109 protein-coding genes, 4 tRNA genes, 2 pseudogenes and 4 riboswitches (2 of these 119 only partly in view) are annotated in these 115,343 nt (G+C 34.9%); of the genes and pseudogenes, 7 read left to right on the plus strand and 108 right to left on the minus strand.

All coding sequences use genetic code 11. The annotated features are described in order from the left end of the window. From THEBR_RS08575 to THEBR_RS08775, 41 genes and pseudogenes are all read right to left on the minus strand, one after another. Positions 1 to 34, minus strand: partial view of an ABC transporter ATP-binding protein gene (locus tag THEBR_RS08575; protein WP_003868887.1) — the 5' portion only. 929 nt of this gene lie to the left of the window's left edge; only the first 34 of its 963 coding nucleotides appear in the window; its start codon is at positions 32 to 34; the stop codon falls past the left edge of the window. Then, on the minus strand, positions 24 to 1,049 hold the full coding sequence (locus THEBR_RS08580; protein WP_009052145.1) for an ABC transporter ATP-binding protein: 1,026 nt from the start codon (positions 1,047 to 1,049) through the stop codon (positions 24 to 26). The genes THEBR_RS08575 and THEBR_RS08580 overlap by 11 nt, the downstream gene beginning before the upstream one ends. 12 nt (positions 1,050 to 1,061) lie before the next feature. Beyond that, entirely contained in the window at positions 1,062 to 1,994 is a 933-nt protein-coding gene (locus tag THEBR_RS08585) for an ABC transporter permease (RefSeq protein WP_012268613.1), read from the minus strand. A gap of 11 nt (positions 1,995 to 2,005) precedes the next feature. Next, the gene (locus THEBR_RS08590; protein ID WP_003868872.1) at positions 2,006 to 2,926 is read right to left on the minus strand and encodes an ABC transporter permease; all 921 of its coding nucleotides are present in this window, start codon (positions 2,924 to 2,926) and stop codon (positions 2,006 to 2,008) included. 104 nt (positions 2,927 to 3,030) lie between these two features. Beyond that, positions 3,031 to 4,689 (minus strand): peptide ABC transporter substrate-binding protein, encoded by a 1,659-nt coding sequence (locus tag THEBR_RS08595; RefSeq protein ID WP_012269555.1) that lies wholly within the window; start codon positions 4,687 to 4,689, stop codon positions 3,031 to 3,033. A 490-nt stretch (positions 4,690 to 5,179) separates the two neighbouring features. Continuing rightward, positions 5,180 to 5,376: pseudogene (locus THEBR_RS12135) on the minus strand (UPF0236 family transposase-like protein); the annotation flags it as partial. 125 nt (positions 5,377 to 5,501) lie between these two features. Then, complete coding sequence (gene gatB / locus THEBR_RS08605; RefSeq protein WP_012269556.1) at positions 5,502 to 6,929, minus strand: Asp-tRNA(Asn)/Glu-tRNA(Gln) amidotransferase subunit GatB; 1,428 nt, start codon at positions 6,927 to 6,929, stop codon at positions 5,502 to 5,504. After that, positions 6,929 to 8,395 carry an Asp-tRNA(Asn)/Glu-tRNA(Gln) amidotransferase subunit GatA gene (gene gatA / locus THEBR_RS08610; RefSeq protein WP_012269557.1) on the minus strand — a complete coding sequence of 489 codons (1,467 nt, stop codon included), beginning with the start codon at positions 8,393 to 8,395 and terminating at the stop codon, positions 6,929 to 6,931. Before gatA ends, gatB begins: the two co-directional genes overlap by 1 nt. Before the next feature lie 12 nt (positions 8,396 to 8,407). Next, positions 8,408 to 8,695 (minus strand): Asp-tRNA(Asn)/Glu-tRNA(Gln) amidotransferase subunit GatC, encoded by a 288-nt coding sequence (gatC, locus tag THEBR_RS08615; RefSeq protein WP_003868770.1) that lies wholly within the window; start codon positions 8,693 to 8,695, stop codon positions 8,408 to 8,410. Between the two features lie 74 nt (positions 8,696 to 8,769). Then, positions 8,770 to 10,758 (minus strand): NAD-dependent DNA ligase LigA, encoded by a 1,989-nt coding sequence (ligA, locus tag THEBR_RS08620; protein WP_012269558.1) that lies wholly within the window; start codon positions 10,756 to 10,758, stop codon positions 8,770 to 8,772. A 17-nt stretch (positions 10,759 to 10,775) separates the two neighbouring features. Continuing rightward, positions 10,776 to 12,911, minus strand: coding sequence for a DNA helicase PcrA (gene pcrA, locus THEBR_RS08625; RefSeq protein WP_012269559.1), 2,136 nt, complete (start codon positions 12,909 to 12,911; stop codon positions 10,776 to 10,778). Between the two features lie 37 nt (positions 12,912 to 12,948). Continuing rightward, positions 12,949 to 13,251 carry a YerC/YecD family TrpR-related protein gene (locus tag THEBR_RS08630; RefSeq protein ID WP_003868774.1) on the minus strand — a complete coding sequence of 101 codons (303 nt, stop codon included), beginning with the start codon at positions 13,249 to 13,251 and terminating at the stop codon, positions 12,949 to 12,951. 304 nt (positions 13,252 to 13,555) lie between these two features. Beyond that, positions 13,556 to 13,873 (minus strand): PTS sugar transporter subunit IIA, encoded by a 318-nt coding sequence (locus tag THEBR_RS08635; RefSeq protein WP_003870489.1) that lies wholly within the window; start codon positions 13,871 to 13,873, stop codon positions 13,556 to 13,558. Between the two features lie 21 nt (positions 13,874 to 13,894). After that, complete coding sequence (locus tag THEBR_RS08640) at positions 13,895 to 15,211, minus strand: PTS sugar transporter subunit IIC (protein WP_012269560.1); 1,317 nt, start codon at positions 15,209 to 15,211, stop codon at positions 13,895 to 13,897. A 12-nt stretch (positions 15,212 to 15,223) separates the two neighbouring features. Continuing rightward, positions 15,224 to 15,550, minus strand: coding sequence for a PTS sugar transporter subunit IIB (locus THEBR_RS08645; RefSeq protein ID WP_003870491.1), 327 nt, complete (start codon positions 15,548 to 15,550; stop codon positions 15,224 to 15,226). Positions 15,551 to 15,572: 22 nt separating this feature from the next. Continuing rightward, positions 15,573 to 15,818 carry a hypothetical protein gene (locus THEBR_RS08650; RefSeq protein ID WP_003866796.1) on the minus strand — a complete coding sequence of 82 codons (246 nt, stop codon included), beginning with the start codon at positions 15,816 to 15,818 and terminating at the stop codon, positions 15,573 to 15,575. A gap of 13 nt (positions 15,819 to 15,831) precedes the next feature. Then, on the minus strand, positions 15,832 to 17,910 hold the full coding sequence (locus THEBR_RS08655; RefSeq protein ID WP_013570833.1) for a BglG family transcription antiterminator: 2,079 nt from the start codon (positions 17,908 to 17,910) through the stop codon (positions 15,832 to 15,834). 407 nt (positions 17,911 to 18,317) lie between these two features. Next, positions 18,318 to 19,718 (minus strand): [FeFe] hydrogenase H-cluster radical SAM maturase HydG, encoded by a 1,401-nt coding sequence (hydG, locus tag THEBR_RS08660; protein ID WP_003866798.1) that lies wholly within the window; start codon positions 19,716 to 19,718, stop codon positions 18,318 to 18,320. A gap of 72 nt (positions 19,719 to 19,790) precedes the next feature. Then, positions 19,791 to 21,347, minus strand: a complete 1,557-nt coding sequence (gene spoVB / locus THEBR_RS08665) for a stage V sporulation protein B (RefSeq protein ID WP_003866799.1) — start codon at positions 21,345 to 21,347, stop codon at positions 19,791 to 19,793. A 400-nt stretch (positions 21,348 to 21,747) separates the two neighbouring features. Beyond that, positions 21,748 to 22,920: a M20 metallopeptidase family protein gene (locus THEBR_RS08670; RefSeq protein WP_012269563.1), complete on the minus strand. Its 1,173-nt coding sequence runs from the start codon at positions 22,918 to 22,920 to the stop codon at positions 21,748 to 21,750. Between the two features lie 20 nt (positions 22,921 to 22,940). Further along, a complete protein-coding gene (gene murI, locus THEBR_RS08675) occupies positions 22,941 to 23,735 on the minus strand; it encodes a glutamate racemase (protein ID WP_004402425.1) in 795 nt (264 codons plus the stop codon). Positions 23,736 to 23,774: 39 nt separating this feature from the next. Continuing rightward, on the minus strand, positions 23,775 to 23,939 hold the full coding sequence (locus THEBR_RS08680; RefSeq protein WP_244261784.1) for a class I SAM-dependent methyltransferase: 165 nt from the start codon (positions 23,937 to 23,939) through the stop codon (positions 23,775 to 23,777). A gap of 125 nt (positions 23,940 to 24,064) precedes the next feature. Further along, positions 24,065 to 25,324 carry a phosphoribosylamine--glycine ligase gene (gene purD / locus THEBR_RS08685; RefSeq protein WP_012269565.1) on the minus strand — a complete coding sequence of 420 codons (1,260 nt, stop codon included), beginning with the start codon at positions 25,322 to 25,324 and terminating at the stop codon, positions 24,065 to 24,067. Positions 25,325 to 25,336: 12 nt separating this feature from the next. Then, on the minus strand, positions 25,337 to 26,863 hold the full coding sequence (gene purH, locus THEBR_RS08690) for a bifunctional phosphoribosylaminoimidazolecarboxamide formyltransferase/IMP cyclohydrolase (RefSeq protein WP_003866804.1): 1,527 nt from the start codon (positions 26,861 to 26,863) through the stop codon (positions 25,337 to 25,339). Between the two features lie 35 nt (positions 26,864 to 26,898). Continuing rightward, the gene (gene purN / locus THEBR_RS08695) at positions 26,899 to 27,513 is read right to left on the minus strand and encodes a phosphoribosylglycinamide formyltransferase (RefSeq protein WP_003866805.1); all 615 of its coding nucleotides are present in this window, start codon (positions 27,511 to 27,513) and stop codon (positions 26,899 to 26,901) included. Beyond that, positions 27,510 to 28,520 carry a phosphoribosylformylglycinamidine cyclo-ligase gene (gene purM, locus THEBR_RS08700; RefSeq protein WP_003866806.1) on the minus strand — a complete coding sequence of 337 codons (1,011 nt, stop codon included), beginning with the start codon at positions 28,518 to 28,520 and terminating at the stop codon, positions 27,510 to 27,512. The genes purN and purM overlap by 4 nt, the downstream gene beginning before the upstream one ends. 17 nt (positions 28,521 to 28,537) lie before the next feature. Next, positions 28,538 to 29,935, minus strand: a complete 1,398-nt coding sequence (gene purF, locus THEBR_RS08705; RefSeq protein WP_012269566.1) for an amidophosphoribosyltransferase — start codon at positions 29,933 to 29,935, stop codon at positions 28,538 to 28,540. Next, on the minus strand, positions 29,914 to 32,115 hold the full coding sequence (gene purL, locus THEBR_RS08710) for a phosphoribosylformylglycinamidine synthase subunit PurL (protein WP_012269567.1): 2,202 nt from the start codon (positions 32,113 to 32,115) through the stop codon (positions 29,914 to 29,916). The genes purF and purL overlap by 22 nt, the downstream gene beginning before the upstream one ends. Before the next feature lie 2 nt (positions 32,116 to 32,117). Further along, positions 32,118 to 32,792, minus strand: a complete 675-nt coding sequence (purQ, locus tag THEBR_RS08715) for a phosphoribosylformylglycinamidine synthase subunit PurQ (RefSeq protein ID WP_003866809.1) — start codon at positions 32,790 to 32,792, stop codon at positions 32,118 to 32,120. A 2-nt stretch (positions 32,793 to 32,794) separates the two neighbouring features. Further along, the gene (purS, locus tag THEBR_RS08720; RefSeq protein WP_003866810.1) at positions 32,795 to 33,043 is read right to left on the minus strand and encodes a phosphoribosylformylglycinamidine synthase subunit PurS; all 249 of its coding nucleotides are present in this window, start codon (positions 33,041 to 33,043) and stop codon (positions 32,795 to 32,797) included. Position 33,044: 1 nt separating this feature from the next. Next, complete coding sequence (gene purC, locus THEBR_RS08725) at positions 33,045 to 33,752, minus strand: phosphoribosylaminoimidazolesuccinocarboxamide synthase (RefSeq protein WP_003866811.1); 708 nt, start codon at positions 33,750 to 33,752, stop codon at positions 33,045 to 33,047. A 19-nt stretch (positions 33,753 to 33,771) separates the two neighbouring features. Next, entirely contained in the window at positions 33,772 to 34,233 is a 462-nt protein-coding gene (gene purE, locus THEBR_RS08730) for a 5-(carboxyamino)imidazole ribonucleotide mutase (protein WP_003866812.1), read from the minus strand. A 60-nt stretch (positions 34,234 to 34,293) separates the two neighbouring features. After that, positions 34,294 to 35,676 carry an NCS2 family permease gene (locus tag THEBR_RS08735; RefSeq protein ID WP_003866813.1) on the minus strand — a complete coding sequence of 461 codons (1,383 nt, stop codon included), beginning with the start codon at positions 35,674 to 35,676 and terminating at the stop codon, positions 34,294 to 34,296. Between the two features lie 186 nt (positions 35,677 to 35,862). After that, a riboswitch (purine riboswitch) is annotated at positions 35,863 to 35,964 on the minus strand. An 85-nt stretch (positions 35,965 to 36,049) separates the two neighbouring features. After that, positions 36,050 to 37,588 (minus strand): glutamine-hydrolyzing GMP synthase, encoded by a 1,539-nt coding sequence (gene guaA, locus THEBR_RS08740; protein WP_003866814.1) that lies wholly within the window; start codon positions 37,586 to 37,588, stop codon positions 36,050 to 36,052. Positions 37,589 to 37,601: 13 nt separating this feature from the next. After that, a complete protein-coding gene (gene guaB / locus THEBR_RS08745) occupies positions 37,602 to 39,056 on the minus strand; it encodes an IMP dehydrogenase (protein ID WP_003866815.1) in 1,455 nt (484 codons plus the stop codon). 136 nt (positions 39,057 to 39,192) lie between these two features. Continuing rightward, a riboswitch (purine riboswitch) is annotated at positions 39,193 to 39,294 on the minus strand. 155 nt (positions 39,295 to 39,449) lie between these two features. Next, positions 39,450 to 39,526: transfer RNA gene (locus THEBR_RS08750), tRNA-Arg, on the minus strand. Positions 39,527 to 39,618: 92 nt separating this feature from the next. Further along, the gene (gene groL, locus THEBR_RS08755; RefSeq protein WP_003866816.1) at positions 39,619 to 41,244 is read right to left on the minus strand and encodes a chaperonin GroEL; all 1,626 of its coding nucleotides are present in this window, start codon (positions 41,242 to 41,244) and stop codon (positions 39,619 to 39,621) included. A gap of 14 nt (positions 41,245 to 41,258) precedes the next feature. Further along, positions 41,259 to 41,543, minus strand: a complete 285-nt coding sequence (groES, locus tag THEBR_RS08760; RefSeq protein ID WP_003866817.1) for a co-chaperone GroES — start codon at positions 41,541 to 41,543, stop codon at positions 41,259 to 41,261. Positions 41,544 to 41,778: 235 nt separating this feature from the next. Further along, positions 41,779 to 42,768, minus strand: coding sequence for a hypothetical protein (locus tag THEBR_RS08765; RefSeq protein ID WP_012269568.1), 990 nt, complete (start codon positions 42,766 to 42,768; stop codon positions 41,779 to 41,781). A gap of 272 nt (positions 42,769 to 43,040) precedes the next feature. Beyond that, positions 43,041 to 43,235, minus strand: a complete 195-nt coding sequence (locus THEBR_RS08770; RefSeq protein WP_003866820.1) for a hypothetical protein — start codon at positions 43,233 to 43,235, stop codon at positions 43,041 to 43,043. Positions 43,236 to 43,306: 71 nt separating this feature from the next. Continuing rightward, positions 43,307 to 43,489: a hypothetical protein gene (locus THEBR_RS08775; protein WP_009051719.1), complete on the minus strand. Its 183-nt coding sequence runs from the start codon at positions 43,487 to 43,489 to the stop codon at positions 43,307 to 43,309. 312 nt (positions 43,490 to 43,801) lie between these two features. Between THEBR_RS08775 and THEBR_RS08780 the strand changes: the two genes are divergently transcribed. Then, the gene (locus THEBR_RS08780; protein WP_012269569.1) at positions 43,802 to 45,040 is read left to right on the plus strand and encodes a S8 family peptidase; all 1,239 of its coding nucleotides are present in this window, start codon (positions 43,802 to 43,804) and stop codon (positions 45,038 to 45,040) included. Between the two features lie 300 nt (positions 45,041 to 45,340). Here THEBR_RS08780 and THEBR_RS08785 read toward each other — a convergent pair whose 3' ends face one another. The 15 genes from THEBR_RS08785 to THEBR_RS08850 all read right to left on the minus strand — a co-directional run bounded on the left by THEBR_RS08785 (position 45,341) and on the right by THEBR_RS08850 (position 58,446). Next, on the minus strand, positions 45,341 to 45,754 hold the full coding sequence (locus tag THEBR_RS08785) for a HutP family protein (RefSeq protein ID WP_003866824.1): 414 nt from the start codon (positions 45,752 to 45,754) through the stop codon (positions 45,341 to 45,343). Between the two features lie 11 nt (positions 45,755 to 45,765). Further along, a complete protein-coding gene (locus tag THEBR_RS08790) occupies positions 45,766 to 46,461 on the minus strand; it encodes a DUF554 domain-containing protein (RefSeq protein ID WP_012269570.1) in 696 nt (231 codons plus the stop codon). Continuing rightward, on the minus strand, positions 46,462 to 47,355 hold the full coding sequence (locus THEBR_RS08795; RefSeq protein WP_009051722.1) for a DNA-3-methyladenine glycosylase family protein: 894 nt from the start codon (positions 47,353 to 47,355) through the stop codon (positions 46,462 to 46,464). A 223-nt stretch (positions 47,356 to 47,578) separates the two neighbouring features. Continuing rightward, positions 47,579 to 49,219 carry a glutamate synthase-related protein gene (locus THEBR_RS08800; protein ID WP_003866828.1) on the minus strand — a complete coding sequence of 547 codons (1,641 nt, stop codon included), beginning with the start codon at positions 49,217 to 49,219 and terminating at the stop codon, positions 47,579 to 47,581. 316 nt (positions 49,220 to 49,535) lie between these two features. After that, positions 49,536 to 50,927, minus strand: coding sequence for an NADPH-dependent glutamate synthase (gene gltA / locus THEBR_RS08805; protein ID WP_012269571.1), 1,392 nt, complete (start codon positions 50,925 to 50,927; stop codon positions 49,536 to 49,538). Then, positions 50,917 to 51,762 carry a sulfide/dihydroorotate dehydrogenase-like FAD/NAD-binding protein gene (locus THEBR_RS08810; protein ID WP_012268607.1) on the minus strand — a complete coding sequence of 282 codons (846 nt, stop codon included), beginning with the start codon at positions 51,760 to 51,762 and terminating at the stop codon, positions 50,917 to 50,919. The genes gltA and THEBR_RS08810 overlap by 11 nt, the downstream gene beginning before the upstream one ends. Position 51,763: 1 nt before the next feature. Then, on the minus strand, positions 51,764 to 52,594 hold the full coding sequence (locus tag THEBR_RS08815; protein ID WP_009051725.1) for an Asp23/Gls24 family envelope stress response protein: 831 nt from the start codon (positions 52,592 to 52,594) through the stop codon (positions 51,764 to 51,766). 391 nt (positions 52,595 to 52,985) lie between these two features. Continuing rightward, positions 52,986 to 53,117 carry a cyclic lactone autoinducer peptide gene (locus THEBR_RS11870; protein WP_003866832.1) on the minus strand — a complete coding sequence of 44 codons (132 nt, stop codon included), beginning with the start codon at positions 53,115 to 53,117 and terminating at the stop codon, positions 52,986 to 52,988. A gap of 251 nt (positions 53,118 to 53,368) precedes the next feature. Then, positions 53,369 to 53,953, minus strand: a complete 585-nt coding sequence (locus tag THEBR_RS08820; protein WP_012269572.1) for an accessory gene regulator B family protein — start codon at positions 53,951 to 53,953, stop codon at positions 53,369 to 53,371. Then, entirely contained in the window at positions 53,946 to 54,809 is an 864-nt protein-coding gene (locus THEBR_RS08825) for a sensor histidine kinase (protein ID WP_012269573.1), read from the minus strand. The genes THEBR_RS08820 and THEBR_RS08825 overlap by 8 nt, the downstream gene beginning before the upstream one ends. Positions 54,810 to 54,828: 19 nt before the next feature. After that, positions 54,829 to 55,539: a LytR/AlgR family response regulator transcription factor gene (locus tag THEBR_RS08830; protein ID WP_003866835.1), complete on the minus strand. Its 711-nt coding sequence runs from the start codon at positions 55,537 to 55,539 to the stop codon at positions 54,829 to 54,831. Positions 55,540 to 55,560: 21 nt separating this feature from the next. Next, positions 55,561 to 56,019 carry a hypothetical protein gene (locus THEBR_RS08835; RefSeq protein WP_003866836.1) on the minus strand — a complete coding sequence of 153 codons (459 nt, stop codon included), beginning with the start codon at positions 56,017 to 56,019 and terminating at the stop codon, positions 55,561 to 55,563. Positions 56,020 to 56,145: 126 nt separating this feature from the next. Further along, positions 56,146 to 56,820, minus strand: coding sequence for a redox-sensing transcriptional repressor Rex (locus tag THEBR_RS08840; protein ID WP_003866837.1), 675 nt, complete (start codon positions 56,818 to 56,820; stop codon positions 56,146 to 56,148). Between the two features lie 107 nt (positions 56,821 to 56,927). Further along, the gene (locus THEBR_RS08845; RefSeq protein ID WP_003866838.1) at positions 56,928 to 57,644 is read right to left on the minus strand and encodes an OmpA/MotB family protein; all 717 of its coding nucleotides are present in this window, start codon (positions 57,642 to 57,644) and stop codon (positions 56,928 to 56,930) included. Continuing rightward, the gene (locus THEBR_RS08850) at positions 57,622 to 58,446 is read right to left on the minus strand and encodes a flagellar motor protein (RefSeq protein ID WP_003866839.1); all 825 of its coding nucleotides are present in this window, start codon (positions 58,444 to 58,446) and stop codon (positions 57,622 to 57,624) included. Before THEBR_RS08850 ends, THEBR_RS08845 begins: the two co-directional genes overlap by 23 nt. Positions 58,447 to 58,571: 125 nt before the next feature. Here THEBR_RS08850 and THEBR_RS12700 point away from each other — a divergent pair. Next, positions 58,572 to 60,465 (plus strand): annotated as a pseudogene (locus THEBR_RS12700) (ABC-F family ATP-binding cassette domain-containing protein). Positions 60,466 to 60,474: 9 nt separating this feature from the next. On the opposite strand, the gene THEBR_RS08860 reads toward THEBR_RS12700, so the two are convergent. The 16 genes from THEBR_RS08860 to THEBR_RS08935 form a co-directional block, all read right to left on the minus strand. After that, complete coding sequence (locus tag THEBR_RS08860; protein WP_012269575.1) at positions 60,475 to 61,425, minus strand: D-2-hydroxyacid dehydrogenase; 951 nt, start codon at positions 61,423 to 61,425, stop codon at positions 60,475 to 60,477. Positions 61,426 to 61,594: 169 nt separating this feature from the next. Further along, positions 61,595 to 62,617 carry a tRNA (adenosine(37)-N6)-threonylcarbamoyltransferase complex transferase subunit TsaD gene (gene tsaD / locus THEBR_RS08865; RefSeq protein WP_012269576.1) on the minus strand — a complete coding sequence of 341 codons (1,023 nt, stop codon included), beginning with the start codon at positions 62,615 to 62,617 and terminating at the stop codon, positions 61,595 to 61,597. A gap of 13 nt (positions 62,618 to 62,630) precedes the next feature. Continuing rightward, the gene (gene rimI, locus THEBR_RS08870) at positions 62,631 to 63,077 is read right to left on the minus strand and encodes a ribosomal protein S18-alanine N-acetyltransferase (RefSeq protein WP_003866846.1); all 447 of its coding nucleotides are present in this window, start codon (positions 63,075 to 63,077) and stop codon (positions 62,631 to 62,633) included. Positions 63,078 to 63,080: 3 nt separating this feature from the next. Continuing rightward, positions 63,081 to 63,773: a tRNA (adenosine(37)-N6)-threonylcarbamoyltransferase complex dimerization subunit type 1 TsaB gene (tsaB, locus tag THEBR_RS08875; protein WP_003866847.1), complete on the minus strand. Its 693-nt coding sequence runs from the start codon at positions 63,771 to 63,773 to the stop codon at positions 63,081 to 63,083. Then, positions 63,770 to 64,231 (minus strand): tRNA (adenosine(37)-N6)-threonylcarbamoyltransferase complex ATPase subunit type 1 TsaE, encoded by a 462-nt coding sequence (tsaE, locus tag THEBR_RS08880; protein ID WP_003866848.1) that lies wholly within the window; start codon positions 64,229 to 64,231, stop codon positions 63,770 to 63,772. The genes tsaB and tsaE overlap by 4 nt, the downstream gene beginning before the upstream one ends. A 99-nt stretch (positions 64,232 to 64,330) precedes the next feature. Next, a complete protein-coding gene (locus THEBR_RS08885) occupies positions 64,331 to 64,915 on the minus strand; it encodes an ECF transporter S component (protein WP_003869315.1) in 585 nt (194 codons plus the stop codon). Positions 64,916 to 65,006: 91 nt separating this feature from the next. Next, positions 65,007 to 65,125, minus strand: a riboswitch (FMN riboswitch). Between the two features lie 83 nt (positions 65,126 to 65,208). Beyond that, a complete protein-coding gene (arcC, locus tag THEBR_RS08890) occupies positions 65,209 to 66,150 on the minus strand; it encodes a carbamate kinase (protein ID WP_003866850.1) in 942 nt (313 codons plus the stop codon). A gap of 23 nt (positions 66,151 to 66,173) precedes the next feature. Continuing rightward, a complete protein-coding gene (argF, locus tag THEBR_RS08895) occupies positions 66,174 to 67,115 on the minus strand; it encodes an ornithine carbamoyltransferase (RefSeq protein ID WP_003866851.1) in 942 nt (313 codons plus the stop codon). Positions 67,116 to 67,182: 67 nt separating this feature from the next. Beyond that, positions 67,183 to 68,409: an arginine deiminase gene (gene arcA, locus THEBR_RS08900; protein ID WP_004400816.1), complete on the minus strand. Its 1,227-nt coding sequence runs from the start codon at positions 68,407 to 68,409 to the stop codon at positions 67,183 to 67,185. A gap of 332 nt (positions 68,410 to 68,741) precedes the next feature. Then, positions 68,742 to 69,893 (minus strand): amidohydrolase, encoded by a 1,152-nt coding sequence (locus THEBR_RS08905; protein WP_012269577.1) that lies wholly within the window; start codon positions 69,891 to 69,893, stop codon positions 68,742 to 68,744. Positions 69,894 to 70,018: 125 nt separating this feature from the next. Further along, complete coding sequence (locus THEBR_RS08910) at positions 70,019 to 70,699, minus strand: TVP38/TMEM64 family protein (protein WP_009051734.1); 681 nt, start codon at positions 70,697 to 70,699, stop codon at positions 70,019 to 70,021. A 205-nt stretch (positions 70,700 to 70,904) separates the two neighbouring features. Beyond that, positions 70,905 to 71,636 (minus strand): copper amine oxidase N-terminal domain-containing protein, encoded by a 732-nt coding sequence (locus THEBR_RS08915; protein WP_003866856.1) that lies wholly within the window; start codon positions 71,634 to 71,636, stop codon positions 70,905 to 70,907. An 85-nt stretch (positions 71,637 to 71,721) separates the two neighbouring features. Beyond that, on the minus strand, positions 71,722 to 73,860 hold the full coding sequence (locus THEBR_RS08920; protein WP_012269579.1) for a Tex family protein: 2,139 nt from the start codon (positions 73,858 to 73,860) through the stop codon (positions 71,722 to 71,724). Between the two features lie 54 nt (positions 73,861 to 73,914). Then, positions 73,915 to 75,022, minus strand: a protein-coding gene (prfB, locus tag THEBR_RS08925) for a peptide chain release factor 2 (protein ID WP_013570834.1) whose coding sequence is annotated in 2 segments (ribosomal slippage) — positions 73,915 to 74,952 and positions 74,954 to 75,022 — 1,107 coding nt in all. Because the reading frame shifts where the segments join, the coding sequence is not laid out codon by codon here. A 16-nt stretch (positions 75,023 to 75,038) separates the two neighbouring features. Continuing rightward, positions 75,039 to 77,732 (minus strand): preprotein translocase subunit SecA, encoded by a 2,694-nt coding sequence (gene secA, locus THEBR_RS08930; RefSeq protein ID WP_012269581.1) that lies wholly within the window; start codon positions 77,730 to 77,732, stop codon positions 75,039 to 75,041. A gap of 506 nt (positions 77,733 to 78,238) precedes the next feature. Further along, a complete protein-coding gene (locus THEBR_RS08935; RefSeq protein ID WP_012269582.1) occupies positions 78,239 to 78,739 on the minus strand; it encodes a hypothetical protein in 501 nt (166 codons plus the stop codon). A gap of 210 nt (positions 78,740 to 78,949) precedes the next feature. Here THEBR_RS08935 and THEBR_RS08940 point away from each other — a divergent pair, with 210 nt between their 5' ends. After that, positions 78,950 to 80,131, plus strand: coding sequence for an ISL3 family transposase (locus THEBR_RS08940; protein ID WP_012269583.1), 1,182 nt, complete (start codon positions 78,950 to 78,952; stop codon positions 80,129 to 80,131). A 234-nt stretch (positions 80,132 to 80,365) separates the two neighbouring features. Here THEBR_RS08940 and THEBR_RS08945 read toward each other — a convergent pair whose 3' ends face one another. From THEBR_RS08945 to THEBR_RS08990, 10 genes are all read right to left on the minus strand, one after another. Continuing rightward, positions 80,366 to 80,878, minus strand: coding sequence for a transcription repressor NadR (locus THEBR_RS08945; protein WP_004400832.1), 513 nt, complete (start codon positions 80,876 to 80,878; stop codon positions 80,366 to 80,368). Next, complete coding sequence (locus THEBR_RS08950; protein ID WP_012269584.1) at positions 80,844 to 81,428, minus strand: DUF5317 domain-containing protein; 585 nt, start codon at positions 81,426 to 81,428, stop codon at positions 80,844 to 80,846. The genes THEBR_RS08945 and THEBR_RS08950 overlap by 35 nt, the downstream gene beginning before the upstream one ends. Continuing rightward, on the minus strand, positions 81,418 to 82,692 hold the full coding sequence (locus THEBR_RS08955; protein WP_012269585.1) for an HD-GYP domain-containing protein: 1,275 nt from the start codon (positions 82,690 to 82,692) through the stop codon (positions 81,418 to 81,420). Before THEBR_RS08955 ends, THEBR_RS08950 begins: the two co-directional genes overlap by 11 nt. A gap of 220 nt (positions 82,693 to 82,912) precedes the next feature. Next, positions 82,913 to 83,554, minus strand: a complete 642-nt coding sequence (locus THEBR_RS08960; protein ID WP_012269586.1) for a hypothetical protein — start codon at positions 83,552 to 83,554, stop codon at positions 82,913 to 82,915. A gap of 129 nt (positions 83,555 to 83,683) precedes the next feature. Continuing rightward, the gene (hpf, locus tag THEBR_RS08965) at positions 83,684 to 84,229 is read right to left on the minus strand and encodes a ribosome hibernation-promoting factor, HPF/YfiA family (RefSeq protein WP_012269587.1); all 546 of its coding nucleotides are present in this window, start codon (positions 84,227 to 84,229) and stop codon (positions 83,684 to 83,686) included. 103 nt (positions 84,230 to 84,332) lie between these two features. Beyond that, positions 84,333 to 85,055: an amino acid ABC transporter ATP-binding protein gene (locus THEBR_RS08970; RefSeq protein ID WP_003866866.1), complete on the minus strand. Its 723-nt coding sequence runs from the start codon at positions 85,053 to 85,055 to the stop codon at positions 84,333 to 84,335. Next, positions 85,042 to 85,704: an amino acid ABC transporter permease gene (locus THEBR_RS08975; protein ID WP_012269588.1), complete on the minus strand. Its 663-nt coding sequence runs from the start codon at positions 85,702 to 85,704 to the stop codon at positions 85,042 to 85,044. The genes THEBR_RS08970 and THEBR_RS08975 overlap by 14 nt, the downstream gene beginning before the upstream one ends. Positions 85,705 to 85,768: 64 nt before the next feature. Next, positions 85,769 to 86,554: a basic amino acid ABC transporter substrate-binding protein gene (locus tag THEBR_RS08980; protein ID WP_003869297.1), complete on the minus strand. Its 786-nt coding sequence runs from the start codon at positions 86,552 to 86,554 to the stop codon at positions 85,769 to 85,771. A gap of 349 nt (positions 86,555 to 86,903) precedes the next feature. Then, on the minus strand, positions 86,904 to 88,316 hold the full coding sequence (ltrA, locus tag THEBR_RS08985) for a group II intron reverse transcriptase/maturase (RefSeq protein ID WP_012269208.1): 1,413 nt from the start codon (positions 88,314 to 88,316) through the stop codon (positions 86,904 to 86,906). A gap of 489 nt (positions 88,317 to 88,805) precedes the next feature. Then, a complete protein-coding gene (locus THEBR_RS08990; protein ID WP_003869296.1) occupies positions 88,806 to 89,003 on the minus strand; it encodes a zinc-ribbon domain-containing protein in 198 nt (65 codons plus the stop codon). 230 nt (positions 89,004 to 89,233) lie between these two features. Between THEBR_RS08990 and THEBR_RS08995 the strand changes: the two genes are divergently transcribed. Further along, positions 89,234 to 91,342 (plus strand): methyl-accepting chemotaxis protein, encoded by a 2,109-nt coding sequence (locus THEBR_RS08995; RefSeq protein ID WP_012269589.1) that lies wholly within the window; start codon positions 89,234 to 89,236, stop codon positions 91,340 to 91,342. A gap of 309 nt (positions 91,343 to 91,651) precedes the next feature. Here THEBR_RS08995 and flgN read toward each other — a convergent pair whose 3' ends face one another. The 5 genes from flgN to THEBR_RS09020 all read right to left on the minus strand — a co-directional run bounded on the left by flgN (position 91,652) and on the right by THEBR_RS09020 (position 94,767). After that, on the minus strand, positions 91,652 to 92,140 hold the full coding sequence (gene flgN / locus THEBR_RS09000) for a flagellar export chaperone FlgN (RefSeq protein ID WP_013570835.1): 489 nt from the start codon (positions 92,138 to 92,140) through the stop codon (positions 91,652 to 91,654). Continuing rightward, positions 92,127 to 92,513 carry a flagellar export chaperone FliS gene (gene fliS / locus THEBR_RS09005; RefSeq protein WP_012269591.1) on the minus strand — a complete coding sequence of 129 codons (387 nt, stop codon included), beginning with the start codon at positions 92,511 to 92,513 and terminating at the stop codon, positions 92,127 to 92,129. The genes flgN and fliS overlap by 14 nt, the downstream gene beginning before the upstream one ends. A gap of 14 nt (positions 92,514 to 92,527) precedes the next feature. Beyond that, complete coding sequence (gene fliD, locus THEBR_RS09010; protein WP_012269592.1) at positions 92,528 to 94,087, minus strand: flagellar filament capping protein FliD; 1,560 nt, start codon at positions 94,085 to 94,087, stop codon at positions 92,528 to 92,530. Positions 94,088 to 94,101: 14 nt separating this feature from the next. Beyond that, complete coding sequence (locus THEBR_RS09015; RefSeq protein WP_012269593.1) at positions 94,102 to 94,443, minus strand: flagellar protein FlaG; 342 nt, start codon at positions 94,441 to 94,443, stop codon at positions 94,102 to 94,104. A gap of 138 nt (positions 94,444 to 94,581) precedes the next feature. Continuing rightward, on the minus strand, positions 94,582 to 94,767 hold the full coding sequence (locus tag THEBR_RS09020) for a Spo0E family sporulation regulatory protein-aspartic acid phosphatase (RefSeq protein ID WP_012269594.1): 186 nt from the start codon (positions 94,765 to 94,767) through the stop codon (positions 94,582 to 94,584). Between the two features lie 139 nt (positions 94,768 to 94,906). Here THEBR_RS09020 and asnB point away from each other — a divergent pair, with 139 nt between their 5' ends. After that, positions 94,907 to 96,748, plus strand: a complete 1,842-nt coding sequence (gene asnB, locus THEBR_RS09025) for an asparagine synthase (glutamine-hydrolyzing) (protein ID WP_012269595.1) — start codon at positions 94,907 to 94,909, stop codon at positions 96,746 to 96,748. A gap of 39 nt (positions 96,749 to 96,787) precedes the next feature. Here the strand turns inward: asnB and THEBR_RS09030 are convergent, their stop codons facing one another. From THEBR_RS09030 to THEBR_RS09040, 3 genes are read right to left on the minus strand one after another with little or no spacing between them, the layout of a single operon-like run. Continuing rightward, positions 96,788 to 97,567, minus strand: a complete 780-nt coding sequence (locus THEBR_RS09030) for a TRM11 family SAM-dependent methyltransferase (RefSeq protein WP_003866878.1) — start codon at positions 97,565 to 97,567, stop codon at positions 96,788 to 96,790. Beyond that, positions 97,555 to 98,478, minus strand: a complete 924-nt coding sequence (locus THEBR_RS09035) for a type II restriction endonuclease (protein WP_003866879.1) — start codon at positions 98,476 to 98,478, stop codon at positions 97,555 to 97,557. Before THEBR_RS09035 ends, THEBR_RS09030 begins: the two co-directional genes overlap by 13 nt. A 10-nt stretch (positions 98,479 to 98,488) precedes the next feature. After that, complete coding sequence (locus THEBR_RS09040) at positions 98,489 to 99,451, minus strand: DNA adenine methylase (protein WP_003866880.1); 963 nt, start codon at positions 99,449 to 99,451, stop codon at positions 98,489 to 98,491. A gap of 175 nt (positions 99,452 to 99,626) precedes the next feature. Between THEBR_RS09040 and THEBR_RS09045 the strand changes: the two genes are divergently transcribed. Further along, positions 99,627 to 100,640: an LAGLIDADG DNA endonuclease gene (locus THEBR_RS09045; RefSeq protein ID WP_003866881.1), complete on the plus strand. Its 1,014-nt coding sequence runs from the start codon at positions 99,627 to 99,629 to the stop codon at positions 100,638 to 100,640. Between the two features lie 400 nt (positions 100,641 to 101,040). On the opposite strand, the gene THEBR_RS09050 is transcribed toward THEBR_RS09045, so the two are convergent. The 17 genes from THEBR_RS09050 to THEBR_RS09130 all read right to left on the minus strand — a co-directional run bounded on the left by THEBR_RS09050 (position 101,041) and on the right by THEBR_RS09130 (position 113,629). Next, positions 101,041 to 102,255, minus strand: a complete 1,215-nt coding sequence (locus THEBR_RS09050) for a flagellin N-terminal helical domain-containing protein (protein WP_012269596.1) — start codon at positions 102,253 to 102,255, stop codon at positions 101,041 to 101,043. A gap of 129 nt (positions 102,256 to 102,384) precedes the next feature. Next, the gene (gene csrA / locus THEBR_RS09055; protein ID WP_004400863.1) at positions 102,385 to 102,612 is read right to left on the minus strand and encodes a carbon storage regulator CsrA; all 228 of its coding nucleotides are present in this window, start codon (positions 102,610 to 102,612) and stop codon (positions 102,385 to 102,387) included. After that, the gene (gene fliW / locus THEBR_RS09060; protein WP_004400864.1) at positions 102,593 to 103,045 is read right to left on the minus strand and encodes a flagellar assembly protein FliW; all 453 of its coding nucleotides are present in this window, start codon (positions 103,043 to 103,045) and stop codon (positions 102,593 to 102,595) included. The genes csrA and fliW overlap by 20 nt, the downstream gene beginning before the upstream one ends. An 89-nt stretch (positions 103,046 to 103,134) precedes the next feature. Further along, complete coding sequence (locus THEBR_RS09065) at positions 103,135 to 103,692, minus strand: DUF6470 family protein (RefSeq protein ID WP_012269597.1); 558 nt, start codon at positions 103,690 to 103,692, stop codon at positions 103,135 to 103,137. 4 nt (positions 103,693 to 103,696) lie between these two features. Continuing rightward, positions 103,697 to 104,590 carry a flagellar hook-associated protein FlgL gene (flgL, locus tag THEBR_RS09070; protein ID WP_009051751.1) on the minus strand — a complete coding sequence of 298 codons (894 nt, stop codon included), beginning with the start codon at positions 104,588 to 104,590 and terminating at the stop codon, positions 103,697 to 103,699. Positions 104,591 to 104,606: 16 nt separating this feature from the next. Then, a complete protein-coding gene (flgK, locus tag THEBR_RS09075; RefSeq protein WP_009051752.1) occupies positions 104,607 to 106,049 on the minus strand; it encodes a flagellar hook-associated protein FlgK in 1,443 nt (480 codons plus the stop codon). Between the two features lie 10 nt (positions 106,050 to 106,059). Further along, a complete protein-coding gene (locus THEBR_RS09080; protein ID WP_003866888.1) occupies positions 106,060 to 106,536 on the minus strand; it encodes a flagellar protein FlgN in 477 nt (158 codons plus the stop codon). 16 nt (positions 106,537 to 106,552) lie between these two features. Next, a complete protein-coding gene (locus tag THEBR_RS09085; RefSeq protein ID WP_009051753.1) occupies positions 106,553 to 106,828 on the minus strand; it encodes a flagellar biosynthesis anti-sigma factor FlgM in 276 nt (91 codons plus the stop codon). Positions 106,829 to 106,889: 61 nt separating this feature from the next. Then, entirely contained in the window at positions 106,890 to 107,306 is a 417-nt protein-coding gene (locus THEBR_RS09090; RefSeq protein ID WP_003866890.1) for a TIGR03826 family flagellar region protein, read from the minus strand. Between the two features lie 38 nt (positions 107,307 to 107,344). After that, a complete protein-coding gene (locus tag THEBR_RS09095; protein WP_009051754.1) occupies positions 107,345 to 108,034 on the minus strand; it encodes a ComF family protein in 690 nt (229 codons plus the stop codon). A gap of 126 nt (positions 108,035 to 108,160) precedes the next feature. Next, complete coding sequence (gene recD2, locus THEBR_RS09100; RefSeq protein WP_012269598.1) at positions 108,161 to 110,368, minus strand: SF1B family DNA helicase RecD2; 2,208 nt, start codon at positions 110,366 to 110,368, stop codon at positions 108,161 to 108,163. Between the two features lie 199 nt (positions 110,369 to 110,567). Next, a complete protein-coding gene (gene metK, locus THEBR_RS09105; protein WP_003869273.1) occupies positions 110,568 to 111,755 on the minus strand; it encodes a methionine adenosyltransferase in 1,188 nt (395 codons plus the stop codon). Positions 111,756 to 111,812: 57 nt separating this feature from the next. Beyond that, positions 111,813 to 111,917: riboswitch (SAM riboswitch) on the minus strand. Between the two features lie 112 nt (positions 111,918 to 112,029). Further along, positions 112,030 to 112,533: a rubrerythrin family protein gene (locus tag THEBR_RS09110; protein ID WP_009051757.1), complete on the minus strand. Its 504-nt coding sequence runs from the start codon at positions 112,531 to 112,533 to the stop codon at positions 112,030 to 112,032. A gap of 136 nt (positions 112,534 to 112,669) precedes the next feature. Continuing rightward, positions 112,670 to 112,755, minus strand: a tRNA-Tyr gene (locus THEBR_RS09115). Positions 112,756 to 112,776: 21 nt separating this feature from the next. Then, positions 112,777 to 112,852, minus strand: a tRNA-Val gene (locus tag THEBR_RS09120). Between the two features lie 4 nt (positions 112,853 to 112,856). Continuing rightward, positions 112,857 to 112,932 (minus strand) — tRNA-Pro (locus THEBR_RS09125). A 157-nt stretch (positions 112,933 to 113,089) separates the two neighbouring features. Continuing rightward, positions 113,090 to 113,629, minus strand: coding sequence for a hypothetical protein (locus THEBR_RS09130; RefSeq protein WP_003866896.1), 540 nt, complete (start codon positions 113,627 to 113,629; stop codon positions 113,090 to 113,092). Positions 113,630 to 113,724: 95 nt separating this feature from the next. Here THEBR_RS09130 and yyaC point away from each other — a divergent pair, with 95 nt between their 5' ends. After that, a complete protein-coding gene (gene yyaC / locus THEBR_RS09135; RefSeq protein ID WP_009051758.1) occupies positions 113,725 to 114,237 on the plus strand; it encodes a spore protease YyaC in 513 nt (170 codons plus the stop codon). Positions 114,238 to 114,241: 4 nt separating this feature from the next. Here yyaC and THEBR_RS09140 read toward each other — a convergent pair whose 3' ends face one another. Then, positions 114,242 to 115,343: the 3' portion of a Gmad2 immunoglobulin-like domain-containing protein gene (locus tag THEBR_RS09140; RefSeq protein WP_003866897.1), read on the minus strand. Its footprint extends 353 nt past the window's final position; only the last 1,102 of its 1,455 coding nucleotides appear in the window; its start codon lies beyond the right edge, outside the window; it ends in the stop codon at positions 114,242 to 114,244.

Genomic DNA, 115,343 nt, shown 5'->3' on the forward strand with positions numbered 1-115,343 from the left:
TTATTTCGACAAGAGGAATTCTTTCAACCGTCATGTAAAGTCACCCCTTTTCCTACAGGCGGTTTCACTTTTGGAGCCATGGGATGCATCAGCCAGCAGGCCACACTGTGGCCGTCGCCCACCGTGAATTCTTCCGGATACCTCTCGTAGCATATCTTCATAGCGTATTCGCACCTGGCAGCGAAAGGACAGCCCACCGGAGGAGCAAAGAGGTCTGGCGGCGTGCCGTCTATGGAAGCCAGCCTCTTGCTTTTATCCAAGTCGGGAGTGGGTACCGACATCAGCAATCCCCAGGTATAGGGATGACGCGAGTTGTAAAATATATCGTCAAGGCTGCCACGCTCGATTATTTTGCCCGCATACATGACCAGGACCCGCTCGGCCAAATTGGCCACGACGCCCAGGTTATGGGTGATTATTATAATGGCTGTGTTTAACTTTTTCTGCAAATCCCTCATCAGGTCCAGGATCTGTGCCTGTATAGTTACGTCCAGAGCCGTCGTCGGCTCATCGGCTATAAGAAGTTTGGGGTTGCAGGCCAGTGCGATGGCTATCATCGCTCTTTGCCTCATGCCGCCGCTAAACTCGTGAGGGTACTGGTTGACACGTTTTTCCGCATTGGGTATGCCTACTAACTTCAGTATTTCTATGGCCTTTTCCCTGGCTTGTTTAGGTTTCATTTTCTGGTGTTTTATAAGGCTCTCGGCGATCTGAGCGCCGACCTTCATAGTGGGGTTCAAGGATGTCATGGGGTCCTGAAACACCATACTTATCTCGGAACCGCGGACGTACTCCATCTCTCTTTCTGACAGTTTGGTTATATCCCTGCCCTCAAATATAATCGAGCCTTTTTTAATAATTCCTGGAGGCATGGGAATCAGCCGCATTATGGACTGCGCAGTTACACTTTTACCACAACCGGATTCGCCCACTATAGCCACAGTTTCACCTTTGTTTACATCAAAACTAACACCTCTTACCGCTTTGATTTCCCCCGCATAGGTTTTGAACGAAACTTCGAGATCTTTAACTTCCAAAAGTTTTTCCATCTTTTTACCTCCTTAACTGCGAAGTCTTGGATCCAGTGCATCCCTTAATCCATCGCCGAGGAGGTTAAGGGAAAGCATTGTTGTACTTATAAAGAATGCCGGTATGAAAAGCTGGTAGGGATATACTCTAAAAGATTGGGCACCGTAAGATGCCAGCTGACCCCAGCTTGAATGCGGAGGAACTACACCAAGACCTATAAAGCTTAAAAAGGCTTCAGTGAATATAGCACTCGGAACAGACATAGTAAGGTTTACCAAAATTACGCCCATCGCATTTGGTATCAAGTGCTTCCAAATTATTCTTGAATGACTTGCTCCGAGTACTTTTGCTGCCAGTACAAATTCTTGTTCTTTTAACTGAAGAATCTGCCCGCGGACAAGCCTTGCCATACCAACCCATCCGCCAATAACCAGTGCCAGAATCAACGGCATAATACCCTGCCCGAGGACAACCATCATCAATATAACAATTATCATATATGGAATAGCATACATAATATCAACAAACCTCATTATGATCATATCAACTTTACCACCAAAATAACCCGAGATTCCCCCCACTAGAACACCTATTACCGCGTTCAAAAGCGCTGCCACAAAACCAATCATTAAGGATACCCTTGCGCCCATCCATGTGCGTGTCCACAAATCTCTTCCTAAGGAATCTGTTCCAAACCAGTGCCTGGCTGAAGGCGGCTGGTTAATCTCAGAGGGGTTTGTAGTTCTATAGTCGTATGGAGTCATATAAGGTCCAACTATTGCCAGAAAAGTATAAAGTATAATTATTATTAATCCCAGCATTGCTGCTTTATTTTGCTTTAACCTTCTCCATGCATCCTGCCAGTAGGTAATGCTTGGCCTTGCTATAGCCTCCATTTCACTTATATTTTTGCCTACATGAGTAAAAAGTTCCTGAGAAAGTTCTCCCGCACTGTTCTGCATCATCTTTTTACCTCCTATTTCCCTGCAATCCTGATTCTCGGGTCTATAAAACCGTATATAATGTCAACTATAAAGTTTGCTGCAATTAAGAATAGACCATAAAATACTGTCATTCCAAGTACCATCGAATAGTCTAAGTTTTGAATGCCTAAAATGTAGAATTTTCCAAGTCCAGGGATTGCAAAAATTTGCTCTATAACAAATGTACCGGTGAGAAGTGTAGCTGTTACAGGTCCAAGGACTGTAATTACCGGCAAAATAGCATTTCTTATTTGATGTCTCCATACTATTTGTGATGGTGAAAGGCCTTTTGATTTCGCAGTCTTAATATAGTCCTGATTGACTACATCGAGCATACTTGCCCTCATAAGCCTTGCCATTAGTGCAATGGAACCCAGGCTTAAAGCAAAAGTCGGCATTATTGTGTATGCAAAACCCTTCCATTGAGCTACAGGTAAGAGTTTCAATTTGATAGAAAAAATATATTGTAGAAGAGGCCCTATCACAAAGCCGGGAACAGAGACACCCACGATAGCAATAAACATACTGAGATAATCCAGGGGTTTATTGCGATTTAAAGCTGCAATTATTCCCAAAGAAATACCTACAATTGTAGCGAAAATTACAGCTCTTATCCCGAGATCGGCAGAATAAGGAAATGCCTGTGCTATGACTTCATTTACCGTTCTATTTCTATACCTTAAGGAATATCCCAGATCGCCTTTTAAAAGGTTTGAAATGTAGGTTATATACTGGACGTGAAGCGGTTTATCAAAACCATAGTATTCCATCATGTTTTGCTTAATCTCCGGAGTAACTTTTTCACTCAAAAATGGATCTCCTGGAAGGAGCCTTACGAGGAAAAATACTATAGTTACAAGGAACCATGCAGTAATTAAAGAAACCACTAATCTATTTAGTATATAGCGGGCCATTTACTTACCTCCTTTTTACGGTTTTCCAATAATACTTTATTGTTTTCAAATCATCATAGATGGAGGTATGTGCTTTCGCACATACCTCCATTATGAATGAGAAATTAGTTTTTCCCTTCGACATCAGCATAGATAAAGTCTGGATCTGCACCGATAAAGTTCCTGACAAGGCCTGTTACATAATCTTTTTTTGTCCAAGCCCTTTGCCTGAAGTAGACAGGTACAATTGGCCCTTTTTCAAGGAGCAGTTTTTCTGCTTCAAACATGGCATCAGCGCGCTTTTTGAAGTCTCCAGTTGTTTTTGCAAATTTTATGAGTTCATCGTATTCTTTGTTGCTCCAGCCAGTATTGTTGTGCCCGCCGCCAGTGACCCAGAGGTCTAAATAGGTCATCGGGTCGTCATAATCTGGGCCCCAGCCAGCAAATACGACATCGTAGTCACTCTTGTTCATAAGTTCAAGCCTTTGCTTGAAAGGAACCTGTTTTATGGTCATTTCAATACCCAGGTTCTTTCTGAGCATATCCTGAATAATTTCTGCGCTCATCTTAGCCCTGGAGCTATCATCGGTTAGTAATTCAAATTTGATCTTTGATGGATCACTGAGGTTGAGTTCTTTTAAAGCTTTGTCAAGGTATTCCTTCGCTTTTGCAGGGTCGGCCTTTTTAGGATAGAATTCATACGGATATTCCTCTGCGAATTTCTTTTCTACACCGGAAAGGAGTGGTAGTACATATCTTGTTGCAGGATCGGAGACGCCTCCCAGCACAGCTTTTATATAGTCTTCCCTATCGAGCGCAAAGCCGACAGCTTTCCTGAAGTTTTCGTTGGCAAGCCACGGTTTGCCGTCCTTTTTTACGTTGAACTGGAGGTAGAATTCTGCACCATCATAGTAGAAGAGAGCTTTGCCTTCGTTCTTTACCTGTTCAACAAATTCTGGTGGAATTCCTACAAAATCAAGTTCTCCATTTTCATACATTTGCCATGCTGTATTGACTTCTTGTACAATAGGTATTCTTACCCTATCAAGCTTTATGGCATCTTTGTTCCAGTAATTGGGGTTTTTTTCCAAAATGAGTTCCTGTTCGTGCTTCCACTCTTTCAAGATAAACGGACCATTGTAAAGGAGTTTGTCAGCGTCTGCCGCGAACTTCTCTCCCATTTTCTCTACAAACTCTTGCTTGACAGGCATAAAGGAGATGAAGTTCAAAAGACTTTCAAAATACTTAACCGGCACGTTAAGTTTGATTTCCAGCGTCTTCTCGTCGAGGGCTTTTACGCCAACCTGGTTAGGATCAGTTATCTTGCCCGTATTGTATTCTTCACCGTTTACAATATAGTAGCCCTGAAAAGCATATTCCGATGCAGTTTCTGGGGCGAGGAGCCTTTTTATCGCATATTCAAAATCATAAGCTGTTACAGGTGAACCGTCGCTCCACTTTGCATCTCTCAAATGGAAAGTATAAGTCATCTTATCTTCAGATACTTCCCATTTTTCAGCCATTCCGGGATAAACTTTACCGTCGTATACTCTTACAAGCCCTTCAAAAACAGCATTTCCAACCATAATAGCATAAGTGTCGGTCGCTTTCTGTGGGTCAAGGTTCGGAACTTCTGCCCCAATCGCAAAAACTAATTCTTTTTCTTTGAGCTGCTCCTGCTGCTGTACGCCCTCAGCCTGATTAGTAGGTTGCTTGCTACATCCGGCGAAGACTCCTGCTACCAGCAGCAGTATGAGGACAAGGGCTAAACTTTTCCTTAACATTTTATCCCCTCCCAAATAGTTTTAAAGTTTATATTAACTTTTTTCCGTATAATATCCCCCCCGACAATCCCCCCTTTCAGTCCATGAAAAAACAAATTAATTAATACTGTACATTTTTACAATACTTGAAAATTTGCTATCTAATAGAAGACACAGAAAATTTGTTTGTAACACATACGTTATATATGGTATATCATATATCTTACAAGATTCTTTGTCAAGAATTAGGGCGTGTATTTTCCTAAATGTCCACCCTTCAGAAACTTGGAAATATATAATTGTCGTATTAGCTTTCAGAAATTTTGTGATATAATCGGTATGCACTTATTCTGATGCCTCTTTTTTAATCCCCCTTACAATTTTATTTATATATTTATTTTATTTTGTAGATGTCTATCATTATAGCATATTTAATGGTTGTTGACAATACATCTAAAAACATAATCTACGCCTCATCTACTAAGTATTTATATCCCACATCTTCTTTTTATTTGTAATATGTCCTTTCATATTCTATCGTTTCAAGCAGCATTATTATCATTTTCTTATCTTTCCTCACTACTATCCATCTCTCTTTTCTCTTTTTGCCCTCTTTTATTATCTTGTCCAATTCTCTATAAATAGCACCTCTACTTTCGTTCTTAATTCATCTGTCTTTTTCTTGATTTCTAAAATAATCTCTGTAAGCAATAGAAAGAGTGTATTTATCAGATTATATACAATTATATACAAATATAAATCAAGCTCCACTTTTACATGTATAAAAAGTGGAGCTTGTTATCAATCTGTAGCCTACAATTTGCGTAGGCTATTTATTTCGACAATTCTTCTTTTAAGATTTGATTAGTAAGCTGAGGATTTGCTTTTCCTTTTGTCGCCTTCATAACTTGCCCTACTAAAAAGCCCATTGCTTTTTCTTTGCCATTTTTGTAATCCTCTACTGATTTAGGATTTTCAGCTATGACTTTTTTGATAATTTCTCTTAATTCGTCCTCATTAGCTATCTGTTTCAATCCTTTTTCTTCTACTATTACCTCTGGCTCTTTCCCTGTACCAAACATCTCTTCAAAAACAGTTTTAGCAATGGATCCGCTTATCACACCGTTATCAATTAATTTAAGCAATTTTACTAACATTTGCGGTGTTACGGGTACTTCGTCTATTTCTTTCCCTGTCTCATTCATGAGGCGAGAAAATTCTCCCATAAGCCAATTGCTTACAGCCTTTGGAGAATCATATTCGAGAGCGCACTTTTCAAAGAAGTCCGCTATTTTCTTTGAAGAAGTTATAATTTTAGCATCATATTCAGGTAAACCGTACTCGGAAATAAATCTCTCTCTCTTGCGGTGTGGCATTTCAGGCAAAGACTTTCTAATCTCTTCTTTCCACTCATCTGTTACAATTATTGGAACTAAATCTGGTTCAGGGAAATACCTGTAATCATGAGCTTCCTCTTTTGTCCTCATAGGCTCGGTTATTCCTTTTGCCTCATTCCATCTTCTTGTCTCTTGTACTATTGTTCCGCCTTCTTCTAAGACTTTTATCTGCCTTTTTATTTCATATTCCAACGCCTTTTGAACGGCTCTAAAGGAGTTTAAATTTTTAAGCTCTATTTTTGTCCCTAATTCAGTACTTCCCACAGGCCTCACAGACACATTTGTATCAACTCTTAAAGAACCTTCCTGCATTTTGCAGTCAGAAACTTCGGTGTACTCTAAAATGCTCTTTAATTTTGTTAAGTATTGATAAGCTTCTTCAGGTGTAGACATATCTGGTTCAGAAACTATTTCAATGAGAGGCACCCCTGCACGGTTGTAATCTACTAAAGAACCATCTGTATTTTCATGTAGCAACTTTCCAGCATCTTCTTCAATGTGTATCCTCTTTATTCCTATTTTCTTCACCTTACCATCTACTTCAATTTCTACATATCCGTTGCTGCACAAGGGAAGGTCATATTGAGAAATCTGATAAGCTTTGGGCAAGTCAGGATAAAAGTAGTTTTTTCTGTCCATCTTGCTGAAGTTTGCAATTGTGCAGTTTAAAGCAAGTCCCGCTCTTACAGCATATTCTACAACTTTTTTATTTAAAACTGGTAAAGTTCCAGGAAGTCCAAGGCATACCGGACATACATGGGTATTAGGTTCTCCGCCAAATTTGGTAGTACAGCTACAAAAAATTTTGCTTTCTGTCAAAAGTTCGGCATGGACCTCTAAGCCAATCACTGCTTCGTACTTCATTATCTTGCACCTCCTATGGCCTGTGGTTTAGCATTAAATTTGTTAGCTTGTTCAAAGGCATAAGCGACATTTAATATTTTCCCTTCGTCAAAATGTCTGCCAATTATCTGAAGTCCAACAGGTAAGCCATCTGAAAGGCCACACGGTATTGATATGCCAGGAAGCCCCGCTATGTTAACCGATACAGTGTATATATCTGCTAAGTACATGGCTAACGGGTCGTTTGCCCTTTCTCCAATTTTAAAAGCTACAGTAGGACTTGTTGGACCTATTATTACATCGCATTTTTCAAAAGCTTTTTCAAAGTCATTTTTAATGAGAGTTCTGACCTTTAATGCTTTTTTGTAATAAGCATCATAATAGCCAGAGCTTAAAGCATAAGTCCCTAGCATTATTCTTCTCTTTACTTCTTTGCCAAATCCTTCGCTTCTCGTAACCATGTACATGTCAATCAAATCTTCATATTTTCCTGCAATATGGCCGTATCTTATGCCATCATACCTTGCAAGGTTGGAACTAGCCTCTGCCGAAGCGATTATATAATAAGCTGGAAGAGCATATTCTACATAAGGAATAGATATATCTATGATTTCTGCTCCTAAATCCTGTAAAACTTTTATGGATTCTTGTACAGTTTCTTTTACTCCTTCTTCTATTCCTTCGCCAAAAAATTCTTTAGCCACTCCTATCCTCAAACCTTTAATATCTTCTTTGAGATAAGAAGTGTAATCAGGCTTGTCTATTTTTAAAGAAGTAGAGTCTTTGGGGTCATGTCCTATAATTGTATTTAATACAATAGCACAGTCTGTAACATCTTTTGTAAAGGGCCCAATCTGGTCAAGGGAAGAGGCAAAAGCTACAAGTCCATATCTTGACACCAATCCATAAGTAGGTTTCATACCTACTACACCACATAAAGAAGCTGGTTGTCTTATAGAACCACCTGTATCTGAACCTAAAGCAAAAGCCGCCTCGTCTGCCGCTATAGCTGCTGCAGAACCACCAGAAGACCCTCCTGGAACACGGGATAAGTCCCAAGGATTTTTTGTAGTCTTAAAAGCGGAATTTTCTGTAGAAGACCCCATTGCAAATTCGTCTAAATTGGATTTTCCTAAAATTATCACTCCTTCTTCTAGTAATTTTTCCACTACTGTGGCATTATAGGGAGGAATATAGTTTTCTAGCATCTTAGAAGAACAAGTGGTTTTTATTCCCTCAGTAGAAATGTTGTCCTTTATTATCACAGGAATGCCTGTAAGGGCCGTGTCCTCTCCATTTTTGATTTTTTCATCTGCCTCTTTTGCCCTTTGCAATGCAAAATCCTCTGTAATTGTGATAAGAGCATCTATTTTAGGTTCTACTTCTTTTATTCTTTCAAGATAGGATTTTGTCACTTCCAAAGCGCTGACTTCTCTCTTTTTGAGAAGTTCTCTAAGTTCGTGAATTGTCAAACTATATAATTCCATTTATGTACCTCCTCATTCTATAATCTTAGGCACTTTAAAGCATCCGTTCTCTTTATAAGGTGCATTCATCAATATTTTGTCTCTGTCCATTGAAGGCTTTACTTCGTCTTCTCTAAATACATTATGGATTGGCACTATATGAGCTGTAGGCTCTACATTTTCAGTGTCCAATTCGTTTAATTTGTTTACATAGTCGATAATTTTGCTCAGTTGCACTGTAAACTCTTCTATTTCCTCTTGCGAAAATTTGAGACGGGCCAGTTTAGCCACATGCTCAACTTCGCTCCTACTAATAGCCATACTACCACACCTTTCCTTTATTATTCACATCTTATAGTTTACCACAAAAACATATTTTTTGAAGGATAGAGTTTTTAAATATTTTCACCTTTTAGCATTTCTTCAAATTGTTTTTCATCAATTATCTTTATTCCTAATTCTTGGGCTTTTTTAAGTTTAGAGCCAGGATCTTTACCTACTAATACATAGTCTGTTTTTTTACTTACTGAATTTGTAACTTTTCCACCTCTTTCTTCAATTATCCTGGTAGCTTCTTCTCTCGTGTAATTTCCCAACGCTCCTGTCAAAACAAAAGTTTTCCCTTCAAATATGTTGTTTACTTTTTCTTTTGGAATTTTTTTCATGTTTACTCCAGCATTTTTAAGTTTTTCAATTATCTCTACATTTTGTTTTTCTGCAAAAAAGGAAACTATGCTTCTTGCCATCTTAGGTCCTATGTCAGGCAACTGTGTAAAGTCTTCAAATTTTGCCTTCATGATATTGTCCATTGTCTTAAAATGCTCAGCAATCACTTGGGCAGCTTTACTGCCTATTAAGTTTATACCCAAGCCAAAGAGCAATCTATCTAAATCTCTTGTTTTGCTTTCTTCAATAGCATTTAATAAATTTTTAACAGATTTGTCCCCCATTCTTTCTAATTGTATTAAATCTTCGTATTTAAGATAATACAAATCTGCTATGTTGTGAATTAGACCTTTTGACAAAAGCTGATTTATTATAGCTGGCCCCAATCCTTCTATATCCATTGCATCTTTTGAAGCAAAGTGGATAATGCCTCTTAGAAGCTGTGCAGGACAATTTAGACCTGTGCAACGCCTTATAGCCTCACCCAGAAGCCTGACAGCTAAAGCACCGCATTCAGGGCATCTATCTGGCATTACAAATTCTCTTTCTTGTCCAGTCCTCTCTTCTTTTACCACTTCTACTACTTCAGGAATGATTTCTCCCGCTTTTTGAACTATTACCGTGTCTCCTATCCTTATGTCTTTCTCTTTTATGTAGTCCTCATTGTGAAGTGTAGCTCGGCTTACAACTGAACCTGAAATAGCTACAGGCTCTAATATAGCTGTAGGAGTAAGGGCTCCAGTCCTTCCTACTTGAACTATTATATCCAAGACTTTTGTCTTTTTCCTCTCTGCAGGATATTTAAAAGCAATAGCCCACCTGGGGTCTTTGGCAGTCTGGCCTAAAATTTCTCTCTTTTCAAGGTCATTTACTTTTACAACTGCTCCATCAATGTCGTAAGGCAGCTTATCTCGTAAGTTTCTTATCTCTTCTATTTCTTTTATTACTTCATCTATATTGCTACATTTTTTATGAATTGGTATTATTTTAAATCCCTGTTCATTCAAAAATTCTAATGTCTCTATGTGGGTTTTAAATTTTCTACCCTCAATCTTCTGAAGGTTAAAAATAAAAATGTCTAAATCTCTTTTCGCCGTCACTTTAGGATCTAATTGCCTTAAAGAACCTGCTGCAGCATTTCTGGGATTTGCAAAAAGGCTTTCCCCTAATTTTTCTCTCTCCTCATTTAATTTTTCAAAAGAAGCGCGGGGCATGAAGACCTCTCCTCTTACAACAAGGCTTACATCATCCTTAAGCCTTAAAGGAATTGACTTTATAGTCTTTAAATTTTGTGTGACATTTTCTCCTACGATCCCGTCTCCTCTTGTAGAACCCACAGTAAATATGCCTTTTTCATAAATTAGTTCCACAGATAAGCCGTCAATTTTTAATTCTACTACGTACTCTACATCTCCCACTGCCTCTCTTACTCTTCTGTCAAAGTCTCTAAGTTCTCCCTCAGAAAAAGCATTAGCCAAACTTAACATTGGAACTACATGGGTAAAAGGCTCAAATTCTTTTAAAGGCTCCCCACCTACTCTTTGGGATGGAGAGTCTGGAGTTTTAAGCTCTGGATATTTTTCTTCTAATTCTATAAGTTCTCTCATCAGCATGTCGTACTCATAGTCTGAAATCTCTGGTTGGTCCAAAACGTAATATCTGTAATTGTGATAATTTATTTTTTCTCTCAATTCCTTTATCCTTTCTTTTGGATCCATAATCCAACCTCCATAAATTAAGAAATAGCTTTAATAGGAGCAAACTTTAAGTCTAACTTTTTTATGCCCACATTTGGAAAGGCAACTGTAATCTCTTCTCCTTCTACTTTTACTACAGTACCTATCCCCCATATTTTATGCTCTACTTTATCTCCTAAATTATATTGAGCCTTTTCATAAGTTTTCCTTTCTACATAGCTAGATACAGACCTATACTCTTCCCTTGGCTTTGATAACTCATGGTATCTTACTAAAAACCTCTCAGGTATTTCGCTTATAAAACGGGAATAGGAGCTGTACTGAGATTTGCCGTATAAATTTCTCCTCCTCGCATAGGTCATATAGAGTTTTTCTTTAGACCTCGTAATGCCAACATAACAGAGCCGTCTTTCCTCTTCTAATTCATATTCATCTGTAAATGACTTAAAAGAAGGAAATACCCCTTCTTCCATGCCTACCATAAAGACAACAGGAAACTCTAATCCCTTCGCCGAATGCAACGTCATGAGAACAACGCTTTCTCCAATCTCTCCAGCCAAGTCAATATCAGATACCAATGTTATCCCGGCCAAAAATGCTTCTAAAGATTTGTCCTCTGAAGACTCTTCAAATTCATAAGCCGCATTTAAAAACTCTTTTAGGTTTTCTATCCTTCCTTCTGCTTGTTCTGATTCTTCTTTTTCTAACTCCTCTACATATCCAGTCTCTTCTAAAATGTAATTTATTACTTCACTGACAGTCATTGTATCTTTTTTATCAATTAATTCTAAAATAAATTCCTTAAATTCTAAAAGGCTATTTTTAGCCCTTTGGCTTACTTTTGCATCATCTATTGCAAAAAAAAGACTGGTGTCTTTCTCCAAAGCTGTAGCCTCTAATGCCTCAATGGTTGCAGCTCCAATACCTCTTTTAGGAACGTTTATTATCCTTTTAAAAGATATGTCATCATAAGGATTTACAAGTATTCTCAAATAGGCAATAATGTCTTTTATTTCTTTTCTGTCGTAAAACCTTAAAGCTCCGACCACTTTGTAAGGAATTCGCACCCTCATTAAGGCTTCCTCAAAAGCACGGGACTGGGCATTTGTCCTGTATAAAATAGCAAAATCCCTAAAGCTTCTATTTTCTCTTTCTTTTAAGCTGATTATTTCCTGTATTACAAATTCCGCTTCTTCCCTCTCATTGTCTAATTCGCAGAGAATTATCTTTTCTCCTTGTTCATTATTTGTCCATAAAGTCTTTTTCTTCCTTCTTATATTATTATCTATGACATAATTGGCTGCTTCCAATATTGTTTTGGTAGAACGATAGTTTTGCTCTAATTTTATAACTTTAGCGTCAGGATAATCCTTCTCAAAGTTTAATATGTTTTTTACATCTGCACCTCTCCAACCATATATGCTTTGGTCATCATCACCAACTACACATAAGTTTCTGTATTTCTGGGCTAACATGTTCACAAAATGGTATTGAGGCGTATTTGTGTCTTGATATTCGTCCACCATTATGTATTTAAATTTCCTCTGGTAAAAGTCTAAAACTTCGGGGCTTTCCTTAAAAAGTTCAATAGTTTTTATAATTATGTCATCAAAATCGAGGGCATTGTTTTTCTTTAACTTTTTTTGATATAGCTTGTATATTTCACTTATTTTCTTGCTTCTATACTCATTTCCAAAAACATAAATATACTCTTCTGGAGTTACCATTTTATCCTTTGCAGAAGAAATAGCATTTAAGACAGTTTTCACAGGATACTGTTTTTCACTTAAATTTAGCTCTTTAAGGCATTCCTGTATTAAAGCCTTTTGGTCAGTAGTATCAAATATGACGAAATTTCTGTCATAGCCTATTTTGTCAATATCTCGCCTTAAAATTCTCACACAGGCAGAATGAAAAGTAGATACCCACAGGTCACCTATATAACCTAATAAATCTTCTACTCTTGTTTTCATTTCTTCTGCCGCTTTATTTGTAAAAGTGATAGCCAGTATGTTAGAAGGGGATACTTTTTTTTCTTTTATAAGATAAGCAATTCTATGAGTTAGAACGCGAGTCTTGCCGCTTCCAGCTCCCGCTAATATCAAAAGAGGTCCTTCTGTAGTCATAACTGCTTCTCTTTGTTTGTCGTTGAGGTTACCTAATATGTTGTTCATTTTTTTCACTCCAATTTAGTCTTAAAAAAGCCCGGTTTTAATCCCGGGATTCTGTTTCTAATCTATCTAATATAATTTTATATCCATTTGCTCCATAATTCAATGCCCTATTTACTCTGCTTATGGTAGCAGTACTTGCTCCTGTCTTTTCTGCAATTTCTATGTAAGTCTTCTTTTGGCGAAGCATTTTTGCAACTTCCAATCTTTGTGCTAATGCCTTTATTTCATTTATTGTAGCAATATCTTCAAAAAACCTGTAACATTCCTCTATGTTTTTAAGTTTTAGAATAGCCTCAAATAACTGGTCTACCAGTTCATCCTTAATTTTGGATTCGTACATAACCAATCCCTCTTTCAAAAATAATTTAATTGTTTACAAATATATTGTACTTAATACACAGACAAATTTCAATACTTTAAAGTGATTTTTTATAACGTATACAAAATTAAGATGTAAGTGATATTGTAGACAAAAGGGCTGTATTTCCAATATCAGATAGTGAATTTCATGGCTTTGCTTTGCCACCCCTTAAGAAGGCAAAGTAAAAGGATTGTTTAGAATAGCAAGAGTAGATGACAAAAATGAAAAATGATGGTATAATTATAAAAAATACTACCCGGATTTCCGGGTAGTAAGTAGCTGCTTATTTTTGTCTTTTTTCTAATTGATTGACTCTTTTATAGAGTTCAATCATTCTTTTTATTAAGTTTTTTTCAGCAAGAGCTGTCATAAGCTGGTCTTGAGCGTGAATTACTAGAAAATTAGGAGCTTCACTTTGCTCTCCTTGTGTAAGCATATTTTGGTATTTATGCCCTTCATAAAACTCTTCATCTGCTTTTTCAAGATGTTTCTCAGCTTCTTCAAAATCTCCTCTTTCGGCTGCATCCAATGCTTCATAAGCTTCCGCTCTTGCATTTCCTCCATGCAATACTAAGTTGTATATTATTTGTTCTAAGTCCATTAGTTTCACTCCCATCACAAATTATTCTTGGTCTTTTACTTCTTTTTCGTTCTTTAAAAGTTGAGCTTCATACATTTTAAAGAAGGGATAGTATATAATCGCTGTTACAATTAAATTTACCAGCTGTAACAAAGCTCCTTGCCAATGGCCACCGGAAGATAAAAATCCGCTTATAAAAACTGGAACTGTAAAAGGCAATTGTATTAAAGGTTTGGGTACTAAATTTACAGCAAAAGCAAAGTAATTTATTGTTACAACAGCTGCTGGAGCTAATATAAACGGAATAATGAGTATTGGATTTAACACAATAGGAGCACCAAAAATCAATGGTTCGTTTATATTAAATATTGCAGGTATAAGCTCAGCTCTTCCAATTGTTCTAAGTTGTGCAGAAGCAGAAAGTAAAAACATTATTGTCAAAGGCCATGTAGTACCTGAACCGCCTAAGTGGGTAAACACATGGAAGAAAGGTTCAGTTACAATACCTGGTAAAGGCAATCCCTTTGCTGCAGCCTCTGCATTTGCAGCCAATTGTGTCATCCAGAAAGGATAAGCAATTGAAGAAACAACATTCATACCGTGAATTCCTAATGACCACAAAAGCATCATGAGTATTATTTCAGCTAAAGCTGCAGGATAACTATTTGATGCAGCAACAAGGGGCTTAAATAAGTCAAGCACCAATTGCGGCAATGTTATATGGAAATTTGCCCATACAATCCATTCTACAATCCACGCTGACACTATCATTACAAACATAGGAACTAATGCTAAGAAGCTTCTTACCACATAAGGTGGCACACCTTCAGGCATTTTTATTACCAAACCACTTTTGTTAAAGAATCTCACAACTATTGCCGTAATTATGCCTATTATTATTGCTACAAACAAGCCTTGACCACCGAGGTAATTTAGTACATCTCCAAAAGTAACTTTTGTCACATCTGTTGCAGGAAAGCTTGTTATAAAAAATGCCAACATTGAAATAATTCCTGTCATCGTCTCGTCGAGGTCCCATCGTGTAGCAAGGCTATAAGCTGTACCAAAGGCTACCATCATAGCCATTATCCCAAAAGTAAGTTGGAAAGGTATCATGATTTGAGCTGCAATAGGTTTTACTGCTCTTGCCCATGCATGTATAGGTGCCCAATTAATTCCCTCTGGTGGATTTGCTATAATTAAGAAAAGGGCACCAGTCAAAATCACAGGCAAAGCAAAGCTTGAAAATGCGTCTCTAATTGACTGCAAATACACATTTTGCGCTATACGAGCAAGAACTGGCATTAAAGATTCTTCCATCCACTTCATAAACCAATTGTTTGAAAGCCTATCGTTCATTTTATTCCCTCCTTAAACTTCTTTTCCACTTTTTTTAGCAAGCTCAATTATTTGATTTAATATTTTTTTGCCATCCATCATAGCAAAGGCCTGCATGTCGACTATATCAACAGGGATATTGTATTTAGAAGCGATTGATTCAATTTCTTTTTTGAGATGTCTTACTTGTGGTTCTAATAATGCTACATCGTATTCCTCTGCCTTCTTTTTAAACTCTCCTGTACCGCCAGCATCTACCACAACATCCAATCCTTGCTTTTTAGCTTCATCTGTTACCTTTTTAGCAAGAGCACTGGAAGTTGCTCCCCAGCTGCAGAGTATTACTCCTCTTATTGCCATTTTTAACACCTCCTTTCAAAGATTATTTCATTTTTTTCTTTTTAAGCTTTTTATGTTGTTTTTGTAGGTTGCTATCATAAAGTTGTATCATTTTTATGACATAAGTCTGTATTGCAAACACTACTAACATAAAGGCACTTCCAAAAGCCATTATTTTTAAGCCATTAAGGAAGCTATCATGAAACATGGCATAAAATCCTGTAGAAAACCATACTACCCCCAAAAGCAAATAAAATATTTTTCTTTGAACTCTCGATATGCTAAACATTTTTGATCCTCTCCTAAATTATCCTTTTTATTTCTTCATAAAATTTTTTCAATAACACTTCTTTTATTTTTTCTTTGACCTCCTTTTGGGACTGTGCTTCGTTAAGAGTATTCACCAAATCTTCTCTTTCAATTAAAGACATGCTTAAATCTCCTAAAACTTCAATTCCTTCTCTATCACCTTCTGGTGCTACCATTAAAAAAGCTGTCCTTATCTTTTCATAATCTCCTACAAGATTTTTCATTTTTACTTCCTCTATAACTTTTCCTACAACTACTAATGGAAAATCTATATTTTCAATTGTGCAATGATATATGACAAATCCTTTGTTTGGTAATACTATTTTACCTAAGCTTTCTCTTTTTAAAAGTCTTTCTTTTATTTGCTCCTTTTGATTTTCACTTATTAAATTTTTATCTATCAAATTCTTAAGAATATATTCTATTATTTGAGTAGACTTTTCACCTTTTACAGTCATATAGGTTATAGAATCGCATAATTCTAAAATTCTCTTTCCATAATTAGCTATATGAAAGGCCTCTTTTTCGTAATTTTCTTCCTCCTCTTTTTTTATTCCGTACTCCATAATAAAGTCTGTATTTAAGGCCTTCTTTAGCTTTTCTACATCTTCCTTCAAAAGCAAAGGATTTACTACAACGACTTTTTTATCTTTTATGTCAAGAGGTATTGTAGAAACAATTAAGTCTATATCATCTCTTCCTTTTAAATCTTTTAGTTTTATGCTGGAGGTAACATCCACTATGTTTATTTGTGGAAACATCTGAAGTTTTGACATCAGCATTCTGGAGGTTCCAATACCACTAGCACATACCACCATTATGTTGTACTTTTTGGCGGCCTCTTTTTTCCTCTCTAAAGCTGCACCAAAATGCATAGCAATATATCCAACTTCATCTTCTGGAATATCCATGTTTAATTTTTTTCGCAAAACATCGCAAACTCTATTACTTTTTTCAAAAAGCAAAGGATATTTTGTTTTTATATCCTCCAACAAAGGGTTTCTTATATCAAGTCCCATCTCCAATCTGTACACCGCCGGAACTAAATGACTCTTTAAGCCATCTTCCAAAAACTCATCTTCTGAAAAACTGACATCAAAAATTTTTTCTGCTTCTTTTATCATGTCCCGGGCAATAATCTCTATGTCTTTGTCTTTGTAATTTTGAGTAGTTGACCTGTACTTTGCACCTATAAGGTGTATTGTCACATAGCCAATCTCATCTTCAGGTATAGGTATATCCAATTCTTCTTGTAAATATTTAGCTAACTTTTTAGCAAATTTGTATTCATTAGTTTTTTTAAGTTCCTGTAAATTGTCTTCACCCATTTCAATAGTTTCACCATTTTGAAGCCTTTTTATAGCTAAGGCAAGGTGAACGACAAGGCCTAAATAAGAACTCTCTACAATTTCATAGTCAATTTGCGATTTTAATTTTAAAATTGCCTTTTCTATTTTCAAGACAGTATCGTAGTCAATTAAGTTTAAAAGCCTCAAATCTATGTTTTTTTCAATATTGTTTTTTGCGAGATATCCTGTTTTTAAGAAATCAATCAAATCTGCAGTATCAAAATTCTCATACAAAAAGTTAGCTATAGCTTTTCTAAAAGAGTTTTCGCTTCCCGATATATAAACGCCATAACCCGGCTTTGTTATTAAAGTTAATCCTTGTTTTTCAATCCACTTTTCTAATTCTTTAAGGTCATAACTTATTGTAGAAGTGGTGACGCCAAATTTTTTGCTGAAATACTCTAATTTAACAGGCTCATTTAGCTGCAAAAGCTCTGACAATATCATTTTTCTTCTCTCTTCTGTTTCAAACTCTGAACGATATCCTACTATATCCAGCTTTAGCTTCTCAATATCAGCAACATTGCCTTCTATAACCAACCCATCAGTCTTATTTACAATTTTTGAATTGTAATTTTTAACAAATTCATTTATAGAAGCAATTTCTCTGTATACTGTCCTTTTGCTTACATCAAATTCTTTCATAATGTCTTCCATTCTTGTATTTGAAGAGGACAGTATTTTTCTTAAAATTTGCAGTTGGCGCCCTCTCAATTTATTCATTTTACATCATCACTTTTCTGTGACATTAATTTAATAATAGTATCTCTTTTTACGTCTATATTATACACCTAATCGCTAAATTAACAAGGAAAAGATGTAAATCATCTGGCATTAGCATTGTGTCATATTTTTAATTGTAAAAATATACAAAGGAGATATTTTACATCGTCGCTCCGATGTTTCAAAGCGACAAAACTAAAGCTCGACCTTCAGGTTCCGGCAGGGTACCGGGCACAATCGGCATCCATGCCTTAAGGTGCCCGCCTCCGCCATCCTTGGCTTCGGCCCTGCCTCCACCCTCGGTCTTGCTAAGTTTTGTTACCGCTTTGTAACAAGTCGCTCCTTATGCAAAATATCTCCTTTACGAAAGTTTGTTGATAAGTTTTATTTTATTGGCATTTTGCATATTAAAAGAAAAGATCTCTTTCTCCATTTTCTATTCTTGTAAGCCTTCTCTTTGTCTCTTCCCTTACAGTTATTGATGGAATTTTCTCTAAATTTACCGCTATAGCTTTTTCTCCAATTTCCTTAGTTTTTTCATCCCCGTAATCAATCAAAAACTCTTTGAAGGTTAGTATCGCATTAGGTAGACAGAAGTTGTGTATTTGCCCTGATTTCGCAAAGGTCATAAACCTGTCTCCTGTACGTCCCATTCTGTAGCAGGCAGTACAATAACTTGGGAGATACCCTTGTTCACACAAAGTCCTCAAAATTTCATTAGGACTTCTTTTGTCTTCTACCTCAAATTGTGGCTTTGAACCACCTTTTTTGGATATCTCTTCATGATATCCACCTACTCCTGTACAAGAACCTGCACTAATCTGAGAAATGCCAATGCTTATTACTTCTTCTCTAAATTTAGGCTTCTCTCTTGTAGACAAAATCATCCCTGTATAGGGCACTGCCATTCTTATGACGGCTACTAATTTTTTAAAGTCTTTATCTGATACAATATATGGGAATTTATCTATGGGAGTGTTAAGAGCTGGTCTAAGTCGCGGTACTGAAATAGTATGTGGCCCAACTCCAAATTTCTCCTCTAAATGGTTCGCATGATAAAGCATCGCAACAGTTTCGTATTTGTAATCATAAAGCCCATACAAAACCCCTAATCCTACGTCGTCAATGCCTGCCTCCATAGCCCTATCCATAGCAGTCAAATGGTAGTCGTAATCGTGTTTTGGACCTTGTGGATGCATGTATTCATACGTAGGTCTATGGTAAGTTTCTTGGAATAAAATATAAGTCCCTATTCCTACTTCTTTAAGTTTTTTGTAATTTTCCACAGTAGTCGCTGCTATATTGACATTTACCCTTCTTATGCTTCCGTTTTTAAGTTTTGTATCGTATATCGTCTTTATTACATCGATAATATAATCTATAGGGCAATTTACAGGGTCTTCTCCAGCTTCAACTGCTAATCTCTTATGTCCCATCTCTTCCAAAATCTCAACTTCTCTTCTCACTTCTTCCATTGTAAGCTTTTTTCTTTCCTGCTCATTAGAATGTCTGTAACCACAATATCTACAGTTGTTTACACAGTAGTTACTTACATAAAGGGGGGCAAATATCACAATTCTATTTCCATATATTTCTTCTTTTATATACCTTGCTACTTTAAACATCTCATTAAGCAAATCCTCATCTTCTACATTTAAAAGTACCGCCGCTTCTTCAGGAGTAATGCCTTTTAGCTTTTTAGCTTTCTCTATAATTTCTAATGCATATTTAATTGTCGCTTTTTTAGCCTTTTCTAAATCCTGTCTTATCTTTTCATCATCAATAAAATCTGCTTTTTCTTTTATCATATTTTATCTCCTCCCTTACCCTCAGGAAAATCCCCTTGGGCTTAGTTTTATTTTTATTATATACTATTATTGTTAATTTTTCAACAAAATTATTTTTCTTAAATCCTCAATATAAGGTAGTTTCAGCGCAGAGCAAAGCAGTAAATAGGCAAGAATTCCCGTAAAAATTGATAAAAAAATATTTATCCACATATTAACATTAATTGTCAACAATTTACTGTGGATAATTATAACAATTATTCCCATAATTGTTGATGCTGTTATCGGTTTTATAAACCAATTTAAATAGTCTATTCTTAATCCTGTCATTTTTATGAGCTCAAACATATTTAGCATTAAAATAAGAGCATCGGCAAATATAAAGCTGTATATATATCCAAAAAGTCTAAGTTGTGGCATAGCGGTTAAGTAATACATACCTATAATACAGACTCCTAGCCATATTATGGAATTCTTTAAAACTACAGTTTGTTTTCCTAATCCATGGAGAATACTCGCTACTACTGCTTCTAGAAAGGCGAAAATACTTCCCATGGAAATCACTCTCACAAAAGCCCCTACTCCTGGGGAAGAAGGATACAAAAGCTGAGAAATTTGCTCAGGAAGAGCTAAAAATAAAATTATAGCAGGAAAAGCTACTAAAGTAGTATAGCCAATTGCTTGGTTAATCCTAAGTCTTACTGTATCCCACTTTTTTAGAGCAGCTGCTTCAGAAACTGCAGGAAGTACAGTAGTGGAAAGACTTGAAGTTATAACTGCTGGCATGTATGCAAGAGGCACTGCCATACCTAACATTTTGCCAAATTCAGACATCGCTTCACTGTGAGTGAGACCTGAGACAACAAGTCTTGAAGGAATTATTAAAGATTCCGCTAAATCCAACACATTTACAATTAATTTTGAAAAAGTTATAGGTATGGAAGTAACCACTATCGTTTTTACTATAGAAAAAGTATCCCATTCCTTTCCATCATAAGGCATTTCTTTGTTTATAATTTTTACTTCCCTTTTGTAAAAAAGTATGTACATAAGAAAACTGACAATTTCACCTACAGATATGCCAAATATAGCTATCGCTACTAAATATTCAAGTTTAGCTCCTGTAAAAAGCTGTATTAAATATAAAGTTGTTGATACCCGTACTATTTGTTCAACAATTTCTGAAACTGAAGCAGGTATCATATTTATAACTCCTTGAAAAAATCCCTTAAACACTGATGAAGAAGCAACAATGATAAGCACCGGTGCAAAAATGAGAATTGATAAAAGTGCTCTTGGTTCGTGAAGTAACTTTTCAGCTACGTACTTAGTATTAAAAAATAGCAACGAAGAAATAGTAAAAGCAATTATCAATACTATCAAAAAAGTAATTTTTAAAATTTTAAACATATTTTTTTTGTTTCCTTTTGCTCTTTCTTCTGAAATAAAGCGAGAAGTGACAGCCATCGTACCAGAGGTTAAAAAAGTTATTGAAACAAAATATATAGGAAGAACTAATTGATAAATACCCGTACCTTCCGGGCCTAACATATTTGATAAAATTATTCTAAAGATAAATCCAATGCCTCTGTCTATAATATTGGCAATAGTTAATATAAAAGCACCGCGAATAAAAGACCTATTGTGCATAAACAACACCTCACAATAGTTTATTCGCAGTGCTTTTTATATATGAAAAAAACCGGCAGTATGCCGGCAGTAAAGGGGGATTAGGGGGAGAAATTTTTAAGTACATAAAATTGAGGGGGTTAAGATTTACACATTCCTAAGGCTTCCTCTCACCTATTGGCAGAGGTGATAAACTCACATTACCTCTCTTCCGACAAATATTATGCATCATTTGATGAAAAATGTCAAGATTTGATTTAAATATTTTTTTACATGAAATTTTTCCTGCAGTTTTGTAAAATTATTAATCACTGCAAATAAATAAAACTGCAGTAAACCTTTTTCGTAAGTTTTAAAAGAATATTTATAAATAAATCCCCGCCATTTTTTCCAAATATTTTTTAATCCTTCAAAAAATTTTTTAACCATTTGAGTTTAAATATTTTAAAACTGTAGAGACGTGTACAGCAAGGCCAATTTTAATACAGTCCTCATCGATATTAAATTGGTTGTTATGTATAGGTTTATTTATTCCTTTTTCTTTATTGCCACATCCTAATTTATAAAAGCTACCAGGGACTTTTTGTAAAAAATAAGCAAAATCTTCTACTCCCATTGTTGGGGCAACTTCTATCACATTACTTTCCCCTAGCAAAGGAAAAGCAGTTTCTTTTATGAGGTCTGTCATACCTTTGTGATTTACAAGGCAAGGATACCCTCTTGTTCTTTTAAATTCTACTTCTCCTCCCATAGCTTTTGCTGTATTATCGCAAATCTTCTCCACCATCTCAACTATCTCGTCTCTTTTTTCTTCTTCCATCATTCTTATAATTCCAGACATCCTCACTTTGTTCGCTATTATATTTCGTGCGTATCCTCCTTCAATAATACCAATAGTTAGCACTATAGGACTTAGTGGGTTAGCTTTTCTACTAACAACTGTTTGGAGTATATTTACAATATTAGCAGCAATCACTATGGCATCCACCGATTTGTGAGGCTCAGCCCCGTGACTACTTTTGCCTTTTACAATTATGTCAAACATATCTGATGAAGCATAGGCTTTTCCATAGGTTATCCCTATTTGCCCAACTTGAAGTTCTGGGTCTACATGTAGTCCTATTATAGCATCAACTTTAGGATTTTCTAAAACCCCTTCTTCAATCAACGGAAGAGCTCCCCCCGTTGTTTCTTCCGCTGGTTGAAATATAAACTTAACATTTCCCTTTAACTTATCTCTCATATTTGCCAAAAGTTTAGCAGTACCAAGAAGTATAGCTGTATGAACATCATGCCCACAAGCATGCATTCTTCCTGGAATCTGCGATGCATATTCTACATCATTTTCTTCTTGAATTGGAAGAGCGTCCATATCTGCTCTTATAGCTATCGTCTTGCTTCCATTGCCTTTAAGGGTCCCCACAACGCCAGTTTTAGCAATTCTCTTTACTTCAATCCCTAAATTTTTTAAATAATCATAAACAATTTCAGAAGTTTTTGTTTCTTCAAAACCTAATTCAGGGTACATGTGTATTTTTCGCCTTAATTCTATTACTTCTTTTTCTACTTTTTCAGCCTCTTTGAGAATATCCATCCTAAATCCCACCTGTTTTTTTAATATTTTTCTATGTCTACATGCAAAACATTCTCAATTTTCTCGCCTAATAGCATTTCTGCCGTTTTGATAAAATTATCTTTATCTCCACTTACAAAAAATTCTGCCTTACCCCTGATTTGAGGATTTAATAAATCTTTCTTTAATAAATAATCTTTCACATCATAGGCTAATTTAATTGCAGGGTCTACTATTTTTACATTTTCTCCCATTATCTCTTCTATAACTGAAGCCATTAAAGGATAATGGGTACAACCTAAAACAAGAGTATCTATATCTTTTTCTTTCAATTCTTTTAAACACTTGCTAGCAGTTTCATAGGCTATTGGCGAATTGTATAGCCCTTTTTCAATAAGTGGGACAAACTCCGGACATGCCTTTTGGTAAACTTCAATATTTTTATCAATAATTTTTATATTCTTTTCATAGCTTTTGCTTTCAACAGTTCTTGTGGTTGCAATAACACCTATTTTTTTATTTATAGTGTATAGGGCAGCGCTCTCTGCCCCTGCTTTTAAAACATCAAAAAGAACCACATCATATTCGCTTTTATTTATAACTGCACAAGTAGTATTACAAGCTATTACTACAGCTTTTACTTTTTGCTCTCTCATAAAATTTAAAATCTGTTTTGCAAATTTTTTTATCTCTTCTTCACTTCTATCGCCATAGGGAACTCTTTTTGTATCACCAAAGTAAATATAGTCTTCTCCTGGTAAAACCTCAACAAGTCTTTTTAGTACTGTAAGTCCTCCTACTCCAGAGTCAAAAACACCTATTGGTCTTGAGTCCATTTCACCACACCCTAATAAAAATTTAAGCCAATTAATTATTCACACCATGGTATCTATTATATCATAGTTTTTATGTGGAATAATATTAAAATTTAATACATAACACAATGCACCTGTACCACATCCTACATCTAAAAATTTTATGTACTTTCCTAAATCAACATGCTCTTTCAAAATAGCTAATACTTTTCTATAATATTCCATTTGAGAATTAAAAAACCACCCGTTTTTACATGGTCTTTGGGTATAATTTCTCCCCATTTTAAAAAATTAAGGCCGATGTTAGAAGATATTATACCATAATTTATCACTAATTAAAAATGCCAGGTTTACACCTGGCTTACCAAAGCAATATCTTTTCTATAGTACATCCCTTTAAAGCTTATTTTTTTAATTTCTCTATAAACTTTTTCTCTCGCTTCTTCATATGAATCCCCTATTGAGGTAACAGCAAGCACTCTTCCTCCTGATGTGGTAATTTTACCATCTTTTAATACTGTCCCTGCATGATATACAAATGCTTCTTTTACTTTTTCTAACCCTGTTATCTCAAAACCAGTCTGATATTCCCCTGGGTAACCGTTTGATACCGCAACGGCACATACAGCCTTTTTGTCTTCCCATTCAATTTGTATTTTATCAAGTTTTCCTTCTATGGTAGCTTCTATTATATTAATAAGGTCTGTTTTTAAAAGGGGCAGTACAACTTGTGTTTCAGGGTCTCCAAATCTTGCATTAAATTCTAAAACCTTAGGCCCTTCTTTTGTAAGCATTAAACCTGCGTATAACACTCCTTTATATACAATGCCTTCTTTTTGAAGTGCCTTTACCACTGGTTTTAAAATACTTTCCATCACTTCTTTTAAAGTTTCTTTTTCAAGATAAGGATTTGGTGCAATGCTTCCCATACCTCCAGTGTTAGGACCTTTGTCTCCTTCATAGACCTTTTTGTAATCCATAGCAGAAACCATAGGTAAAATATTTTCTCCATCTGTAAATGCGAATACTGACGCTTCTTTTCCAAAAAGCATCTCTTCTATTATTACGATATCTCCTGATGCACCAAAAATCCTTTTTTTCATCATTAAATCAAGAGCTTCTTTTGCCTCTATAAAGTCTTTTACAATAAACACTCCTTTACCTTGTGCCAGTCCATCTGCTTTCATCACAACAGGATACCATGTCTCTTTTAAAAACTTCATAGCCTCCTGATACTTGTCAAAGGCTTTAAACCTTCCAGTAGGAATATTGTATTTAGAAAGAAGATGTTTAGTAAAATATTTGCTTCCCTCAATAGCCGCAGCATTTTTATTAGGCCCAAAGATTTTAAGCCCTGCTTTTTCAAATTCATCCACAATACCTTGTACCAATGGCATCTCAGGTCCTACAACTGTTAAATCAATGTTATTTTTTATGGCAAATTCTTTAAGCTTTTCAATATCTCCAATTTTTATGTCAACACATTCTGCTAAAAGCCCTATGCCAGCATTACCAGGAGCACAGTAGATTTTATCCACTTTAGGACTTTGTGAAAGTTTGTGAACAATTGCATGTTCTCTTCCCCCTCCCCCTATGACTAAAACCTTCATACAAATTCCTCCTCAATGTTTAAAATGCCTTATGCCTGTGAATATCATTGATACGCCGCCTTTATCTGCAGCTTCAATTGATAAAGCATCGTTTTGTGAGCCGCCTGGTTGGATTATGGCAGTTATACCAGCCTTTGAAGCTACCTCCACAACATCTGGAAATGGGAAAAAGGCATCTGATGCAAGGACACTTCCTTTTGCTTTGCTACCTGCTTGTTTGATTGCTTGCTCTGTTGGCCATATTCTGTTGACTTGTCCAACGCCAATACCTACTGTAGCTCCATCTTTTGCTAAAACAATCGCATTAGATTTTACGTGCTTTACTACCTTCCAGGCAAACCTTAAATCTTCCATCTCTTTTTGCGTAGGTGCTTTTTTAGTAACTACTTTCAAATTATTCTCATCTAAATCTATTTCATCTTTTTCTTGTACTAAAAGTCCGCCTTCTACTTTCTTTAAATCATATTCTTTTTCATATCCTTCTTTTAACCTCAATATCCTTAAGTTTTTCTTTTTCTTTAAAATCTCAAAGGCCTCTTCTTCAAAGTCTGGAGCAATTACTATTTCTAAGAATATTTTTATAAGTTCTTCAGCTGTTTTAACATCTACAGTTCTATTTAATGCTACAATTCCCCCAAAAATAGAAACAGGGTCACTCTCATAAGCTTTTAAGTAAGCATTGTATATATTATCTGCAATAGCTACTCCACAAGGATTTGTGTGCTTTACGGCAACTGCTGCAGGCTCTTTAAACTCTCTTAAAAGTTCTATTGCGGCATTTGCATCGTTTATATTGTTAAAAGAGAGCTCTTTACCGTGCAGCTGCTCACATTCTGCAATGCCATAGGCTTTTATGGGATTTTTGTAAAAAGCCGCCTTTTGATGAGGATTTTCACCATATCTCATGTCTTGAGCTTTTTCATAGGCAAAGGCCATAACTTCGGGAAACTCTATGTTATTTTTTTGTATCAAATAATTGTATATCAAAGAATCGTAAAGGGCTGTATGGCCAAAAGCTTTTGCTGCCAGATAAAATCTCGTCTCTTCTTTTGTATTGCCATATTGTTTTATTTCTTCAATGACTGTATCATAATCCTTTGGATCTACAAGAATAGTTACATATTTGTAGTTTTTAGCTGCAGCCCTTATCATTGAAGGACCGCCAATGTCTATATTTTCTATCGCTTCTTCTAAAGTCACATTTTCTTTGAGGATTGTTTCTTTAAAAGGATATAAATTTATGACAACTATATCTATTGGTTCAATGCCATGTTCTTTAAGAGCTTTAATGTGCTCTTCATTGTCTCTTATTGCAAGAAGCCCTCCATGAATTTTAGGGTGAAGCGTCTTTACTCTCCCGTCCATAATTTCAGGGAAACCTGTTATGTCTGATACCTTTACTACATTTACTCTATTTTCTTTAAGAAGATTATAAGTCCCACCTGTTGATATTATTTCATATCCTAATTCATTAAGCTTTTTAGCAAATTCAACTATGCCTTCTTTTTTTGAAACACTTATTAACGCTTTTTTGGCCATAGAATTGCCTCCTTTTTACAGTTTTATAATCCCTTTTAAAACTTTAATATTTTCACTTTTCTACCTTCGACTTTTAACTTCCCCTCTGTAAAAAGCTTAACTGCATAAGGTAAAACTTTGTGTTCTACTTCCAGTACTTTTTTTGCAATGGCCTCTGGCGTATCCTCTTCATCAATTTTCACAACTTCTTGAAGAATAATAGGTCCGGTATCAGCACCACTGTCCACAAAGTGAACAGTACAGCCGGTGTATTTTACTCCGTATTCATAGACCGCCTGATGTACCTTCATTCCATAAAATCCTTTGCCACAAAAGGCAGGGATAAGTGAGGGATGTATATTTATTATCTTGTTTTCAAATCTTTCTACAATTTCTCCACTGAGAATTGTCAAAAAACCTGCAAGAATTATTCCATCCGGATTCAATTTTTCAAGAAGTTTTAATAACTCTCTTTGGAAATTTTCTTTCAATTCTTTTTTGGGAAGGCAGTAAGTAGCAATTCCGTGTTTTTTTGCCCTTTCAAGAGCATAAGCTCCTTTTTTATCGCTAATGACGGCAATTATCCTGGCATTTATATATCCTTCTTCAATGGCATCAATTATTGACTGCAAATCAGTCCCGTTACCTGATGCCATCACCACAAGGTTCATAAAATTACACCGCCTTCGCTTTCTACTATCTCCCCTATTACATAAGCTTTTTCACCTATGCCATTTAATTTTTCTAAAGCCTTATCTACATCAGAAGGGTCTACTATAACTACCATGCCAATCCCCATATTAAAAGTGCGATACATTTCTCTTTCTTCAATATCTCCCAATCTTTGAATCAAGTTAAAAATGGTTGGAATTTTCCAACTTCCTTTATTTATTTTTGCAGCTATACTTTTTCTTAGTATTCTTGGAATATTGTCAATAAAACCTCCTCCGGTAATATGAGCCATTCCTTTAATTTTTAACTCTTTTAAAGCCTCTATTGACTTGACATATATTTTTGTAGGGGTAAGGAGTGCATCTCCTAAATTCATGCCAAGCTCTGGTATAAAGTCTTTTACTGAAAAATTGTTTTTCTCAAAAAAGACTTTCCTCACTAAAGAATAGCCATTGCTGTGAATTCCAGAAGAGGCAAGCCCAATTATGGCATCTCCTTCTTTTATTGATTTTGTATCAATCAGCTCTTCTTTTTCTACAATTCCTACACAAAAGCCTGCTAAATCGTACTCTCCTTCTTTATAAAAACCTGGAAGTTCTGCTGTTTCTCCTCCTATCAAAGCACAACCGGCTATTTTACAACCCTCTGCTATTCCTTTGATTACTTCTACTGCCACTTCACTTTTTAACTTTCCAGTAGCAAAATAGTCAAGAAAAAACAAAGGCTTAGCACCAGTTACAATAATGTCATTTACACACATAGCTACAAGGTCTATTCCTACAGTATCGTGTTTGTCCATCATAAAGGCTATTTTAAGTTTTGTCCCAACTCCATCAGTGCTTGACACGATTACAGGGTTTTTGTAATTTTTTATCTCAAAAAGAGCTGCAAATCCCCCAATGCCTTCCAAAACATTGTCTGTCAAAGTCTTTTTTGCAATAGGTTTTATCATTTCCACCAGTTTATTGCCTTCATCTATATTTACCCCAGCATCCTTATAATTCATAATCATACACCTACTTTTTATTTTTTCTCAAAAAGATACTTGCTTCCTTCTTTTAGAACATACATAGGATAGTTGCCATCAAAGCAACCTGTGCAAATAGATTTAAGTCCTACACTTTTTATAAGCCCTTCAATACTTAAAAACTGTAGGCTGTCAGCTCCTATTAATTTGCATATCTCTTCAACTGACATCCTCGTCGCTATCAATTCTTTTTTTGTCGGAGTATCAATTCCAAAGTAGCAGGAATATTTAACAGGAGGTGAACTTATCCTCACATGAACCTCTTTTGCTCCCCCACTTTTTAATAAACTCACCAATCTCTTCATAGTAGTACCTCTAACAATTGAATCATCTATTAAAACTATCCTCTTGCCTTGAACCAATTCTTTTAAGACATTTAGCTTTATCCTCACACCTGTCTCTCTATCCCTTTGGTCGGGAGCAATAAAAGTCCTTCCAATGTATTTATTTTTTATAAGTCCTTCACCCATTGGTATACCTGTTTTGAGAGAGTAACCTCTTGCAGCGGCAATGCCTGAATCTGGAACTGGTACTACCAAGTCTGCATCTACAGGTGCTTCTTCAGCTAATCTTTTCCCCATCTCCAATCGTGTAAAATAAACACTTTTTCCATCTATGACACTGTCAGGTCTAGCAAAATAGATGTATTCAAAAACACAAGGCTTCTTTTTTTCTTCTACTTCTAACTTAACAGAATCTATTCCTTTTCCATCAATTATAACTATTTCTCCTGCTTCTACATCTCGTATCAACTCTGCTCCTATTACGTCAAAGGCACAAGACTCAGAAGATAAGAAATAAGTGTCATCTTTTTTACCTATACAAAGAGGCCTTATACTGTTTACATCTCTTATCCCTATTAATTTATTGTCTGTTAAAATCACCAAAGCGTATGAACCTTTTATTTGTTTTATTGTTTCCAAAAGGGCTTCTATTAAGCCCTTTTGGAAATTCTTTGCAATTAAATGAAGAATTATTTCACTATCAGTTGTAGTTTGAAATATTCTGCCGTCCTCCTCCAATTGGCCTCTTAGCTCTTCTGCGTTTATCAAATTGCCATTATGGGCAAGAGCCATATATTCATTTTTAAAATTAGCAACGAGGGGTTGAGCATTTATAATGTCATTGCTGCCTGTAGTAGAATACCTTACATGGCCTATCCCCATTTTTCCCTCTAATGTCTTTAAATTTTCCTTATTAAAGACCTCGCTGACAAGTCCCAACCCCTTAATACAATTTATTTTTTCGCCATCATAAATAGCTATACCTGAACTTTCCTGCCCTCTGTGCTGCAAGGCTTGTAAGCCATAATAGATATAAGAAGTAACTGAAGTGGACAAACTAAAGGCACCAAAAACACCACATTCCTCTTTTAATTTCTCTCCATTTCCCATTTTATTCTCCCTCTCCAGCTTTCCTCTAAGACTTCTAAAGGAAGGTCTATTATTTTTTTACCATTTACCTCAATTGCAATCTTTTTGCCTTCTACAACTCCTACCTTTTGAGCTGGAACTTGGTATTCATAAGCTATTTTTAATACTTCCTCTACTTTTTCAGGACTTACAGTAATTAATGCTCTTGGTGGAGATTCAGAGAACAACTCTATATCCTCTCTAAGAGAAGTTTGTAGCGAAATTTTTGCACCTTTTTTGCCTGAAATTGCACTTTCAACCAAAGCAGCCGCAAAACCGCCCTCTGATATGTCATGAGAAGAATTAATTAAACCTTTATCAATAAGTTTTAACACCAATTCTTGCAATCTTTTTTCCTCTTCCAAGTCTATTTGAGGTGGTTGCCCTTTTACCATTCCAAAGCAAACTTTAAGATACTCACTTCCTCCAATCTCTCCTTTATTCTCACCTAAAATTATAATTACATCTCTTTCTTTTTTAAAGTCCATTGTACAAATTTTTGATACATCCTCTATAAGGCCTGCCATTCCTATTACAGGAGTAGGATAAATGGCTCCTTCCTCATTTTCATTGTAAAGACTGACATTTCCGCTTACCACAGGGATTTGAAGTGTTTCACAGGCTTTAGCTATTCCAAATATAGAATTTTTTAACTGCCAATATATTTCTTTCTTTTCCGGATTGCCAAAATTCAAACAATCCGTAACCCCTATAGGCTTAGCACCAACCATGCAAAGATTTCGAGCTGCCTCTGCTACAGCAATTTGAGAACCTATATAGGGATCTAAATAACAATATCTACCATTGCAATCCGTTGTCAATGCAATAGCTTTTTTTGTACCTTTTATCCTCACAACAGCTGCATCCATTCCTGGAGTTATTGCTGTGTCTGTCCTCACCATATAATCATATTGACTGTATATCCATTCTTTACTCGCAATATTTAAAGAAGAAATTACATCTTTTAGAGCTTTATTCATATCCTCCGGAGGTTTTACTTCATTTATATTCAACTTATTGACATCTTCTTGCCATTTAGGCACTTCTTCTTCTCTAATATATTGTGGAGCATCCTCTGCTAAAGACTTAGCTGGAACTTCCGCAACTATTTTTCCCTCTTTAATCACTCTTATCATTCCATCATCAGTGATTTTCCCTATTGTGGCGGCATTCAGTCCCCATTTTTTAAATACCTTTTGTACATCTTCTTCCTTACCTTTCTCTACAACAACCAACATCCTCTCTTGAGATTCAGAAAGCATTATTTCATAAGGTGTCATTCCCTTTTCTCTCAAAGGCACTTTATCAAGGTCAAGCTCCATCCCAACTCCACCGCGGGAAGCCATCTCGCAAGAAGAAGAGGTAAGACCTGCCGCTCCCATATCTTGTATAGCAACTACGGCATCTGTTTCAAAAAGTTCTAAACATGCTTCCAAAAGCAGTTTTTCCATAAAAGGGTCGCCAACCTGAACAGAAGGTCTTTTTTCTTCTGATTCCTCGCTTAATTCCTGAGAAGCAAAACTTGCACCTCCAATACCGTCTCTCCCCGTAGTAGCACCTACTATCATAACAGGGTTACCTATACCTTTTGCTATCCCTTTTTTTATCTTGTCTTTTTCTACTATTCCTACACACATCGCATTTACTAAAGGATTTCCTTTGTAACTTTCTTCAAAATAGGTATCCCCACCTACTGTAGGAATTCCTATGCAATTTCCATAATCCGCTATACCGGCTACTACGTTTTCGATGAGATATTTAGTCCTTTTATCATCAGGAATTCCAAATCTCAAAGAATCTAAAAGAGCAATTGGCCTTGCCCCCATTGTGAATATATCTCTTATTATTCCCCCGACACCTGTGGCTGCTCCTTGATAGGGTTCAATCGCAGAAGGGTGGTTATGGCTTTCTATCTTCATCACAACTGCCAAATTATCTCCAATATCCAATACTCCTGCATTTTCTCCCGGTCCTTGTATTACTCTTTCACCTTTTGTAGGTAGATATTTTAAAAGAGGTTTAGAATTTTTATAGGCACAATGTTCAGACCACATAACACTATACATACCTATTTCAGTTATATTAGGCTCTCTTCCTAATATCGAAATAATCTTCTCATACTCCTCATCAGTAAGTCCTAATTCTCTCCATATTTTATCCATCCTTAAACCCCGCCTTTTACAAAATTATCCATTATTGACCCTAAGATATAAAGCCCGTCAGTATTACCCAGCAAGGGGGCATAAGCTCTCTCTGGATGAGGCATCATTCCTAAAACATTTCCTTTTTTATTTATAACTCCGGCTATTCTCTCAACAGAGCCGTTGATATTTTCTTTGTACCTAAAAACAATTTGATTGTTTTCTTTTAGTTCTTTTAAAGTTTTGTCATCTACATAATAATTGCCTTCTCCATGAGCAATTGGAAGTAAAATCTCCTGCCCTTTTTTAAGCCTTGTAGTAAAAGGAGTTTTGTCATTTTCAACTATTATACTGACAGTATTGCAAATAAATTTCAGACCTTCATTTTTTCTCAAAGCACCCGGCAAAAGCCCTGCTTCTGTAAGTATCTGAAATCCGTTGCATATGCCTATAATAAATTTTCCTTTTTCTGCTTCTTCCCTGACAGCCTCCATGACAGGCGAAAACCTAGCAATAGCTCCTGCCCTCAAATAATCACCATAAGAAAATCCTCCTGGTAACATTATAACATCGTACTTACTCAAATTTTTTTCTTGATGCCATACATATTCTACTTCTTCCCCAAGCCCATCTTTAACAGCATAATAGCAGTCCACATCGCAATTGGACCCTGGAAAAACTATAACAGCAAATTTCATCTTTATCCCTCCACAATTTCAAAGGTGTAATCTTCAATAATTGGGTTTGTCAGTATCCTTTTGCACATCTCATCTACTTTGTCCTTTAGGAGGGATAAATCGCCATCCTCAAAAGTTAATTCTATATATTTCCCAACCCGTACCTCTTTTACTTCTTCGTATCCTAATGAGTACAAAGCTCCCTTTACTGCTTTTCCTTGTGGGTCAAGTATTCCTTTTTTTAAAGTTATATAGACTTTTGCAATTAGCACTTTACATACCTCCAAGTCTTTTTAAAATTTCTAAATATGCTTCTTCTACTTTGCCCAAATCTTTTCTAAATCTATCTTTATCAAGTTTTTCCATAGTGTTTTTGTCCCAAAATCTGCAAGTATCAGGAGAAATTTCATCAGCTAATAATATTCCTTCACTACTTTTCCCAAATTCTAATTTAAAATCTACCAAAATAATGTCTTTAGATAAAAAATATTCTGACAAAATTTCGTTGACTTTAAACGTCATTCCTGTCATAATTTCAATCTCTTCTTTGGTGGCTAATTCGAGAGCTTGTATGTGATATTCATTAATCATTGGGTCTTTCAATTCGTCATTTTTATAGGAGAATTCTAACACAGGCGTTTTAAACTTTAGTCCTTCTTCAAGGCCTAATCTTTTACAAATACTTCCTGCTGCGTAATTTCTCACGATAACTTCTAAAGGAAAAATCTCAACTTTTTTAACCAACATTTCTCTATCACTAAGTCTTTTCACATAATGAGTGGGTACATTATTTTTATCTAATAATGCAAATAAAATTGCAGAAACTTTGTTATTTACTATACCTTTTTCGGCAATTGTGCCTTTCTTTAAGCCATTAAAAGCAGTTGCATCATCTTTGTATTCGATGATATACAAATTCTCTTCATCTGTCTTATAAACTTTTTTGGCTTTTCCTTCATAAAGCAATTCTCTTTTTTCCATATTTATCTCCTCCAATCTCTTAATTGTTTAACACTTCTTCAGCCATTTTCTCCCTATAATCAGCTAAGGTCTTCTTTAAATAAGTATATTTCAAAGAGAGAATATGACAAGCTAAAAGTGCTGCATTTTCTGCTCCATCTATGGCTACTGTTGCAACAGGCACACCTTTGGGCATTTGAACAATTGATAAAAGGGAGTCAAGACCATCTAAAATAGAAGACTTTATTGGAAGGCCAATAACAGGCAAGAGTGTATAAGAAGCAATAACACCAGGCAGATGAGCAGCTTTTCCAGCACCTGCAATGATTATATCATAATATTTATCTGCATTCACAGCAAACTCTTGTGTCTCAAAGGGAGTTCTATGGGCAGACAGCACTTTAACATCATAGGGAATTTCAAGTTCTTCAAGAATTTTTGTACATCTTTCAACTACAGGCAAATCAGATTTACTTCCAACAACTATAGCCACCTTAGGCATTTTTATACCCCCTTTTCTTTTAAGACCCCAATTAGATAAGTACTAATTGGGGTCTTATTTTCACTCTGATAAAGTTATAAATCTCAATATGAATAAAATTGCAAGAAAATAAACCATTGGATGAATTTCTTTTGCTTTTCCTGAAGCAATTTTTACAATAGGATATGCAATAAGACCTGCAGCAATACCATTGGCAATGCTAAAAGTGAAAGGCATAGCAATTATAGTAAGAAAAGCTGGCATAGCCTCTGTAAAATCTTCAAAATTTATCTTCTTAATAGAACCCATCATCAAAACTCCAACAATAATAAGAGCAGGAGCAGTTGCCTCTGTAGGAACAAGTAAAGCTATTGGTGAGAAAAACAATGCTACCAAGAACAAAATACCTGTCACAAAAGCAGTAAGTCCCGTTCTACCACCTTCTGCAATACCTGCAGCACTCTCAACGTAAGTAGTCACAGTAGAAGTTCCTAAAAGTGACCCTATCGTGGTGGCAATAGCATCCGACATTAGTCCTTTTTTCATATTAGGCATTTTGCCATTTTCATCTAACATTCCTGCTTTTGATCCTGTTCCTATAAAGGTCCCTATGGTATCAAATAAATCTACAAAAGCAAACGACAACACTACATATAGCACACTTGTAACTAAAGAAATAAAGCCAATATTCTCACCAATTCCCAAAAGCCCTTTTATATCAAGTTTAAGAAATGTTGGTGCAAGACTTGGTGGCATTTTAATTACACTAAAATCAGAAGGTAATTTCACTATTCCAGTAAAAAGTCCCAATACTGTAGTAATTAATATTCCAAGAAGTATAGATCCTTTGATATTTCTCGACATTAATATGGCTGTTATAAAAAGACCCGCAATGGCAAGAAGTGTCCCAGGATTAGTCAAATCACCAAATCCAATGTAAGTTGCTTGATTTGCCACGATTATACCAGCATTTTTAAGTCCAATAAAAGCTATAAATAAACCTATTCCTCCACTTACTGCATATTTTAAAGACATAGGTATAGCATCAACAATCATTTCCCGTATTCCAAACAAAGTAATCAAAATAAATATAATTCCTGAAAAGAAAACTGCAGCCAAAGCCTGTTGCCAGGTATAACCCATTGTCAAAACAACAGTATAGGTAAAAAAAGCGTTAAGTCCCATACCTGGAGCCTGTGCAAATGGGTAATTAGCATAAAAAGCCATCATGAAAGTTCCAATAGCTGCTGAAAGACAAGTAGCTACAAATACCGCTCCTGCGTCCATCCCTGCTTCTTTTAGTATAATGGGATTCACAAACATAATATAAGCCATTGTTATAAATGTGGTAATCCCAGCTAATATCTCTGTTTTTACATTGGTATTATAGTTTTCTAATCTCCATATCCTATTTGCTAGATTTTCTAAAGAATTTTTGTTCCTCACTTTACTCACCTTTTCCATCATAATCCTCCTGTTCTATATTATTTTGCAACTTCTACAAGAATTTAAAACAAATAAGCCCGCAAAGAATAGATTTCACAAATTAAACACGAGTGAAACCTATCCTCCCGGGCTTTTGTCCCTAAGGTGTGGTATATAAAATATACCTGTACCGCTCGGTCCGAACACCTATAAATAGGCTGGAACCCTAGGTACACTTTCACTCATAGTCGAACAATTTACGGTTGTTCGGTAGAGACTCTCGAGCCATATTCTCGAGATTATATGAGTGCTTTTTATTCAATTGTCACACTTATATCTTATCAACTTTTTTAATATTAGTCAACCTTATTTGCGAATTTTTTTATAAAAAACTAAATTAATGTTCGGATTTTTATTCCCATTCTATGGTAGCAGGAGGTTTAGAAGTAATGTCGTAAAGCACTCGATTTACTCCTGGAACTTCATTAGTAATGCTAGTAGATATACTTTCTAAAATTTCATAAGGAAGCTTTGTCCAATCCGCCGTCATCCCGTCGTAGCTATCTACTACCCTCAAAATTATCGCATAAGCGTATGTCCTTTCATCACCCATAACACCAACGCTCTTTATTCCAGGCAATACAGCAAATGACTGCCACACTTTATTATACCATCCAAATTTTTTCATCTCTCTTAGAACTATGCTGTCAGCTTGTCTCAAAATTTCTAACTTTTCTTCTGTAACTTCTCCAAGAATTCTGACTGCAAGGCCTGGTCCAGGGAAAGGCTGCCTATACAATATTTCCTCAGGGATTCCTAATTCTTTACCTACTTGCCTTACTTCGTCTTTAAAAAGCATCCTCAAAGGTTCAATAAGTTCAAAACCTATATCTTCAGGCAAACCTCCAACATTGTGGTGACTTTTAATAGTAGAAGACACGCCATTGCCACTTTCTATTACATCAGGATACAAAGTACCCTGCACCAAAAATTTCACATCTCCTATCTTTAAAGCTTCTTCTTTAAAAACTTCTATAAAAACATTACCAATAATTTTTCTCTTTTCTTCTGGATCCGTAACTCCCTTAAGTCGTGACAAAAATCTATCCTTTGCATCTACCCGGATTATGTTCATGTCATAATTTTTTCTAAAAGTTTCAATAACCATATCTCCTTCGTTTTTCCTTAAAAGCCCTGTATCAACAAAAATGCACACCAATTGGTCGTGAATGGCTCTGTCTACTAAAACAGCAGCCACTGAAGAATCTACACCACCAGACAGAGCACATACAGCTTTGTGTTTTCCTACTTTCGCTTTTATTTCCTTTACTGTCTGCTCAATCAAAGAATCCATTGTCCAATCTGCCGCGCAATCACATACTTCAAAAAGGAAATTTCTTATAATCTCTGTTCCTCTATGAGTGTGTGAAACTTCAGGATGGAATTGAACCGCATACAATTTCTTTTCTACATTCGCAATCGCTGCGATAGGACAATTGTCAGTAGAGGCTACTACCTTAAAATCTGGAGGAGGAAGTTCTATGTGGTCAGTATGGCTCATCCAAACAACAGTGTCTCTTTCTATCCCTTTAAACAAAGGAATAGTATTATTTAAGACAATTTCTGTCTTGCCATATTCCTTCACAGGTGCTGGCGCAACTTTTCCGCCTAAAAGCTCTGTCATAAGTTGTGCACCATAACATATACCTAATACAGGATAGCCTAACTCAAAAATTTCCTTATCGCATTTAGGAGCATTTTTTGCATATACACTGGCAGGTCCTCCAGAAAGCACAATTCCCTTTGGCTCTTTTTTTCGTATCTCCTCTGGAGAAATATTGTAAGGAACAATCTCGCAAAAGACATTTGCTTCTCTTATTCTTCTCGCAATTAATTGTGTGTATTGGCCTCCAAAGTCTAAAACTAACACTACTTCCCGTTTAATCCCCATTAAAATCCTCCTCTTATCTCAAATTATAATTAGGAGCTTCCTTTGTAATAATTATATCATGAGGATGACTTTCAGTTAATCCTGCCTGCGTTATTTTTATAAATTTTGTTTTTGTCCTAAGTTCTTCAATATTGCGAACACCACAATATCCCATTCCTGCTCTTAAACCACCAACTAATTGATACACTGTCTCTTTTAAAGGTCCTTTATAAGGTACCCTTCCTTCTACCCCTTCTGGTACAAACTTTGTGACATCTTCTTGGAAATACCTATCTGAGCTTCCTTCTTTCATTGCTCCTAAAGAACCCATGCCTCTATAGACCTTATAGCTTCTTCCTTGATATATCTCTATTTCTCCGGGACTTTCTTCTGTTCCTGCAAAAAGGCTTCCCAGCATAACTACAGAAGCTCCCGCCGCAATGGCTTTTACGATGTCCCCCGAATACTTAATCCCTCCATCTGCAATTATAGGTATCCCATACTTGTCCGCTTCTTGAGCACAATCGTAAATAGCAGTAATTTGAGGAACTCCTACTCCAGCGATCACTCTCGTAGTACAGATTGACCCTGGGCCAATACCAACTTTTACACAATCTGCCCCTCTCTCTATTAAGTCTCTTGTGGCTTCAGCCGTAGCTACATTTCCTGCTATCAGCTGCAGGTCTGGATATTTTTCTTTTATCTTAGAGACAGCCTCCAAAACTCCTTTAGAATGACCGTGAGCTGTATCTATCACGATAGCGTCTACACCTGCTTCTACTAATGCTTTGACTCTATCCATCATGTCTTTCCCAACACCGACAGCAGCAGCCACTAAAAGTCTTCCCTTGCTGTCCTTTGCCGCATTAGGAAACTCAACTGCTTTTTCTATATCTTTTATGGTTATGAGCCCTTTTAAAACGTTGTTTTCATCTACTAACGGCAATTTTTCTATTTTATGTTTTTTTAGTATCTGTCTTGCTTCCTCTAAAGTGGTTCCAGGAGGAGCAGTTACCAAATTGTCTTTTGTCATAACTTCTCTTATAGGTTTATCCAAATCATCTTCAAATCTTATATCGCGATTAGTGATTATTCCTACAAGTTTCGAATCAACAGTGATAGGTACTCCAGATATTTTATACCTTGCCATAAGTTCAGCTGCATCTTTAATAGTATGGTCAGGAGTAAGAGAGAAAGGGTCCGTTATGACACCATGCTCTGACCTTTTGACTTTGTCAACTTCTAAAGCTTGTCTTTCAATAGACATGTTTTTGTGAATTACACCTATGCCGCCTTCCCTTGCTATAGCAATCGCAAGTTTGGATTCTGTAACAGTGTCCATTCCAGCACTCATTAAAGGAATGTTTAAAGTAATTTTTTTAGTAAGCTTTGTCTTTAAATCTACATCCTTAGGAAGCACATCGGATTTAGCAGGAATTAAAAGAACATCGTCAAAAGTTAAACCTTCTTTAACAAACTTTTCCTCCATACTTACATCTCCCTTTTTAGTTTTATTATAACATATTATTAGCAAAATCTTTTTGAACGTCATACAATTTACACAATTAACTTATAGTCCTTTATAAATTAAAAGCCTGAGGGCAGAATTTCCTCAGGCCAAAAAGGCAACAACAAATTCCACCCATAGTAAAGCAGTTTACGGCTGCTTTGTAGAAACTCCCGTGCCATATTCACGGGATTATATGAGTTCCTCTAATAAAACTATTAACTTGTTAATGAATAAGTTATTATTCAATATATCAAATTTACATGTCTATGTCAACAGTACAAAAACTGCAAAAACTAATCTTTCATATAAAGTAAAAAAGGATTCCAACTATAAAATAGTCAGAATCCTGCCTATTACTAATTTCTATGGCAATGGTGCGCCCGAGAGGACTCGAACCTCCGGCACGCAGTTTAGGAAACTGCTGCTCTATCCTGCTGAGCTACGGGCGCCTAAAAATGTTACATGAGTATTTTATCAGACAATTTAAAAGCTGTCAAGGCCAAAACTTAAAAAGGGCTAAGCTTTCGCTCAGCCCTTTTTATCACATCATATCCATTCCTGCTCCTGGATTAGGCATTGCTGTATTCTTCTCTGGTACATCTACCACTACTGCTTCTGTCGTAAGTATCATTGAAGCAATTGATGCAGCATTTTGCAAAGCTGTCCTTGTAACCTTTGTTGGGTCTACGATACCTGCTTTGAACATGTCTGTAAATTCTTCCTTGTAAGCATCATATCCGAAGTTTGGATCTTTAGCAGCTTTTATTTTTTCTACTATTACAGAACCGTCAACACCAGCATTTGCTGCAATTTGTCTTACGGGTTCTTCTAATGCTCTTAAAACTATCTTCGCACCTGTCTTGAAGTCGCCATCTAAGGAATCAACTACTTTTTGCACATCTTCTATTACATTGAGAAGTGCAATACCGCCACCAGGTACTATACCTTCCTCCACTGCTGCTTTTGTAGCCGCCAATGCGTCTTCAATTCTGTGTTTCTTTTCTTTAAGCTCTGTCTCAGTTGCAGCACCAGCTTGAATGACAGCTACGCCACCGGCCAATTTTGCCAGTCTTTCTTGTAATTTTTCTCTATCATAATCAGAGGTAGTTTCCTCAATTTGAGCCTTAATTTGATTTACTCTCTTCTTAATTTCTGCAGCATCGCCTGCTCCGCCTACAATTGTGGTATTCTCTTTTGTAACTTTTACTTGTCTTGCGCGGCCAAGCATATCTAATCTCACATCTTTTAAGTCATAACCTAACTCTTCTGAAATTACTTGACCACCTGTCAGTATTGCTATATCTTGTAACATTTCTTTTCTTCTGTCACCAAAGCCAGGAGCTTTTACTGCTACACACGTAAATGTACCTCTTAATTTGTTAACAACTAATGTTGCCAATGCTTCTCCTTCTACATCATCAGCTATGATAAGAAGTTTCTTACCGTGTTGCACTACTTGCTCCAAGAGTGGCAACAAGTCTTGGATATTTGAAAGTTTCTTATCTGTTATGAGTATAACAGGCTCCTCTAATACTGCTTCCATTTTTTCAGCATCAGTTACCATGTATGGAGAAATATATCCTCTGTCAAATTGCATTCCTTCAACAACCTCAAGGGTTGTACCTAAAGTCTTTGATTCTTCAACCGTTATAACTCCATCTTTACCTACTTTGTCCATTGCTTCTGCAATGAGATTACCTATTTCTTCATCAGCAGCAGAGATAGAAGCAACATGGGCAATTGATTCTTTATTATCAATAGGTTTAGATATCCTCTTTAACCCCTCAACTGCAGCATCTACAGCCTTCGCAATACCTCTTCTTAAAAGCATTGGGTTAGCTCCTGCTGCGAGGTTTTTGAGTCCCTCACGAACCATTGCTTGAGCTAAAAGCGTTGCAGTCGTTGTACCATCACCTGCGACATCATTAGTTTTTGTAGCTACTTCCTTCAAAAGTTGTGCGCCTTGATTTTCAAATGGATCCTCTAATTCAATCTCTCTTGCAATAGTAACACCGTCATTTGTAACCGTAGGTGAACCATATTTTTTGTCCAATACTACATTACGACCCCTTGGCCCTAATGTAACTTTTACAGTATCCGCAACTGCATTAACTCCTCTTTCTAATGCTCTTCTTGCTTCCTCTCCATATTTGATTTGTTTTGCCATTTTCAACTACCTCCTTATTCTATAATTGCTAGAATATCGCTTTCTCTTAAAAGTAGATATTCTTCACCATCTAACTTAACTTCTGTCCCAGCATATTTGGAGAAGATTACTCTGTCACCGACTTTTACTTCTAATTCTACCTTTTTGCCGTCTATGTATTGTCCTGTTCCTACTGCGACAACTTCACCTTGTTGTGGCTTTTCTTTTGCTGTACCTGGTAAAATAACCCCACCTTTTGTAACTTCTTCTGCCTGGATTACTTTGACCACAACTCTGTCTCCGAGTGGTTTTAATCTCATATACTTTATCCCTCCTTCTTCATTTATTAGCACTCAACTTATGTGAGTGCTAATCCTAATCTCTATATTAATTTAAGTGGTAAAACATATCAAACTTTATTATAGCCTATTTTAGGCCGTATAGTCTGATTATCTATGATTTTACCCAAATATTTTGATTTTATGCCATTATTTATTGATTTAGACTACGTTTCTGTAATTTGTATTTAAAAATAAAAAAAATACAGGGAAATATTTATTCCCCTTTTTCAAAATCACTTTCTTCTTCTTTTTCTTTATTAGACAAATTGACCAAACCCTGTTGTTTCAGGTAATTTATCATGTTATACATGTATTGCTGTTGCTCCTTTGTCAGCATAGATTTTAAATTGTCCAAAACTTTTAACTGCTGATCAGACAAGCCTTGAGGCAATAAATTCTTTTCTCCCTTTGGCAATTGCTGTTGTGTTTCTTTTTCATCACTTTCTTCCTCTTTTTCTTCAACTTCTATTTCTTTTATTTCTTCGTTTTTTTCTTCTTTCTCTTCTGCTATTCTTTCTTCATGAAAATCTCTGGTCGCTTGTTGAGATTGTTTTTTCTCCTCTTTCATACTATTCATAATTCCTTCTGCTTTATTTAATACTTCCAATAATTTTATATTCTTTGCAATTTTATCAGTTTCTTCTATTTTTTCTTCCGGTATTATAGGCCGTATAGCCTCATAAATATCTACTATTTTATCAAAAATGTTATTTTTATCCCCTTCTTTTGTGTATTTTTCTAGTTTTTGTTGTAAATTTTTTAACGCCTCAAAGAATTTCAAAAATTTATCTATTACAATTTTCTTGTCTTCTGCTATGTAAGGTTTTATTGCTTTTAAAATCCCTATTTTGTCTACCTCAACTTTGTCTAATGCTTCAATTTCTTCTTCCGAAAGATTCACTAAATTTTTTTGTATCTCAATTATTTCTGCCATTTTAGAAAAAATATCTACATAATACTGGTCTCTTTTGCTTAAATAGGGTTTTAGGCTTCCTACAAAATCTTTGCCTTTTGTTACCACTTCATACAAATCAATTGTCGACTTTTTGTCTTCTTGTGGTGGCGATAACTTGTTTTTATCATCAGTACCTGTAGAAAGTGTAGTCTCATTTTTTTCTTTTTCTATACCCATCACTTGAAATCTCACAAAAGCTACTATCAAAAGTTCTACAGCGAGTATTTTTAATAAAATCTCCTTTTGCAAAACAAATTCCCCCTATTTTTAATAATCTCTTACTAATATATGTAAGGGGCTAGTCTATTATTATAGACTGCCCCTTATTTTTGTCTAATTTTTTTCCCAAATAATTATTCCTGGAACAAATAGAAGTATTAAAATTATTATTATAAAAATCCAAAACCAACCTCCAACAAATCCTATTCCTTTTTCTTCGGGCATAAATACTACCTCCCTTCAGATAGGTAAATAATAGGGAAATAAATTTTTCATCTTTAGCTAATATATAATACGTAATTTTAAGAATTTGTGTTACCAAGATTAATACCTGTTAATGACCACAAAAATCGCTTTGCTTTTTTTCGCGGTTTTTCTTCCTGTAAAATTACAAGTATTAAAAAGAAAAACAGTAGACTTTCAAGCTCAAATCTTACATCCAGCAGCAAAGTTAAAATTACAAAAAAGAACAACAGAGTATCTCCAGAAAAAGACATATATTATCACTCCACACATATCAAATTTATCAAATAAAAATGGCTCTATCGCAGGATAGAGCCATTCAAAATTACTTGAGTTCATTGAAGAACCAATCAAAACCGCCGTCCATTATTATTACAAGGAGTATAAAGAAGAACAACAATGTCTCTAAAGACCATACATTAAGCTGGCTTCCACCAAGCGCTAATACAAGTATCAAGAAGAAAAACAGCAAATTGCTTTGCCCAAAAACTGAACTTGTTCCTGCCATATTGATCCCCCTTTAAACAATTTTCAATACCTAATCAAGCTTTTGGTTCTTCAACAATAATCCCTGGGACAAACAACAAGATCAATAGTATGATGATTATAATCCAAAACCATCCACATCCATATCCTGCTCCACTTTTATCTACTGGCATAAATAATTTTCCTCCTTTCAAGTCTCATCCTTTTCTATGTGGGTCTTTAAAGACCTACTACATAATATGATATAACTTCATACGGTGACACTTTTTAAATTTCCACTAACAAATTTTTATATTTCACATATTGTGTTAATAGCATGAAAGGAGGTACGCTAATGAATCTTATTCCAATGTTTGCTTTTTCTAAAATAGCAAAGGAAATTTATGTATCAAATAAAATCGATAAAAGGCTTTTAAAAAAAGCATTATATTTAAGAAGTGAATGTGTTCCTGTAATTTTGTATTCCCATTTATCTTATGACATTTTAAAAGAAAAAATCGAAAAAATGGGAGGAAGTATAAAATTTGAACTACCAATCATAAAAGCCTGGTCAGTAAATTTACCTTGTGATAAATTGAAAAATTTCGCTACATTAAAAGGAATTCATTTTATAGCAGAAGACTCCGCTGTTAAGCTGCAGCTTTATATTGCCACTCAAGAAATCGCCTCTCGAAATGCGAACGATTTAGGCTACACCGGTAAGGGAGTAACAATTGCCTTTTTAGACACTGGAATATATCCTCACCCTGACTTTACCAAGCCTAAAAACCGCATAGTGGCATTTCACGATGTAGTAAATGGAAAAAAACAACCTTACGATGACAATGGCCACGGCACTCATGTAGCTGGTGACGCTGCTGGAAATGGATATGCTTCTAATGGCAAATACAAAGGCGTAGCCCCAGAAGCTAATATAGTAGCAGTAAAAGTATTAGATGCCTATGGCAGAGGTTTATCCTCTGACATATTAGCAGGAATGCAATGGATTTTAGACAACAAAGACAAATACAATATACGGGTAGTTTCTCTGTCAATAGGTGAAACTCCTTCTCTTCCTGCTTTTTTAGACCCTTTGGTGAGAGGAGTAGATACTCTTTGGAGAAATGGATTAGTAGTAACTGTTGCAGCCGGAAACTCAGGTCCTAATTACAACACAATAACTTCCCCTGGCACCAGTAAAAATGCCATAACTGTAGGAGCAGTAGATGACAAAAGAACCTCCGACATAAGTGATGACGAAATAGCTCAATTTTCTGGAAGAGGTTCGCCTTATCTATACAAACCAGACATAGTAGCACCAGGTGTAAAAATAGTCTCTACTGCTTCAGAAAATGTACCTTTTGGTGCAGATGAAGTTACGATAAATAAAGCATATAGAACAGCAACAGGGACTTCTATGGCGACTCCAATGGCAGCAGGAGCAGCAGCTCTACTCCTTGAAAAAAATCCTAATTTGACTAATGTACAAATAAAAAATATTTTAAAATCGACAGCAATAAAAATTGACGATGCAGGTCTATGGACACAAGGCAGTGGAATGATAAATATAGAAGAGGCGTTAAAAAAAGTATGAGGGGGTTAACCCCTCATTTCAGTTTGTTCATAAAGCTAAAAATATTCAAAGGAGATATTTTGCATCGTCACTCCGATGTTCCAAAGCGACAAAACTAAACTCGACCTTCGGGTTCCGGCAGGGTACCGGGCACATTCGACATCCTTGTCTTAGTGCCCGCCTCCGCCATCCGTGGCTACGGCCCTGCCTCCACCCTCGGTCTTGCTAAGTTTTGTTGCCGCTTTGTAACAAGTCACTCCTTATGCAAAATATCTCCTTTGCGAAAGTTTGTCAACAGTCTGAGTATGAGAGGTTAACCCCTTATTTTAATGACCTATGTCCTAGTCCAATTGCCACTTCATTTAAGTTTAGCATCCCTACAGCAAAAAACACACAAACACAAAGATGCTCATCAGCATAGGCAATGCCTATTTTTCCACCTACATTAAGTCCCATAGCTTTGTTCATGACTTGTATAGCAGCCTCATGCGCAGCTCCTGCTACAGCTCCTTCTGCAGCGTGTGTGTCTTCTATAATTCCTTCTCTTTTAGCCGCTACTACCGCTCTTTCAATAATTTTAGATATAGAATTTACGTATTCTCCACCATAGTCAACAGCTGCAACTTTTACTCCTTGTTTCCAATATTTGTTTTTTAGTATTTCTTCCTCTTCTCTTGTAGACATGGCCATTTTTACAGCAATTCTGGCTACATCGATGCTTTTTAGTAGTTTCATATCCGCACCGCCTAAAATCCTTTTATAATGTTTAGTAAAATCTGATAAAAAATGGGTATAAAAATAGCCGGTAATAAATTCCCTACTTTTATATTCTTAATCTCTAACATATTCAAAGAAATCGCAAATATCAATACTCCTCCTACAGCTGTCATGTCGTCAATCACTGGTTTTGTCAAAAGCCCTTGCAAAAAAGATGCACCTAATGAAATAGAACCTTGATACAAAAATACCGAAATAGCTGAAAAAACAACACCTAATCCAAAAGTGGAAGCAAAAATTATTGAGGAAATTCCATCTAGAACAGATTTAGCAAATAGTATACTGTGATCTCCAGAAAGTCCATCTTTTAAAGCACCTACAATTGCCATAGCACCAATGCAGTATACCAAACTTGCTGTCACAAAACCTTTGCTAATTGTAGAACTGTTATCTTTACTTAATTTTTTTTGAAATGTATCTCCTAACTTATTTAAATATTCTTCAATATTTAAGGCTTCTCCTATAATACCACCTATTACAAGGCTCACGATCACTACCATTAAATTATTAAATTGAAGGCCACTAGAAATTCCTATTATCATAACGCTTAAGGCGACACCCTGCATGACTATATTTTTAAACCTTTCTGGAATTCCTACTTTAAGAAGGGTACCAATAGTACCACCCACAATTATTGCAATTGAATTTACAATAGTTCCTAGCATCTATTTCTTCCTTTCGTTAAAGATTTTTTTCCCCATCTCCCTACCATAATAGAATAAATACTGTTGCGCAAAACCAGACAAATCTCCAAATTTATCTATTGCAAATAGTTGAATCTCCAAAGGGGTTCCCTCTCTTTTTAAATACAAATATTCAACAATTCTTTTTATCCATACATCTGTAGGAAAAGTGTCATATCTCCCTATTGAATACAAAATGACACAATCTGCAACTTTAGGACCCACTCCGTTTATATTCATAAGAATATCTCTTATGTCATTAGTGCTGTATTCAAACAATTTTAAAAGATCTATTTCTCCAGAAAAAACTTTAGAAGCCGCGTCCAGTATATATTTCGCTCTAAAACCGCATTTTGTCTTGGCAATCGTCTCAACATCAAACATAACTAATTCTTCTGCTTTAGGAAAAGTGTAATAGATTTTTCCTTTGTACTCAATTGGCTCTCCAAAGGAACTAGCAAGATTTTCTATAACTTTTTTTATTTGGGGTATTCTATTATTTTGTGAGATTATAAAAGAGACTAGAGTTTCCCATGTATCTTGGCGCAAAATCCTTATACCTTGCCCATATTGAATTGCTTCTTTTAATATGGGATCTCTTGAAAGATTTTCTTTTATTTGCTTATAATCCCTTCCCAAATCAAAATAGTCAAACCAAATGTCATAAAAGTCATTTAAATCTGTATTGTCAATTATCAACATGTCTTCTTCCAATTTCACGTTTATGACTCTATCGTAAGCAACTCCTGTATAGCTCCCATCCTCTTCTTCATTCCATCTAAAACACTGTCCGCATTCAAAAGTCTCCTTAAGATTAAAGTCTTCAATCCCCCTTACAATTACCTTTGTCCCCTTTTCTTCCACACTATATTTCATCTTCCTCACCCACATTGAGTTTATTTACTTACTAACTATCATATTTCTCTATCCTGTTAATTATTATTATATAATTTTTTCTGTACAAAAAAAAGCCGAAAATCGGCTTTTTTTCTCAAATAAGTGTAGAGATATTTACCACTTAGAAAATAATTGTAAGAGTATTGAAGAAAAAAACACCATAAAAAGAATAGAGTCTGCCCCTATAGAGAGACCTATTATTTTAAGAATTTAAAATATCTCTCGCAACATCATTCCTTATATCTGTGATAAATGGTATCCCAGTTTCCCTTTCAGTTTCCCTGTTGGCCGAAGCAATATCTTCTCTTGAAATTGCTTTGAGAGAAAACTTTCTTGCTCCCGCCATCAGCTGTTGCAAACCTGCAGCCAATTTATCCGCTAAAGTCCATACGGCTATAGCTCCATAAGGTATATTTTTCATTTCATTTTCTCCCACTTTCTTTTTCACCTCATAGTAACCTGCGAAAATTTCCTCTGCTTTGAGGCCAAGCTGAGAAACCGTCGGCGGCAAGCTGTCCCAATTTCCATTTACCTTGCCTTTCCTTTCCGGATGCAGTACCCCTTCTATATTCGAACCTACAAAGGCTGGTATCATTAATGCTCTTCCCATGCAAACTAACTTTGTAAATGGTGCTCCCAGCGCAAGGGCTTTAAAAACATGGTCTTCTCTTGCAAAACCACCGGCAAAGGCCATATCAACCACTTTCTGCCCTTTATTTGCGAGGATTGATGCGTACTCATATGCTTTCGAATGCAGAAGTATAGACGGTACACCCCATGTCTGCATCATATTCCACGGACTCATGCCAGTTCCGCCGCCTGAACCATCGATTGTGAGCAGATCAAGTTTTGCTTCGGTAGCAAATTTTATAGCCATAGCTAAACTATCCATACTATAAGAGCCGGTTTTTAATGTGATTTTTTTATACCCGATTTTTCGTAAATACTCTACGGTTTTCATAAATTCTTCCCTCACTTCTTCAGGGGAAGATAGATGAGTATATCCGAGTCTACTGTGCCTTGCAAAAGATTTTACAGCACCGTTTTTAAATCCTTCAACAATTTCAGGCTTTTCTGGATCAGGATCGACAATGTAACCCCTCTTTTTTAAGAAAGTAGCATATTCAATATCCTTAACTTGAATTTCGCCACCAATACTTTTTGCACCCTGTCCCCATTTAAGCTCTATTATTACCTTATCAGCGTACTTTTCAATAACATATTCTGCCACACCGTTCCTTAAGTCTTCTACATTCACCTGGACAATAATAGCACCATATCCATCAAAATAACGAAGATAAGTATTTATTCTTCTGTCTAGTTCCGGTGCCTTTTTAATTCTGCCATTTTCTATTACTGCCTCCTTATCAATACCTGCCACATTTTCGCCTATTACTATCGGAAAGCCTACAAGAGCCGCACCTATAGCTAATGGGTCCCAGTACTTTGCTGCAATAAAAGTCGACCCGAGAGCACCAGTCATAATAGGAATTCTTGATTTTGTTTTTTCTTCACTACCAAATTCAGTTTCAATATTTACATTTGGGAATATGCAGTCATCAGAAGAATTGGAAATATTTTGACCTAACCCATAAGCACCGTAATTATATCCCATTATCCTCAATGAATTGTAAGATACGCCAATGGACGTTGTGTTGCTGCTTCCAGCTGTTACCATACCAAAATCTCTAGGGTACAACATTTTTCTGCCCAGAAGACTAGAAAGCCAGGTTTCGCACTTTCCCTGGCAATCCGCCATGCAAAGTGTGCACAAGCCGGATTCCGCTGGATTTCCTCTGTTTACTGTTCCTAGTACATCATTTGATTTTGACCATATGGTCATTGCAATTACCTCCTGTTCAATATTTTGTGATTAGTTTTAAAATCTAATTTTTTCGCTAAATTAAGTTGTTTTAATGTTATTTCTAAATAAAGGTTCGTATAATAATGCATTTAAATGCATTTTATCACATTTTTTTCTTTTGTGAAAGTTTTTTTATTGTAAGTTTTCTATTTTTTTTAATCATTTTAAAAAAATATACCCGTTTATGGGTATATTTTACATAATATTCTAATTGTTATACCATTTCTTATATCATTTGTAAATGTTACAAGATATTTTCTGCATAATAATTCATATTTTTGATATATTATACTAATTACTTTTTATTTCTCAAATATTCATCTATAGCTTTTGCCGCCTGTTTACCTGCTCCCATCGCAAGTATTACAGTAGCAGCTCCAGTTACCGCATCTCCTCCAGCAAAAACGCCAGGCTTTGAAGTTTTACCTGTCTCATCGGCTATAATTCCACCCCACCTCTGTACATCAATATCCTTTGTGGTGGAAGGAATCAAATTATTAGGACTTGTGCCTAATGCCATAATCACTGTATCTACTTCTATGGTAAATTCAGACCCCGGTATTTCAATAGGTCTCCTTCTTCCTGAGCTATCAGGCTCACCTAATTCCATTCTTATTACATCCATGCTTTTTACCCATCCATCTTCTGTTCCATTTATCCTTATTGGATTAGCTAAAAACTCAAATTTTATCCCTTCTTCAATGGCATGCTCTATTTCTTCCAGCCTTGCTGGCATCTCTTCCTTTGAACGCCTGTACACTACTATTACCTCTTCTACTCCTTCAAGCCTTAATGCAGAACGAGCAGCATCCATTGCAACGTTTCCTCCACCTATTACAGCTACTCTCTTACCTACTGCAATAGGTGTATCATATTCAGGGAATTTATACGCCTTCATGAGATTTATTCTTGTCAAAAATTCATTAGCAGAATAAACGCCGTTCAAATTCTTGCCCGAAATATCCATTAACTTAGGAAGTCCAGCACCTGTGCCAACAAATACTGCTTCAAAGCCTTCTTCCTCCATTAATTGGTCAATTGTAACTGTCCTTCCTACAACCACGTTAGTCTCAACTTTTGCACCTAATTTCTTTAATCTTTCTATTTCTGCTTCCACAATTCTCTTGGGTAATCTAAATTCGGGAATCCCATAGGTCAAAACTCCACCCAAAGCATGCAAAGCCTCAAAAATTGTAACATCATAGCCCATTTTTAGAAGGTCTCCTGCACAAGTAAGTCCTGCAGGTCCTCCACCTATTATAGCCACTTTTTTATTTTTCTTCTCAGGCTTTACTTCTTCTTCAATATTATTTTGAAGAGCATAATCAGCTACAAATCTCTCTAATCTTCCAATAGCAATAGGTTTGCCAATTTTATTTAATACGCAATTCTTTTCACACTGTTCTTCCTGCGGACATACTCTGCCACAGACGGCAGGTAAACTATTTGTACTCTTTATTATTTTATAAGCCTCTTCAAATTCTCTTTTCGTAATTGCTTTTATAAACTCTGGTATTCTAACATGGACAGGGCACCCGGCCACACAAGTAGGTTTCGGGCATTGAATACACCTGGAAGCCTCTAGAATTGCTTCCTCCTCTGTATAACCCAGTGCTACTTCATTAAAATTCTTTATCCTTTCTTTTGGATCTTGCTCTTTCATAGGAACTCTATCTTTAACGGCCATGGTGACCACCTCCATGTTCATAAAGTTCTAATGATAGTTTTTCTTGTTGTTTAAACATATTAAGCCTTGTCATGGCTAAGTCAAAATTCACAAGGTGTCCATCAAAAATTGGACCATCCATACATACAAATTTTGTCTCACCGCCAACCTCAATTCTACAAGCGCCGCACATCCCTGTTCCATCTACCATCAATGGGTTCATACTGACTATAGTTGGTATATTGTATTCTTTGGTCATCTTGCAAACATTTTTCATCATTATGACAGGACCAACTGTAATAATATAATCTATTTCTTTGTCATTTTCCAATACTTCTTTCAATACATCTGTCACAAAGCCCTTTTTTCCTAGAGTACCATCGTCTGTAGCATAATATACTTTGTCACAGACAGCCTCCATTTCTTTCTTGAAAATTACATATTCTTCACTTCTACCGCCAAGAATCGCTTCAACTTTATAACCTTCTTGATGTAGCACTTTTAATTTAGGATAAAGGGCAGGTATACCTACACCACCGCCAACACCTAATATTTTTTTAGCATCTTTGGGAACTTCCATAGAATTCCCTAAAGGCCCTACAAAATCCAAAATATAATCTCCTGCATTGAGAGTTCCCAATAACTTCGTCGATTTCCCAACTTCTTGAAATACAATTGTAACTGTTCCCTTTTCCGGGTCATAATCTGCAATAGTAAGAGGAATCCTTTCCCCTTTATCATAAATTCTAATAATGACAAACTGACCAGGTTTTGCACTCTTCGCAACTCTTGGCGCTTCAATATCCATGAGTTTGACGACAGGATTTAGTACCTCTTTTCTCACGATTTTGTACATATCACACACCCTTTTCTCCAATATTTGTTTTTTCTATATGCAGATTTTTTACATAAATGTCCATTTGTAGGACATTTAAGGCCGTCATATACTCCAATTGTTTTTTTATATTTTTCATAGCTTCTTTTAATACAGGTATAATTTGGCATCCATACCTCATTGAAACATCTATTTTTAAAATTATTCCTTCAGGTCTTTTTTCCGTCAAAACTCTATTGACTTTGTAGACCTCCCTAAACAAAATAAGTTCATAAGCCACTATTGAATTTATAACACTTTCAGAAATAGTGTATTTTCCTAAGTAGCTGTAATTAGGCCTTACTATTGTCTTTTCAAAATAACCACCTTTATTTCTTCTAAAAATCCTGAGAGGGTCTAAAAAATAGCCTGAGAACTGCTTTTTAACTTCAAAAGTTGGAACAGGTATTACATGTTTTCCTTCCAACAATCGTTTTTCACGCGCTATTTCAATCTGTTTAGGGGAAACTACATCTTCAATATATACCCTTACACTCACTGGCGGAAGCCCCAATTTTTCGGCTATAGCATCCACCATTTTATCAGAAGTACCTATTATGAGGATTTTATCCGGTTTCGCCTCTTCAATAGCTTTTTTTACTTCCTCTACATGCGTAGGATCAGTAAATAATGCTCTTTTTATAGCTCCAATTTTTGTAGCCTCTTTTTTGGCAGAAACCCCCGCAATAATGTTATTACCTTTTATTAAAATTCCATCATCAATGATATACCTAATGCCATACTTGCCAGCAATAAAAGAAGCATGATGGCTTTTACCCGTCCCACTTTCTCCAACTAAAGAATAAACCTTCAACAGAGTAACCCCCTAAAAATGCAATATAAAAACCAACCAATAATCTTTTGAATTGTTTTACAATATTAATTATACGGTTTTATATAAATTTTTCAATCACAAAAAATAGTATTGCTTCAACATGTTATCGAAAAAATTAGCAATATATACCCCCCTATCCTATACCCCTACAAAGCTTATTATAACTTTCTTACTATTTTAAAGTCAAGACTATCCCCTTAAATCTCTTTCATCAATTCTATTATTTAAGCAAAAATTATACCAATAATTTCTTAAAATACTAAAATAAAAAGTGCCGAAAACTCGGCACAAAATCAATTTAAATCTATGTAAAAACTCAGGAAAATGTTGAAACCCACGAGGGAAGGGTAGAAAAGATCTTTGAGATGTATTACTTTTTCAACAAAACATCAGGAACTTGCGGCTTATAAAACCAGCCGATGCAAGCAGAAGTTACAAGTCCCAATGTGCCTATAAATGTAAGCAGCGTTCCTAATAGTGATAGTGGGTTAATTTTTTTCATTCACTTCACCTCCCACTCATCTTTATCTAATTATACAACATTTAAAACGCTTTGTGTGGATTTCGGAACGAAAGTGTCATTTTTGGGAACGAAAATGCATTTTTCACCTAAATATATCCAAATATTTACGCAAAATCCCATTTTTTTATGTAATAAATACAATATATTCCTTTAAAAACCATTAATTTTTTGTATAAAAATATATTCTTTGCTTAGATTTACATAAAAAGGCTGAAAAAATAAAAAAATTTTTATATCCCTGCTTTTTTAAACAACGTATCTGCAATGTTTACTATAGTTTCTCCTAATGTAGTCCTCATAACAGCTTGTAGTGTAAAACCTATAGATACTAAAAACAATATTTTAATATAGAGTATTGAATTGACGAAAAATAAAAAAATATTTATACCAACTAAACTCAGAATTATAACCCTGTAAAATTTATTATCCTTCACTATCGCTAAAACTATAAAATATAACAATAGGCTTGTAAAAACTTTAAGTGTTAAAGGAAAATGTGTGTCTATCAACTTTGCTAAAGCAGCAAAAGGTATGAAATAAACTGCCGTAAAAGTTACACATCTATTATAAGTTGAACAATGAGCTCCTCCTGTATTTATTCTCAAAAAAAGAGCTGAAAGCATTATTACTACAGTGTAAAAGCCAAACCCCAATATTAAAGAAATAGCATAAACTAAGGTAAATTCAATTATTACCCCTAAAATTAAGCTTATACCATATTGTATTTTTGCCATTTCAATATCCGTCAAATTTTGAGTTTTAAACAGTCTTTGTGTCAACTTCTCAGCTAACTTTTCGATATTAATTTTAATCACCCTCCAAAGAAAATTTGGGAATTTCTACAATAACGTCAAAATAACCTCCATCGGTTTGTACTTCTATTTCACCGCTATACTTTTCTACTATATTTCTGACAATATACAATCCTTCTCCTCTGCCTCTACCCTCTTTTGTAGAAAACCCTTCTTCAAAAAAGATGGATGGTTTTACATCTGTTTGAAAATTATATCTATTCTTTATGTGAAATATGTAATCTATTGGGTCTTCTTTCATCTCTATAATTATGTATTTATCTTTTTCCATTTCATCACAAGCCTCTATTGCATTGTCTATTAAATTTCCTAAAACCGAAACTAAATTAAGCACGTGTTTTTTGCTGCACTGGATTTGTGTATCACATTTAAAATCCACTTCAATATCTTTACTCTTAGCATTACTTATTTTCGAATAAAGCAATATATCAATTTCATTTACACCTGTGTTTATTGTCACTAAATTTTTATCAATTTCTTCCATATATGAAGACAAATAATTCTCCAGTTCACTATATCTTTTTTCCTTGACTAATTCAGAAATAATTATCAAGTGATTTTTAATATCATGGTGATTTTGCCTATAGATGCGATTTTGCTCCTCTATGTATTTAAATCTAATACTATTTATCAAAAATTGGCGTTCTTCTTTATTTTTAGCATACAGCTCTCTTAACACAAAAATAGAAAACCCATTCAATATAAAAATTAAAATTCCTATGAAAATCCTAAACAACTCTTGATTTTTGGGCTGAAATACATCAAGACTTTTCATAAAATTGTTGTTTACCAGTATTACTATCAATACCATTTGCACTACATAAATCATCATCGCATTTTTGTAACTATCCTTAAACATAAAACCTCTTCCAATCTAACTATGATTTGTAAATAGCTTTTACTCTCCTCCTAAATTCTTCATACAATTCTTTAGAGAGATAAGCCTTATAATTTGAACCTTTAAGACGTATCTCAAAGGAAGTCCTATTGTTATCTTTCAACAGCTCAACTTTAAAGAGGTTCACTAGAAAAGATCGATTTGTTCTAAAAAACATGCTACTATCTAACAATTCCTCTATTTCTTTTAAAGAATAATCACATATAAATTTTTCTTTTTGGGTATAAACTATGCTCCTTTTTTTACTGGCTTGAACACAATAAATTTCCTTTGGATTGATAAGCTTTACTCCATCTTCCGTCTTAAAAGGGATGACATTTTCTACTTCCAAAAGTTTTTTCTTTATCCTATCCAAAGTTTCTCTCAGCCTCTTCTCATCAAGAGGCTTCTCAATATAATCAGAAGCATAAAGTCTCACAGCATCTTTTATGTATTCCTCAAAGGACGTAATAAAAATTATTTCCAAAAAAGGCATGTATTCTCTAATCTTTTTCGCCACCTCAATGCCCGATATTCCTGGTAATCCTATATCTAAAATAGCAACGTCCGGTTTAATTTTAATTAATGCTTCTAATGCGTCATTTCCGTCTCCTGTAGAATATTCAACACTTACGCCTTCCATTGTTAAAAGAATTTTTATGAGTTCTTTTTTAAAATTTATATCGTCTTCTGCAATAACTATTCTTAACATATAAATTCATCTCCCAATGCATTACTCTGTAAATAAATAAAGTTTATATTTGCGTATAGCAAAAGAAATCAAAATTGCTGTTAATAATTGGGGTAAAAAACACACAAATCGTAAGACATAGTCCTTCAATAAAATTACAGGATCTATATCAAATAAAAATTGAATTGCCGTAACATTTAGATATTCTATTATTAAGTAAATGGAGACGGCTAAAATGACGCTCATCATCCCTTTAAAAAAGTCCATAACTTTAAATACCAAAAACAAAATCATTAATACCCCGATATAAAGTATAACATTTACAATATAACTACTGACCAACGGCCTTATAAAATACAATATGATTCCAGTGAGTACGCTCATATACAAAATCTTTTTTGGCTGAAACTTCACTCCCGCTAAACCAAAAGCAATACTTATTATAACTGCTGCCTCTGGCACCGAAAACAAAAATACTTCCCAAATCGTCAACCTATCCATTCTTATCGCCTTTCTACTTTACATAATCTCAAATATAATTGTAATTTTTATTAGTTAGAATGTCAATTAAAATAAAATCAATCAAAATTCATGCCAAAATTAAAATAGATGGATAGAAAATTTACACTACCCATCTATTTTAGCAGTTTCTCCTTTTAACTTTTTAAAGAGCTCTTCTTCATTTAATCTATATGATACAGTAAATAAACTATCACTTAAATGAACATTTTCTAAAATTACATCATCAGGCACCTTTAAATCTATTGGCGAGAAATTCCAAATCGCCTTAATTCCCGCTCTCACCAGTCTGTCAGCAGTATATTGAGCATTATCCTTGGGAATACATAAAATACCTATGTCGATTTTATTACGGGCTATAAAATCTTCTACTGTTTCTATGTCCATCACTTCAACATCTCTAATTTTAAGCCCAAATAAACGAGGATTAATATCAAAAATCCCCTTTAAATTAAAGCCAGATTTTTCAAAGCTAGTATAATTGGCAATCGCTTGACCAAGATTTCCTGCTCCTATGATGATAGTATTATAAGTTTTATCAAGGCCTAAAATCTTAGTCAAATTATTATAAAGCTCTTCTACATTATAGCCATATCCCTGCTGTCCAAAACCGCCAAAATTATTTAAATCCTGTCTAATTTGAGAAGCAGTAACTCCCATTTTTTCGCTTAATTCCCTTGAAGAAATACGCTTTACATCGTTTTTAAGAAGTTCTTCAAGATATCTATGATATCTTGGGAGCCTTCTTATTACAGCCATTGATACTTTGGTCTTTTTGCTCACTGTCCTCACCTCATTCTACTATGTAATTGAATTATATAATATTGTAAATTTTTTGTCAACGTAATAAAAACATAGTAGAATATGAGGAATTCTAAAATTTTTTAATTTTACTGGCTTTTAGGCTCCCATTTATTATATTCTGTATTCATAATGACAATGTCTACTCTTCTATTAAGTCTTCTATTTTCTTCTGAGTTATTTGGAACAACAGGCCTGTATTCCCCATATCCTACTGCAGAAATTCTGGCAGGTTCTATACCTACTTCATTTACTAATATTTTCACTACATTAGTTGCTCTTATAACAGACAGTTCCCAGTTTGAATCAAATTTATTATTGTGTATTGGGAGGTCATCAGTAAAACCTTCCACTCTAATATGATTTGGAAGACTTTTTAACATATCACCTATTTTTATTAAAACCTCTTTCTCTTCAGGACGTACATCAGCAGAACCTAAATCAAACAAAAGAGAATCCTGTAAACTTATTACAAGTCCTCTTTCATCTATATAACTGGTTACTGCACCTTGAAGATTGTTTTCTTTTATAAAACCCTTCAATTGCTTTTCAATTTCTCCTAAACTACTTTTGTCTCCACTGTTACCATCCATAAAACTACTCCCATTATATTGAAATAACACGTAATCGGTCCCTGTAAAAGTTTTGCTTAAAGAACTGGCAATTTGAGCAAATTTGGTAGCATTAACAGTACTTATTGAGTACAGTACAATAAAAAATACTAAAAGCAAACTCATCATATCAGAGTAAGTAAGCACCCATCTATCGTGATTTGGTTTTGATTCATCTTCCTCCAACCTCTTCATTTAATTCTACACCACCTTTCTGAGGTGTATTTTTAAGCTGTGCCTGCGCGACAAATGTCATTAACTTTCTCTCTAATATCCTTGGATTTTCCCCAGCTTGCAGTGAAAGACTTCCTTCTAATATTAATTCTCTTTCAGTTGTTTTTACTTTAGCCCTATTTTTTAATTTTTGAGCAATAGGAAGGAAAAACACGTTTGCTAAAATGGCACCATACAGTGTAGTTATAAATGCTACCGCTACGGCAGGGCCTAATTTGTCCGGTTCAGTTAAATTACCCAACGCTTGAACAAGTCCCATAACTGTTCCTATAAGACCCATTGTAGGAGCATAACCACCCGCCGACTCAAAAATACCCGCTTCTTTTTTAGCTTCCATATCCTCTACGTATATCTTATTCTCCATAGTCGTTTTAATAAGTTCCATATCAGATCCGTCAACGACTAGTTCTAAGCACTCTTTCAAAATAGGATCAAATTTCTTTATCTCCTCAGATTCTATTTCGGATTCAAGGCTTAAAAGCCCTTCGCTTCTGGCTTTTTGAGCCAAATAAGTAAAATACTTTATTATCTCAAGATAATTATCCTTTTCATTTTTAAAAGCCCTTGCCAAAAGTCTCGGCACTTTTTTAATGTTATCCATAGAATAAGTAATTATAGTAGCCCCTATAGTACCCCCCAAAACTATTATAGCAGAAGGTACATCTATTAAAGAAGTAACAGTACCCCCCCCTAATGTAAATCCATAAATTATAGCCCCTACTGCAACAACTATACCTACTACTGTAGCTATATCCAAGTCCATCACCTTCCATTTATAAATACACTCATTAATTTTTATCGACACATATTTAAAAAAAGTTATAGTTTACTACACTTTTACAAAATAAATTTTTTTGATATATTTAATATGAACAGGAGGTTATATTTATGGCAATCATAACAGTAAGCAATGTGACAAAAAGTTACGGTATCGATATAATTCTACAAAATATTTCTTTTATAGTCAATGAAGGAGACAAAATAGGAGTAATTGGCGAAAATGGTGCTGGAAAATCCACTCTTTTTAACCTTTTAGCCGGTTTTACTGAAGCTGACAGTGGAACAATTTCAATTTCTACAAATAAAATTGGATATCTACAACAAAACACTGTAATTGATTCTGAAAAAAGTATATATGAGGAAGTAAAAACAGTTTTTGATGAAATATTCCAATTAGAAAAACAAATTAAATCTCTAGAGGAAAAAATCTCACAAACAAAAGATTCACATCTACTTGATAAACTTTTTTTAGAATATTCCTTTTTAACAGATAAGTATAAGGAATTAGATGGTTATTCTGTAGAAAGTAAAATAAGAGGTGTACTAAATGGATTAGGGTTTGATGTGTCGCAATTTGCTACACCTGTATCAACTTTAAGCGGCGGTCAAAAAACCCGTCTTATGCTGGCAAAAACTTTACTTTCTAATCCAGATGTCCTATTATTAGACGAACCTACCAATCACTTAGACATAAACTCAATAGAATGGCTAGAACAATATTTAAAATTTTATAATGGTACAATTTTAATTATATCCCATGATAGATATTTCTTAGATAAAATTGTCACTCGAATATTTGAGATAGAAAACACTAATCTATCAGTTTATGAAAGTAATTACACAGAATATTTAAAAAGAAAAAAATTAGATATGGAAGCAAAGTTAAAAGCTTATGAAGAACAGCAAAAAGAAATAAAAAGAATTAAATCAATTATACAGATTCAAAAAAACCGCAGAACGGAAAAATCGGTAAAGATGGCGGAAAGCAAGCAAAAACTATTAGAAAAAATGGAATTAATAGAAAAGCCAGTGATAAATAATAGGTCTATCAACTTGCGTTTTGATTTTGATTTGGAAAGCGGAAATGATGTATTGACAGTCAAAAATTTGTCCTTAAGTTTTGATAGGCAAATTTTCTCCAATGTATCTTTTGAAATAAAAAAAGGGGGAAAAAATTGCCCTTTTAGGCCCAAACGGCATAGGTAAAAGCTCTCTTTTAAAAATATTAGTGGGAGAAATCGACAATTTTGAAGGGGAAATTAAATTTGGCACAAACGTAATAACAGGTTATTACGAACAAGAATTTAAAAGTTTAAATGCTGAAAAAACAGTCATTGATGAAATATGGGATGAAAATCCATATCTTACTCAAACAGAAGTGAGGACACTATTAGCTTCTTTCCTTTTCAAAGAAGAAGATGTCTTTAAAACTATCTCTACACTAAGTGGTGGTGAAAAGGCAAGGCTTTCATTGCTAAAGCTCATCCTTTCAAAAGCGAATTTTCTACTTATGGATGAACCAACTAACCATTTAGATTTAAAAGCAAAAGAAGTATTAGAAGAAGCTTTGTTAGATTATACTGGAACTTTATTATTTGTCTCCCATGACAGATATTTTATAGACAAAATTGCTACAAAAGTGATGATTTTGACACCTCAAGGTGTAGAAGTATACTTAGGTAATTACAGCTATTATATAGAAAAGAAAAACCAGCTTAACGAAAAAAAAGAAGAAACAATCAAAAAAACAAAAACACAGATAAAAAACGAAAGGTATAAAGAAAGATTGGCTAAACTTAAGTTAAAGCAGCAAAAAGAATATCTAAAAAACCTTGAAAATTCAATTTATCAAGCTGAAGAAAGAATAAAATATTTGGAAGAAAAAATGTGTGATGCTAAAATTTATAAAACAGGAGAAATTGTAGAAATACAAAAAGAATACAATGCCCTTAAAAGTAAATTAGAACAAATGTATGAAGAATGGGAAAATTTAAGCGGGTAAAAACCCGCTTTAGTATCCTTTATCTAAATTCACAATATTTCTTAAAGTTCTTCCTTCTTTATAAGCATCCAAATTTTCTCTCAATATTTCCATCGCTCTTTGCATGTATAGAGGCGTAACCCCTGCAATGTGAGGAGTGATTATCACATTTTCCATATCCCACAAAGGGCTGTCTTCCCTTAAAGGCTCTTCTTCAAAAACATCTAATGCAGCCCCTTTTATAACCTTATTCTTAAGGGCATTTATAAGAGCTCTCTCATCCACTACTTTCCCTCTTCCAACATTTATAAAGTAACTGCTATTTTTCATCCTATTAAATACGTTTTCTCCTATCGAGTGATAAGTATCTTTAGTCAATGGAAGTATAGATATCACATAATCGGCAAGCGACAATACATCACAGTCTTCAATAGAAGTGTACATTTTTTCAACATATAAAGAAGGCTTGCCCGAACTTCTTATACCGTAGACCTTCATGCCAAACTCTCTCAAAAGCCTTGCAATTTCTTCACCTATGCTTCCTACTCCTATTATCAAAGCAGTCTTACCTGTAAGTTCTGAAACCCTAACAGACCTATCCCACACCTTTTTTATCTGATTTCTTAAAAAGGTATTTAAACTTCTTTCAAACATAAGCATATAACCTATAACCTGTTGTGAAATTTGATACTTGTGTACGTCTCTAGAATTAGTAACTAATACCTTCATTTTTTTAAGTTTTTCAAAGGGAAGAGTATCTGCTCCCGCACTCAAAAGATGGATCCATTTAAGGTTTGAAGCCTTATCCACAATATTGGGATGAAAGTCAGAATCAAAGCTTATGATAATCTCTGTGTCTTTTACATACTTTTCAGCCTCTTTCTCATTTTGAACGTAAAGAACCTTATATCCCTCCATTTGCTCTTTAATTTCTTTTATGTAATTGTCATTTAATTTTGTGAAAAGCAAAATATTTCTCATAATAACCCTCCTAAGCTTTAAAATTTTGATTTATTTTTAATATATTTTTATTCCATTTTATTACAGTAAATACAATGAAATATATTTAAGCACAATATCCACAAAGTTATCCACAGACCTTAAAAGGCAGTACATCATAAACTTCGACAGATTTCCACATTTTCAACAGTCAAATTCTTTCCCCAATCTTTAAGTAAGGAATGGCATTTAAATCCAAGCCAGATGTTTTCCCTTTTATAAAGTCATAATAGGCGGCAGCAGCTATCATTGCGCCATTGTCTGTACAATAAATTTTATCAGGATAATGGACTCTTATTCCAATTTTTTTTGCTTCTTCTTCTAATTGCTCTCTCAAAAAACTATTAGAAGCCACTCCTCCTGCTATAGAAATTTTGTCAATATTTTTCCTCTTTGCCGCATCAATTAATTTTTTTACCAACACCTCCACCACATTTCTTTGAAAACTAGCCGCCACATCGTAAATATTCACCTCTTCTCCTTTTTGCTTTTGCCTGTTTAAATAGTTTAAAACTGCTGTTTTAAGCCCACTAAAACTAAAATCAAAATTTCCTTCCTCCATAAAAGATTTAGGAAACTCAATAGCTTCCATATTCCCCAGCTTTGCAGCCCTTTCAATAGCAGGTCCTCCAGGATATCCCAAGCCCAAAGCTCTTGCCACTTTGTCAAAGGCTTCTCCTGCTGCATCGTCCATCGTCTGTCCCATTACTTCGTACTCTTCATAATTTTTTACAAAAACAATGTGGCTATGTCCACCGGAAGCCACAAGACAAATAAAAGGAGGAGCAAAATCACCCCCTAAGTAATTTGCAGCTATGTGGGCTTCTATATGATTTACTCCTACAAAAGGCTTATTTTTTGCATAGGCTAAAGCTTTACCATAAGACAAACCAACTAAAAGAGCACCTACTAATCCTGGTCCATATGTAGCCGCAATTACATCTACTTCATCAAGGCGTAGCTGGGCTTTTTCTAATGCTTCTGCCACTACGAAAGATATTACTTCAATATGCTTTCTTGAAGCTATTTCTGGCACTACCCCACCATATTTTTTGTGAATCTCTATTTGAGAATATATTACGTTCGACAATACTTCTTTGCCGTTTTTTACAACTCCTGCAGCTGTTTCATCGCAGGAAGATTCTATTCCTAAAATAATTATGTCTTTCTCCATTATTTCACCACCATCACAAGTCGTATTTCCACATTATAATTGCATCCTCATTATTATCTTGATAATAGCCTTTTCTTCTACCTAATTGTCTAAAGCCATATTTTGCATACAAATGTTGCGCTGTTATATTTGATTCTCTCACCTCTAATGTCATGGCAGTTATTCCATTTTTCTTAGCAAGGTCAATTAAACCTTCCATAATTTTACTTCCAATTCCTTTAGATCTGTATTCCGGATGAACTGCTATATTGGTTATATGACCTTCATCTACAACCACCCAAAATCCTCCATAACCCACAATTTTGTTGTCAACTTCCGCCACTATATACTTAGCACAGCTGTTCTTTGTAACTTCACTTATAAAAGCTTCTTTAGACCAAGGAGTGCTAAAACTTAGCTTTTCAATTTCCAAGACCTCCTCCACATCTTCTTTCCTCATAGGCCTTATAATAACATCCATTAATTAACTCCCCTCGCCACTTAAACGAATTTCAGCAGCCGATTTCCTTATATACATCGGCTTGAAATCAAAGTAACTAATCACTTCTCCTTTTTTTATCTTTTGAATAGCAAGCTCTCCTATGGAAGCTGCTCTTGCCATGTTATCTTTGTCCTTTGCAAATAAAGCTTTACCCCTTATCATCTCTTGTAATTTATCTTTATAGGAATAAACACCCTCTCCTACGAACAACACTTTGTCAGAATAATTGCTTACCAACTCCGTAATTTCCTCTAAAGAATACACCCCAGCATCTATTAAAACTTCAAAATTACCACCTCTTATCAGCATTCCATAAACATTTTCATTTAAAGCATCTATGACAGGGCATATTAATCCTTCAAATTCACTGACATTATATGCAAGAGCTAAAAGAGAAGATACTCCTACAATAGGTATGTTAAGAGCATGAGCCAAACCTTTTGCAGTGGCAGCACCAATTCTAAGCCCTGTAAAAGAGCCCGGTCCTTCTGAAACAGCCACATGAGTTATTTGATTTATCGGTACTTCACACTTTTTAAGTAGTTCATCTATCATAGGCATTAAAATTACTGAATGCCTTAGATAATTTATAGAGTATTCTCCTATTATCCCCTTTTCATCTACTAATGCAACAGTAGCAGTTTTAGAAGAAGAATCTATTGCCAAAATTTTCATTGCCCCATCTCCTTTAAAAGCTCCTCATATCGTCTCCCAAAATCTTTAAATAAAATAACTCTTTCATCTTCTTTTTCTCCTTTTTGAATTATCACTTCTAACCTTTCTTTCGGAAGTAAAGGTCCTAACCTTTCAGGCCATTCAATTGCACAAACTCCTTCGTCATAAAAATATTCCTCATAACCTATGTCATAAAGGGCTGTGTAATCATCTAACCTATATAAATCAAAATGATAGAGAGGAATCCTGCCTCTATGTTCATTGACTAAAGTAAAAGTCGGGCTGGTAATTGGCTCATTTATTTCTAACCCCTTTGCAATTCCCTTGGTAAAAACAGTTTTGCCACTCCCCAGCTCACCATATAAAAGAATTATATCTCCACTCCTTAACAGCCTTCCTAATTTTTCTCCTAAAGCAATGGTCTCATCTCTATTTTTGCAAATATAAGTCTTCTTCACCAATTCTCACCCCACTCGTTATAACTTTATTATATACTATCTTTTAACAAATTAAAAAGAAAAATAATCCCCAGCATGCGCTGAGGATTCTCAAAAAAATCAATGTTTCAAAACTGGTGAAAGCTTTTTATATATCAATAAAGTGATTAACGAAAGCATAATTCCTTTTAGCACATTGAAAGGAAAAATACCATATGCTATAAGGGTTCTCACATCCACTATGTTTTTATTTGCAGCCTTACTCATACCAATGATAGCATCCATAGGCCATCCCATAACTTTTTGGTACAAAGGCAGAAAAACATAATAATTCAAAAGTGAAGCAGTAAAAGCCATCACTACTGTAGCAATTGCCATAGATATAAGGGCATTTTTTCGCGTCTTATTGAATTGATATATTATGCCTGCTGTGTATACAAATATAGAACCCACAGAAAAATTTGCAATTTCTCCAATGCCACCCGATTGAGTTATAGTAGCATGGATTATGTTTTTAATAAGCTCGACCATTACACCATATAAAGGTCCCATAGCAAAAGAAGCAACTAATGCAGGTACGTCACTAAAATCCAGCTTTAAAAAGCCAGGGAATAGAGGTACCTGAAATTCCAAGTACATCAGTATAAAAGCTGTAGCAGAAAGAAATCCCACTTTTACTATGGCTTGTGTTTTGGTTTTTTCCACAATTCATCCCTCCAATTTTATTTACTAAAAAAATCCTGAAGATAAATCTTCAGGATTTTTGTGATTTATTTCACAAAAATAGGCACAAAAAGAAAATCTTCTCCCCTCCAGACTTTCACTGTCGGCTTTGGAATTTCACCAAATCGACCGCATGCGCGGCTCGCGGGCTATACCGCCGGTCGGGAATTTCACCCTGCCCCGAAGATTTACCTTCATCTTTTCAATTTTAACTTTATTCTCTCACTTTTATCTCTCTTTGTCAATAGTTTTTGTGAAAAATTTTTAATTTATTTTCATAAGCTTATAACTGTGCCTGCTTTTCCCTCTAAAGCTTCTAATGCTTTGCCTAAAGAAGTAATTATAGCTCGCCTTCCTACTTTTGACTTTGCAAACCTCACTGCTGCTTTAACTTTTGGAAACATACTGCCTGGTGCAAAATGGCCTTCTTCCATGTATTTTATTGCCTCTTCCACTGTCATTTTGTCAAGAAACTTTTGATTTGGCTTGTTGTAATTTATTGCTACCTTTTCAACAGCTGTAAGAATTAACAGCACATCTGCATCAATATCTTCTGCCAATTTTTCAGAAGCCAAATCCTTGTCTATTACGGCAGCTACTCCTTTTAAATTGCCATTTTCCTTAATAACAGGGATTCCTCCTCCCCCAACTGTTATTACTATTACCCCATTTTTTTCAAGTAACTTTATTGTATTAAGTTCTACAATTTCTTTGGGGTCAGGGGAGGGAACAACTCTTCTGTATCCTCTTCCACTGTCTTCCACCATTTCATAACCTTTTTCTTTTATTAAAACTTCAGCTTCCTCTTTTGTATAAAAAGGTCCTATCGGCTTTGTAGGTTTTTCAAAAGCAGGGTCATTTTTATCCACTACAACCTGTGTTATAATAGTTGCTACTTCTTTTCTGATATTTCTCTCCTTCAAAACTTCCCCCAATGCCTGTTGAATCATATATCCTATCATACCCTGGCTCTCTGCCCCACACACATCAAAAGGCATTGCAGGGACAACTTTTGATGCGACTTCATTTTGTATGACTATATTCCCCACCTGAGGACCATTGCCATGAGTAATTACAACAGAATACCCTTTTTCAATTATATCCACTAAATACCCCGCTGTCCTCTTCACTACTTCCATTTGAGCCTCTGCAGTAGGAGGCGTATTCACATCCTGCAGAGCGTTCCCTCCTAAGGCAATAACAACTTTTTCCCTCATAATGTCCTCCCCTGTAACCAATTTTAAAGCAGAGTAGCAATCATCACAGCTTTAATTGTATGTTTTCTATTTTCTGCTTGGTCCCACACTCTAGATTGTTTACCTTCTATAACATCAAAAGTAACTTCTTGTCCTTTTACTGCGGGCAGGCAATGCAAAAATATAGTATCTTCTCTTCCTGTCTTTTTCATCATTTCCTCATTCACTTGAAAAGGTCTCAAAAGAGCTTCCCTCTCTGTAGCCTTTGCTTCTTCTCCCATTGACGCCCACACATCGGTGTAAATAGCATCTGCACCTTCAAGGCCCTCTCCTGGCACACTAGTAAGTTCAAAAGTTCCTCCATTTTCAGCTGCCATTTGCCTGATTTCATCTATGAACTCCTGTGAAGGCCACAATTCTTTTGGAGAATTAATCACATAATGCATCCCCATCTTAGCGCAGCCTACCGCTAAAGTATTAGCCATGTTATTCCTTCCATCCCCTACAAATACAAGCTTTCTTCCTTTTAAATTCCCAAATTCTTCTTCTATTGTCATAAGGTCAGCCAAAACTTGAGTTGGATGATATTCGTCAGTTAAGCCATTGTACACAGGAACACCTGCATATTTTGCCAAAATTTCCACGGTTTCTTGTTTAAACCCTCTAAATTCTATTGCATCAAACATTCTTCCTAAAACTCTTGCAGTATCCTCTATTGATTCTTTAGCTCCCAACTGAATGTCATCTGTTGATAAAAATACTGGATGTCCTCCTTCTTCACCAAAGGCAGTTTCAAAAGCGCATCTCGTTCTTGTGGACCTCTTTTCAAAAATGAGAGCAATAGTCTTACCTAAAAATCTTTGATGTACAACCCCTGCTTTTCTCTCTGCTTTTACTTGTTTAGCAATGTCTAAAATATATGTTATTTCTTGAGGGGTGTAATCTTTTAAAGTTAATAAACTCCTGCCCTTTAAATTAAATGCCATAGTCATCCTCCTTTTAGTAATTTTACTTTATTAATTTTATATTATCTTACCCTATTAGTCAAAAGGTTTATATATCTTCTCTCTTTAAAGGCATCGACATACACCTTGGGCCACCGCGTCCCCTCACTAATTCAGAGCCTTCAATTTCAATAACTTTTATTCCATGATTTACTAAGGTGGTGTTGGTTATCTCATTTCTGTTATATGCCATTACAACTCCTGGAGCAATGGCCAAGGTATTCGTGCTGTCATTCCACTGTTCTCTTGCTCCTGTTATCTCGTCACCTCCTCCACTTTCAATTAAATTAACTTTATCAAGGCCCAATGAAGTCTCTAAAACTTTTGTAAAGTCTTCTTCTACCTTCACTCTAATTGTTCCCTTTTCTCCTCTTGTAATCCTATAAACCTTCAATTTTTCTTTTATACCAGGATATATTAAAAATTTGTCCACATCCACCATAGTAAAAACTGTATCAAGATGCATAAAAGTTCGTTTTTTTGGAATTTCTAAAGCGATTATCTCTTGTAACTCTTCTCCTCTCTCTAAAAGAGTAAGAGAAATTTCTTCAATTGCCTGTGGGGAGGTTCTTTCACTTATTCCAATAGCTATTACTTTTTTGCTGAGAACTAACACGTCTCCCCCCTCAATAGGATACTCTGAACGATAATCATACCACAATAGATTCTCCTGTACTTTTAAAGTCTTAGAATGCTTAAAAACATACTTAAGCAACATGGCTTCTCTCTTTCGAGCAGTTGTCTTCATACTGCTTATCATCACACCATTGCCAATGACCGCAGCAGGGTCTCTCATAAAATAGCAGTTTGGCAAAGGATTTATAAAAAATGGGGAATCCTTATAGACATAATCCACCAAAGATTGAGGCTCCACCTCATGCACTTCTTTTTTCAAAAGTCCTGCAATAGCGTAGTCCACTATTTCCTTGGGGGTTCTTTCCTTTAAAAAATTTGTAATTGTTTTCTTAACTTCTAAAGAAGTATTCATATATGAAACCAAATCATATATAAAAAACTCTTTTATTCCAGTATCCTGTAAAACCTCTTCCAATAAATCTTCTAAATAATAAACTGTCACTCCGTTTTCTTTTAAAGCTTGCGCAAATTTGTCGTGTTCCTCCTGAATCCTTTTAAGCCAGGGAATATCATCAAAAAGAAGCTCACTTAAAAACTCAGGGGTCAACCTTTCTAATTCTTTACCAGGCCTATGAAGGAGGACAGACTTTAATTTTCCAATCTCAGAATAGACTCGCAAGCAATTTGTGTTTTTCTCCAACTCTGTAACCCCCTCTGTCCCTTTTACTATACTACCTATCCATCAACTTTATACACCTATAGTATAAACCAATAAAATAACTTTTGCAATTTAACTCAGTAAATTAATGTAAACGTTTTGTATAAAAATAATTTAAAAAAATCTTTTGTTTGTAAAGTTTTAAATAATTATTCAAATATCCCAAGATAAAGTCTTAAAAATTCCCCAAATAAAACATGGCATGAATAAAAATAAATCATAGAATTTCAGACTGCATAAAAAATTTTTTAAAGTTATAAAAAATTATGAGGCTATTTATTCAGACTCCTCTAAATAAATAGCCCCATGACAGTTTATGCTTTATGTACTAATTTCCCATTAATAAATACATATTTTGTCCTTGTCTTCACTTCCAATGGATCTCCATCAAAGACTACAATATCAGCGTCTTTCCCTTTTTCAATGCTTCCCACCCTGTCGTCAACTCCTAAAATTTTCGCAGGGTTTATCGTGATAGCTTTTAAAGCCTCCATTTCATCCATACCATCCTTTACAGCTAAAGCAGCACATAGAGGCAAGTAATTGAGAGGTATTACAGGGTGGTCTGTCATTATCGCAACTGTAAGTCCTGCTTTTGAAAGAATACCTGCTGTCTTAAAGCTTAGATTTACAAGCTCAATCTTTGACCTTTCAGACAATGAAGGCCCCACAATAACTTTAGCATTTTCTTTCACCAATTCATCAACAATCAAATGGCCATCAGTACAATGGTCAATGGTTATATCTACATTAAATTCTTTTGCAATCCTTAAAGCGGTAAAAATATCATCTGCTCTATGAGCATGAGCTTTCAGCGGAATTTCTCTCTTTAATACTTTTACCAATGCTTCAAGGCCTAAGTCCCTTTCAGGCTTTTTGTCTTCCTCTGCATGCTCCATCTTTTCCATGTACTCCTGAGCTTTTATAAGCTCTTGCCTTAAAAGAGCCGCAACTGCCATTCTAGTTGAAGGCATTTTATGCTGCTCATGGTAAACGGATTTAGGATTTTCACCAAAAGCAACTTTTATCGCTGCTGGTTCTTTTACTATCATATCATCTATTCTTTTACCATAAGTTTTTATAATTGCAAACTGTCCTCCTATAACATTAGCACTGCCAGGACCTGTCGCAACTGTCGTAACCCCTGCTTGATAAGCCTCTTCAAAATATTTATCCATTGGATTTATTCCATCAATTGCCCTAAGTTGCGGAGTTATAGGGTCTGTCGCTTCATTTCCATCTGCTCCTTCAAATCCCATAGCATTTTCCCACATTCCAAGATGGCAATGAGCATCAATCAAACCAGGCATAACAGTTAAGCCTTGTACATCAATCACTTCTGCATCTAAAGGAGCAATTAAATCTTCTCCAACATCAACAATTTTTCCATTGTCAATGAGTACATCTCCTTTTTCATAAATTTTGCCGGCCATTGTCAGGATTTTCCCACCTTTTAATAAGTACATATAATTCCCCCCTGAATTCATTATATATTAACATTATAGCACAAAGAAACAATTTTATGAAATCATTAGCTTTACAAAACAAATTCGCTAAAATTTTCTGTCCAGCTACTCCAAATTTTACTTTTTTAAAGTTTTTTTAACTTTTCCATAATAATGTCTTTTTTATTAACTCCTATTAAAAATAATAATACTGCGATAATTGCGACAATTCCTGCCATAAAGTAATTTTTATTCCCCAAATTTGCCCCTATATAGGCAGAAAAAAATATGCCTGGAAGTCTCGCAAAAAGAGTAATGATGAAAAAATTGTAAAACTTAACCGGTGTAATTCCTGCAATGTAGGAAAGGGCATCTTTAGGCATTCCAGGTATAAAAAACAACAAAAAAAGAATAGTTTCTCCTTTAGGATTGTTTATAATATAATCAAACTTTTTAAGCTTTTCTTCTGAAACAATGCTTCTCACAAAATTATAGCCTAAAACCCTGGCAATCAGAAAACAAATTAGAGAACCTATTGTAATGCCTATTACAGAGTACAAAGTGCCTAAAAAAGCCCCGTAGAGGTATCCTCCTGCAATTTGCACTACTTCTCCTGGTATGACAAATACGATCACTTGAAGTATTTGAACTCCTATAAATACAATAATACCAAGTTTCCCAAAACTGTGTATCCACTCCCTAAATTTATCGGGACTGTTAATTAGTATAGTTAAATTCTTCCCAAAAGTCACCATAGCCACTATTAATGCAATGACAAAAATGACTATTAAAATTAAATTTAGTATGTTAGTTTTGTTAATTTTCATCCACCCACACCTCGGGCCAAAAGCACCAAAGATAAATCCAGCTTTACCTTTATTACCTCCAACCCATTTGGCTTTTGGCATTTTTCTCCCCCCGTTTTATTCAAAAATTACGGTCCTATGTTTATAATCCATTATAGAGTTAATATTTTGTTATGTCAATTACCCAGAAATTTTTAAAAGCCGGTAAATACCGGCTTATGTATAGTTAATCATTATTTTCGTTATCGCTTTGGCCTTGATTATCATTATTTGTATTAATATCCTGGTTTTCTTGAGAATTTTTCTTTTGTTCTTTTTTCTCTATTTTATTCTGATTTTTTTCTCTTTCTCTATCCTCATTTTTCACTTTTTCTACTTTCTTATCATGTTTTTCTCCTAACACTTCTGAGAAAAACTTAATAGGCACAAAAGTTGCATTCTCATTCATTTTCTTATCTATTGTAACTTCTACCCCATTTACTAAAGCTTTAGAGTCTCCTAAAGTATACTGTATTGTCTTATCACCTTTTATAACTGTGAGAGTTTTTGTATCAGGGTCCCAAGCTACTTTTGCATCCAATCCCCTTGCAATAGCCTTTACGGGAATTAGGGTATTATTTTCTTTTATCACTGGTTGCAAGTCAACTTTCTTGCCATCTTCAACATTTGGAGTTTCTTCTGAGTTTTCATCAACATTTTTATCTTCTTCTACAGCTTCTTCTTTACCTTCCTGTGATTGTTCCTTTACCGGTTCCTGAGCTTGTACCTGTTCTTGAGCCTCAAGTGTCGTCTGAATCTGGGCTTCTACTTTATTTTCTGTAGTTCCTTGTGCTGCAAGTTGAGTTTCTGCCTTTACTGCTACTTCACGCATCCACTTGACACCAGATTTAGCATACCCCGTTAAAATAGAGGAAAAAGCAAAAGCACCAATCACAGCAAAAATTAATATTTTTTTCATATGCACTCTCCCTCCTTTGTTCAACTTTCACTATATATTTCGGAAGGAAATATAAATTTTTAGAGAGTAGCAGTAAAAAATTTTTTTATTTCATTGAAAGAGAAATTCTATTTCTCTCAATATCAACACTTAAAACTCTAACTTTTACAATGTCTCCCACTGAAACCACATCAAGAGGATGTTTTATGTAATTTTGAGACATCTCAGAAATGTGAACAAGCCCATCAGTGTGAACACCTATATCTACAAAGCAGCCAAAATCAGTGACATTCCTAACTGTTCCCATAAGTTCCATGCCTGGTTTTAGCTCATTTATAGTCATTACATCAGACCTTAAAATGGGCTTGGGTAAGTCTTCTCTTGGGTCTCTTCCAGGTTTTTTAAGCTCTGAAACTATGTCATAAAGTGTAGGAAGTCCTATATCGTATTCCTCTGAAATCTTCTCTAATCCGTATTCTTCTAAAGAATTAGCAAAGTCTTTTAACTTTTTTCTATCTAGTTTTTCTTTCTCATATCTAAATTTTCTCAAAAGCTTTTCTAAGGTTTCGTAACGCTCTGGGTGAACTGCTGTTGAGTCAAAGATATTGTCACCGTCCAAAATTCTCAAAAAACCCGCACATTGTGTAAAAGTAGTATCTCCTAATCTTTTTACATTTTTAAGCTGCTCCCTATTTGTAAACTTGCCTATTTGGTTTCGATATTCAACAATATTCTTGGCAATAGCAGCATTTATCCCTGAAACGTATTTTAAAAGAGATACTGATGCAGTGTTTAAATCAACACCTACGCTGTTTACACAATCTTCTACAACACCGTTTAAAGCATCTCCCAGTTTTTTCTGGTCTACATCGTGTTGATACTGTCCTACCCCGATGGACTTTGGATCAATTTTTACAAGCTCTGCCAATGGGTCTTGAAGCCTTCGCGCCAGTGAGATAGCTCCTCTTAAACTTACGTTTATATCAGGAAATTCCTCTGTACCTATTTGAGAAGCAGAATAGACTGATGCCCCTGCTTCATTCACTATCACATACTTTACCTCTCTTGAAAGTTCTTTTATAAGCTCTGCTATAAACATTTCACTCTCTCTTGAAGCAGTTCCATTTCCCAAAGCAATTAAAGTGACATTGTATTTTTCTATTAGCTCTTTTAAAACCTTTTTAGAATTTTCAAAATCATTTTGAGGAGGAGTAGGATATACTGTAGCAGTGTCCAAAAGTTTTCCCGTTTCATCTACAACAGCAATTTTACATCCTGTCCTATAGGCTGGGTCAAATCCCATGACAACATGTCCTTTTATTGGGGGTTGAAGTAAAAGGCTTTTTAGATTTTCTTTAAAAACTATTATTGCCTTTTCTTCTGCTTTTTCCGTAAGAGTATTCCTTATTTCCCTCTCTATTGAAGGAGCAATAAGCCTTTTATAGGAATCTTCAATTGCTTTCTTGTAATACTCTGCAAATATTGAAGCTTTATTTACTTTTGATTCTATAAGCCTATTTATTATCCTTTCACTATCTATCTCAATTTTTACAGATATGTATTTTTCCCTTTCTGCCCTATTTATCGCCAGTATTCTATGAGGCGGTATTGTCTTTACAGCTTCTTTATAGTCATAATACATCTCATAGGGAGACCTTTCTTGTTTTAACGCTTGTGTCACTATAATTCCGTTATTCCATGTAAAACTTCTTATGTATTTTCTTATATCAGCGTCATCAGATATATCCTCTGCAATTATATCCATTGCTCCTTGGTATGCTTCTTCAACTGTTGGAACATTTTCATTAAGATAAGGCTTTGCGTATTCCTTTACATCCCCATCTATTACTTCATTTGAAGAAATAACCTTTGCAAGAGGCTCCAAGCCTTTTTCTTTCGCAATGGTCGCCCTTGTCCTTCTTTTTGGCCTAAAAGGCCTGTATATGTCCTCCACCTCTTGTAAAGTTGTAGCATTTTCTATTTTTGCTTTTATCTCCTCTGTCAGTTTTCCCTGTTCATCAATTAACCTTATAGTATCCTGTTTCTTCTCTTCAAGGTTTCTCAAATATGTAAGTCGGTCATAAAAATTTCTTAAAACCTCATCTGACAAGCTTCCTGTTGCTTCTTTCCTGTACCTTGCAATAAAAGGAATTGTATTCCCTTCATCAATAAGCTTTATTGTATTTTCCACTTGAAAGTCTTTTAATCCAAATTCTTTCTTTAATATATCTTTTATCCTATTCATGACTTACTCCTTTCTCTTAGGAAATACATAGATTAAATTTAAAGGGATACCTTTTTAAGATATCCCTTGTGATTTTTGCTTTAGATAAGCGTTTATAAATCCATCTATTTCCCCATCCATCACTGCCTGAACATTTCCCACTTCATAATTTGTCCTGTGGTCTTTAACAAGGGTATAAGGCTGGAAGACATACGACCTTATTTGGTTGCCCCATGCCGCCTCTCTGTGCTCTCCTTTTAAGTCTTCGATTTTTTCTTTCTTCTCTTTCATCATGAGGTCCAAAAGTTTAGCTTTAAGCATTTTCATGGCAGTTTCTCTGTTTTGAATCTGAGACCTTTCACTTTGACAGGAAACCACTATGCCTGTTGGAAGGTGAGTAATCCTTACAGCAGACTCCGTCTTATTTACATACTGTCCTCCCGCACCCGAAGCCCTATAAGTGTCAATTTTTAAATCCTCAGGCCTTATTTCCACTTCAATATCATTTTCTAATTCAGGAAGTACTTCCACAAGTGCAAATGAAGTATGCCTTCTACCTGCCGCATCAAAAGGAGATATCCTCACAAGGCGGTGAACACCCGCCTCTGATTTAAGATATCCATAGGCAAAAGGCCCTTTTATCATAAGAGTGACACTTTTTATTCCTGCTTCTTCTCCTTGCAAATAGTCAAGGGTTTCTACTTCAAAACCTTTGTCATTAGCCCATCTTGTATACATGCGAAGTAACATCTCCGCCCAGTCTTGAGCCTCTGTACCACCTGAGCCTGCATGAATAGAAAGTATGGCATTGTTTTTATCATAGGGGCCATTTAATAGGGTTTTTATCTTTAAATCCTCTAACTTTTTCTTGAGCTCTTTGTATTCCTTGTCTACTTCATCAGTTATCGACTCATCCCCTTCTTCTAAACCCAATTCAATAAGTGTACTTAAGTCTTCCCATTTTGACACAAGAGAATTGTACTCTTCTAAAAGTTCTTTTAAGGCTTTTTGTTTTTTAGCTAATTCCTGTGACTTTTTTATATCGCTCCAAAAAGCAGGATCAGACATCTTTTTGTCTATTTCTTCTATTTCTCTTTTGACACTTTCTATGTCAAAGAGAAACCCCCATTTCTTTTACTTCTTCAATCATGTTTGAAACTTCTGCTTTGTAGTCTTGCAACAAACCGCATCTCTCCTTTTTAGTATTTTATATTGGCACCACAACATTTTTTATATTTTTTACCACTGCCACAAGGACATGGGTCATTTCTGCCAACTTTTTTGCCTTTAACAACTGGCTGTTTTTTCTCTTCTGCATCTACATTAGTGGAAATAGGTTTCGCCACCTGTTCTCTTTGAATCATATTGTCTTTATTAATTTGAATGTGATACAAGAATTTAACAGTATCCTCTTGTATGCTTTGTATCAAGTCTTCAAACATATCAAAAGCTATTTTTTTGTACTCAATAAGAGGGTCCACTTGTCCATAAGCTCTTAAGCCTATGCCTTGACGCAATTGGTCCATTTCGTCTATGTGGTCCATCCACTTAGTATCTACAACTCTTAAAAGAACTATTCTTTCGATTTCCCTCATTTGCTCTGGACCAATTTCTGCCTCTTTTTTCTCATACTGTCTTACTGCCTCTTCATATATTATGTCAGTTAAAACCTCTTTGTCAAGCCTATCTATATCAACATCAATAACCACGCTGTCTTTTTCAAGGAACATGTCGTAAAGATGGTCTAAAAGCCCTTTTATATCCCATTCCTCAGGATACTTACTTCCTGCAGTATATATCTCAACATTTCTCTCTATTATACTTTTTACCATCTCAAGAATAGACTCTTTTAAGTTTTCACCTTCAAGTACCTTTCTCCTTTGGGCATATATTATCTCTCTTTGTTTGTTCATTACATCGTCATACTGCAAAACGTGTTTTCTAGTGTCAAAGTTTATACCCTCTACCTTTTTCTGGGCCTGCTCTATTTGTTTTGTCAAAATCTTATGCTCTATGGGCTGGTCATCATCAATTCCCAGACTGTCCATCATGTTCTTTACTCTTTCTGAGCCAAAAAGTCTCATAAGGTCGTCTTCTAAAGATATATAAAATCTTGATTCTCCTGGGTCACCTTGACGGCCTGCACGTCCTCTCAACTGATTGTCTATTCTCCTAGCTTCGTGCCTTTCAGTACCTATAATGTAAAGCCCACCCAGCTTTACAACCTCATCGTGTTCTTTTTCAGTCTCTTTTTTCGCCTCTTCAAGAAGCTCAAAATATCTCTCGCGGGCTTTTTTAACTTCCTCGCCTGAAACAGGGCCATATCCTGCAGCTTCGTTAATAATTTCTTTTGAGTAGCCCTCCTCATGCATCTTTTTCTTAGCTATAAATTCAGGATTACCTCCTAAAAGGATATCAGTACCACGGCCTGCCATGTTTGTAGCAATTGTAACTGCTCCTTTTCTTCCTGCCTGTGCTATTATCTCTGCTTCTTTTTCATGGTACTTTGCATTTAATACTTGATGAGGTATCCCTCTTTTCTTTAACATGGCGCTTAATTTTTCAGATTTTTCAATAGAAATTGTACCAACTAGAACAGGCTGACCTTTTTTATGATGTTCTACAATGTCCTCAACAACAGCTTTAAACTTGGCTTCTTCTGTTTTGTATATCACATCAGGATGGTCTATTCTTATCATCGGCTTATTAGTCGGTATTACTACAACATCTAATCCATAAATAGCCCTAAATTCTTGCTCTTCTGTTTGAGCTGTACCTGTCATACCAGCTAATTTTTTATACATTCTAAAGTAATTCTGGAAAGTTATAGTAGCTAAAGTTTTGCTTTCTCTTTCTACCTTAACTCCTTCCTTTGCCTCAATAGCCTGATGGAGGCCTTCACTGTACCTTCTCCCAAACATAAGCCTTCCTGTAAATTCGTCCACTATGATGACTTGACCATCTTTTACCACATAGTCTATATCTCTTTTCATTATGGCGTGAGCTTTCAATGCCTGGTTAATGTGATGAGAAATTTCCATATTTTCAATATCAGCAAGATTTTTAATTCCAAAAAATTTTTCTGCTTTAACTATCCCTTTTTCAGTCAAACTTACAGCCTTTGCTTTTTCATCAACTACATAGTCTTCATCTTTTCTTAAAGTCCTCACAAATCTGTCAGCTAATTTATACATATCTGTGGATTTTTCGGCTATGCCTGATATGATAAGAGGAGTCCTTGCCTCGTCTATCAGTATGCTATCTACCTCGTCTACTATAGCATAATTAAGTTCTCTTTGCACCATGTCTTCTTTGTATATAACCATGTTGTCTCTTAAGTAATCAAAACCAAATTCATTGTTGGTTCCATAAGTTATATCTGCGGCATAGGCCTTTTTTCTTTCTTCAGGGTCCATATCATGCAATATTACGCCCACGCTTAGACCTAAAAATTCGTATATCTTGCCCATCCAATCGCGGTCTCTTTTTGCCAAGTAATCATTGACAGTTACAATGTGAACTCCCTTGCCTTCTAAAGCATTAAGATATGCAGGTAATGTCGCGACAAGGGTTTTACCTTCACCAGTTTTCATCTCAGCGATGCGCCCTTGGTGAAGAACAATGCCGCCTATCACCTGCACTCTAAAATGTTTCATTTTAAGAGTTCTCCAAGCGGCCTCTCTTACCACCGCAAAAGCCTCGGGAAGTATATCATCAAGAGTTTCACCATTTTTCAATCTATTTTTAAATTCATCTGTTTTCGCCCTAAGCTCTGCATCCGTAAGTCTTGCCATTTGATCTTCATATGACAAAACCTTATCGGCAATTGGTTCCAATCTCTTAACTTCTCTTTCACTGTAGCTGCCAAATATTTTTTCAACTAAGCCTAACATTTTTATCACCTTCTAAGGTATTGTTAATCAACTATATATTATATCACTATGAAATCTCAATGACAATAAAAAACAGTTTTTTTAAAGAATATTTTACACTCTCTTCATACAATTTTCACAAAAAAGAACGCCTCAAAATGATGCATTCTCTGTCTTAGACAAAGTTCCTTTTTATTGGCATTTTGCATCGTTCGCTCCAGGTGACATCACAGACTAAACTAAAGCTCGACCTCTGACTCAGGCGGGGTTCCGGGCACATTCGACATCCCTGTCTCAGGTGCCCGCCTCCGCCCTCCTTGGCTTCGGCCCCGCCTTCGTCTGTCGGTCTCCTTAAGTTTCCCGGCACTCAAATAAACATGTTATATAATCACAAAGCAAAGTAATAGCAAGTTTATTTGAGTGCCGGGCTGTCAAGTCGCTTCACTTATGCAAAATGCCAATACATCATAAAGAGTTTGTCTACAGACTGAGAACATCTCAAAATGAGACGTTTCCTTTTTAAAAGGTTAATTTTTTATGTCCACAGCTTTAAACTTCAAAATAGGATTTAATGCGTAAAATAGTGCCAATGCAATTGCAGAATCTATTGTGTGGTGGATCATTGTCCCTACTCCTACAACCACAAAAGACTTGTAAAAATCAAATCCAAAAGGCATCACCACAATTGCTTCTAAAACAGCATGTATTGGAAGTGTAACAGCTAACGCCACGGGAAAAGAATATCCTCTTTGTATCATTTTAGCTCCAACATAGCCAAACACTGCGTGAACCGCTGCTCTTGCTGCTATTATAGGTCCCAATTTTATTAAAAATCCTATCGCAGATACAACACCCACAAATACCGCTGTTGCAGGACTTATAAGCATTGCCAGCATTACAGGTACATGGGATGCCAGTGTGGCTGAGAAAGGCGGAATAACTATCCCTAAAACTCCTCCAAAAGCCAAAGGTATAATAAGGGATAGTGCTGCTAAAAGCCCTCCAATAGTAATTTCTCTTGTCTTCACGTTAAAACCCCCATTTTTTACTTTTCACAATTATAGTATACACAGATGTATATACACCTGTCAATAATAAAATAACCACTTTTTAAAAATGGTTCTATAATAAATGTTGGGGTGGGGAAAAAGAAATCTATAAAAAGAGAGCACTTATTCTGAATGCCTGCTATAATAGAAGTGGTTAAAATAACCCAACAAAAGGAGGCATCAGAATAAGTGCAAGGTAATTATATCACAAATTTCTTAAAATCTGAAGATACAATTTTGGAAGGTGTTGTAGAGAATGACAACAGGATAGAGCTTCATATTAAGATGAAACAGAAACCACATATTTGTCCAAGGTGCGGGGAAATAACATCTAAGATTCATGATTATAGAGTACAAAGAATAAAAGATGTACCGCTATTCGGGAAACCAACAGTGATAGTACTAAAAAAGAGGAGATACGTTTGTAAACACTGTGGCAAGAAATTCTATGAACATGTAGACTATTTACCACGTTACCATAGAATGACCAACAGATTATCTATTTACATACTACAACAACTAAAAAAACAACAAAGCATGAAAGATATATCTGAAGTTACAGGGGTATCAATTACGACTGTGATGAGACTTTTAGACACAATAGGAGTAGAACCTGATTATAAAACATTACCGGAAATTATCAGTATAGACGAATTCAAAGGGAACTCTGGAGGCAGGAAATATCATTGCATTATTGTAGACCCAAAAGAAAGAAAAATATTAGATATTTTAAAAGACAGAAAACAAGAGAATCTAAGTGAATATTTCAAAAGATTTAAAGACAGGAATAAAGTAAAGTGGGTTATTATAGACATGTGGAGGCCTTTTTCAGATACAGTAAAAACATATTTCAAAGGAGCTAAAATAGCAATAGACAAATTTCATTTTACAAGATACATATATTGGGCGATAGAAAATGTAAGAAAGAGAATACAAAAAGAGCTACCAGACAATAAAAGAAAATATTTCAAAAGAAGCCGTAAGCTTCTTCTTGCAAAATATGATACTTTAACAACAGAACAAAAAGAAGAATTGGAAGTAATGTTCTGGTACAGCGACGACTTAAGAATAGCATACCTTTTAAAAGAAGAATTTAATGATAAAGTATTAAAATGCAAAAATTCAAAGGAAGCAAAAATAGAATTAAAAAGATGGATACAGTTAGCTAAAGAAAGCAAAATTGATGAATTTAAAAGATGTGTGCAAGTATTTAACCGTTGGTTTGAAGAAATAACAAATGCCTTTGATATACCATATACTAATTCTGTAACAGAAGGTTACAATAATAAAATTAAGGTGCTAAAAAGGCTTGCATATGGCTATAGAAATTTTCATCGATTTAGAAAGAGAATATTATATTGTAATGCTTAATGTTCTAACTTAATACTATTTTTAGTGATAAAGGATATTCAAGGATATTATAGAGCTTTGATGAAAAGGCATAGATAAATATCCACCCATACTTCTAGCTATATCTCTTATCACAACTAACAATTTACAAATATTACCATATTATGTGATAAGATTTATAGGTGGGCATTCAGAAAAAATACCCACCCCAACTATTGACAAAGAGCCTTAAAAATTTTTAAAGTGGTTAAGTCCTTATTCTATTAAAAAGCCTTTTTCCTTTAAGACCTTTTGTATTCTATCTAGTACCTCTTTATTTTCCCCTTCAACAGTGTGAAGATGCACTCCATCCGTCAGAGAAGACAAAAGGGTCGCTTTTCCTTCTTTTACAAACTCCATGAATTTACTTACATCATACCTTGAAGAAAGCATTAAAAGCCCTTTTATCTCCCCATAGAAGGGATGCTCTACAATTACATCTAGCACTTTTCCGCCATTGTCAACTATTAAATTTAACTCCTCCTCTGTCCTGTCATATCCGTGTTTGACAGCAAAAACCCTTTTTACAGTGTTTTCTTTTACAATGTCTATTATATAACCTTGAGGGGTAGACAATATTTTAATCCCTTTAGCCCTTAAAATAGCTATATCTTGCACAATAATTTGCCTTGTCACTCCAAAACTTTTAGCAAGGTCAGAGCCGGATATAGGCTCTTTAGCATTCTTTAAAATTTCAACTATTTTGTTCCTTCGCTCTTGTGCCGTCATGATTTTTCACCTTTTTAAGCATTGCATTTGTAACAAGTAAAAATGTGCCTGTCGCCATTATAAAATCTCCTATGCTAAAGGTTTTTGGCAATGGATAAGGTTTCGGCAACACTAAGACATCTGCTAAAAATTTTAACCGTGTAGAACTTGTCAAAACCTGATGTGTAGCAATTTTATTTGCCTGAAGGTCAGGAATGAGATTATTAAGTCCCGCTACCTTTAAAGCATCAACAGAGACAGGCATCCTTCCTCCGTTGACAAATATAACGATAAAATTTAAAAGCACTCCAATGCTTATTATTCTAAAATACCTGTTATCTTTATTGTACCACAGTCCTATGAAAAGCAAAAGATAAACAAAAAAGTGGATATAAGACCGGTATTCCATAATGACGTGAAACTTATTAGCAAGGTTTAACATACCAAACTCCAAAACAAAAGCAGCTATAAAAAGGCTGGGTTTTTTTATGTCAATATCAGCAATTCCGCTGATTTTTCCTCTTCTTAAAGTTCCGTAAATTAGAGAAGCACTAAGTGAATCAAATATCATGCTTAAACTCCTCCCTATTCTTTTCAAAAGCTTTTTTAAAGGCGTTTATTATTTTAGGGCTAAACTGCGTCCTTTCATGTTCTAAAATTATTTTATAAGCTTCCTCTTGTGAAAAAGCCTTTCGGTAGGGCCTGTCTGAAACTAAAGCATCGAAAACGTCTGCGAGGGAAAGTATCTGCGCTTCCAATGGTATTTCGTCACCTTTTATGCCATCGGGATATCCACTTCCATCGTACCACTCGTGATGGTATTTCACCCATAGAGAGGCCTCCTTTAAAGCCGGAACATCTCTTAAAATTTCATAGCCTTTTTGGGGATGTTCTTTTATTATGCTTAATTCTTCATCAGTTAACTTCCCTGGCTTATTTAAAACCTCTTCTTTTACTCCAATCTTTCCTATGTCATGTAAAAGGGCTGCAATCCTCACCATTTCAGTTTGAGACTCACTTAACCCAAATTCTCTACAGAGCAAAGCCGCAATTTTTTCAACGTTTTTTGAATGACCCGCTGTATATTTATCCTTTGCATCAAGAGCCTTTACAAGCACATTTATTGTGTCGTAATAAGACTGCTTTGAGTCCATGTAAAGCTTAAACATATAGCGTATCATTAATAGAGGTATAAAAAGTAAAATGAAACTTATATACCCTATTCTTATAAAAGCTTCTGACATAATTATACCCAAAAAGGCAAGAAAAAGAAAGTTTGGAATCATCCATTTAAAATCTTTTGTTAATATATATTTAAAAGACTTATTTAATAAAAGAGATAATAATATTGCTACAATAAAAGTGTTTAATAGGTAATATACTATTGCTGCTAACACTGCAGACAAAAGATATCGAGGATATATGTAAGTAGCCGGAATACCCCCAGTATATTCATATGCTAAACCACCAATACCAACACTTAAAGCTAGTTGAGAAGCATTAAATAAAACTTTATAATAAGGTAAATTAAATATATGTACTCTCCTACCATCTGGATATTTGGGGAAGCGAAAGGTCATGCCTAATGAGGCAATTAAAGCTCCCTGATAAGGCCCGAAAATAAGAATAGCCATTAAATCAATAGCAAAAGCAACAGATACCGCAAGTTCTTTTGTTACATATATTGGCATTGATTCAGCTAAAGCAGCAAAAAAAACGAATAGAATTATATCTACAATTCTATTTATAGGAATGTTTAATATAGAATAAATAATAAAAGATAACCCTAAAGCTATTATTATAGAAATGTATATTTTTACTCTTTTGTTAAGCATAATAGACCTCCTATTTTCAATCTAAAAAACACCTCAAACCGCTTAAACCCACGAAACATTTGCACCTCCTGCTAATGCGAGTGCCATTAAAACTAACAATATTTTTATAAGTGTCGTTTTGTTCATCCTGAAACCCTCCTTTGCTGTGATAACTCTTCTGCCCTTAGGCTTCAGGTAACGCTACGCTAAGCAACTTTTAAGCGGTTTGGGTGTTAAAAAACTAACGGGACGTAATTGACATTACACGCCTGTTGACGGCGTCTAATGTGGCTTTTACCACAGCCTCCCCTTCATCTTTTTTTATAAGACAAGACCCGGTAAGGAGTTCCTCCTGGTTATTTGTTACATGAGTAACCCCTACAACTATTATCCTGTTTTTTGCTATATTAAATATATCGACATCTTCCAATAAAAATAAATGGTTTTTGGGAATCAATTTAGAAATAGAGTCCAGTGTAGCATTGGCAATTATTTTATATTTATTACTTGCAGTATTAGGTCCTTCAGCATATCCTTCAAAAACCTCATCGCCTCTTGTGAGGATAACTCTTGCTTCACTGGTAAGTCCATTATTTATAAATGAATAGCTTGAAAAAACAAGCCTCTGTTCTCCTTGGAGATTTTCTCCAGTATCAATTTGCGCTACACTGACAATCTTGTGATTTATATCAATTCCAAACTGCGCCATTATGACAGATTGCACATCTCTTGCAATCTGCTTTGCATTCCTTGTACTGTCAGCCAACACGTGAATTTCTGTTATTTCACCATTCTCTACAACTACCCTACTGGATAGTACTCCTTGAATTTTATTTATATACCCTTCCATCGAATTTACTGTATCTTTTGTTATTTCACCCATTATCTTCACACCCTATTAAAATTTGTCCACACTAAAAATATATTCTATACAAAATTTAAAATTCCTTCTTTTTAGACAAAAAAATTGGGGATAGAGCCTATCCCCAATTTTTTTGTTTCTTATGCAGTTTTATTCTAAAGGCTCTATTAAGCCATATTTCCCGTCTTTTCTTTTGTATACGACATTTATAGTGTCAGTGTCGGCATTTGTAAATACAAAGAAGTTATGTCCCAAAAGGTTCATCTGAAGAATCGCTTCCTCAGGTGACATAGGCTTTATGGGGAACCTCTTTGTTTTAACTATTTCAAAGGAACCCTCTTCCTCTTCTCCCTTAGCTTCTTCATAAGCAGGTGGAATTTCAAACCTTATTGACTCATTAGAACCAAATCTATTTTTAAGCTTTGCCTTGTGTTTGAGTATTTGTTTTTCTATTTTGTCTACAACCCTATCAATTGACACATACATGTCATCGCTGACTTCTTCAGCTCTAAATATAATACCCTTAAAAGGTATTGTGATTTCCGCAATGTGATTGTTTTTCTGGACACTTAAAACAGTCCTAACTTCAGTATCTTCTGGAAAGTATTTGCTTAACTTGCTCACATTTTTTATAACCGCATCCCTTAGTCCATCTGTAACTGCCATGCCATTTTTACCGCTTACTGTGATATTCATAGTATCAAACCCCTCTCATTATCCTTCTATTTAATATAATTCTACATAAAAAACAATATTCCTGCAATATGTGGAAACAAAAAACACTCCTTTTGGAGTGCCTTTACAAAATCTTACTTATAAATTCTTTTGTCCTTTCATTTTTTGTATTGTAGAAAATATCTTCTGGCGTCCCTTCTTCAATTATCATTCCATCGTCCATAAAAATGACTCTATCCCCTACTTCCCTCGCAAACCCCATCTCATGAGTGACAACTACCATAGTCATCCCTTCATTTGCCAGGCCTTTCATGACGTTTAAAACTTCTTTTACCATTTCAGGGTCAAGGGCTGATGTGGGCTCATCAAAAAGCATAATATCTGGCTGCATAGCTAATGCCCTTGCGATTGCAAGTCTCTGCTTTTGACCGCCTGATAGCTTAATAGGGTACTCGTCCTTTTTGTCTAAAAGACCTACTTTTTCAAGTAAGCCCAAAGCTATATCTTCAGCAGTTTTTTTGTCCATCTTCTTCACTTTAATAGGAGCTAACGTTACATTTTCAAGAGCCGTCAAGTGAGGAAATAAATTAAAGTGCTGAAAAACCATCCCTACTTTTTGCCTTATCTTATTGATGTTTACTTTTTTGTCGTTTATTTTGATCCCTTCAATATAGATTTCTCCTTTAGTAGGCACCTCTAAAAGGTTTATACACCTTAAAAGGGTACTTTTCCCTGAACCGCTTGGTCCTATTATTACAACAACTTCTCCTTTATTTACATTTAAACTTACACCTTTTAATACTTCTAAATCCCCAAAGGTTTTATACACCTCATTAACGCGTATCACCAGCCCTAAGCCTCCTTTCAAAGATTCCAAGGAGTCTTGAAAAGATGAAGGTCATTATAAAATATATAGCTGCAATGATGATGTAAGGCTCGAAATACTTATAAGTAATGCTTTGTATAATATCTGCTTGCCTTGTAAGGTCTGCAAAACCTATTACTGATATAATAGCTGATTCTTTGAGCATCACGATAAATTCATTTCCCAAAGCAGGAAGGATATTTTTTATTGCCTGAGGAATTATAACGTACCTCATCGCCATAGCATGAGTCATGCCAAGAGAGCGAGCTGCTTCGTTTTGACCAGGGTCTACCGCTTGTATACCTGCCCTTATAATCTCTGCAACATAGGCAGCGCTATTTATGGCAAGAGCAGAAACGCCTGCTGTAAAAGCGGGTATATCTATTCCAAATTGCATAAGGCCATTGTATATCAATAAAAGTTGTACCAAAAGAGGAGTACCTCTTATAATTTCAACATAGCTTGCGCCTATAAAGCTTATAGGTTTTATAGAAGACATTTTAATAAGAGCAACAATCAGACCTAATATAACTCCTATAGTCACTGCTAAAAAGGTGAGTTTTAAAGTCATGAGAAGGCCGCTTACAAATAAATGACTGTATTTTAGCATGCTCAAAAAATTTATACTCATAAAAATCTTCCTTTCAGCAAAATTTTAGTGGAGAACTGTTTTTAAAATTCTCCACCAAATTTCATCATTGCTTAAACCATTTATCTATAAGTTTGTCATATTCGCCACTTGCTTTTAACTCTTTTATCACATCGTTTATTATATTCACTAATTCTTTATTTCCTTTAGCTACTGCAACAGCAGAACCATTTTCTACCGTGTTGATTTCTTTCATGTTAAGTATCTTCATGTCCTTGTATTCTTTGAGATATGCATTTGCTACAGTATTTTCCAATACTATCGCATCACATCTGCCATTCTTTAAATCCATAAAAGCGTCTCCAACACGATTTAGCTGCTTCAATTTTACATCCGGTATCTTTTTAGCAGCTTCTTCAGAGGTGGTGCCTATTTGCACTGCAACAGTTTTGCCTTTTAAGTCATCAAATTTGGAAATAGGACTGTCATTACGCACTACTACCACTTGTTTACTATCATAATAAAGGTCTGAAAAATCAACACTTTTAGCCCTCTCCGGTGTTGGAGTCATTCCAGCAATCGCCATATCTATGCGCCCAGCTTGAAGAGCTGGAATCAATCCTTTAAAGTCCATATCTTTTATCTCCAGCTTAACCCCTAATTTTTTCGCAATGGCATTTGCTATATCAACGTCAAAACCCACTATTGTATCTTTGTTTCCTTCTACTTTATGGAACTCATAAGGTGGAAAATCTGCACTTGTTCCCATTACGATAACGCCTTTTTCCTTAATTTTGTCCAAAGTATTAGCTGGTTTGTTGCCACAAGCGGATAAAATTAAACCCAAAATAATTGTCATTGTTAAGAAAACAAATAATGTTTTTTTATTCATTTTTCTTCTCCTCTCCTCTTAATAAAAATTTTGTAAATTCATAAAAAATGTCAATTATAAATAACTGCTACAAATAGATTTTCTGACCTTTTGCTTTCATAATTATAATATCATATGAATAAAATTTCAATATTTTTTTCTTTAAAGAGGACAGGAAATTTTTTTAGAAAGAAAAAAATATGTTGTGAAATAAAAATCTGTGGATAATGTGGATAAGTTTGTGAATAACTTTTAAATTCGCTTTTAACAATGTGGAAAAAGTTCTGAAGTATCGAGTAGGAGCTGAATAATTATTTTATTCAGCGTCCTCTCACACCACCGTACGTACCGTTCGGTATACGGCGGTTCATTAGGAATTGTGTACAATTAGATATCTTTGGGATAAACTCTTATAACCTATGCTTTCAAAGTATTTATTTGTAAGAGTCTTATTTAGGATTGGGCTATTGGATATTCTCCAGTAGCCTTTCCTTGTATTGGCGTATTCCCAGGCTTTTTGTTCTTCTACTCCTAGTTTTACTAAGTTATCATGCTTCGTTTTTATCTTCTTCCATTGTTTCCATATACATGCCCTTAGTCTTCGCCTTATCCATTCGTCAAGGGTTTTCATTATGCTTTTCGCGTCTGCTAATCCAAAATAGTTGACCCATCCTGTTGTTATTTGATTTAGTCTTTTTATTCTGTTTTCCATGCTTATTCCCTTGTTCCGATTGGTTATTTCTCTTACTTTTTCCTTAAACCTTTTGATGGATTTTTCATGGATTCTTATTCTTACTTCGTTTTCTTTTGTGTAGAATGAAAATCCAAGAAATTTTCTTCTCCATGGTCTATCTACAGCACTTTTTGCTTCGTTGACTTTTAGTTTTAATTTGCTTTCTATGAATTTCTTTATGCTCTTCATTACTCTGTTTCCTGCAGACCTGCTTTTTACATATATGTTGCAGTCATCTGCATATCGGCAGAATTTATGCCCTCGTTTCTCAAGTTCTTTGTCTAGTTCGTCCAACATTATGTTTGCTAATAGGGGACTTAATGGCCCTCCTTGGGGTGTCCCTTCTTCTGTTGATACTTTGACTCCGTTTATCATTACTCCTGATTCTAAGTATCTTCGTATTAACTTTAGTACCCTTTTGTCTCCTATCCGCTTTTCTAGTTTGGACATTATTATGTCGTGGTTTACTCTATCAAAGAACTTTTCTAAGTCCATATCTACAACCCATGTATATCCTTCATTTATATATGCTTCTGCGGCTTTTATTGCGTCTTTTGCACTGCGTCCTGGTCTAAATCCATAACTGCTATCAGAAAATGTATGGTTGTAGACTCTATTTAGTATTTGGGCTATTGCTTGTTGTATTAGCCTATCTAGTGCTGTAGGTATTCCTAGTAGTCTTACTCCTCCATCTGGTTTGGAAATTTCTACTCTTCGCACTGGTTGTGGTTTGTATTTCCCCTCCAGCAGTTGTTGTTTTATGGTTGCCCAGTTTTCTTTGAGATACGGTAGAAGTTCATCTACTTCCATCCCATCGACTCCATGGCTTCCTTTATTTGCAACAACGCGCTTGTATGCTGCTCTCATGTTTCCTCGTTCTACTATCATTTCAAGCATCTTGCTGGTATATCTTTGTACATCGTTTCTTCTATCTTTTGACGCCGATGATATACTATGCACTTCCGTTGTCTTTTGAAATTCCATTTCTCTATTCAACGGATAGCCTCTTTGTTGAGTTGTCTGCAGTCTCTGCATATCTTTCGAGTCCATAAGATTTCCAAAACCTCCTAACGTTCGGCCCTTCCTTATCTATTCATGACTAGATAAGTACTATGACCTCTGCTGACTTCTCAAGGTTCAACCATACATCACTGTATGGGTTGTCACTTCAGAGTTCACTTTAGTGACTTGTCCTTGAGACCTCCCCGGGTAAGAACGATAACTTTCATCTCATATATCTGCCAGATTTACTGTATGGGATTCGGGTAGTGTTGGACTTCGTTTTGTTACGCAAACTCATCCATCCCAATTCAGCCTCTTATCTGGTTCTTGTTCATCAGACCGAGATTTTGCCTTAAGCTTCCTTCAGATTCCACCTCACGATGGACACCCTTGCTCTTGGCTAGTGGTTCCCACTACCAAGCCCACAGCGGACTTTCACCGCCTAGCTATCGCCCATGCCGGGCGCACGTAAAAAAGACACCAAAATGGTGTCTTTTGTATAATCCTCTTTACTTTTCTTGCGAAAAAGTAAGGGGATTATCTGCTCATGCCAAAAGCTTTCTTGTCTCTTCTAGCATTGTACTGATGGTTTCTTCTTTTTTTCGCTTCTCTGCACGCTTTACATCTTACAGGCTCATTTTGAAAGCCTTTCTCCGCATAAAACTGTTGTTCTCCTGCTGTCCACACAAACTCTTTTCCACAATCTTTGCACACTAACACTTTGTCTTGATACATAACTAATAATCCCCTCACTTTGAATTTTTGGTTCAATATAATCTTTCGATTATATTATACGTGTATTATATCACCTTAAACCTTAAATAGCAATAAAATTTTAATAAAATTTTTACGATCTCAAAATACAAATTCCGACATTTTATTGTAAAATCCATCTAACAGTGGTATAATATATTTATACAACCGCTTGCATAACTTAATTCACCCATTTTGGAGGTGTTTGACTAATGAAAAGGCAAAAAGGAATTCAAAAGAAAGAGTTAAAACTAAGGTTCCCTAAAATTTCGTTTTTTAAAATTCCTAAGGCAAACGTTAGACTAAATCTTTCAAACAGTGGCAGCGGCATATTTGCTAAATTAATGACCTTCATAGCCTTTATAATAATCGTACCTCTCGCTTTCACTGGTTATATGTCTACAAGCAAGTCAATAAAAATTTTACAAGATACTATTAACATCTCTAATGCTGATACATTAGGACTAATAAATAATTATGTAGACCTTTTCAAAAATGATATTGAAACTCAACTTATTATTCTCTCTGCCAATCCTCAAATTCTAAATTTTGGACAAGGTGATTTTGAAACTGATAAAAAGAATTTACAAGATTTATTTACAACCATTTTAAAAGCAAAAAGTACTAAAATATCTCTTATTTATTTTGCAACACCAGATAAAAAAATAATTCAATCTCCTGACCTTCCCCTCGACCCAAACTATGACCCTACCAGCCAGGAATGGTATAAAAAAGCTATTGAAAATCCGGATGCAATAATATGGACTGGCCCTTACAGCAATGATGGGACAAATGGAGGAGTAGTTACTGTTTCAAAAGCCGTTAGAAGTTCTTTAACTTCAGCTGCTTCTGATGTCGTAGGAGTTTTGGCTTTTGACATAAATTTAGATTCTCTTTCTAACATGATTTCTTCTATAAAAGTAGGGAAAACAGGAAATGTGTATTTAATTTCTAATGAAGGCATTATAATCGCTGATAAAGATAAGAAAAATTTATTTTCCTACATAACAAAATACGATTACGGCAAAAAGATTCTCTCTATGCAAGAAGGAAGTTTTGAGTACAATGACAATGGAACAAATAAATTTGCATCTGTAAAAACTTTAAATAATTTTGGTTGGAAAGCTGCAATAACCATGGATTCTTCAGAACTTGCTGAAAAAACTTCTCAAATAAAAGACAACACAATAATTTTTAGTTTAATAAGTCTTTTAATAGGAATATTAGTAGCGTATTTCTTCTCAAAAAATATTACTTCAAAAATAGGAAAAGTCATGACAGTAATGAGCAAAGCTGCAAATGGGGATATGACACAAGAAGTAGAAGTGAAATCAAACGACGAAATAGGCAAGCTGGCTTTAAGCTTTAACCTTATGATAGATGGTATAAAAAGCCTCGTAGCCGACGTATTATCTGCCGCAAATTCTGTATACGAATATTCTAAAAAAGTATCCTTTGCATCAAATAAAGCTGAGCAAATCACAAATGAAGTAGTTGCAGCTATGGAAGAAATAGCAAAAGGCGCGCAGGAGCAAGCAAAAGAAGCTGAAAAAGCTGCAACTATTACCAATTTGTTAAGTCAAAATTTAGATGTGACAATGAAAAATTCAATGAATATAAATGAAGAAACTGATTCTGTAACAAAAGCAGCAAATACTGGATTAGAAAATATAAAAGAATTAAGCGAAAAGACTAAAGTCACAGAACTAATGCACAGCAAAGTGAAAGAATCTACTTCCTATTTAAAGAAAAAATCTCATGAAATAGGAAAAATTGTAGAAACAATAACCGCAATAGCTGACCAAACCAATCTTTTATCATTAAATGCTGCAATTGAAGCAGCCCGTGCAGGAGAAGCCGGTCGCGGTTTTGCTGTAGTAGCCGAGGAAGTGAGAAAATTGGCAAATCAGTCTTCTGAAGCCGCTAAAAATATTGAAACTATTATAAAAGAAATACAGCAAAACATTGATGATACCCATAAAGTAGTAGAACAAGCAAGTGCTTCTATAGAAAAACAAAATGAATCTTTAGCAAAAACAGTTCATACTTTCTACGGCATTCAGCAAGCAGTAAATCGAATCGTAGAGGAGCTTAATAAACTCAATGACTCAATGGTGAAAATTTCTCAAAGCAGAAGTGAAATGTTAGATTCCATACAAAATATCGCCGCAGTAACAGAAGAAGCTGCTGCCTCTACCCAAGAAATATCTTCTGCAACAGAGGAACAAAAAACTGCAATAGAAGAAATATCAAAATCCGCACAAGATTTGAGCAATATTGCCAATACCTTGATGAGTACAATAAATAAATTTAAAGTTTAAAGAAGCGGCGATTTGCCGCTTCTCAGACTGTAGACAAACTTTCGTAAAGGAGATATTTTGCATAAGGAACGACTTGTGACAAAGCGGCAACAAAACTTAGCAAGGCCGAGGGTGGAGGCAGGGCCGAAGCCATGGATGGCGGAGGCGGGCACTAAGACAAGGATGTCGAATGTGCCCGGTACCCTGCCGGAACCCGAAGGTCGAGTTTAGTTTTGTCGCTTTGGAACATCGGAGTGACGTTGCAAAATATCTCCTTTGAATATTTTTGACTTTGTCAACAAATTGAGAAGCGGTAATTTGCCGCTTCTTTTAGCGTTTTTTATCTAAAAAATAACTGTCAGGTGTATAGTATTTAAGATATTCTATATACCCTTCTTTATTCTTCGACAATTCTTCTAATTTGTTTTCTATTTTTTCGGAAATAGCAGTTATATTTTGAAGATTTTTATCGTCTTTCTCTTTTATTTTTTCCAAAAGGGCTTTTGTTTCTATAAAGAGTGCTTTCAATTTACTTATTTCTTCCGTAACTTTCCCTTCCAAAGCAAAAATACTTTCCACTTTATTTTGCTTTTTAAAAACATTATATAAAGGTATAAAATCGGCATCTAATTTGTCAATTTCTTCTATAATTTTTTGCTTTGTAGTAAGTAAATTTTTCAATTCTTCTAAATTGTTGGAAGTTATAGATACACCTATTTTTTCAGTAACCTCATAAAGTTCTTTCAATCTTTGAATTTTATCCTGTACAATTTGAGTAAGTTTTTCTACATTATTATGCATCTCATCAACCCTTCGCATAGACTTTCTCTCTAACTTTATTAAGGGCTACACTCCAAGTATTTCTCAATTCTATAGCAAATCCTTTTACTTCTTCTAAAATTGTCACGTCTTTTTTTACGTTAGCATCAATTAATCTTCTTAGCATATAGTCATATAAACTGTACAAGTTTTTAGAAATATCATAATTCATATCCAAAGTAAGCATAAGCTCTGTAATAATGTCTTGTGCCCTTTGTATACTATTATTTGCTGCCATATAATCTTTTTTTTCTATCGCCCCTTTTGCTTCTTCTATAAACCTTATTATGCCATTGTAAAGCATCAGTACCAGCTCTTCAGGACTGGCTGTCAAAATCGCGTTTTCTTTGTACTGCTGATACGGATTTACCATCACCGCACCCCCTTTTATTTCATCATAACCCCAATTTGTTGGCTCAACCACGCACTTTGAGAATTCATTTGTCCTACATACATTTCTAGCTGCGTAAATTGCGCGTAATACCTCTTTTCAAGGTCGTTTAAATATCTTTGCATTTGAGCAATCCTATCATCTATTTCTCTTATCCTGTTTCCTATAAAGCTTGTATCGTAAAGCTGAGCGGTACTCCCTGCTTTTCTTGTTATGGCATCTATGCCTTGTTTTAAAGTATCATATAAATTTTGTGCAATGCCTGAAGTTTTCAAAGTAGTATTTCCATTAGAATCTGTCTCATAAACACCAGCAAATATCTTCATTACTTTGTCCAGATCATTTGCAATAGCATCTTTTAACTTCGTTTCGTCGATATAAAGTTTTCCACCTTCATACCATTGTCCTGTAGTAATGCCAATTGAACTTAAAGAACCTACACCGGATACTGTCGATGAAACAACATTTCTCATGGAGTAATATACTCGCATTAAAGTTTCGTCATTGTTTAAATTCCCTGACCTTGCCTTTTCTTCCCATAGTTTTATATCACTGTCTTTCATAGCTTGTTTTTGTTCAGAAGTCAAAGGTGGATAATCGTAATACCTTTTTTCTGTAAGCTTTGCATTAATCTTTGTAATTATATCATTGTAACTGTCAACAAAGCTTTTTATTGTGTTATATATTTTGTCAACATCTGTTAAAACAGTAAGGGTTGTTGTGCTATTACTTGTTCCTGTAAGGGTAATATTTATTCCTGCTACTGTGACATTGTTAGTTGAACTTGTCATTTGAACACCGTTAAAAGTAAATAGTGCATCTTGGCCTGTTATACCTCCAGTGTCCAAAACTTTTGAATCTAACTTTAACGTAGTTGTTAAAAAATTTTGAGCAGTTGGATCTGTAGTACCACTGAAATCAATCTTTGAATTTGTTCCAGTAAAATTTGATACCAAAAATAGCCTATCTAAGCCTGGGTCATATGTAGCACTTACACCTGTCTCATTAGTTTTGGCATTTATTGCAGCAACTACGTCTTTTATTGTCGCACCATTTTTTATTATTATTTCTTTGTCATTTCCATCTAATCCTTTTAAATAAAGAGTTATATCGCTTCCCGTATTATTAAGTGCATTATACGTATATGTTCCATCAGAATTTTTAGTTGCAGCACCAATTTTATCTGTACTTGCAGTTGTAGCGGCTTGAGCCAATTGCGATACTGATATGGTATACGATCCATTCACCGCATTTGCCCCTGCTGTAGCGGTAGCAACTGAAGGATTTGACGATGTAACAGTTTTTGCCATAAAAGTTCCCTGCAATTTGAGCTTAAAAACATTGTCATTTCGGAGTGACATAAGCTGACTGTTTATATCCCTTAAATCCTCTTGTTGCCATTGATACCATTGCTTTTGTTGTTCTAATCTATCAAGAGGAATACTGGCAGCTCTTATTAACTGTTGTACAATAGAATCAGTATCGAGTCCTGTCGCAAGACCACTTATTCTTAATAAATTGCTCATATTGTAGCTATTCATACTTATTGGATCCATCTTAATACCCCCAACTATATTTTTCTATCCACAAAAAGTCCAGCTATTTTCCATAATCCTGCCACAAGGTCAAGTATTTTTTCAGGAGGAATCTCGTCAATAACTTCATTCGTATCGCTATCAACAATTTTGACCATTATTGTATTTGTAGGCTTGTGTACAGAAAATTCAAAATATGTATGATCGTTAATGCTTATTTTTCTATTTTCTTTATTAAGTGCACTGTTAAGTTTGTCATCATCCACAGGTTTACTAAGTATATCTTTTACTGCTTTTATTTCCTCTAATAGCCCACTATCCTTTCTAAACTGCGAATTCACATGTCCTGTTCTCGCAGTATTAATCCCCTCCAACATTACCGTTACTACCTCCTAAAATAAAATTTATCATTTGTAACACCTTCTCCTCTTTGCTAATATAAATATCGACATATATTTTAAAAAGTTTAAATTTTTTTATGTAAACGCAAAAAGAAAAACAAGTAAAACAGCACTTTATTTTACCTGTTTTACTTGTTTTTCTTTTTGCATATACATCACAATTAATTCGTCTAATTCACGGCTTAACTCCAAAGATTTAGGAAGTTCTAAATTAGATTCATTTAATTTCTTTTTTAGAAACTTTATCCTTTCAGCAATATCATTTTCTTCATAATAATGCTCTTTTATCACTTTCTCCATATAAGCCGCATCCTCCTAAAACATTTATGTTTTTATTATATCATGTAGAAATTAAAAGTTCATTAGAAAATTATAACATGTATCAATGGCAAAAAAAGAGAATATATTTACTTATAGATTTAAATTTAGGAGGATTTTTATGTGTGGAATAACAGGATGGGTTAACTTCGATATGGACTTGTCACTTCAAAATGAAGTAATCGAAAAAATGACAAATACCCTTAAAGAAAGAGGACCTGACGGCTCTGGAATATGGTTGTCAAAACATTGTGCTTTAGGCCATCGTCGATTAATTGTAATAGATCCACAAGGCGGAAGTCAACCAATGATAAAAAAATACGGTGAAAAAAATTTTGTCATTATCCATAATGGAGAACTCTACAATATGGATGAATTAAAAAACGAACTCATATCCTTGGGATATATTTTTAAAACCCGTTCAGATACTGAAATTATCTTGACATCTTATATAGAATGGGGTCCTTTATGTGTTAAAAAATTTAATGGAATATTTGCTTTTGCAATATGGGATGAAGTGCAAAACAGGCTTTTTATTGCCAGGGACCATCTCGGAATAAAGCCATTATTTTATACCATTAAAAATGGGTCTTTGATATTTGGCTCAGAAATCAAAGCAATATTAGCGCATCCTCATGTAAAACCAGAGATAGACTCTCAAGGTCTTGCAGAAATATTTGTAATGGGACCTTCAAGAACTCCCGGATGCGGTGTCTTTAAAGACATTAAAGAATTAAAAGCCGGGCATTATCTCATATTTACCAAAAATGGAGTAAACATAAACAAATACTGGTCATTACAAAGTATTCCCCATGAAGATAGCCTTGAGAAAACGGCGGAAAAAATAAGGTATCTCCTTAAAGACTCATCAGTAAGACAACTTGTTTCAGACGTACCTTTATGTTCATTGCTATCAGGTGGACTTGATTCAACTGCTGTATCTGCCTTTGCAAATGAAGAATTAAAACAAAAAGGTCAAAAACTTATAACATATTCTGTAGATTATGTGGGTAATGATAAATATTTTACGCCAAACAAGTTTCAGCCAAACTCTGATGCAGATTGGGTAAAATTTGTCGCAAAGAAACTTGACACAAACCATAACTATGTATTTATAGATAATGAAGAACTTGCATATGCTCTAAAACCAGCCTTGTACGCTCGAGACCTGCCTGGTATGGCAGATATAGATTCATCTTTATATCTATTTTTAAAAGAAGTAAAAAAAGGAGCCACAGTCGCTCTATCAGGAGAAGGTGCTGATGAAGTTTTTGGAGGTTATCCCTGGTTTAGAAACAAAGAAGCAATTGAGGCTAATACCTTCCCATGGATAAGAATGATCAATGAACGCATGAAATTACTTTTGCCAGAAGTTGTAAAATACATAAGACCTATAGAGTATTTAAATGATAGATATAACGAGGCTTTAAATGAAGTGCCAAAGCTCACTGGAGAAGACCCCAAAAATACCAGAATGAGGGAAATGTTTTACCTTAACCTAACAAGATTTATGCCCATGCTTCTTGACAGAATGGATAGAATGAGTATGGCAGTAGGTTTTGAAGCAAGAGTACCTTATTTAGACTACAGGCTTGTAGAATATGTATGGAATATACCGTGGGAAATGAAAAATTTAAATAACAGAGAAAAGGGAATATTGCGATATGCTCTAAAAGGTTACATCCCAAATGAAGTAATTGAAAGAAAAAAGAGTCCCTACCCTAAAACACACAATCCAGTATTTAAAAACATCGTTAAAAAATGGCTAAAACAAATAGTTGATGACAGTACATCGCCTTTATTACAACTTGTAGATAAAAAAGCAATCGCAGAACTTATAGAAACAGATGCAAAAGCCTATGACCCTGCCTGGTTTTCACAGCTTATGGGCTCTCCACAGCTTTTCGCCTACCTCGTGCAAATAAATATGTGGCTAAAAGATTATAAAATTTCCATAGTGTAATAAATAAAAATACGCTAAATGGCGGGAAATCCCCGCCATTTAGTATAAGCCCGTGCTATATTTTATTTTATTTAAATTTTCATCTTTTTTAGGCTTTCTAAATATAAATAAATGTTCATGCATAATCATATAAAAGTTATATTTCTCTACCTGTCTTTCCCAATAAGGTGTAGACTTACAATTATGTTGAACTTTTATAATGTCCTCCTTTAATACAAAACCATTCTTAAGGAAAAGTCTCATTACATAATATGAAAGAGGTATGTAATGCCCGCTTTTTCTTGTATCTCCTATTAAAATAGCACAATATCTGTCTTCTTTCAAAACTCTATAAAGTTCGATAACTCCTTTTTCCAACTCATCGCAAAATTTTTTAACATCAGATATATTTGATAAATCCCCTTCTATTCTCCCATTTGAATACTTTATAATATTTAAATACGGCGGATGCGTTATTATTAAATCAATGCTGATGTCACTAATCTCTTTTAAATTTCTCACATCCCCTACCCTTACAACCTGCTCATACTTATAATCTCCATCAAAGTCTAAATTTCTTTTAGTCAGCTCTACACTATCTGGATTGATATCAAAACCTATACCTCGCCTATTTAATATTTTAGTTTCTATTAGCGTTGTACCACTCCCAACCATAGGGTCGAGTACAAAATCTCCTTCCTGGGAATATCTTAATATAACATTCCTTGGAATTTGAGGTGCAAAATTGCCTCTGTAATTTCCCTTATGCGTTTTCCATTTTCCCCTTTCAGGAAACGACCATACAGTAGTTATTTCTTTTTTAAAATCTATATCCTGCATAATATTTCCTCCAATAAACCAATACGCACAAAATGAAGATTTAACAAATAATCTATTTTCTCAAATCCTTTATGAATTTGATTTTTCTGTCCTCTCCATCCCTCTCCGTCTGTAATCCAAATAAATTCAAATCCATTATTTTTAAGTTCATTCTGTCTTTCTATGTAGGAATCCACTATTTCTTGAGGTTTTGAACCAGTTCCTGAATAAAAATTCACTTCGATATTGATAACTTTTTTGTTGTCTTTGATTAAAATAAAATCAGCTTTTCTGTTTTTAATTGAAGAGTTAACCTCTATACCATAATTAGTTTCCAAATATCCGAAATTTTTCTGAAATAAAACTCTTTCAAATCCTTTTTCCTTTGTTGCTATATCTTCAATAATTGGCTTTAATAATAATTCCATCGCATCTCCACTTCTATTTTTCCTCGCATGGGTATCCATGCCTACTTCCACACCTATTACATAATCTTGTACGCTCTTCGTACCCATTTCCAGAAAAAATCTCTTTAAGCCTGTCTTATCAAAAAATTCTATAATATTATCAATATCTTCTGATGTAAGAGTTCTAGTGTTAAAGTCATAATTCACAATATCCAAGTTTTTATCTGTAAAATCGCGAATTACTTTAAAATTAAGGTCTCGTATTGCTAATAAAATCGGTATAACAGGAAGCACTCGAGGATAATTTAATAAAATTTTTCTTAAGTCATTATCAAACCGATTACTTCCTATTAAACTATTTAATATATTAAATTCTATTTTATGTTCTTCAACGTGTTTTCTTACTTTGTCCCAATCAACAAAAAAGTCATAACTCCTATTTGTGTCCACAAGTGTATCATGAAATTTTTCTATTACACTTTCCTCATTTTCTACATTTAAGAATTCAATATATAATTCCTTCATTTTAAGCCCCCTATTCATAATTCCTTATTATCAATTCACTTATATCTCCTCGTTTATCCCCATTACTGTTAATATATCTTTTTGCTTTTACCCTTTCAATAATAAACCCTGCATACAATTCATCAAAAAAATTGTCATCTACATCTTCATTCTTGGGGTCCGAATTGCTAAGTATAAGATATGCGCCTTTTTTATCCATTTCTTTAAAAAACTGAGCTAACCGCCTCTGGTCATCATCATCAAACCCGTTCTCATTATAACTTGTAAAATTCGAAGTATTGTTTAAAGGGCGATAAGGAGGATCGAGATAAACCAAAGTGTTTTTATGTATATACTTTTTGCTTTCTTCAAAATCTGCACAAATGACCTCTGTATTCTCTAACGCTTTACTTACTTCGATTAAATTGTCAGCATCACAAATAGTAGGGTTTTTATATTTCCCAAATGGTACATTGAATTCACCTTTTTTATTTAAACGATATAATCCATTAAAACATGTCTTGTTTAAAAAAATTAAGTCCGCTGCTCTTTTTACCCAGTCCAAATTGTAATTTACATAATCAAAATTATCCTTTTGTCTATTATACTCATCTCTAATGTTATAGTAAAAATCTTTCCTTTGTTCCTCTGATAATTTTAGATATTTCTCTTCCATGCTACTTAACTCATCAATTAATTCATTCACATTATTTTGAATTACTTTATAGCCTATTATTAGTTCTTTATTTATATCGATTAAAAACGATTCCTTAAATTTGAAATTTCTTTTTAAAAAGAAGAAAAATGCACCACCACCAACAAAAGGCTCAACATATCTCTCTATTTCACCACTTTGAATTAAAGAAGATGGCAACCTCTTATATAACTCATCTAATAACTGTGTTTTTCCGCCTGCCCATTTTAAAAAAGGCTTAGCATTATTTAAAATGCTTGATGATTTGTCTGAAATCTCTATCAAATTCAATGTTTGCACTTCACCATCACTTCCCTTTAAGCTTGTCTCTTAAAATAATTATATCATCAATTTTTAAAGTGAAAAAGTTTTGTTCGCAATTTCTCCTAATGTTAATGATAAATTTGGTTTTTACCGCTATAGCTACATTTATGTTATAATAAAGTTAAAAATAATCTGAAGGGCTGATGATTTTATGAACAAATTAGAATATTTGCAAAAATTTTATCCTAATACGGACAATAAAATTCTAGCAGAGCATCTCGGTATATCTGAGCAATCAGTCAGGAGATTGGCATCAAAATATAATATCAGAAAAAGTAAAGAGTATATGAAAAAACAGCATGAATTACTTTTAAAAGCAAAAGAAACTAAATATCTCTCGAGTATTCCAGATTTACATCCAACCAATTATCAATTAAATATAATTGTCGGTAGTATTTTAGGTGATGGAAATTTGTCATATGCACCAAGAGGCAGAAATGCTTATTATAGAGAACACTTTTGTCAAGAACAATATGAATATAGATTATGGAAATGTACACAACTAAAAGATTTAGGATTCAAAATTAATAAAAATAACACTTTAAAATCAATATCACATCCAATATTCTCTGCTTTGTATGAAAAATTTTATATTAATAAAAAGAAAACAATCACTTATGACAACATCAAATTGCTCAATGAACCAGTAGGGCTTGCATGTTTATATATGGATGATGGTACTTTGGTTATTTCAAAAAATAATAAACCTAATATAACTGTTAACCCTATTATAACATTATATACACTGAATTTTAGTGAAGAAGAAAATATTATATTGCAAGAACACATTTATAAAAGTTTTAATATTAGATTTAATTTAAAACGACATCCAGATGGAAAAAAATATATTTTAACACTTGGGAAAAGAGAAGAAATTTTTAATTTTATAGATGTTGTGAAACCCTACGTCTCTCAAATAAGCAAAATGGATTATAAATGGAATATTGATAAAAGAATCCGTAAAGAAAGCAAAAATGTCAAAAGAATAAATTTAAGTAATTTTTATAGCCGGAAATTTCTTTCGTATACAAATGATGAGATAGACAAAATTATTGACTTTAAAAGAAGAGGCTTCTCAGATAAAGAAATTGCTAATAAGTTAAATAGAACGTATTGGGGTATAGTATGGAAAATAAGAGACTTAAAAGCCAAAAATATGATTTGAGGGAGGCAAAGCCTCCCTTTAGTGTTATCTGAGTAATTGCAATACTGTTTGTGGTAACTGATTTGCCTGAGCTCTTCCAGGCCGGTTCCTTTCGGATACCGAATAGATCATATCTTCATCCTATCAATTCTCTGATAGGAGCCGGGCGCTTCGGGATTTCTCCCTACGGACTTCAGCACCATAGGCTTTATGCCCTTAGGTGGTATGTCCTGATCGTTGAACCTTCTCCAACCTTTCGGTCCAGGAGCTTGGCTGCTGGTTGGCCAATCCCTTTATTTTTCAAACCATCGCACTTGCCGTTTCCGGCTATGCTGTGGTATAAAGGGCTCTAAGGCTTTTCCAGCAATTCACCCGGTGATACTCCTGAGAATTGCTTCTCAGGACGCCTGTGAGAAATGGTTCATGCAGCCATTCTCTCAAGCATTGCGGTCGCTGCTTGGTTGAGGATATTGTTCTTTGTGAATTCCATCATTTCTTTTGCCATGTCTACATCTCTAATGCGAGATTCAGCTGCTGTGAGGTTTTCTGCTGCTGTGCCAAGGTTGTTGATTGTGTGTTCAAGTCTATTCTGATATGCACCAAGTTTAGAGCGTTCTGTAGATACCGTATCAATAGCTGATTGAAGTTTAGTAATAGCTGCATTCGCTGCGCTCTGTGTTGTAACATCAATTCCACCGATGGTAAAAGTTGTATTAGCAGTTACTGCAGCTCCCAGCGTAAATAAAGTTTTACCTTGCAGGTCTACAAACGTTTTGTCATCTGCACTCTTACCAATTATTTCACCAGAAGCGTTTTTAAGCACTTTATTTGTGAAATCATACGTGTAAGTACCTGCATCTAAACCTTCATTGGTAACTGTAGCTACACCCGTTGCATTCGTACCATTAATTGTAATTTGCCCAGAGATAACCGGATCATTAAAGCTAATCGCGTCATTTGCTGCGTTTGTATAACTCTTACCATCCGTACTGGTCGCAACAATATTGCCTGCTTGGTCTTTTAAAAGATACTTGGTTCCATCATAGGATACAGTATAGGTACCATCACTAATTAATGAACCACTTGCTGCTGGGGTAAAAGTACCTGTGATGCTGTAAGTAACACCTCCGACTACCTGTAAAGCATAACCTCGCATATCATTTATTGTAAGTGACAAATTTTGATTTTCATTAGCACCAATTTGGAAAATACCTTTGAAACTACCATCTAAAAGTTTTTGTGTGTTAAATTCAGTAGTTCGCCCTATACGGCCCAGTTCCTGTGCTAATTGATCTATTTCTTTTTGAATTTGTGCCCTATCTGATGCTGTGTTAGTGTCATTTGCGGCTTGAACAGCTAATTCCCTCATTCTCTGAAGTATTGCCTGAGTTTCATTCAATGCACCTTCTGCTGTCTGAATGAGAGATATGCCATCTTGAGCATTTCTTTGAGCTTGGTTAAGTCCAGCTATTTGTGCTCTCATTTTTTCTGAAATTGCAAGGCCTGCCGCGTCATCTCCTGCTCTGTTGATTCTATAGCCTGATGAGAGTTTTTCTAAAGATTTTTGTGTGTTTGCAGTGTTAATTGAAAGTGCTCTCCATGCGTTTAACGCACTTAAGTTGTGATTGATAATCATGTTATCCTTCCTCCTTGAATTTTTTATTTGGCATCCTTGCCATGGTTTTAAAAGGTTTTAAGACTCACAGTTGGCCAACTGTTTCATCTTTTGTTTTCACTATATATATCGAGATATTTTTGATTTACTTTAGCGTTTTTTAATAAAATTTTCTATTTTACTCAAAGCTTCTTTGTTTACAGATGCAGCTTTTAAATTCTCGTCTTTGATTTCTACAAGCTCTTTTCTTAAAACAGATATGTTTTTTGGCGCAGTAATTCCCAATTTTATTTGGCCATCAACAATTTCTAATATTTTAATTTCTATGCCTTCCCCTATAATTATGGCCTGACCTACTTTACGCGTTAGAATAAGCATTTTTAAGTTCCTCCAATATTGGATGCTTTATTAAGTATTCATCATTGTCAAGAATAGCTTGTTTGCCTTTGTTATTTTTAGCATTTATAATTATAGGGGCTTTTAGGTTTGCTGTCATTTTTTCTATTTCATCGGGGATTACTACAATTACATATATAAGAAGGTGGTTTATATCCTCTATTTGAAGAGCTTGTATTAATTCTTCATCAATTTCAAAGGTATAATTAGGTTTAAAAACTCTAGGGTCAATAACTACAAACGCTATATCTGTATTATCAATTGCTTGAAGCCATTTAAAAGGCATGTCTTCTCTATTGTCAGTGATTATTAAAAAATTGTGTAAGTCTTCAAAACCTGGTATTCCTTCTTCAAAGTAAATGACGTCATCAGGATTGTATTCTATGATGCCAAAGTTTTTTGTATTTATCTGCATATTGGTTCCTCGCTTTCATATTGGAGTCTTTATAGAGTCTTTCTTTAGGGTATAGTATCCTCCGGCTTAGGATGACGTATGATATAAGATCATATCCTTCTATCAAGATTATTTCCTACATATTGTATCTTTATTGATGGATATTGCCTCATATATATATTTACATGTGCCGGTATCACAGATATTTGAGGCTTATGAGGTATTGCTTTTATTTCTACACCGCCTAACTCCCAACTTATTTTTAAATATCCTTCAAACCATATTTTGGGTCGTGACTTTGGCATGAGGTCAATTGTAAATGTAACCTCATGCTCCATCGCTTTTTTAGCTAACTCTGCAATAGCATTTTGATGGTTTTCTATAGAGGCAAGAAAACGCCCCTCTTCAGCAATTTTACCTATTGCTTCAAGAGCTATTTGTTTGCTCATCTGGGCTTCATCATGGACAAGGTCAAAAATACTTTTAAGCCCTGATTCATAAAAACACTGATACTGATCTATATGTACCTGAGGAAGTTTTTGGTCTATTTCCATTTTTGCAGGTATTTGTTTTATTTCAAGGTCTGCTTTTGGGCTTTGTATAGAAATTTGGGCAGGAGTAGTGTCTATACCTATCCTGCCAAAAGTTTGATTTATTACTATATTCATATTATCACCTTAAAAAGTCTATAAGACTAGGTTGCATAATACGAGCTCCCGCAGCTAGTGATGCTCTATACACATTTTCATCCATTTTGAGATTTGTAATAACTTGTGCCAAATCTGCATCCTCACTTTTTGAAAGAAGCGCTGTGAAATTGTAGTTATCATCTTGGAGCCTATTTTGTATAAGGTCAATTCTGTTTGATTTTGCACCTACTTCTGCTCTTACTGCCAATACATTTTCCATCTGTTTATCCACATCAACTATTAAATTGCTTACAGCCTGATGGTCTCCTGAGTCTAAAGCGCTTTTTAGATTATCCATCATAACAAGAAGTTGAGAAGTTCCTGTCAAATCTACATCAAAAACTTTATCTCCCGGTACATTTACAGCTATTTTATTTCCCCCTGCTCCTACTTCAAACTCTATTAGGCCATTATCACCATTATAAGAATTGTTATCCTCACTGAAAGGCTGTGTGGTTGTTTTAAAGCCTGCAAATATATACCTTCCATTGTATTGGGTATTCCCTACTTGTATCATTTGCGCTTTTAACTGCTCTATCTCGTTAGCCATTTTTTGCATATCAGCCTGCGTCAAAGTTCCATTCGCACCCTGGACGGCTAATTCTCTTGTTCGCTGCAATAGGTCACCCAATTGATTTAAAGCAGAATCAGTAATGTCTAACCACGATTTTGCATAATCAGCATTTTTGGTATAAGCGTCGTTTCTTGCCATATCTGTCCTAATCCGCAAGCTGGTAGCTACGGCAACTGGATCATCAGAAGGCCTTGATATTTTTTTGCCTGTAGATAACATGTTTTGATTTTTTTGTAATTTTTCAAGGTTATTGTGGTAATTGTTCAAAAAATTTGTCACAAGCATACCATCAGTAACTCTCACTTTTTACACCCGCCTTTTATCTTCCTACAATACCCATTCTATTTATAAGAGTATCTAAAAGTTCATCAATGGCTGTTATCACTCTTGCAGAAGCAGCATAGGATTTTTGATACTTTAACATGTTTGTCATCTCTTCGTCTAAAGATACACCAGATACCGATTGTCTGTTTAAATCAATTTGTTTTACCATGAATTCCTGATTTTTTTGCATTAAATTTGCTTGCTGTGCATCCACTCCAAGATTTGATATTAAAGACCTTGCAAAGTCATCAAATGTGGCTCCATTCAGCACTGCATTGCCTTGATCCCTTAAAGCAATAAGCTTTAATGCATTTGTGTTATCGCCCGGAAGAGTAGCCGTACTTGATGCAGCAGCTATTTTCTCAAGTCCATCTGCTGCAAGAATATCTGAACTTACTTTAATTAACTTCGCATATTGAACTGTGGAATCATATGGAGTAGTAAAATCAGTGAAAAGCGGAATTCCTGTAGAACCGTCAAGGCCATAACCTGCTTTATGTACTTCATTTATCGCTTGTGCTATACTATATGCTAATTTATTCCATTCATTTATATAATAGGGTACTCCTTTTATCCCGTTGGTGCCATCTCCATCTCTCATATCGAGTAAGCCTTTTAATATACCACTTGAAGGGTTTACAGGTGCCCCTGTTAAATCCCATACCACAGCACCTGTATTATTTAGACTCATCGTAAATGCAGTTGACCCATCTACCAAAGCTTGTCCCGCTATATCGATTCTGAAATTTCTATTGGAGTCTTCATATGTAGTGATATTGACAAGTTTAGAAAGTTGATCAACAAGAAGATTTCTCTGGTCTCTTAAGTCATTTGCTGTTTGTCCGGTAAGTTCAAATCTATATATTTCATTATTTAATTTACTTATTCTCTCAGCATAAGAATTTATCTCTGCAATTCTACTTTGTATGGTAGAATTTAATTCATTCAATTTATCATAAAGGTGCTGATATACAGTATTAAAAGTATCAGCAAGAGCAATAGCTCTTTCTCTAACTTCTGCTCTTACCGTCAAACTTTCTGGATTCTTGGATAACTCTTGAAGGGAATTAAAAAAGTCATTAAGCACTGTGTTTATTCCGCTATCCGAAGGTTCGTTAAATATATCCTCAACAGCAGCTAAAACTTGCGCTTTTGTTTCCCATTCACCCAAAAATTTATTTTCCCTTCTGAATTGGTTGTCTAAAAATTGGTCGCGGATTTGCCTTATATCCTGTATTTTTACGCCTTCTCCTATGGCTTTTCCCCATTGGTCATACATACCAAAAGTAGTGGGTGGTGCAATTGAGGCCATATCTACTACTTGACGAGTATACCCAGGGGTATTAGCATTAGCAATATTGTGTCCAGTAACATCCAAAGCCTTTTGGCTTACAAACAATCCTGTCTTTGCTATTTCTAATCCTTGAAAAGTAGACATCTTCATCCCCCTATGCCTTTTTGTCAATTAGGCTGGTGTATTTTTTTATATTGCCATTATTCCCATAAACACCATCATCACTTTCTAAGGCACTTGATATTGTTTGAATAGAATAATTTACATATTCTAACGCTTGTTCAATTAAAGCAGCATTTAATTTGTTTCTTTCTTCAAGTTCTTTTAAAATATTAGTCAGATTATATTTGATATCTTTTAGGTTTTCTGCTTCTTCTGAAGAAATTGATTCTATCAAGTCGGTTATTGTCATTTTGCCTTCTATATCAATCTTCTCCAATATATCCTCTCTTTGTTCTTCTAATTCCATTAGTTTTTTTATAAGTTGCTTCTCTATTTGCACTATTTCATCTAATTCTTTTATTTTTCCCGCAATTATAATATCAGTTTTTTTTATCGCTAAGTCTAATAAAACTTTGTAAATTTCTGTTTCTCCCCTTAATACATCTACAAGCTTTTGGCTATTAGCCATTGCCAGCACACCCTTTTTAAATTTTTTTATTCAACAATATTCCCTTAAGAATAGCATCCGCCACATCTTCAGCTTTTACATTGTAAGTCCCAGCACTCAGCATTGCCTTTATGTTTTCAATCTTTTGATTCTTTATCTTTTCAAATTCATTTGAACTTTGTGCAAGTTTAATTGCTTCTTCTGATATCTCAACTTTATCCTTTATCTCCGCTTTCTTGCTAGCAACTTTTTCTACTGCATCTACTCGATAAACTGACATTATTTTTTCAATGTTGTTGTTATAAATTTTCATTTTTAACACCCCCGTACTACTACTAATATCGACTTAATAATTTAAAAGTTTAATATAAAAATCATTTTTTCTTTTTTTGATTCTCATAAACGTACAGTCTTTCTCCTGTTTGTTTTTCTTCTTCTTTGTCATCGGATTGAATCGAATAGCCTTTCATTAATTCCTTAGCTAATTTGGTTTTGCACTCGTCACAAAACCTACCTGTAAGTATTGGTTTACCACATCTTTCGCACCTAAGACCTATATTGACGTTATTAGAGGTTAAAATAAGCCTGCCTTCCTTTAAAAAATCCATTATTTTCTTTGTAGAAACCTGTGTATTTTGAGATATTTCCAGCATGGTAGCCGAGGGATGTGTATCTAAATAATCCCTCACTTTCATAAAATCTTCTTCATCCTGTCTATAGCACACTGGACATAGGTCAATTCCTGTGTACGTGTAAAGCCTTCCGCACCTTTTACAATTTCTTATTTCCATTTCCTTTCATCCCCCTTTTTGATACTTCAAACACCCCATTACATATTTTTACCCGTTGCTATGGTAGCCACATATACATCTTTTGCCCCATTTTCTTTTAAGACTTTGGCACACTCGTCCAAAGTAGCACCTGTTGTCAACACGTCGTCTACCAGTAACACATTTTTCCCAACAATAGTATCTTTGTAAGTCACTTTAAAAGCACCCTTTACGTTTTCTATCCTCTCTTCTTTGTGCAAAGCAGTCTGGGTTGTTGTATTTCTCACTCTTCTTAAAGCCTTAGACATAAAAATATTCAATCGATAAGAAAGTTCTCTTGCTAAAAGTTCTGACTGATTGTAACCTCTTTCGTCAAGTCTAATTTTGTGAAGAGGAACAGGTACTATGACATCTATAGGCCAGTTCATTTTTTTAACTGCATCAGCCATATAGTCTGCAAAAAAAGGTGCCAATTCTCTCTCTTTGAAATATTTGAACCGCCCTATTAAGTCTTTTACAACACCATCGTATTCAAAAGGACTTATATTTTGTTTAAATTCATGACCATGTTCTAAACAATCAGGACATGTTCCTTCATAGTCTATTGGTTTACCACAAATACTACACCTATTACCCTCAATAAATTTTAATGTGCTTTTGCATTTGTCGCATAAATACCCTGTTTTTATAACAGTTTTACAAATAATGCAGGTTGTTTTTGGTGGAAATAAAAGGTCTAAAAAAATCATCTTTATTGCCCCTTATTGCAATTCACTTTTCTTTTATATTTTATATCGGCATTATTAAATTAAAATTAATTAAAAAATTATCATTTTACAGTAAATTTTCCTCTATTTTGTGTAAAATCGTAATATTTAGTTTACATACAAAAGTGCTTTTTTAAGCCTTGAAAGAAGCCCTGAATATCTTTTTGAGATTCTATTGTTGTCAATCATAAATTTCAAATATTTCTCTTGACCTACCAAAATAACCAATTTCTTCGCCCTTGTAACGGCAGTGTACAAAAGGTTTCTTGTTAATAGCATAGGGGGTCCATAAGTAATTGGCATTATGACAACAGGAAATTCACTGCCTTGGCTTTTGTGTACTGTTATAGCATAAGACAAATTTAGTTCATTCAAGTCAGAAAAGTCATAAGTGACAAATTTTTCGTCGTCAAAATATACAGTCAATTCCTGTAATTCTTCGTCTATTGATTGAATTATTCCTATATCTCCGTTAAACACTCCTTCTCCTTCTTCATCGCCTTTTTTCCATTTTATCTTGTAGTTATTTTTTATTTGCATCACTTTATCCCCCACCCTGAAGACAAACTCCTTCATTATTTTTTCGGCTTTAGTTTTGTCGTGGGGATTTAATGCTTTTTGCAGCTCTAAATTTAAATTGTGAACACCAATTATCCCTTTTCTCATAGGGGTGAGTACTTGAATATCATTAATAGGATGAAATCCATAAGCTTTAGGAAGTCTGTTTGTCACAAGCTCCAATATGGTTTTTAATATATCCTCTTGGGTGTTAGCATTTATAAAAAAGAAATCACTATTTTTATCGTTATAGGTTGGATATTCTCCATTATTTATCTTGTGAGCATTTACTACTATCAAACTTTGCTTTTGCTGTCTAAAAATTTCTTTTAAACGTATCACTTTTACTATTCCACTGTCTATTATATCTCTTAGGACATTTCCGGCTCCAACAGATGGAAGCTGATCAGCATCCCCTACTAAAATCAGTTTTGCCCCTATAGGTAGGGCTTTTAATAAAGCATTCATAAGCAATATATCTACCATTGAAGCTTCGTCAACTATTATAACGTCGTATTTTAATGGATCTTTTTCATTTTTGTTAAAGCCCTTCCCTTCTTCCTCCGAATAAGTATATTCTAAAAGCCTATGAATAGTCTTCGCCTCTTTTCCAGTAGCTTCCGTTATCCTTTTTGCGGCTCTTCCTGTTGGGGCTGCAAGAGCCACTTTTTTACCAGCTTTTTCAAAAATACGTATTATACAATTTATTATTGTAGTCTTTCCTGTGCCTGGTCCTCCCGTTATGACAACAACAGAATTTTTAACAGCTTCTTCAACAGCCAATTTTTGATTTTCTGCTAACAAAATACCTGTTTCTTTTTCAAAATTTTTAATTTCTTTTTGGACATCTATGCCTAAATCTTCATTTTCCATTAGTGTCATGTTAAACAATCTCTCTGCTGTGTGTAATTCAGCTATATAGTAAGGTATATAGTAAATTCCTACAGTATCATCTTCAAAAGTTTCAATATGTATTTTTTCATTTTGTACTAAAAGCACAAAAGAATCCTCTACTTCTTCTTCGCTCACTTCTAACAAACTTGCTGCTTCTTTTTTTAACAATTCTTTCGGCACATAGGTGTGACCATTTGCCGCATACTGCATCAAAACATATCGAGTACCAGAAGATATGCGATATAGAGAATGAGGGTCAACTCCTAGGCTCTCTGCTATTTTGTCTGCAGTTTTAAATCCTATTCCAAATATATCGTCAGCCAATCTGTAAGGGTTTTGCTTAATAATTTCAATCGCGTTGTTTCCGTATTCTTTATAAATCTTTATAGCCATTGCAGTGGAAATACCGTACCCCTGCAAAAACACCATCACTTCTTTTATGCCCTTTTGCATTTCATAAGCTTCACAAATTCTTTTTATCTTCTCATCGCTTAGACCTTTTATTTCTTTTAATCTTTCTGGTGCAGTTTCAATTATATTTAAAGAATCAACGCCAAACTTTTTTACAATTTTTCTTGCTGTAACAGGACCTATTCCAGGAATTAAGCCAGAAGATAAAAACTTTTCTATTCCTTCTAAAGTGGTGGGAGCCAAGGTTTCATAATTTAAAACCCTAATTTGCTCACCATAATCAGGATGTTCTACCCATTCTCCTTCAATTTTAATTCTTTCCCCAATGTTTACATAAGGCATATAACCTACAGCAGTGACTACTAAACCTTGGGTACTTAATTCTAAAACCGTATAACCATTTTGTTCATTTCTAAAAATTATTTCTTCAACTACACCCTCTATGTCAATCATAGCCGATTCTCCTGTTTTAATTCTTTTCTTTATTTAATTTTACCTTATATTTAAAGCAAATTAAAGCCAATTCATTTCTTTTTTTCAATTTTTGTGGTATAATTAAGGTAGCGAAGCGTTTACAAAACATAAATTCTATGGCATTTAAAAAAGATATATAAAAAATGCCATAAGCCCGGGTTTACCCGGGCTTTCAAATTTATATTCCTGCCAACTTTTTTAATATATCTACTTTGTCTGTTTTCTCCCATGGGAGGTCTAAGTCGTGTCTTCCAAAGTGGCCATAAGCTGCAACTTGTCTATAAATAGGTCTTCTTAAATCTAAATCCCTAATTATAGCTGCAGGTCTTAAATCAAAAACTTGTTTTACAATTTCCGAAATCTTTTCATCTGATATTTTACCTGTGCCAAAAGTATCAATACCTATTTCAAGAGGTGTAGCAACACCTATCGCATAAGCTAATTGCACTTCACACTTCTTAGCAAGTCCTGCTGCCACAATATTTTTTGCCACATATCTTGCAGCATAACTTGCGGATCTATCAACTTTTGTAGGGTCTTTACCAGAAAAAGCTCCGCCCCCGTGCCTTGCATATCCGCCATAGGTGTCTACAATAATTTTTCTTCCTGTAAGTCCGCTATCACCTTGAGGTCCACCAATTACAAACCTTCCTGTGGGATTTACAAAAATTTTAGTCTTATCATCTATCATATTTTCAGGAATTATAGGTTTTATTACATGTTCAATAATATCTCTTTCAATAGTATCGTGATCAATCTCAGGTGCATGTTGAGCTGATACTACAACAGAATCTACCCTCACAGGCTTATCATCTTCATACTCTACTGTTACTTGTGTTTTACCATCTGGTCTTAAATAGCTTAATGTCCCGTTCTTTCTAACTTCCGCCAGTCTTCTTGCAAGCTTGTGAGCTAGCATTATAGGCATAGGCATTAATTCTTCTGTTTCATCGCAAGCAAAACCAAACATTAAACCCTGGTCTCCAGCGCCAATAGCCTCAATTTCCGAATCTGAAAGTTCTCCTCTTTTAGCTTCTAATGCCTTGTCCACACCGAGGGCAATATCCGGTGATTGCTCATCAATAGAAGTGATAACCGCACAAGTATCAGCGTCAAAACCGAATTTTGCTCTAGTATAGCCAATTTCTTCTACTACTTTCCTTACAACTTTCGGAATATCTACATAGCACTGAGTAGTAATTTCTCCCATTACTAAAACCAAACCGGTAGTTACAGCAGTCTCACAAGCAACTCTGGCATAGGGATCTTTTTTCAAAATTTCATCTAATATTGCGTCAGAAATCTGATCACAAATTTTATCAGGATGCCCCTCTGTGACTGATTCAGATGTAAACAGTCTACGCATTTTTTCTATTCCTCCTTAAAAACAAAATAAAACCCCTTCCAAAAGAAGAGGCACATACCCTCATCTTTCAGAAGCATGCTTCTGAGAGAATTAGCACCTTGTCCTATAGGACAGGTTGCTGGGTTTCATCGGGCTCTTTCCCTCCACCTCTCTTGATAAGAGCATGTTATTAAATTTTCTGATGTCTACTATAGCACACTTTATCTACTATGTCAAATATTTTTGCATCAAAAAAAGAGCATGCCAAAACATGCTCTTTTTTGAAAAATTATATTTAAAATACTACAAATTTTTCTCCAGGAACTCCACATACAGGACATTTTTCTGGCAATACATCAACAGAGGTATATCCACAAACGGGACATATGTAAACTTTTGATATCTTTATGTCTTCTCCTTTTAATGCTGCTTCTTTTGCTTCAGTGTACAATTTTGCATGTATTTTTTCAGCCTCAATAGCATAATGTATGCTTTTTTTAGCTCCAGATTCCTCTTGAAGTTCTGCAACAGCATTATAAGCAGGATACATCTCTTCTACTTCAAAGGTTTCCCCTTCTATAGCTTTTTCAAGATTTTCTACTGTATTTCCAACTTCTCCAAGAGTTTTGTAATGATTTGTGGCATGTACCAATTCAGCATAGGAAATAGCCCTGAAAAGTCTTGCAATATTAGGTTTGCCTTCTTTTTCAGCTACATCAGCAAAAATTTGATATCTCATGTGAGCTTGACTCTCTCCAGCATAGGCTTCACTAAGATTATGTCTCGTCATTTCTCTCATAAAAGATTCCTCCCTAATTAAATTTTTATTAATAAATAATAATTTTCTCTTTCAAATAATATTATACTACACTTTTTTACCATGTCAAGACATTTGAAGGAGAAAAATAAAAAAGACCTTACGGTCTTTTTTTCAATGGTGGAGGGAGATGGATTCGAACCATCGAAGGCGACAGCCAACAGATTTACAGTCTGCCCCCTTTGGCCACTTGGGTATCCCTCCACAATATTTAATTTTTGAAAATGGTGGTCGCAATAGGACTCGAACCTATGACCCCCTGCTTGTAAGGCAGGTGCTCTCCCAGCTGAGCTATACGACCACAATGGTCGGGATGGAGGGACTTGAACCCCCGACCCCATGCTCCCAAAGCACGTGCGCTACCAACTGCGCCACATCCCGACATCAGTGACGAAATAAATTATAATAGAAAAAATGAAATTTCACAATAGGCATAAAAGCTTAAAAATGGCCGTTTTATTGATTTATCGCTTGCAATCTTTAAATTTTTTAAGAATACGTCATATTTTAAAGTGTCTGCACAAAATACCACATAAGGTCATTTCGCGGCAAAATATTTATTTGCTATTTCTACAAGATAATTTATCTCTTCGGAAGAAAGTTTATTTTTCAATATGTTTAATAATCTTTCATTATCTTCCTTTGTTAATCCTTTCTCTGCCATCTTCATAATCTTATCCATATCCTCTTTCCCTAACTTCTGTAAAATTTCCATTACCTTTGCCTTCTGAGAAGCTTCCATTTTATCTTGTATTTCCAATATTTCTTCTACAGTAATCACTTTTTCTTTTTTATCTTTTTCATTTTCTTGTGTTGTAGTTTTATCTACATTTTGCTCAAGAGCTTGGCTTGAATATTTTTCTTCTTCTCTTGAAATTTTTGTAGTCTTAGACTCATTATATTTTTCTACATTTTCTATTTCCCTATCCCACATCTGTTTCCCTGCGGGATATACTTCATCAAAAGTTTTAATTTCCTCCTTATTCTTATGTTCTTTAAAATATGTTTTTAACATAAACATAGTAGTAGCTGACAAAAATACCGCGATTAGAATTATGTAAACTGTATATTTTTTCATTTTTGAAAACCTCCCATTATTTTAACTGTACACATTTATTATTCCTTCCCTTAATTTTTTAATTCAGTTTATTATTAAAAAGGGAGGCTTCAATTATGGAAGAATTAAGGCTTAAATATGATGATGATAACGCCGTTTATTTCATAGCTAATTTTTTAAATTCCTATTTAAGCCCTAATTCAGTTTTTTTATGTATTGGTACAGATAAATTTATAAGCGACTCCTTAGGTCCTATCGTAGGAAATCTGTTAACAAAATCACTTCCACCAACTTACTTTGTTTACGGTACCTTAAAGAGGCCAATTCACGCTATAAACTTAGAAGAAAATATAAAATACATAAAAAAGAAGCATCCTAATAGTAAAATTATAGCTATAGATGCTTCTTTGGGAGACAAAGAAAGTATAGGAAAAATCTCAATAAAAAAAGCCCCACTGTACCCTGGAAAAGGGGTGGGGAAAATGCTTCCTCCTGTTGGAGATATTTCAATAGTAGGCATTGTCGATGTATATGACTCATTGCCATTAAATTCAATTAGATTAGGCTTTGTTTTTGATATTGCAGAAACAATAGCAGAAGGAATTTATTTAGCTTTGAAACATTCATAATTTTTTATTTTAATTTTAAAGGTATAGAAACTAAATTTTGTATAGAACCATCTTTAGGGCTTAAAGAGAAAACTTGAAGAATCCCATTTTGCGGCTCTTTTAAAGGCTTATAGGAAATTATAGCTTCGAAATCCCCCCAAGAAGGAGCAGCGTCAGTTGCTTGGACAAAACTCTCATTTAAAATATTGCCATTGCTACCAATTAGCCTTATATTTACCCCTCCTTCAAATACTCTTGCCTTTCCTATTACTTTGAAGGGGCTTGAAACCACATCATTTTTGGCTGGAGCCATTACTTTTATATTAAGCTCATAAGAAATGCTACTGTTATCTGAAACAATTATCGCTCTTGCTTCCTTGTCTTTCGTAAGTATTATACCTAATTCGTCTCCTACTTTTATTTCCGAAAAGCTGATATCCCTTTCAGCATATTTAATTCCCCCTTCAGGGTCATAACTAACCTTTGCCATGAAGTGGATAATAGCATTCGGTAGTACTTTTATATCTGGTCCCGCTTCATTTCTTAAATCCTGAGCATCCTGGTATTCCCTCTCAATAGTAATAATTCTATTTGCATAATCAATAGCCTTTACTTTTCCATAAATAAAGGATTCACCTTTTAAAGGATCTGTCTCAGGTATTGGAGTGAACTCAGCCGATACATTGCTAATAACCCATATATAATTATCTCCTTCTCCAAGAGGTTGAATTAATTTTATGCTATATACTTTATTGTCATGTACTGCTTCTATATCAGCTGTCCCATCACTTTTCTTTTTTAATGTCAGCTCATTTTGACTTCCTAAACCTATTACACCTCCCTCTTTTCTAAGAAGTTGAATAGGGTCAAAACGCCATGTTTCTTTCCCTAAATCTGCTCTTTCTTGTAATTTCTTTATCCTCTCTGGGTTATTGTATACATCGCCTACTAATATCATTCTTTTTAAAGGATCTAAACCTATTTTGTATTTTCCTATTGCATCTACCTTGTTCCCTTCTATTAAAATTTGAACATTGTTTACACTAGGAATATCTGTTAATACATTTACAAGAGCAGCAACCTTTAGTTTGTCTATCTGCTCATTGTCACTCTCTTGAAGAAATTCT

Origin of the sequence: Thermoanaerobacter brockii subsp. finnii Ako-1, assembly GCF_000175295.2 — a bacterium.
In the GTDB taxonomy this organism is placed as follows: domain Bacteria; phylum Bacillota; class Thermoanaerobacteria; order Thermoanaerobacterales; family Thermoanaerobacteraceae; genus Thermoanaerobacter; species Thermoanaerobacter pseudethanolicus.

Bases quoted from the DNA above. Each gene is read 5' to 3' on its own strand.
- THEBR_RS08585 (WP_012268613.1), bottom strand. From the start codon at position 1,994: ATGATGCAGAACAGTGCGGGAGAACTTTCTCAGGAACTTTTTACTCAT.
- THEBR_RS08945 (WP_004400832.1), bottom strand. From the start codon at position 80,878: ATGACGGCACAAGAGCGAAGGAACAAAATAGTTGAAATTTTAAAGAAT.
- csrA (WP_004400863.1), bottom strand. From the start codon at position 102,612: ATGCTTATTCTAACGCGTAAAGTAGGTCAGGCCATAATTATAGGGGAA.
- THEBR_RS08650 (WP_003866796.1), bottom strand. From the start codon at position 15,818: ATGTTTAGCATATCGAGAGTTCAAAGAAAAATATTTTATTTGCTTTTG.
- THEBR_RS09085 (WP_009051753.1), bottom strand. From the start codon at position 106,828: ATGAAAATTTATAACAACAACATTGAAAAAATAATGTCAGTTTATCGA.
- THEBR_RS08795 (WP_009051722.1), bottom strand. From the start codon at position 47,355: ATGAAATATAGTGTGGAAGAAAAGGGGACAAAGGTAATTGTAAGGGGG.
- groL (WP_003866816.1), bottom strand. From the start codon at position 41,244: ATGGCAAAACAAATCAAATATGGAGAGGAAGCAAGAAGAGCATTAGAA.
- metK (WP_003869273.1), bottom strand. From the start codon at position 111,755: ATGCGTAGACTGTTTACATCTGAATCAGTCACAGAGGGGCATCCTGAT.
- THEBR_RS09110 (WP_009051757.1), bottom strand. From the start codon at position 112,533: ATGAGAGAAATGACGAGACATAATCTTAGTGAAGCCTATGCTGGAGAG.
- groES (WP_003866817.1), bottom strand. From the start codon at position 41,543: ATGAGATTAAAACCACTCGGAGACAGAGTTGTGGTCAAAGTAATCCAG.
- THEBR_RS09090 (WP_003866890.1), bottom strand. From the start codon at position 107,306: ATGGAAATAAGAAATTGTAAAAGGTGCGGAAGGCTTTACACGTACACA.
- THEBR_RS08955 (WP_012269585.1), bottom strand. From the start codon at position 82,692: ATGCTTAACAAAAGAGTAAAAATATACATTTCTATAATAATAGCTTTA.
- purF (WP_012269566.1), bottom strand. From the start codon at position 29,935: ATGGGAAATGGAGAGAAATTAAAAGAGGAATGTGGTGTTTTTGGTGCC.
- THEBR_RS08785 (WP_003866824.1), bottom strand. From the start codon at position 45,754: ATGAAACTACTAAAAAGCATCGATGTAGCCAGAATTGCTGTAAAAATG.
- ligA (WP_012269558.1), bottom strand. From the start codon at position 10,758: ATGGATCCAAAAGAAAGGATAAAGGAATTGAGAGAAAAAATAAATTAT.
- tsaB (WP_003866847.1), bottom strand. From the start codon at position 63,773: ATGAAAATTTTGGCAATAGATTCTTCTTCTAAAACTGCTACTGTTGCA.
- spoVB (WP_003866799.1), bottom strand. From the start codon at position 21,347: ATGCACAATAGGTCTTTTATTCGCGGTGCTTTTATATTAACTATTGCC.
- THEBR_RS08770 (WP_003866820.1), bottom strand. From the start codon at position 43,235: ATGTCTTTTTCTGGAGATACTCTGTTGTTCTTTTTTGTAATTTTAACT.
- THEBR_RS08670 (WP_012269563.1), bottom strand. From the start codon at position 22,920: ATGGATATTCTCAAAGAGGCTGAAAAAGTAGAAAAAGAAGTAATAGAA.
- secA (WP_012269581.1), bottom strand. From the start codon at position 77,732: ATGTTAGGCTTAGTTGAAAAAATATTTGGCAGCTACAGTGAAAGAGAA.
- THEBR_RS09050 (WP_012269596.1), bottom strand. From the start codon at position 102,255: ATGATTATCAATCACAACTTAAGTGCGTTAAACGCATGGAGAGCACTT.
- THEBR_RS08950 (WP_012269584.1), bottom strand. From the start codon at position 81,428: ATGATATTTGATTCACTTAGTGCTTCTCTAATTTACGGAACTTTAAGA.
- THEBR_RS08905 (WP_012269577.1), bottom strand. From the start codon at position 69,893: ATGTACTTATTAAAAGGTGGGAAAATCCTGACAATGGCCGGCAAAATT.
- THEBR_RS08995 (WP_012269589.1), top strand. From the start codon at position 89,234: ATGAAAAGGCAAAAAGGAATTCAAAAGAAAGAGTTAAAACTAAGGTTC.
- pcrA (WP_012269559.1), bottom strand. From the start codon at position 12,911: ATGAACAACATATTAGGTAACCTCAACGACAAACAAAGAGAAGCAGTT.
- THEBR_RS08850 (WP_003866839.1), bottom strand. From the start codon at position 58,446: ATGGACTTGGATATAGCTACAGTAGTAGGTATAGTTGTTGCAGTAGGG.
- gatC (WP_003868770.1), bottom strand. From the start codon at position 8,695: ATGGCTATTAGTAGGAGCGAAGTTGAGCATGTGGCTAAACTGGCCCGT.
- gatA (WP_012269557.1), bottom strand. From the start codon at position 8,395: ATGGAATTATATAGTTTGACAATTCACGAACTTAGAGAACTTCTCAAA.
- purL (WP_012269567.1), bottom strand. From the start codon at position 32,115: ATGGATAAAATATGGAGAGAATTAGGACTTACTGATGAGGAGTATGAG.
- THEBR_RS08645 (WP_003870491.1), bottom strand. From the start codon at position 15,550: ATGGCAATAAGAGGAGTAATACTCTGCAGCTGGGGAGCAACTTCCAGT.
- THEBR_RS09015 (WP_012269593.1), bottom strand. From the start codon at position 94,443: ATGTTGGAGGGGATTAATACTGCGAGAACAGGACATGTGAATTCGCAG.
- THEBR_RS08735 (WP_003866813.1), bottom strand. From the start codon at position 35,676: ATGGAAAAGGTGAGTAAAGTGAGGAACAAAAATTCTTTAGAAAATCTA.
- THEBR_RS08990 (WP_003869296.1), bottom strand. From the start codon at position 89,003: ATGTATCAAGACAAAGTGTTAGTGTGCAAAGATTGTGGAAAAGAGTTT.
- THEBR_RS08630 (WP_003868774.1), bottom strand. From the start codon at position 13,251: ATGTACGAATCCAAAATTAAGGATGAACTGGTAGACCAGTTATTTGAG.
- THEBR_RS08775 (WP_009051719.1), bottom strand. From the start codon at position 43,489: ATGGCAGGAACAAGTTCAGTTTTTGGGCAAAGCAATTTGCTGTTTTTC.
- THEBR_RS08580 (WP_009052145.1), bottom strand. From the start codon at position 1,049: ATGGAAAAACTTTTGGAAGTTAAAGATCTCGAAGTTTCGTTCAAAACC.
- ltrA (WP_012269208.1), bottom strand. From the start codon at position 88,316: ATGGACTCGAAAGATATGCAGAGACTGCAGACAACTCAACAAAGAGGC.
- yyaC (WP_009051758.1), top strand. From the start codon at position 113,725: ATGGAAGAATTAAGGCTTAAATATGATGATGATAACGCCGTTTATTTC.
- THEBR_RS08830 (WP_003866835.1), bottom strand. From the start codon at position 55,539: ATGTTAAGAATAGTTATTGCAGAAGACGATATAAATTTTAAAAAAGAA.
- purD (WP_012269565.1), bottom strand. From the start codon at position 25,324: ATGAAGGTTTTAGTCATAGGGGGAGGGGGAAGAGAACATGCAATTGTT.
- THEBR_RS08655 (WP_013570833.1), bottom strand. From the start codon at position 17,910: ATGAATAAATTGAGAGGGCGCCAACTGCAAATTTTAAGAAAAATACTG.
- THEBR_RS08800 (WP_003866828.1), bottom strand. From the start codon at position 49,219: ATGACCATATGGTCAAAATCAAATGATGTACTAGGAACAGTAAACAGA.
- purQ (WP_003866809.1), bottom strand. From the start codon at position 32,792: ATGAAATTTGCTGTTATAGTTTTTCCAGGGTCCAATTGCGATGTGGAC.
- gltA (WP_012269571.1), bottom strand. From the start codon at position 50,927: ATGGCCGTTAAAGATAGAGTTCCTATGAAAGAGCAAGATCCAAAAGAA.
- THEBR_RS09035 (WP_003866879.1), bottom strand. From the start codon at position 98,478: ATGAAGGAATTATATATTGAATTCTTAAATGTAGAAAATGAGGAAAGT.
- purE (WP_003866812.1), bottom strand. From the start codon at position 34,233: ATGCCTAAGGTGGCTATAGTTGTTGGAAGTAAATCTGATTTGCCTGTA.
- THEBR_RS08975 (WP_012269588.1), bottom strand. From the start codon at position 85,704: ATGAGTATAAATTTTTTGAGCATGCTAAAATACAGTCATTTATTTGTA.
- arcC (WP_003866850.1), bottom strand. From the start codon at position 66,150: ATGAGGGAAAAAGTTGTTATTGCCTTAGGAGGGAACGCTCTGCAGGAT.
- gatB (WP_012269556.1), bottom strand. From the start codon at position 6,929: ATGAAGTACGAAGCAGTGATTGGCTTAGAGGTCCATGCCGAACTTTTG.
- purM (WP_003866806.1), bottom strand. From the start codon at position 28,520: ATGAATTATAAGGATGCTGGGGTAAATATAGATGAAGGCAATAAACTG.
- THEBR_RS09065 (WP_012269597.1), bottom strand. From the start codon at position 103,692: ATGAATATAGTAATAAATCAAACTTTTGGCAGGATAGGTATAGACACT.
- guaA (WP_003866814.1), bottom strand. From the start codon at position 37,588: ATGGGGATTAAACGGGAAGTAGTGTTAGTTTTAGACTTTGGAGGCCAA.
- flgK (WP_009051752.1), bottom strand. From the start codon at position 106,049: ATGTCTACTTTTCAAGGATTAGAAATAGCAAAGACAGGATTGTTTGTA.
- THEBR_RS08780 (WP_012269569.1), top strand. From the start codon at position 43,802: ATGAATCTTATTCCAATGTTTGCTTTTTCTAAAATAGCAAAGGAAATT.
- tsaD (WP_012269576.1), bottom strand. From the start codon at position 62,617: ATGGAGAAAGACATAATTATTTTAGGAATAGAATCTTCCTGCGATGAA.
- THEBR_RS08980 (WP_003869297.1), bottom strand. From the start codon at position 86,554: ATGAATAAAAAAACATTATTTGTTTTCTTAACAATGACAATTATTTTG.
- purH (WP_003866804.1), bottom strand. From the start codon at position 26,863: ATGGCCAAAAAAGCGTTAATAAGTGTTTCAAAAAAAGAAGGCATAGTT.
- hydG (WP_003866798.1), bottom strand. From the start codon at position 19,718: ATGATAAAAGAAAAAGCAGATTTTATTGATGATGAAAAGATAAGACAG.
- asnB (WP_012269595.1), top strand. From the start codon at position 94,907: ATGTGTGGAATAACAGGATGGGTTAACTTCGATATGGACTTGTCACTT.
- THEBR_RS08595 (WP_012269555.1), bottom strand. From the start codon at position 4,689: ATGTTAAGGAAAAGTTTAGCCCTTGTCCTCATACTGCTGCTGGTAGCA.
- THEBR_RS08920 (WP_012269579.1), bottom strand. From the start codon at position 73,860: ATGAATAGGATAAAAGATATATTAAAGAAAGAATTTGGATTAAAAGAC.
- fliS (WP_012269591.1), bottom strand. From the start codon at position 92,513: ATGGTAAATCCGTATCAGCAGTACAAAGAAAACGCGATTTTGACAGCC.
- THEBR_RS09130 (WP_003866896.1), bottom strand. From the start codon at position 113,629: ATGAAAAAATATACAGTTTACATAATTCTAATCGCGGTATTTTTGTCA.
- flgN (WP_013570835.1), bottom strand. From the start codon at position 92,140: ATGCGAAGGGTTGATGAGATGCATAATAATGTAGAAAAACTTACTCAA.
- fliW (WP_004400864.1), bottom strand. From the start codon at position 103,045: ATGCAGATAAATACAAAAAACTTTGGCATCATAGAATACAATCCTGAT.
- THEBR_RS08845 (WP_003866838.1), bottom strand. From the start codon at position 57,644: ATGAAGAGGTTGGAGGAAGATGAATCAAAACCAAATCACGATAGATGG.
- THEBR_RS09095 (WP_009051754.1), bottom strand. From the start codon at position 108,034: ATGATTTTTTTAGACCTTTTATTTCCACCAAAAACAACCTGCATTATT.
- THEBR_RS08590 (WP_003868872.1), bottom strand. From the start codon at position 2,926: ATGGCCCGCTATATACTAAATAGATTAGTGGTTTCTTTAATTACTGCA.
- hpf (WP_012269587.1), bottom strand. From the start codon at position 84,229: ATGAATATCACAGTAAGCGGTAAAAATGGCATGGCAGTTACAGATGGA.
- murI (WP_004402425.1), bottom strand. From the start codon at position 23,735: ATGGACTCAAGACCAATAGGTGTTTTTGACTCTGGAGTAGGAGGACTT.
- THEBR_RS09080 (WP_003866888.1), bottom strand. From the start codon at position 106,536: ATGGCTAATAGCCAAAAGCTTGTAGATGTATTAAGGGGAGAAACAGAA.
- THEBR_RS08640 (WP_012269560.1), bottom strand. From the start codon at position 15,211: ATGAACGATAGGCTTTCAAACAATTGGTTTATGAAGTGGATGGAAGAA.
- fliD (WP_012269592.1), bottom strand. From the start codon at position 94,087: ATGGATCCAATAAGTATGAATAGCTACAATATGAGCAATTTATTAAGA.
- THEBR_RS08810 (WP_012268607.1), bottom strand. From the start codon at position 51,762: ATGTACAAAATCGTGAGAAAAGAGGTACTAAATCCTGTCGTCAAACTC.
- THEBR_RS08835 (WP_003866836.1), bottom strand. From the start codon at position 56,019: ATGGATAGGTTGACGATTTGGGAAGTATTTTTGTTTTCGGTGCCAGAG.
- THEBR_RS09045 (WP_003866881.1), top strand. From the start codon at position 99,627: ATGAACAAATTAGAATATTTGCAAAAATTTTATCCTAATACGGACAAT.
- THEBR_RS08825 (WP_012269573.1), bottom strand. From the start codon at position 54,809: ATGTTTAAGGATAGTTACAAAAATGCGATGATGATTTATGTAGTGCAA.
- THEBR_RS08680 (WP_244261784.1), bottom strand. From the start codon at position 23,939: ATGGAATATTATAGAAAAGTATTAGCTATTTTGAAAGAGCATGTTGAT.
- THEBR_RS09030 (WP_003866878.1), bottom strand. From the start codon at position 97,567: ATGCAGGATATAGATTTTAAAAAAGAAATAACTACTGTATGGTCGTTT.
- purN (WP_003866805.1), bottom strand. From the start codon at position 27,513: ATGAACCTTGTGGTGATGGCATCAGGTAACGGGACTGATTTGCAGTCA.
- THEBR_RS08790 (WP_012269570.1), bottom strand. From the start codon at position 46,461: ATGCTAGGAACTATTGTAAATTCAATTGCAATAATTGTGGGTGGTACT.
- THEBR_RS08915 (WP_003866856.1), bottom strand. From the start codon at position 71,636: ATGAAAAAAATATTAATTTTTGCTGTGATTGGTGCTTTTGCTTTTTCC.
- purC (WP_003866811.1), bottom strand. From the start codon at position 33,752: ATGGAAAAAAGAGAATTGCTTTATGAAGGAAAAGCCAAAAAAGTTTAT.
- THEBR_RS08860 (WP_012269575.1), bottom strand. From the start codon at position 61,425: ATGAGAAATATTTTGCTTTTCACAAAATTAAATGACAATTACATAAAA.
- rimI (WP_003866846.1), bottom strand. From the start codon at position 63,077: ATGGATGTTATTATAAGGCCTATGAGGAAAGAAGATGTGGAGGAGGTC.
- THEBR_RS11870 (WP_003866832.1), bottom strand. From the start codon at position 53,117: ATGAAAAAAATTAACCCACTATCACTATTAGGAACGCTGCTTACATTT.
- guaB (WP_003866815.1), bottom strand. From the start codon at position 39,056: ATGGAGGAAAAGTTTGTTAAAGAAGGTTTAACTTTTGACGATGTTCTT.
- THEBR_RS08910 (WP_009051734.1), bottom strand. From the start codon at position 70,699: ATGAAAATTAACAAAACTAACATACTAAATTTAATTTTAATAGTCATT.
- THEBR_RS09020 (WP_012269594.1), bottom strand. From the start codon at position 94,767: ATGGAGAAAGTGATAAAAGAGCATTATTATGAAGAAAATGATATTGCT.
- THEBR_RS08960 (WP_012269586.1), bottom strand. From the start codon at position 83,554: ATGGGTGAAATAACAAAAGATACAGTAAATTCGATGGAAGGGTATATA.
- argF (WP_003866851.1), bottom strand. From the start codon at position 67,115: ATGGCATTTAATTTAAAGGGCAGGAGTTTATTAACTTTAAAAGATTAC.
- recD2 (WP_012269598.1), bottom strand. From the start codon at position 110,368: ATGATTGACATAGAGGGTGTAGTTGAAGAAATAATTTTTAGAAATGAA.
- THEBR_RS08635 (WP_003870489.1), bottom strand. From the start codon at position 13,873: ATGGACTTAGAACAAATAATATACAACTTAGTATTGCATGGAGGAAAT.